Source organism: Phenylobacterium sp. GW823-FHT02A09 (genome assembly GCF_058797775.1).
Genome location: NZ_JBXAJZ010000001.1, coordinates 1,249,117 through 1,358,476, shown reverse-complemented (window position 1 = coordinate 1,358,476; position 109,360 = coordinate 1,249,117). Strand labels below are relative to the sequence as shown.

The following is a 109,360-nucleotide window of genomic DNA, read 5'->3' as shown; positions in this document are numbered from 1 at the left end:
GGCGGCGATCTGCTGCGAAATGTAGAGGCCCAGGCCCAAGCCGTCCCTGACCTCGCCGCTATGGCGGCGGCTGAACGGGCGGAACAGGCCAGTCCGAACCTCGGGCTTCAGTGTCCCGCCGTTGCGCACGGAAAGCACGAAGGTGTCACGTTCGATCGCCGCCCTTACACGGATCGGAATGTCAGCATCGCCGTGGGCGAGGGCGTTGGCCAGCAGGTTCGAGGCCAGCTGCGCGATCCGGTCAGGGTCGCAGTTGATCAGCCCGTCCACGGCGATGTCGGATTCGATCAGCCGATCGGGGTGAGCCACCTGCAATTCCTGGATCACGGGGGGCAAGGTGCGCGACAGATCGGCTGGCCGCCGCGTGGCCGCCAGTCCCCCTCCCAACCGCCCCCGCGCGAAGTCGAGGACGTCGCTGATCAGCCGCTCCATGCGCCCGGTTGAGCGCTTCATCTCCGAGAGGATGCGCGGCACGTCCGGACCGGTTGCGCGCCGCTCCAATAGGCTCGCCGCGGCCTCGATGGAGGCCAGCGGATTGCGCAGGTCGTGCCCGAGGACGGCGATGAACTGCTCGCGTAGTTCGGCGGTCGCCTGGGCGTCGACCAGGGCGACCTGCGAGGCGGCCAGCTCGCGCTCGCTGGACAGCTGCGCCGAGATCATCTGCGCGAACAGTTCGAACATCTTGATCGTCGATGGCTTCGAGGCGGGGGCTGGGTTGGGATCGATGGCGCAGAGCGTGCCGAAGACCTCGCCGTCGGCCAGCACGATAGGCACAGCGATGTAGCTCTCCAGACCGTAGGCCTTGGGCGTATGATGGTCGCGCCAGGCGGCATCGACCGAGGCATGGTCGAACGCAATCACCTCCCGGCGTTGGCGCACCTCGTTGCAGAGCGTCGACTTGATCGGCAGCTCGCCGCCGACGCCCAAGCCGAAGTCGATCTCGTCCAGCACCGCGCAGGCCAACCACCTATCCTCGGTGACATGGGCGATGACGCCATAGCCCATACCAGTCACCCGTAGGCAGACTTCCAGGATCGATTGCACGCCGTTCAACCGGGAGATGGCCGTAACTTCTTTGGGGGGCGTCCTGATCTGGGAATTCTCACTGATCGTGCTCGGCGACATGGTGCGACCCTAAGTTATGAACCGCTAGCGCGTATAGGCGTCGATCAGGCAGGCTGCCGCGCGCGGCGCCTCGGCGGTCGGCCGGTTCTCGTCGAACAGCTGGCTGCTCAGATAGGCGCCCTCGAACACCAGCATCAGGGCGTCGGCCAGGGCCTGCGGATCGTCCGCGCCCATCTCGGCGGCCATTCCGCGCAGCCGCGCGCGCACCTGCGTCTTGAAGTCCTGGGCCGTGAGGCGGGCAGGGTGGCCGGCCTCAGGATACTCCACCGCCGCGTTGCTCAGCGGGCAACCGCGGTACTCGGGCTGCCGGGCCCGCTCGGCCAGGCCCTCGAGGAACGCCAGCACCTGGGCGCGCGGGGCGCCGGGATGAGCGTCGACCGCCGTCTCGAAGCGGCCCCAGAAGGTGTCGGCCCCCTCGCGCAGCACCGCGGCGGCCAGTTCGTCCTTGGATTTGTAGGCGCGATAGAGACTGGGCTTGGTCGCGCCGGCCTTGGCGACGATCTCGTCGACGCCGACCGCGCGGATGCCTTCGCGATAGAACAGCTCGCGGGCGGTCTCGCGGATCTTGTCGGCGGCGCGCAGGGCGGGTTTGTTCGGCTCGGACATGGAAGTTCGCTTGACGATGTAACTGACCGGTACGTATATCGGCGATGAAACTTACAGGTCAGTAACATGACGATAGCGCGCCCCCGACCCTTTGGCCAGAACTATGCCTTCGTGGCTGTCGCGGCGGTGTTCATCGCCCTGATGGCCGCGGCAGGACTGCGCTCGGCGCCGGGCGTCCTGATGCTGCCGCTCGAACGCGCCTTCCAGTGGGACCGCGGCACGATCTCGATGGCCGCCGCGGTCGGCATCTTCCTCTACGGACTGACCGGCCCCTTCGCCGCGGCGCTGATGCAGTCGTTCGGCGTACGCCGCACGGTCACCCTGGCCCTGGCGGTGATGGCGGCCTCGACCGCGGCCTCGTCGCTGATGACGCAGCCCTGGCACTATGTCGCCACCTGGGGCGTGATCTCCGGCGTCGGCTCCGGCGCCGTGGCGATGGTGCTGGGCGCGACGGTGGTGAACCGCTGGTTCGTCGCCCGGCGCGGTCTGATGATGGGCCTGCTCAGCGCCTCGGCGGCCACCGGTTCGCTGATCTTCCTGCCCGGCATGGCGGCCCTGGCCGAGGCCGGCGGCTGGCGGCCGGTGGTGCTGGCCATCGCCGCGGTCATGGCCGTGCTCGCCCCAGTGGTCTGGTTCCTGCTGCCCGAGGCCCCGGCCGCGATCGGCCAGAAGCCCTACGGCGCGAGCGACAGCTATGTCGCCCCGCAGCCGACGCCGGCCGGCGGCGCCCTGCGCGGCGCGTTCGGGGCGTTGTTCCGCGCCGCCCGCACCCGGACCTTCTGGCTGCTGTTCGGCGGCTTCTTCGTCTGCGGCCTGACGACCAACGGCCTGATCGGAGTGCACATGATCGCCATGTGCTCGGACCAGGGCCTGCCCGAGACCCGGGCGGCGACGCTGCTGGCGGTGATGGGGATCTTCGACCTGATCGGCACCACGCTCTCGGGCTGGCTCACCGACCGCTACGACCCGCGCAAGCTGCTGTTCGTCTATTACGGCCTGCGCGGCCTCTCGCTGATGGTGTTGCCGTTCACCGACTTCTCGATCGTCGCCCTGGGGATCTTCGCGGTGTTCTACGGCCTCGACTGGATCGCCACAGTGCCGCCGACCGTGCGGCTGGCGACTGAGGCGTTCGGCGAGCATGACGGTCCAATCGTGTTCGGCTGGATCGCCGCCGGCCACCAGGCCGGCGCGGCGACGGCGGCGATCACCGCCGGCGTGATCCGCGCCGCCCAGGGCCGCTATCTGGAGGCCTTCGTTCTGGCCGGCGTCGCGGCGCTGGTGGCGGCGGTCGCCTCGCTGATGATCCGCCGCCAGACCGCGGCCGCGCCGGTTCTCGCCTAGCGGGCCTCGGGCAGGGCCAGCAGCTGGTCGCGGGTCAGGCTGCTCTGGACGTTGAACTCGCCGGGATCGGTCCGGTCGGCGACGGCCCGAAGGCTCGACAGCTCGACCTGCACCCGTCGGTCGGGCTTGGGCGAGCGCTGGTCGATCTCCAGCACCACCCCGACCACATCGCCGTTGGGCCCCAACATCAGGTTCTCGACCTCGCCGATCTCACGCCCCTGCGGGTCGAGCAGGTCGGCGTCGTCCAGCTGCTCGGCGGTCAGGCCCAGCGGGCCGCGCCCGGTCTGGGCCAGGGCCTCGGGCGCGAGGGCGGCGGCGGTCAGCAGGGAGAGCAGGGCGATACGCATGGGGAGCTCCGTTCGTGGGGTGCCATCCGAACGGCCGCGCGCCGCCTACGGTTCCGCTTGGCTAGCGGCGCGAGTCCAGCGCCATGCGCACGGCCAGCCCGCCTAGCACCGTGCCCATGATCCAGCGCTGGATCATCGCCCAGGTCGGCCGGGCGGCCAGGAAGCCGGCGACCGAGCCGGCGGCCAGGATCATCACCCCGTTCACCGCCACGCTGGCGGCGATCTGGGTGGCGCCCAGCACCACGCCCTGGAGCAGCATGCCGCCGCGCTCTGGATGCATGAACTGCGGCAGCAGTGACAGATAGAGCACCGCCGCCTTCGGGTTCAGCAGATTGGTGAACAGCCCCATGGCGAACAGCTTGGCGTCGGAATGCGGCTCCAGCGCCCGGACCTCGAACGGCGAGGCCGCGCCCGGCTTCAGCGCCTTCCAGGCCAGCCAGGCCAGGTACATCGCCCCGCCGATCCGCAGGGCGTCGTAGGCCAGCGGAATGGCCATCACCAGCGCCGTCAATCCGACCACCGCCGACAGCATGTAGAAGATGAAGCCCAGCGCCACGCCGGCCAGCGAGACGAGGCCCGCGCGTTTGCCCTGCGAGATGGATCGCGAGATCAGGTAGATCATGTTCGGGCCGGGCGTCAGCGCCATGCCCAAGGCGATCAGTCCGAAGGCGATCCAGTCCGTCCAGGCGACCATGCGCATCTCCTCTGCCTGAGAGCGCTCATAGCCACGCTCGCTCGCCGGGTCGCGCGACTTTTCGGCAATCGATTGGCGCGCAAGTCATTCGCCTAGGGAATGGGCCGGGTCGGGAGCTCGATGTCGCAGATCGAGAAGTCGGCGCCCTTGTCGCGGCGGACCTCGTCGACCAGGGCGGCGAAGGCTGCGCCGTGCTCGTCCATCACCTCGATCTTGGGGCGCTCGGCGGCCGGCAGGTCGGCGGCGACGCGAACCTTGCGCATCACGTCGGGGTTGGCGGGCGGCTCGCCCACCGCCACGGCGCGGATGACGTCGAGCCCGACCACCGTGCGGCCCCAGACCGTATAGCTGCGATCCAGCCGTCGGCTCGCGGCGCGCATGAAGAAGATTTCGGAGTTGGCGGTGCCTTCGCCGGCCTGACGGCCCATGCCGGCGACGCCCGGGCAGTAGGCGCCCCAGGCCCGCCGCCCGAGCGCGGCGTCGCGCTGCGCCTCCAGGTCGGAGGCGGCCTCGAACGGCGCGGAACCGACGAAACCTGCCAGGCTGTCGCTGGCGCGGACCACGACCTTGGCCGGCGCGCCCGCCTTCAGCCGGAACGTGAACTCCGGCGGCAGGTCCGGGTGTTGCGAGACCCCGCCGTCCTTGTTGTTGGGATTGCCGGTCTGGTCGACGAAGTGCTCGATCACCCGGTGGAACTGCAGGCCGTCATAGACGCCCTCGCGCGCCAGCAGCTTGACCCGCTCGACCGCCTTCGGCGCGAAGTCCGGCCGCATCTCGACCACGACAACTCCTTTGCTGGTCTCGATCACCAGCGTGTTGTCCGGATCGAGGGCGCGCCAGTTGGCGGCCTGGGCGGGGAAGGCGAGCGACAGGGTGAGGACGGCGGCGATGGTGCGGATCATGGAAGGACTATCGGACAACCTGCCGATGGAGGCCACCGCTCAAGCTTACTAAGATGTAATGCAAGCTACCTTGTAGTGATCACTACCGTGCGATACACGATAGGCGAACTGGAGGTCCGCCGTGCCGGAAACCGTGCAAGTCCAATTGAAGAAGGGGGTGCTCGAGCTTTGCGTGCTCGCCTTGCTCTCTTCCCACGACAGCTACGCCTACGAGATCGCGAGCCGCCTGGCCGAGGGGATCGATATGGGTGAGGGAACGATCTATCCGCTCATGCGGCGCATGCAGAGCGACGGGCTGGTCGAGACCTATCTGGTCGAGAGCCCGGCCGGGCCGCCGCGCAAATACTACAAGCTGACCGAGACCGGAAAGGCGAGCTTCACCGCGCAAAAGGCGGAATGGGCTGCGTTTTCCCGTGCGGTCGACAACATCCTTGGAGACGCCCAATGAACCGTCAGGCCTTCATCGATCGGCTGCGGTTGGGCCTTTCGGGCCTGCCGCCGGCCGCCATCAAGGACGCCGTGGCCGACTACGAAACCCACTTCGCCGAGGGCGCGGCCGCCGGCCGAACCGAGGAGGAGGTGGCCGAGGCGCTGGGCGATCCAGCCCGCTTGGCCCGTGAGCTGCGCGCCGAGAGCGGCCTCAAGAAGTGGGAGGAGCAGCGCAATCCCACCTCCGCGGCCGGCGCGATCTTCGCGGTCCTCGGCCTCGGCGCCATCGATATCCTGATCCTGTTGCCGATCCTGATGACGGTCGGCGGGGTGCTGTTCGGCCTGATCGTCGCGGCCATCGGCGTGTTCGTCGCCGGCGGCGTGGTGTTCGCCGCTGGACCGTTCCTCGGCCCGCCCGGCGGCCCGATCGCCGCTCTGCTGGCCGGCGTCGGGATGATGGCCCTGGCCGCTTCGGCCGGCGCGATCCTGACAATCGTCGTCATCGGCCTGGTCAACGCCCTGGTCTGGTACGGGCGTCTTCACTACCGGCTGCTGAAGCCGGCCATCGAACCGCAGTCCTGAACCGGGAGCCCAATCATGATCAGAGTGCTTGTGATGATCGCCGTGGCCGGCTTCCTGGCCGGGGTCGTGGCCCTGGCCGGCGCCGCCGCGCTGGGCGGCCCTGAGCTGGCCGCCCGCAACTGGAACTGGGACGTGGACTGGCATGACCGCCACGAGCGCCGCGAATGGCGCGACCGCGACCTGCGCCGCGACCAGCCGCTCGAAAAGGACGCCAGCGAGGTCACCCGCGAACTGGCGTGGGACGGCTCGACCAAGGCCGAGTTCGACATTCCCGCCGCCGTCGAGTTCACCCAGGCCCCGGGGCCGGGCAAGGTCACGATTCACGGCCCCAAGGAGGTCGTCGATCGGATCCGCCTGAGCAACGGGCGCTTCAGCCTCGACCAGCCGCTCGCTGACTACGCCCGCTTGCGCGTGGTGATGAGCGCGCCGGCCGTCACGCACTTCCAGATCAGCGGCGACGATCGCCTGGAGATCCGCAGCTACAAGCAGGACCAGCTGCAGATCGTCGCCAGCGGCTCGTCGGAGGTGGTCGCCAGCGGCCAGGCCCGCGAGGTGGACGTCGAGCTCTCCGGCTCGGGCGAGGCCGACCTTACTGACCTCGTCACCGACAATGCAGAGGCGGACATCTCGGGATCGGCCGAGGTCACTCTGGCCCCGCGCGAGGCGGCCAGCCTGGAAGTCTCCGGCTCGGCCACCGCCCGGCTGCTGACCCGGCCCAAGCGTCTGGAGACAGACGTCGCCGGCGCCGGCTCGGTGATCTTCGACGACGGCGGCAAGTCCGGCGGCGTCGGGGAGCCGGCCAAGCCGGCGAAGCCGGCCGCCGCGCCGCAGGCGACCTAGGCGCGCCGCCCGCTGAGCGCCTTGACCAGCACCGGCGCAAGGCCCTGGGCGATCACCACCACGCCCTGGGCGTTCGGGTGAAAGCCGTCACGCTGGTTCAGGCGCGGCTGCTGGGCCACCCCGGCCAGCAGGTTGGGGTAGAGCGCCACCCCTTGCGCCTTGGCCACGGCCGGGAACACTGCCTGGAAGTCGCGGGCGTAGGTGCGGCCGATCACCGGCGGCGGCGCCAGCCCGGCGAGCACCACCCCGATCTTCCGCGCCTTCAGCCGGGCGACGATCTTGTCGAGATTGGCGAGGGTGCGCTTGGGGTCGATCCCCTGCAAGAGGTCGTTCCCGCCCAGCGCCACCAGGCAGATGTCGGTGTCGCGCTGGACGCTGAAGTCCACCCGCGCCAACCCGCCGGCGGTGGTGTCGCCCGATACTCCGGCGCCGCGGATGATCGCGCTCGAGCCCAGCTTGCGCATCTGCGCCTGCAACTGCACGGGCAGCGCGGCGCTGGCCGGCAGGCCGTAGCCGGCCGTGATCGAGTCGCCCAGTATGGTGATCACCCGGCGCTGTTGGGCCAGGCCCTGGGCCGGCAGGGCGGCCAGGGCGGCGGCGATCAGCAGCCGGCGGCTCGGAAATCGGGGGGATGTCGCATCCATGTCGCTGTCCTATCTAGGCGATAGCCAGTGAAGCTCAATCTCCAGAGGCCGCATTGTCCGAAGCTGTTCCGCCGCTCGCCGTCGCCAACGTCTCGCTCACCCTGCCGTCGGCCGCCGGACCGGTGGAAATCCTCAAGGACCTGAGCTTTTCCGTGGCGCCGCGCGAACGGGTGGCGATCACCGGTCCGTCGGGCTCGGGCAAGTCCAGTCTGATCGCCGTCGCCGCCGGCCTCGAGCAGCCGACCGCCGGCCGCGTGGAGCTGCTGGGCCAGGACCTCGGACGCCTCAGCGAGGACGGCCGCGCCCGCCTGCGGCGCGGCAAGGTCTCGCTGGTCTTCCAGTCGTTCCACCTGCTGCCCAACATGACCGCGCTGGAGAACGTCGCCGCCCCGCTGGAGATCGCCGGCGTCGCCGACGCCGACGCGGTCGCCCGCGGCTGGCTCGACCGCGTCGGGCTCTCCGCCCGCCTGCGCCACTATCCGCATCAGCTGTCGGGGGGCGAGCAGCAGCGCGTCGCCCTGGCCAGAGCCTTGGCCCCGCGGCCGGCCCTGCTGTTCGCCGACGAGCCGACGGGCAATCTCGACGCCGCCAACGCCGCCAAGGTCGCCGATCTGCTGTTCGGCCTGGTGGCGGAGGAAGGGGCCGCGATGGTCCTGGTCACCCATGATCCTGCCCTGGCCGAACGCGCCGACCGCCAGGTGCGGCTCAGCGGCGGCCACGCCTGATGCCGCTCGCGTTTCGCTTCGCCGCGCGTGAACTGCGCTCCGGCGTCAGCGGGTTCCGTATCTTCCTCGCCTGCCTGGCGCTGGGCGTCGCGGCCATCGCTGCGGCCGGTTCGACCGCCGAGGCCTTCCGCCAGGGCCTGGCCAGCCAGGCGCGCGAGATCCTCGGCGGCGACATGGCGGTCACCGTCGAGCAGCGCCGCTTCACGCCGGTGGAGCGGGCCGCCATCGAGAAGGCCGGCCAGGCTTCCTGGGCGGTCGGCAGCCGCGCCATGGCCCAGGCCCCTGACGGCCAGCGCCGGCTGGTCGAGCTGCGCGGGGTCAGCGACGCCTATCCGTTGGCCGGCCAGGTCACGCTGGAGGACGGCGGCGACTTTCACCGCGCCATCGCGCCTGCGCCTGACGGTACCGCAGGGGCGGTGGTCGAGCGGGTGCTGCTGGAGCGGCTGAACCTGAAGATCGGCGACCGCATCCTGGTCGGCGAGCTGCCAGTCGTGGTCCGCGGCGTGCTGGTGCAGGAGCCGGACCGCCTGTCGCGCGGCTTTGCGCTGGGGCCGCGCGTGCTGGTCCGTCGCCAGGCGGTCGAGGCCGGCGGTTTTCTCGAGCCTGGCCTGCCGTTCCTGGAGACCGCCCGCATCGCCCTGCCGGCGGACATGACCCCGCCAGAAGCCCGCAAGGCGCTGCGCAAGGAGATCAAGGATCGCGGCGTGCGCATCCGCGACCGCGACGACGCCGCGCCCGGCATCCGCTGGCTGATCGACCAGCTCGAATACTTCCTCGGCTTCATCGGCCTGGCCTCGCTGGTGGCCGGCGGACTTGGCGTCTACGGCGCGGTCACCGCCTTCCTGGAGGAACGCAAGCCCTCGATCGCCGTCCTCAAGGCGCTGGGGGCGGAGGGCCGCTTCGTGCGCGACCTCTACCTGATCCAGATCGGCGTGCTGGCGCTGCTCGGCGTCGCCATCGGCCTGATGGTCGGGGCGGCGGCGCCGTTCCTGCTGGCTGGGTTGATCCCCGACGACCTGACGGTGCCGGCGCTGTTCGCGGTCTATCCCGAGCCGCTGCTGCGCGCCGGCGCCTTCGGCCTGTTGTCGGCCGCCGCCTTCGCCCTGTTTCCGCTGGCCCGGGCCCGCGCCACGCCGCCGGCCAGTCTGTTCCGCCGCGACACCCGCGGGCGACTTGGCTTCAGCGTGGAGACGGTGGGGGCGGCGCTCGCCGCCGTCGCGCTGGGGGTGCTCTCGGTGGTGACCGCGCCGACCCCGCTGGCCGCCGGGTTGATGATCGGCGGCGTGGCGGCGTCGTTCGTGCTGCTCTGGGGCCTGGGCCTGCTGGCGGCCCACCTGGCCGGACGCCTGCGAGGGCGGACCCACGGCGCGGTGCGGATGGGCCTGGCCAATCTCGCCGGTCCGCGCTCGGCCGCGCGCACAGCGGCTCCGGCCATCGGCCTCGGCGTCGGCCTGCTGGCCGCGGTGGTGCTGATCCAGTCGAGCCTGCTGCGCCAGGTCGCCGAGGTGGCGCCCAAAACGGCGCCGGCCATCGTGTTCACCGAGATTCCGGGCTCGGAAGCCGCGCGCTTCGACCAGGTCGTGCAGACCGCCTTCGGCCAGAAGCTGAATGATGACAACTACTTGCGCGCGCCGTTTCTCACCGGCCGCATCGTCCGCATCAAGGGCGAGCCGGTTGTTCGAAGGGCCATCGCCGAGCGTGAACGCTGGGCTTACGACAACGACATCTCGATCTCGGCCATCGGCCCGCAGCCGGCCGATCCCCAGATCGTCGAGGGCCGCTGGTGGCCGGCGAACTATCAGGGGCCGCCGCTGCTGGCCATGGAGGTCGACGCCGCCCGCGCGGGTGGGCTGAAGGTCGGCGACATGGTCACGCTCTCGGTGCTTGGTCGCGAGATCGAGGCTAGGATCGCGGTGCTGCGGAAGGTCGACGTCGGCGGCTTCGGCGCCAGCTTCCCGCTGATCCTGACGCCCTCAACCCTGGAAGGCGCTGAACTTCGGCACGTCGCCATCGCCAAGGCCGGCAAGGAGCAGGAGGCCCGCGTGACCCGCGCTCTGGGGGCCGAGTTCCCGGAGGTGAACGTCATCTCGGTGCGCGAGCAGTTGGAGGCGGCGACCGAACTTTTCGACCGGCTGGTGCTGGCGATCCGCAGCGCCGCGGCTGTCGCCGCCCTGGCCGGTCTCCTGGTGCTGACCGGCGCCATCGCCGCCCGCGCCCAGGCCCGCACGCGCGAGGCCTCGATCCTCAAGGTGCTGGGAGCGACCCGGCTGCAGGTGCTCAGCGCCTATGTGCTTGAGTACGGCGCGGTCGGTCTGATCGCCGGCGTCACCGGCGTGGGCCTCGGCGCGCTGGCCGCCTGGCCGGTGGTGACTTTGGTGTTCAAGGCCGACTGGGCGGTGGACTGGTCCGGCGTCGCGGCTCTGGTGCTGGGGGCGGCGCTGCTGGCGGCCCTTGGCGGGCTGCTGGCGTCGCTTCACGCCCTGGCCAAGCGGCCGGCGGCGGCTTTGCGTGCGGAATGAAAACAGAGTGAACCGGCTTTAAGGATCTGGTCACCGACGCAGCGCCTACTTCGTCCTCATGAGGTCCGCTCGTTCCACCGCTGCTTTCGATCACGGCGCTGCGCTTCGCGTGCCGCCGGCCAACGACACCCGTAGCTGGCACAAGCTCTGGGCTTGGCTAGGCGACGACGCCCAGGCCATGACCGAGGGCGGCGCCGTCCAGGTCTGCACGCCGCAAGGCTGGGCGATCGCCCAGGCCGGCGACTGGATCGTGCTGTCGGTCAGCGGCGATTTCCACGTGGCCCACAGCGGCCGCGTCTGGGACGCCTGATCGCGGCCGTTTTTGGCGGTTTTCGAGGGATCTAAGTCGTTCCGCCGATCGACCGCGGAGCGCTATTGTTCCACCCTCGAACCCCGGAGCGTGGAATGCTGCTGCTGAAGCCGAACTGCGAATGCTGCGACCGCGACCTGCCGCCCGAGTCGGCCGATGCGCGGATCTGTTCGTTCGAATGCACCTTTTGCGCGGCCTGCGCCGACGGCGTGCTGAGCGGCGCCTGTCCCAATTGCGGCGGCGCCTTTGCGACACGCCCGATCCGTTCCGCCGCGGCTCTGGCCCGGTTCCCGGCCTCGAGCGAGCGCGTGCTTGGCGCGGCGGCGCCGTGCGTCGCCAAGCGTACCGCGGCCTAGGCCGCGCGCAGCGCTTCCCAGGCTTTCTGGACGCCGGCCAGGCGTTCTTCGGTGTTGGTCTCAATCTGGGCCTGCGCGTCGAACGAGACGCCGGTCATGTCGCCGCGCCGCCAACGAACGCGGACGTCGTAGACGATGCCGCCGAGCAGCTGCAGAACCACGAACCGCGAGGGCAGGGGATAGATCGCCGAGATCTGCAGCCGCGCGCCGCCCTTGCTCAGGTCGACGATCGTGCAGTCGGCCCAATGGGCCATGTCCTTGCCATAGAACACACGGGCGCGAAGGCTCGTCGGCTCGCGGGCATGCTCTCGGCGGTCGGTGTAGTCGGGGGCGCTCACGATGGCATCCTGTCAGGCAAACGCTTTCAGCCGGCTTAACTGCCACGCTCGCGGTTCACGGGCAGCCAAAGCCGAAACCATTGCGATTCCAAAGGCGACGCTTCGTCGCGCCGTCTGAAAAACTTGAGGCCCGGATAGAGATTCCAGGGCGCGGGGCGCCGATCTTCTGTGCATAAGCGCCCGCATGTTGAGCAGGCTGATCACCGCGCTGGGCGGCCGCGCGCCGCTGCGGTTCGACGACGTGCTTCGCGCCGGCGTCGGCAGTTTGCTGGGCGTGGCCCTGGCCGGGGTGGTCGCACGCGCGGTCTCGGGCGGCGAGCTTGGGCTTGGGCCGCTGCTGGTCGGACCGATCGGCGCCTCTGCGGTGCTGCTGTTCGCGGTGCCGGCCAGCCCGTTGGCCCAGCCGCGGGCGGTGCTCGGCGGCAACGTCATTTCCGCCTTGGTCGGCGTGGCCTGCGCCATGTTCATTCCCCAACCGGTGGTGGCCGCCTCGCTCGCAGTCTCGCTGGCCATCGTGACAATGATGCTGGCCCGCTGCCTGCACCCGCCGGGCGGCGCCATGGCTCTGACTGCGGTGATCGGCGGCTCGGCCGTGACCGATCTCGGCTTCGGCTTCGCGGTGGTTCCGGTCGGGCTCTGCTCGCTGCTGCTGGTTCTCGCCGCCATCGGCCTGAACCGCCTGATGGGCCGGTCCTATCCGCACCGCGTGCCCGCCGCCGCCAGCCCGCACGCCACCAGCGATCCGGTCCCGCAGAGCCGCGTCGGCTATACGTCCGCCGACCTCGACCAGGCCCTGGCCCAGTACGGCGAACTGTTGGACGTCAGCCGCGCCGACCTCGACGCCCTGTTTCGCCAGGTCGAACTGGCGGCTCACAAGCGCCTGCACTCGGCGATCCTCTGCGGCGCGATCATGTCGCGCGACGTGATCTCGGTGGATGCGCAGCAGAGCGCCGAGAGCGCCCTGGCCTTTCTGCAGGCGCACGACCTGCGCACCGCCCCGGTCGTCGACGCCCAGCGCAGGGTGGTCGGCATGACCCGCCGGGCCGAACTGCAGGCCGCCGGCCAGCGGCCGGTCGAGACCGTGGTCGACCCCTTCGTGCACAAGGTCCGCGAGGCCACGCCCATCGAGGCGCTGCTGCCGCTGCTGTCCAGCGGCGCGGCCCACGAGGCCCTGGTCGTCGACGAGAACCGCGTGCTGATCGGCATCATCACCCAGACCGATCTGCTGGCCGTGCTCTACCGCGCGCACATCGTCGAAGCCGTCGTCGCCGAGCGCACCGCCGCCTGATCGGCGATAACTCGCCGGCGGGACTAGGATTTCCGCCGGTCTGGGCTAGAAACCAGCCTCCGCCCCGTCGTATCGATGACCCTCGTGGGACCAAGCCCCCACGCGTGGGTAGCTCTGTATTTGGAAGGAACCGGCTTTGGATGACGCTCTGCGGCGCGCGGCGCTCGCCTATCACGAGTTTGGACGGCCGGGGAAACTGAGCGTCGAACCCACAAAGCCGATGGCCACCCAACGCGATCTGGCGCTGGCCTACTCGCCCGGGGTGGCGGCGGCCTGCGAGGCGATCGTCGAGGATGCGGCCTGGGCTGAACGCGTCACTGCCCGCGGCAACCTGGTGGCGGTGATCACCGACGGCACCGCGGTGCTCGGCCTCGGCAACATCGGCCCGCTGGCCTCCAAGCCGGTGATGGAAGGCAAGGCCGTCCTCTTCAAGAAGTTCGCCGGCATCGACGTCTTCGACCTCGAGGTCTCCTCGGCCAATCCCGATCATTTCGTCGAGGTGGTCGCCGCGCTGGAGCCGACCTTCGGCGGCATCAACCTCGAGGACATCAAGGCCCCCGAGTGCTTCTACATCGAGCGCGCCCTGCGCCAGCGGATGAACATCCCGGTCTTCCATGACGACCAGCACGGCACCGCCATCGTCTGCGCCGCCGCCGTCCGCAATGCCCTGACCATCCAGGGCAAGAAACTCTCGGAGGTGAAGCTGGTCACGTCCGGGGCCGGGGCCGCGGCCCTGGCCTGCGTCGATCTGCTGGTCAGCATGGGCCTGCCGGCCGACAACGTCACCCTGACCGACATCAACGGCGTCGTGCGCAAGGATCGCGGCGACCTGACGCCCGAGCTCGCCCGCTACGCGCGCGACACCAACGCGCAGACCCTGCCGGACGTGCTGGTCGGCGCCGACATCTTCCTGGGCCTGTCCGCCCCGCGCGTGCTCAAGCAGGAATGGCTGTCGCTGCTGGCCAAGAGCCCGCTGATCATGGCTCTGGCCAATCCCGAGCCGGAGATCCTGCCCGAGCTGGTGGTCGCCAGCCGCCCGGACGCCATCGTCGCCACCGGCCGCTCGGACTATCCGAACCAGGTCAACAACGTCCTCTGCTTCCCGTTCATCTTCCGCGGCGCCCTCGACGTCGGCGCCACCGAGATCAACGAGGCCATGAAGAAGGCCGCCGCCGAGGCGATCGCCGAACTGGCCCGTGCCGAGGTCAGCGACGTGGTCGCCAGCGCCTATGCCGGCCAGGTCCCGCTGTTCGGCCGCGACTACGTGATCCCCAAGCCGTTCGATCCGCGCCTGATCCTCGAGATCGCGCCCGCCGTCGCCAAGGCGGCGATGGACTCCGGCGTCGCCCGCCGCCCGATAGCCGACTTCGAGGCCTATCGCCGCGAGCTCGAAGGCTACGTCTATCGTTCGGGTCAGCTGATGCGCCCGGTGTTCGCCCAGGCCCGCGACTGCAAGCGCCGCATCGCCTACGCCGAAGGCGAGGACGAGCGCGTCCTCCGCGGCGTCCAGACCGTCGTCGACGAGCAGCTCGCCCGCCCGGTGCTGATCGGCCACCGCGAGACCATCGAGGCCAAGGTGCGCGAACTAGGCCTGCGCCTGACCCCGGACCGCGACATCGAGATCTTTGATCCCGACGCCGATCCGTCGGTCGAGGAGATCTCGGCCGAGTACCGTACGGTCGTCGAGCGTCGCGGCGTGCCGCCGACCGCCGCCAACCGCCGGGTCGTCACCCGTCCCACCGTCACCGCCGCCATGCTGCTCCGTCGGGGCATGGTCGACGGGGCCCTGGTCGGCGGCGGCGGCGACTGGTGGCGGCACTTCACCTACGCCACCCCGGTGATCCCGGCGCGGCCGGGCGTCTCGCGAATTTCGGCGCTGTCGGGGGTGATCATGCCCAAGGGCGCGCTGTTCTTCTGCGACACCCACGTCAACGTCGATCCGACCGCCGAGCAGATCGCCGAGTCGACCATCCTGGCCGCCGAGGCGGTGCGCGGCTTCGGCATCGCGCCGAAGGTGGCGCTGCTCTCGCACTCCAGCTTCGGCTCGTCGAACTCGCCGTCCGCCCGCAAGATGCGTCAGGCCCTGGCCATCGTCCGCGACCTCGACCCCAACCTCGAGATCGACGGCGAGATGCACGGCGACGCGGCGCTGAACGAAGAGGTCCGCACCCGCTACATCTCCGGCGGAGCCTTCGCCGGCGACGCCAACCTGCTGATCGCGCCGTCGCTCGACGCCGCCAACATCGCCCTGACCCTGGTCAGCGCGGTGACCGAGGGCATCGCCGTCGGGCCCTTGCTGCTGGGGCTCTCCAAGCCGCTGCACGTGCTCAGCCCCACGGTGACGGCGCGCGGCATCGTCAACATGACCGCCCTGGTCGCTAGCCAGGCCGCCGCCAAGGCCTAGGAACAAAGGGAGGCGCGCCGGCGGTGCGTCTCCCGACCCTGGTGTTGCGGTTTAGCTCTACCCGGACATCAAGAACCCTGCGCTAGTCCGTACGCGTTCATTCGGGAGAGTCGCGACAGTGCCCCTAGACCTGCCTCCGCTCGTCGACACGGTGGTCGTCGAGGCCGCGCGGTTGCCGCCGTCGCCGACCGACAAGGCGTTCTCGATCGTCACCATCGACAGCGAGGCCATCGCCACCGCGCCGCGCCTCGACGAGGCGCTGACCGCGACGCCGGGCGTACAGCTGTTCCGCCGCACCTCTAGCCAGGCGTCCAATCCGACCACCCAGGGGATCAGCGTCCGCTCCATCGCCGGGTCCGGCGCAAGCCGTGCGCTCGTGTTGCTCGACGGCGTCCCGCAGAATGATCCGTTCGGGGGTTGGGTGCTGTGGACAGGCCTGCCGACCATCGCGGTCGAACAGGCCCAGGTGGTGCGCGGCGCCGGCGCGGGACCCTACGGCGCGGGCGCTCTGACCGGGACCATCCAGCTTGCCGAGCGCACCCGCGTGCCCAGCGGCGGCGAGTACGAGGTCTACGGCGGCGAACGCGGCCTGGCCGGCGGCGCAGTCGCCGGCGCGGTCGGCGACTTGTTCATGGCCGTGGCGGGCGAGCGTAGCGACGGCTGGATTCCGCTCGGCGCCGGACGCGGGGCGGCCGACACCGAGCTCTATTATCGCGGCCTCGGCGGCGCGCTGCGCTGGACGCCGCAACTGGGCGACCAGCAATTGGCCGTGCGGCTCTCGGGCTATCAGGAAAAGCGCGGCGCGGGCCTGGTCGGGGCGGACTCCCGCGCCACCGGCGCCACCCTCTCGGCGACCTTGGTCGACCCGCCGGAAGGCGAGGGGACGGGCTGGCGCCTGCAGGGCTGGGTCAAGCGCTCGGACTTTGAGAACCGTTCCGCCGCTGTCGCCGCAGGCCGCAACACCACCACCCCGGCCAGCGAACAGTACGCGACCCCGGCCATGGGGTACGGGCTCAACGCCGCCCTGCGCCGCGACGCCGCCGACGGCGGTTGGGAAGTCGGCGCCGACGGCCGCATCTTCGACGGCGAGACCCGCGAGAAGTTCCGCTACCTGGCCGGCGCTTTCACCCGCGACCGGGTGGCCGGCGGGACCCAATCGGTGCTGGGCGCCTATGGCGAGGCCTATCGCAACCTTGGCGACTGGCTGCTGACCGGCGGCGTGCGGATCGACCGCTGGGCCACCTATGACGGCCATCGCACCGAGCGTGACGCCGCCACGGGCGCGGTGACCCTCGACAACCGCCCCAGCGACCGCGACGGCTGGCTGCCGACCGGGCGGATCGGAGCGCGCTACAGCGTGTCCGACGACCTCTATCTGCGCGGCGCGGCCTATGCCGGCTTCCGGCCCGCGACGCTCAATGAACTCTATCGGCCGTTCCGGGTCGGCAACGACGTGACCGAGGCCAACGCCGGCCTGGAGCCCGAGAAGCTGTATGGCGTCGAGCTCGGCGTCGGGGCGGAGGGGGCGCTGCGCTGGGACGTCACCGTCTTCGCCAACCGGCTTGAAGGCGCGGTCACCAACGTCACCATCGGCTTTGGACCCGGGACCTTCCCGATCGCCGGCCTGATCCCGGCCGGCGGCGTGCTGCGCCAGCGCCAGAACGCCGGCGAGGTCGAGGCCTATGGCGTCGAGGCCGAGATCGAGCGCCGCTGGGAGAGCCTCACCCTGCGCCTGGCCGGCGCCTATACCGAAGCCGAGGTCGACGGCGGCTCGGCCGCGCCGCAGCTCACCGGCCTGCGTCCGGCCCAGACCCCGCGCCTGACCGCGGCCGGCGAGGCGACTTGGCGTCCGCTCGACGTCCTCAGCCTGCGCGCCGGCGTCCGCTACGAGGGCGACCGCTACGACGACGACCTCAACACCCGCGAACTGTCGGCGGCGACCGAGGTCGACCTGCGCGCCGACTGGTCGGTGTCGCGCGCCGTGACGCTCTACGCCGCGGCCGAGAACCTGTTCGATGCGAAGATCGAGACCGCCCAGACCGGCGACGGCCTGGAAAGCTACGATCAGCCCCAGACTTTCCGCGTCGGACTGATCCTGCGGCGCTAGGCGGCTTCGCCCCAGTCCCGGCTGATCGCCAGCGCCGCCAGGGTGCAGATCGCCCCTGACAGCAGGTAGGCGCCGACCGACCAGAGGCCGAACCGAGTGGCCAGCAGCAGCGCCACGAGTGGGGCGAAGCCGGCCCCGATCAGCCAGGCGGAGTTCGCGACGATCGCCGCGCCCGTGTAGCGGTGCTCGGGCGGGAACTTGCTGTTGACGATGCCCGACGACTGGCCGAACGCCAGCCCCAGCAGCACGAAGCCGACCAGCATGTAGAACACCTCGCCGACCGGCCCGGCGTTCAGCAGTTGGGGCGCAAAGCCGCTATAGGCGCCGATCAACACCGCCGAAACGCCCAGCAGAGCGCGGCGCCCGACCCGGTCGGCGATCACGCCCGACGCGATCACCGCGCCCACGCAGACGATCGCCCCGACGCCCTCGATGATCAGGAAGCGGATCGGCGGCTCGTCGGCGAACAGGGTCACGTACGAAAGCGGGAAGACCGTCACCAGATGGAACAGCGCGAAGCTGGCCAGGGTGGCGAGCGCGCCCAGCGCGATGGTGCGCCACTCGGCGAACACGGTGGCGAACGGCGGGGAGGGCTGCAGGTCGCGGGTCTCGAACAGCCGCTGGAACTCGGGCGTCGCGACGATCCGCAGCCGCGCGAACAGGGCCACGACATTGATCGCCAGGGCGACGAAGAACGGATAGCGCCATCCCCAGTTGAGGAAGTCGTCGGCGGGCAGCACATAGAGGAAATAGCCGAACAGGGCCGCGGCCACGAGCAGGCCGAGCGGCGCGCCGAGCTGCGGGATCATCGCGTACCAGCCGCGCCGCTCGCGCGGGGCGTTCAGCGCCAGCAGCGAGGGCAGGCCGTCCCAGGCGCCGCCCAGCGCCATGCCCTGGGTGAACCGGAACAGCGCCAGCAGCACGGCCGACCAGACGCCGACCTGGTGGTAGCTGGGCAGCAGCGCCATCGCCATGGTCGAGCCGCCTAGCAGGAAGAGCGCAAGGGTCAGCTTCACGCCGCGCCCGTGCCGGCGGTCGAGGGCGGTGAACAGCAGGGTGCCGAACGGGCGGCCGACGAAGGCCAGGGCGAAGATCGCGAACGCGTAGAGCGTTCCGGTGACCGCATCGACATACGGAAACACCACGGCCGGGAACACCAGGACCGAGGCGATCGCATAGACGAAGAAGTCGAAGAACTCGCTGGTTCGGCCGATGATCACGCCGATTGCAATTTCGCCGGGAGCCACACGGTGCTCTCGTGCGTTGATCAGCGCAGCGTCGCGCTCCAGCGGCGTTGACGTCGACGACGCGGTGACCGGCCCGACCATGCTGCTGATCTCCTCTGTCCCTCTGCGTTTCCGAATGGCGGTCGGGCCATCAGCCGGCTTGCGCCCACCCTTGGCTTGAGAGCGGAACAGCGATGCCGCGACAAGGCAATGGCCGATGGGCGAGATCGTTCCAAACAGAGGGGGTGAAGCGCGCGGCCGCCGCCCTGGTCCTGGCGCCTCTGCTGCTGCTGGCCGGATGCGCGCGCGACGTGCTCGACCCGGCGGGCGACATCGCGCTTCAGCAGCGCAACCTGATCTACACCTCGACCGGCCTGATGCTGCTGATCATCGTTCCGGTGATCGTGCTGATCGTCGTGTTCGCTTGGCGCTATCGCAGCGGCAATCGCGAGGCGACCTACGATCCCGACTTCGACCACTCCACCTCGCTCGAGCTGGCGATCTGGGCCGGGCCGCTGCTGATCATCATCGCGCTCGGCGCGCTGACCTGGTCGAGCACGCACCTGCTCGATCCGTTCCGGCCGCTGGACCGCATCGCCCCGGGCAAGCCGACCGTCGCCGGCGAGGCGCCGCTGACCGTCCAGGTCGTGGCGATGGATTGGAAGTGGCTGTTCATCTACCCCGAACAGGGGATCGCCACGGTCAACGAGCTGGTGCTGCCGGTCGATCGCCAGGTGCGGTTCGACATCACCTCGACCAACATGATGAACACCTTCTACGCCCCGACCCTGGCGGGGATGGTCTATGCGATGCCAGGCATGCGCAGCCAGCTGCACGCCGTGCTCAACCGCCCCGGCGACTATGAAGGCTTCTCGGCCAACTACAGCGGCGAGGGCTTCTCGGACATGCGCTTCCGGCTGCGCGGCGTCGACGCCGCCGGCTTCGAAACCTGGGTCGCCCAGACCAAGTCCGCCGCCGGCCTGAGCACGCCGGCCTATCTCGCCCTCGAAAAGCCGAGCGAGAAGGTGCCGCCCGCCTACTTCGGTTCGGTCGAGCCGGACCTCTTCCACCGGGTGCTGAACCGCTGCGTGCCGCCGGGCACGCCGTGCATGCACGAGGTCATGGCAAAGGATCGCCAGCGCGGCGGATCGCACGTCTCGCACGGCGCTCAGCCGGCCGCGCCGCCCCCAGCGCCGGCGAAGGCCGCGCCGGTCGCTCCGCATCCTCACGACACGTCCTTCCTCGAACCCGGCGCGCCCACGGCGCTCGGATGAGCCGGAGATAGACATGCACGAGCAGACCTTCTGGACGATGCTGTTCGGCCGGCTGTCGTGGGAGTCCATTCCGCTTCACGAACCGATCCTGCTGGGCACCTTCATCGTCGTAATCCTGCTTGGGCTCGGCATCCTCGGCGGCGTGACCCGCTACCGGCTGTGGGGCTGGCTCTGGCGCGAGTGGCTGACCAGCGTCGACCACAAGAAGATCGGCATCATGTACATGATCCTCGGGATCATCATGCTGCTGCGCGGGTTCGCCGACGCCCTGATGATGCGCGCCCAGCAGGCGATCGCCTTCGGCGGGGCCGAGGGCTACCTGCCGGCCCACCACTACGATCAGATCTTCACCGCCCACGGCACGATCATGATCTTCTTCGTGGCGATCCCGCTGATCGTCGGGCTGATCAACTTCGTCATGCCGCTGCAGATCGGGGCGCGGGACGTGGCGTTCCCGTTCCTCAACAACCTCAGCTTCTGGCTGACCGTCGCCGGCGCGGTGCTGGTGATGATCTCGCTGTTCGTCGGCGAGTTCTCCCGCGGCGGCTGGCTGAACTACGTGCCGGTCTCCAACATCCAGAACAGTCCGGACACCGGGCCGGACTATTACCTATGGGCGCTCCAGATCGCCGGGGTCGGCACGACCCTGTCGGCGATCAACATGGTCACCACCATCATCAAGATGCGCGCGCCCGGCATGACCATGATGAAGATGCCGGTGTTCTGCTGGACCGCCCTGTGCAGCAACGTCCTGGCCATCGCCATCTTCCCGGTGCTGACCGGGGCCTTCGCGCTGCTGATGCTCGACCGCTACGTGGGGATGAACTTCTTCACCAACGACCTCGGCGGCAACCCGATGATGTACTGGAACCTGGTGTGGATCTGGGGGCATCCGGAGGTCTACGTGCTGATCCTGCCGGCGTTCGGGATCTTCTCCGAGATCACCTCGACTTTCTCGGGCAAGCGGCTCTTCGGCTACTCGTCGATGGTCTACGCGACGGTGGTCATCACCATCCTGTCGTACCTGGTCTGGCTGCACCACTTCTTCACGATGGGGTCGGGGGCGAGCGTCAACTCGTTCTTCGGCATCGCGACCATGGTGATCTCGATCCCGACGGGCGCGAAGATCTTCAACTGGCTGTTCACGATGTACCGCGGCCGCATCCGGTTCGAGCTGCCGATGATGTGGGTCGTGGCCTTCATGCTGACCTTCGTGGTCGGCGGGATGACCGGGGTGCTGCTGGCCGTGCCGCCGGCCGATTTCGTCCTGCACAACAGCCTGTTCCTTGTCGCCCACTTCCACAACGTGATCATCGGCGGCGTGGTCTTCGGGCTCTTCGCCGGCATGGTCTACTGGTTCCCCAAGGCCTTCGGCTTCAAGCTCGATCCCTTCTGGGGAAAGATCTCGTTCTGGGGCTGGGTGATCGGCTACTGGGTCGCCTGGACGCCGATCTACGTCGTCGGGCTGATGGGCACCACGCGCCGCGTGCGCCACTTCGACGATCCCTCGCTGCAGATCTGGTTCGTCATCGCCGGCATCGGCGCGCTGATCATCCTGGTCGGCATCGTCGCCTTCGTGATCCAGATCGCCGTCAGCATCCGCAACCGCGAGGCGCTGCGCGACACCACCGGCGATCCCTGGGACGGCCGGACCCTGGAGTGGTCGACCACCTCGCCGCCGCCGCCCTACAACTTCGCCTTCACCCCGCGGGTGCACGACCTCGACGCCTGGTACGACATGAAGGCGCTGGGGCATGAACATCCGACGCAGGGCTTCCGCCCGATCCACATGCCCCGCAACACCGGGGCAGGGGTGATCATCTCGGCCCTGGCCCTGGTGCTGGGCTTTGCGATGATCTGGTACATCTGGTGGCTGGCGGCGCTGAGCTTCGTGGCGCTGCTGGTCTACTCGATCGCCCACACCTTCAATTACGACCGCGACTACTACGTGCCGGCCGAGGAAGTGGCCCGGATCGAAGGCGCGCGCGCCTCGGGGGCGGCCTGACATGGCGCGCGAAACCCTCGAAGCCGCCCAGGCGGTGAACCCGACCTACTACCTCGTCGAGGAGGACGAGCATCACGCCGAGAGCGGCGGCAGCACGCTGCTCGGCTTCTGGATCTACCTGATGAGCGACGCGCTCATCTTCGCCACGCTGTTTGCGACCTACGGCGTGGTGTCGGGCAACTACGCCGGCGGGCCGGCCCCGCGCGACATTTTCGAGCTGCCGCTGGTGGCGCTCAACACCGCCATGCTGCTGCTGTCGTCGATCACCTTCGGCATGGGGATGATCGACATGGAGGCCGGACGTCAGCGCGCCGTCCAGGGCTGGCTGGCAGTGACCGCGTTGTTCGGCCTCGCCTTCATCGGCATCGAGCTCTACGAGTTCGCCACCCTGATCGCCGAGGGCGCGACGCCCCAGCGCTCGGCCTTCCTGTCGGCCTTCTTCACCCTGGTCGGCACCCACGGGCTGCACGTCACCTTCGGCCTGATCTGGATCGCGGTGATGATGGTCCAGATCGGCCAGCGCGGCCTGATCCCCGAGAACCGCCGCCGGCTGATCTGCCTGGGCATGTTCTGGCACCTGCTCGACGTGGTGTGGATCGGCGTCTTCACCTTCGTCTATCTGCTCGGAGTGCTCCGGTGAACGCATCAGACGACCATGCGCGCGGCCACGGCGCCACCCACGGCCACGGGACGCGGCGGGACTATCTGATCGGCTTTGCGCTGTCGGCGGTGCTGACCGCCGCGCCGTTCTGGCTGGTGATGACCGGAGCGCTGGGCGACGTGCGGATCACGGCGGCCTGGATCATCGCGCTCGCCTTCGTGCAGATCGTCGTCCACACGATCTTCTTCCTGCACGTGAACACCCAGTCCGAAGGCGGCTGGACGCTGCTGGCCATGCTGTTCACCCTGGTGATGATCGCCATCGTGATCAGCGGCTCGCTGTGGATCATGTACCACCTGAACAGCAACATGATGTCGATGCCGATGCCGCCCGAGGCCGCCGCCAGCTCGCCATGACGCGGCGGCTGTTCGCGCTCCTCTGCCTGCTGCTGGCGGTCGGCTTTACGGCCCTGGGCGTCTGGCAGCTCGAGCGCCGCGTCTGGAAGCTCGACCTCATCGCTCGCGTCGAATCCCGCATCCATGCGCCGCCGCGCCCGCTGACGGACCTGGCGGACTTCAGCGAGACGGCCGACGCCTATAGGCGCGTGCGGCTGACCGGGACGTTCCAGAACGACCGCGAGACCCTGGTGCAGGCCCTGACCGAGCGCGGGGCCGGCTGGTGGGTGGTGACGCCGCTGCGCACGCCGGCGGGGACCGTTCTCGTCAATCGCGGCTTCGTGTCGGCGCCGTTCCGCGATCGGGCGACTCGCCCAGCGCCCGCAGGGGCGGTGGAGGTCGTCGGGCTGATGCGGGCCAGCGAGCCGGGCGGGGGCTTTCTACGGCGCAACGAACCGGTCTCGGACCGCTGGTACTCGCGTGATGTCGCCGCCATCGCCCGGGCGCGCGGGCTGGGTCAGGCCGCGCCGTTCTTCGTCGACGCAGAGGCGGGCCCCGGCCCAGGCTACCCGGTCGGCGGGCTGACGGTGGTGGCGTTCCGCAACGCGCACCTGGCCTATGCGCTGACCTGGTTCGGGCTGGCGGCGCTCAGCTTGGCGGGCGCGGCGATCGTCTGGCGCTCGGCCCCGGCGGTCAGTGAGTCGTACGCGACCCGTCGTCAGGAGCTTGATTGAGGACCGCTGCGGTATGCTCGGCGTCTTCGCGCGACAGCCCGCACTGTCTGACCTTCGCGATGATGAGCGTCTCGCCGGTCGTGAGGTCGCGGACGCTGAACCCCGCTGGGTCGGGCCTGATGTCGAAACGATTGTCCGTGGGCGGGCGCAGCATGGGGCTCACCGTCTGAAAACGCGAAATCCCAGCACATGCGCGCCGCCGGCGACATCGGGTGATCCCCTGGGGCTCCGCGGTTCGCGGGCGGCGCCTACGCCATTGTGATCGCGGCTGCCGCGCTTGTGAGGCCGTGGGCGCCTCGTCCTGCGGCATACACGAGCCAGTTGATAGGTGTTGGCGGGGGCTGAGACGGAGTCGACGATGACGAACATGTCCCAGGTCCGCGCGAGCGCATATTTGGATCTCTGCCGCGCCTATGACGGGCTGTTGGAGCCGGACGCCCCCGAAGCCTCCGAGCGGGTGCGCGGCGAATTGGCGGGGTATGCGCGGATCCTCGATCTCGATGTCGGCGAGGTCGATGCGCCGGAGATCTGGCGGCGGGTGCGGCCGCTGATCGCCCGGGAGTTCGGGGCCGAGGGCGAGCAGATGGCTTCGACCGCGCCGGACTGGACGCCGAAAATCTACCTGCCGTCGGCGCCGGGCGAAGCCGAGGGCTTCTCGGCCTCTCCGTCATCCCTGTCGCTGCTGGTCGTCGAGGATGATCCAGATCTGGGACCGGCGATCGTCGAGGCCCTGACCCATGCCGGGCACCGCGTCGTCGCCCACGCCATCGGGGCGGAGGTGGCGCTCAGCCAGGCGGCCCTGCACATGGTCGACCTCGCCATCGTCGATGTGGAGTTGGCCGACGCCGCCAGCGGCGCCGAACTCGCCAAGACGCTCTACGAGCGCTGGGGCGTGCCCGCGCTCTTCATCTCGGGGAGCCACAACGAGCACCTGGTCGCCCAGGACATGGCCGTCGGGTTCCTCGGGAAGCCGTTCAAGGCTGTCGAACTGCTGGCTGCGATCACCCTGGCCACGCCGCTGCTCGATCGGCGGCGCACGGCCGCGAATGCCGTGGAGGTCGCGGTCCCCAGCTGAGGCCGCGCGTCTTGGGACCGGCTCTTTCGCCGGACCACCATTTTGACTTTCTAGGAGAAAATGGTGGGTGCAGTAGGATTCGAACCTACGACCCGCTGATTAAGAGTCAGCTGCTCTACCAACTGAGCTATGCACCCATAACCGTTATGCCATAAGGCTTTGCGGTCACTTCCCTGGCGGTCCGGAAGAGCGTTTCGCCCGCCGCCCCGCTGGGGAGGCGTCCTGTTAGCGAGTCTCGCTGAGCGTTGCAAGCGTCTTCTGGCGGCGCTCGCTATCCGGCCGGCATCGGACGGAAGGTGTAGGGCCCGGTGTGGCCGATATAGTGGTCGAACAGGGTCCAGATCTTTCCGCCTTGCGCCCGCCAGCGATGGCAGAACGAGACGTCCTCGCTCATCGCCACGCCGTTCTCGTCGGCCAGCGGCTCGAAGCACTGCAGCACGTTCTGGAGGTTCTGGTAGGCGTAGTAGCTGCCCTCGGCGCGGCGATAGAGCGAGGGGTCGGCGGCTCGCATCTGCTCGAACACCTCACGCTTGATCAGCATCAGTCCGGTCGGGGCGGTCTTGGCCTCGTAGAACTCGCCCTTGGTCACGTGCGGCTCGACCAGGTCGACCGGATAGCTGAGCGCGGCGGCGAAGGCGGTGTTCGGATCGTCGTGCTTGCGCGAGGCGGCGTGGAACGCGGCGACGTTCAAGGTCCGCTGCGGATAGATCCCGGCGACCACCGGCTCGTCCAGGGCGATCATCTTCTGGACGACCCCGGCGGGGAAACTGACGTCGGCGTCCACGAACAGCAAGTGGGTGTGGTCGGTCTCCAGCACCCGGCTGGCCAGCAGGTTGCGCGCCGTGGAGATGATCACCGCCTTGGTCGATTCCCAGCCCATGGACGGGCCCAGCATCGCCTGCAGTTCCAGCATGGTGCGGGTATATTGCCCGGTGACCTGGCCGTTGTAGGTGGGCGTGCCGACCAGAATCTTCATGCGGCGAAGTCCTTGTTAGGCCGGCGGCAACCTGGGCAAGTGCACGTCAGGGTCGAGTCGGCGTTCAAAGCAGGAAAATACCATGGCGAGGCGCGACCTCACCGGAGCGGTGGACTTTCAATACCTCGAATCCTTCACGGCCGGCGACGGCGACGTGATCGACGAGGTGCTCGCCCTGTTCCGCGAACAGGCGGCGATCTGGGCCGCGCTGCTGGATCCGGCCTCGGAAGGCTGGCGCGACGCTGTGCACACCATCAAGGGCGCGGCCCGCGGGGTCGGCGCGTTCCAGCTCGGCGACGCCTGTGAGCGCGCCGAGGCCGCCGGCCCTGGCGCGCTGGATCTGGTCAAGGATGCGCTCGACGCAGCGCTGGCCGACGTCGCGGCCTACGCCCACGAGCGGGCGCTTCAGTCGTTGCGCACGCCGCGCAGCTGATCCCAGACGCCGAACTCGTAGGCGATGCAGCGGTCGATCAGCAGCCGCCACACAGGTTCGGCGATCTCTTCGGACAGACCCGCCTCGCGGGCCGCGGCCTTGACCTTGGTCACCACGTCCTCGATCCGCGCCGTGTCCAGCACCGTGTGGCGCTCGGACTTGATGCGGGCGGCGGCGTCCATGTAGCGCTGGCGCTCGGCCAGCATGAGAACAAGCGCGCGGTCCAGAGCATCGACGCCCTTGCGGACGTCGAGCATGGTCTCGCAGTCGGCCGGCAAGGGCCGCTCATCAACAACGATTTTCATGGCCGCTTAGGACTAAATCCCAGCCCCGTTGTCCAGGCTTCTTAGCGCAGCTTCGTGGGCTTCGGCCTCGGCGGCGATCCAGTTGATGAACGCCTTGACCTGCGGCAGCCGCCCCTTGGCCTTGGGATGGACGACGTAATAGGCGAAATCGACCGCTGTCGCGATCTGCAGCGGGGCGACCAGTCGGCCTGCGTCGAGGTCGGCCTGGGCCAGGGTGCGCTTGGCCAGCGCCACGCCGCGGCCGTTCACGGCCGCCTCGATCACCAGGCTCGATTGGTTGAACCGCGGGCCGCGCGCGCCGTCGATGCCGCGCAGGCCGCGCGCCGCCAGCCACATGGTCCAGTCGGGACACGAATCGTCGGGCTCCGGCGAGCCGTCATGCAGCAGGATGTGATTGGCCAGGTCGGCCGGCTCGTTGAGCGCGATGTTCGCCGCAAGATCCGGAGAAAGCACGGGAATCACCGTCTCGCCGATCAGTCGGCGGACCTCCAGGCCCGGATATCGTCCGGCCCCGTAGCGGATCGCCACGTCCACCTCGCCGGCGGTCAGGTCGACCAGCTCCAGGCCGGCCGACAGCCACACGTCCACCTGCGGGTGCTGTTCCTCGAATCGGCCCAGCCGCGGCACCAGCCACTTGGCCGCGAACGACGGCGCGGCGGTCAGTGTCAGGCGTCGTCCGTCCACGGCCGCGGTCAGCATCGAGGCGGCCTCGGCGAGGCGGTCGAAGGCCTCGCGCAGGGCGGGCAGGGCGGTCTGCGCCGCGTCGGTCAGCAGCAGGCCCTTGGGCGTGCGCTTGAACAGGGCCGCGCCGACATAGTCTTCCAGGTTCTGGATCTGCTGGCTGACCGCCCCGGGCGTGACCGAAAGTTCGTCGGCAGCCCTAGAAAAATTCAGGTGCCGCGCGGCCGCCTCGAACGCCCGCAGGGCGTTGAGGGGCGGCAATCGTCGGCGTTCCGCGTTGCGCTCCATCGAGTTTTCCTGACACCCCCGGCAGAAGTCCTTGGGTTGCGAATTGGCCTCTTTACGACCAATTTGCAACTGTTCGCCGAGGTATTGGCCCTTTTCGTCGGCGGATAATGTGGCGGGGCGGGTGCAAGCCCGTCCCGCTCTCACATTCAAGCTCTGGCGTTTAGAGAAGCTAAAAACAATGCCTCACCGCAAGCCCAAAAACGAGAGCGGCCAGCGCCTCGTGGTCCTGGGCGGAGCGCGCCGCCGCGCGACCGGTGCGGTCTGGCTGGTGGGCGCTGGTCCCGGCGACCCCGAACTGCTGACCATCAAGGCGCTCAAGGCGCTCCAGGCCGCCGAGGTCGTCGTCCACGACGGCTTGGTCACCGACGAGATCCTCGATCTGGCGCCCGCCTCGGCCCGCCGCATCAGCGTCGCCAAGCGCAAGTCGCGCCATTCCTACGCCCAGGACGAGATCAACCGCATGCTCGTCGCCTTCGCTCAGGAGGGCTTGAAGGTCGTGCGGCTGAAGGGCGGCGATCCGTTCATCTTCGGCCGTGGAGGCGAAGAGCTGGAAGCCTGCCGCGAGGCGGGCGTCGAATGCTACGTGGTGCCGGGCGTCACCGCCGCCCTGGCCGCCGGCGCCAACGCCGGCGCGCCGCTGACCCATCGCGGCTCGGCCCAGGCGGTCACCTTCGTCACCGGCCACGCCGCCTCGGGCAGCGAGCCGGATCTGGACTGGGAAAGCCTGGCCAAGGCCAACCAGACGGTTGTGATCTATATGGGCGTCTCGACCGCGGCGGGCATCGCCGCGCGGCTGATCGGCGCCGGGCGCGCCGGTTCGACGCCGGCCCTGGTGGTCGAGAACGCCAGCCGCGCCGACGAGCGCCGCATCGTCACCACCCTGGCCGAACTGCCGGCCGCCGCCGAACGGGTGGCCGGCCCGTCTCTGCTGATCGTCGGCGAGGCTATGGCCTTGGCGCAAGCTTCCGGCGATACCGCCGCCTTTGAATCCCAACTTGAGTGGCGCGTGAAATGAAAGCCTTGACCGGAAATCGCCTGACCGACGGCGAAGTCGTCTTCTGGAAGGCCGGGGCCTGGGTGGAGCGTTTCGCCGACGCCGAGCTCTTCGAATCCGCCGAGGCCGGCGAGGCCGCCGAAGCGCACGCCAAGACCCTGCAGACGGTGATCGTCGATCCCTATCTGATCGACCTCATCGAAAGCGAAGGCCTGTGGGCGCCGGTCAGCTACCGCGAGCGCCTGCGCGCGCTCGGCCCGACCAACCATCTGCACCACGGCAAGCAGGCCGAAGGCGGAGCCGCCATCGAAGCCCTGCAGCATGCGTCCGGCGCCGCCCGCTCCAAGGGCCGCGTCAATCTGATCAAGCGTTAGAGAGGGGAGGGCCATGTACCAGTACGACACCCTCGATAAGGAATTCCTGGCCGACCGCGCGGCCGAGTTCCGCGAACAGGTGGTCCGGCGTCTAGCCGGTGAGATCACCGAGGACCAGTTCAAGCCGATCCGGCTGATGAACGGCCTGTACCTTCAGCTGCACGCCTACATGCTGCGCGTCGCGATCCCCTACGGCTCGCTGAACCCGACGCAGTTGCGCGTGCTGGCCGACATCGGCCGCACCTACGACAAGGCCTACGGTCACTTCACGACCCGCCAGAACCTGCAGTTCCACTGGATCAAGCTGGCCGACACGCCGGACATCCTGGACAAGCTGGCGGCGGTCGACATGCACGCCATCCAGACCAGCGGCAACTGCATCCGCAACACCACCGCCGACCCCTATGCCGGCGCGACGGCCGAGGAAGTCGACGACCCGCGCGTCTGGTCCGAGGCGATCCGCCAGTGGTCCAGCCTGCACCCGGAATTCTCGTTCCTGCCGCGTAAGTTCAAGATCGCCATCACCGGCGCCGCCAAGGACCGTACGGCCGCCAAGGTCCACGACATCGGCCTGATGATGCGTCGCGGCCGCGACGGCGCCCTGGGCTTCGAGGTGATCGTCGGCGGGGGCCTCGGCCGCACGCCGTTCGTCGGCCCGACGATCAAGGAATTCCTGCCGGCCAATCGCCTGGTCTCGTACCTGGAAGCGATCCTGCGCGTCTTCAACCGCCACGGTCGCCGGGACAACAAGTACAAGGCGCGCATCAAGATCCTGGTCTCGGCCCTCGGCGCCGAGGAGTTCGCCCGCCAGGTCGAGGAGGAGTGGCTGAAGATCGGCCCGGAGAGCGATCTGCCGGACACCGAGATCGCCCGCATCCGCGGCGCCTTCGCCCCGACCGAATTCGACACCCTGGTGAACCGGTCCGAAGTGTTCGAGGCCGCCAAGACCGCCGACCTGGGCCTGGCCCGCTTCGCGCGCAACAACCTGCGTGAGCACAAGCGCGCCGGCTACACCATCGTCGAGATCTCGCTGAAGGCGATCGGCGAGACCCCCGGCGACGCCACCTCCGACCAGATGGACGTGGTCGCCGACCTGGCCGAACGCTATGGCCAGAACGACATCCGCGTCACGCACGAGCAGAACCTGGTGCTGCCGCATGTGAAGCTGGACGACGTGCCGGCGCTCTATGCGACGCTGAAGGCGGCCGGCCTGGCGACGCCGAACGTCAACCTGATCACCGACATGATCGCCTGCCCGGGCCTCGACTACTGCGCTCTGGCCAACGCCCGGGCGATCCCGATCGCCCAGGACATCGCCCGCACCTTCGCCGACCAGGAGCGCGCCGAGCTGATCGGCGAGCTGAAGATCAAGATCAGCGGCTGCATCAACGCCTGCGGCCACCACCACGTCGGCCACATCGGCATCCTCGGCGTCGATAAGAAGGGCGAGGAGTTCTACCAGCTCACCCTCGGCGGATCGGGGGCGGAAGACGCTTCCGTCGGCTCGATGCTCGGCCCGGCCCTGCCGGCCGACCGCGTGGCGCCGGCCATCGACACGCTGGTCGAGGTCTATCTGCGCGAACGCCAGGGCCAGGAGCGCTTCCTCGACACCTTCCGCCGCACCGGCGTCGTTCCCTTCAAGGAGGCCGTCTATGCCGACGCGAATTAAGCTGACGGACGGCCAGTTCTCGCTGGTCGAGGATCCCTACACCCACGTCGGCGACGACGAGGACCTGGTTCGCGGCGACCTGATCATCTCGCTGACCCGCTTCCAGAGCGAGGGCGAGCGCCTGCTCGCCGAGGGCCGCTCGGTCGGCGTGCGTCTTGAGCCGGCCGAAGAGGTCGAGGTCCTGGCCTATGACCTGCCGCGCATCGCCCTCGTCGCGGTGGCCTTCCCGAAGTTCAACGACGGCCGCGCCTATACCGCCGCGCGACTGCTGCGCGAGCGCTACGGCTTCAAGGGCGAGGTCCGCGCCGTCGGCGACGTCCTGCGCGAGCAGGCCGGCTTCATGGTCCGCGTCGGCTTCGACGCCTTCGAGCCGGCCGACGGCTCGACCCCCGAGCAATGGGCGCACACCGCCCACCGCCAACGCCACGTCTACCAGCGCGCCGCCGACCGCCGCGCGCCGGCCTTCGCCGAAAGGGAGTGAGCTGACCATGGCCTTCGATCAGTTGGAGCGTCCGTCCCTGGCGGCGCGGCTCGACGCCGAGCTGCGCCACGCCCATCCGGCCACCGTGCTGGAATCGGCGGTCGAGGCGTTCGGCGACAAGCTGGCTCTGGTCTCGTCCTTCGGGGCCGAGTCCGCGGTGCTGCTGCACATGATGTCGAAGATCAAGCCGGACACGCCGGTGCTGTTCCTCGACACCGGCATGCTGTTCGGCCAGACGCTCGACTATCGAAAGAACCTGGCGGCCAAGCTCGGCCTGACCGACGTGCGCGACCTGCGTCCGGCCTTCAACGATCTCGCCGTCGCCGATCCCAACGCCAAGCTCTGGCAGACCGACACCGACGCCTGCTGCGAGGTGCGCAAGGTCATTCCGCTGGACAAGGCGCTCGCCGAGTTCGACGGCTGGATCACCGGCCGCAAGCGCTTCCATGGCGGCGACCGCCTGTCGCTGCCGGTGGTCGAGCAGGCCGACGGCCAGGTGAAGTTCAATCCGCTGGCCAACTGGGGCAAGGTCGAGCTCGACGCCTACATGGCCGAGCATGAACTGCCGGCCCATCCGCTGGTCGCCCAGGGCTTCCCCTCGATCGGCTGCTGGCCGTGCACCAAGCCGGTGGAGGAGGGCCAGGACGTCCGCGCCGGGCGCTGGGCCGGCCAGGACAAGACCGAGTGCGGCATCCACGTCGCCCGCGCCCCGGGGGCTGTCGACAATGTCGGCGGCGACATCTGACGGCCGCATTGCTACATACGCTCCAACCTCGCCGGCGGCGTCGTCCGTCGCCGGCCATCTGGCAGCCAAAGACCTGACATGACTGATGTAATCGCTCCGGCCCCGGCCGCTTCCAAGGCGCGCGGCGCCTTCATGGTCGAAACCGTGACCTGGGTTCAGCACTGGACCGACGAACTGTTCTCGTTCCGCACCACCCGCGACCCGGGCCTGCGCTTCTCGTCGGGCCAGTTCGTGATGGTCGGGCTGGAAGTCGACGGCAAGCCGCTGGTGCGCGCCTACTCGATCGCCAGCCCCTCTTGGCACGACGAACTCGAGTTCTACTCGATCAAGGTCGCCGACGGCCCGCTGACCTCGCGCCTGCAGAAGATCAAGGTCGGCGACGAGGTGCTGATCGGCAAGAAGCCCACCGGCACCCTGGTGCTCGACGGCCTCAAGCCCGGCAAGCGCCTCTACATGGTCGGCACCGGCACCGGCCTGGCCCCCTGGCTGTCGCTGGCTCGCGACCCGGAGGTCTACGACCGCTTCGACGAGGTGATCGTCACCCACACCGTGCGCAACGTCGCCGACCTGAACTACGCCGAGCTGTTCGAGAAGGACCTGCGCGAGGACGAGATCCTCAGCGAAGTGATCGGCGACAAGCTGCGCTACTACCCGACCGTGACCCGCGAGCCGTTCCGCACTCAGGGCCGGATCACCGACCTGATCACCTCGGGCAAGATCTTCGAGGACCTCGGCGTGCCGCCGCTGGACCCCGCCGTCGATCGCCTGATGCTCTGCGGCGGCCCCTCGGTGCTGGCGGACCTGAAGACCCTGCTGGTCGAGCGCGGCTATGAAGAAGGCTCACTGGCTTCGCCGGGCGACTTCGTGCTGGAAAAGGCCTTCGTCGAGACCTAAGGCGCGGTTCAGACGCCCTCGAACAGGTTCAGCTGGTCGCTGCGTTCGGCCAGCTGCGCCTGCATCGTGCAGATCAGGCCGCTGCGCTCATAGCTCATCGTCACCGCGCCGCGCAGTTCCCCGCGCAGGCCGCGCTCGATCAGCCGCGTGCCGAACCCCTTGCGCCGGGGCGGCTCGACCTTGGGGCCGCCGCTCTCGGTCCAGATCACTTTCAGATGCTGGCCCTCGAGCGTCCAGGTCATGTCGACCTTGCCCTCGACCACCGACAGCGCGCCGTACTTCACCGCGTTGGTCGCCAGTTCGTGCAGGATCAACGCCATCGATAGGGCCGCGCCCGGCTGCAGCCAGGCCGCCGGGCCCCGCAAGGTGATTTGGCCGGCGGTGGCGTCGAGGAACGGCCCCAGGGCCCGCTCGGCCAGATCGCGCAGCTCGGCCCCATGCCAGCGCTCGCGGGTCAGCACGTCGTGCGCCTGCGACAGGCCCAGCAGCCGCGCCTCCAGCTTCTCGTAGACGATCTCCGGGTCGCTCTCGCCGCGCAGGGTCTGCGAGGCCATCGACTGCACGGTGGCCAGGGTGTTCTTCACCCGGTGGTTCAGCTCGTTGATCATCAGCCGCAGCTGACCCTGATAGCGCTTCTGCTCGGCCTCGGCCCGCTTGCGCGCGCCGATGTCGTCGATGATCGAGATGAAGTAGTCGGGCTCGCCGGCGCCGTTGCGCACCAGCGCCACGGTCAGGTTGTTCCAGATCACCTGGCCGCCCTTGGCGATGTAGCGCTTCTCCAGCGAATACGTCTCGATGGCCCCGGCCAGCAGCGCCGCGGTCAGGGTGATGTTGGAATCGAGATCGTCCGGGTGGGTGATCTCCTGAAAGGTCATCCCCGTCAGCTCGTCGCGGCCGTAGTTCAGCATGGCGCAGAACCGGTCGTTGACCTCCAGCAGCCGCCCGTCGGGGGCCACGCGGGCCACGCCCATCGCCGCCTGGTCGAACACGGCCCGATACCGGGCCTCGGCCGCCTCTAGCCGGGCCCGCGCCTCGACAGTGGGGGTCACGTACTCGGTGTAGAGCACCAACCCGCCGATCTGCCCGCTGTCATCACGCCAGGGCTTCAGCGACCAGCGGATCCAGTCGACCCGGCCGTCCGCGCGCTCGAAGGGATCGGCGTCGTGGCTGAGCTCCAGCCCCTCCAGCAGGGCGCGCCGGTGGATCTCGCGCCAGCGCTGCGGGATGTCTGGAAAGACGTCGTAGTGGTGACGGCCGACCAGCGGCACGTCGCCGGGCAAGCCCTGCTCGGTCAGGAAGCGGCTCGAAGCCGCCAGATAGCGCATCTGGCGGTCGAAGATGGCGATCCCCAGCGGCGCCTGGCTAAGCGCCGTCAGCACGCCCGAATGCGCGGACACCTGCAACGCCGTTCTCGCCTCGCCGACCACGCCTGCCGCTCGCCACGCCCATGACCAGCGGCCCAGGCCGCCGATGCAACCCAGAGGATACAGCCAACTCCAATGGGTCAAGGGCCGTTGGGTTCCCGGCCGACTTCCAATCGCAGATCCCGGCGTCGTTGTGGCGTTCCTGTTCAGCCGCTGCCGCACGGCGGCCACACATTGACATCTAGGATTGGTTAGCGAGAATTAATTCTACCCTAGGGAGATCCTTCATGTCGAAGATGCTCGGAGCCGTGGCCGCGACGCTCGTGGCGGTATCCGCCGGCTCCGCCGACGCCGCCCAGTTCTACAACTTCAACCTCACCGGCACGCTGATGTCCGAGCTTGGGCAGGGGCCGATCGAAGACATCAACACCGGCGTCGATCCTAACTTCTCGGTCGGCGAGACGATCAATCTCTCGGCCCGCATCAGCTCCGACAACATCGTCAAGTGGGGCGACACCGGCTACTCGGTGGCGTTCTTCAGCTGGGGCGCGGCCCCGGCCGGCGAATCCTGGAACATCAACGGCCAAGGGCTGACCTGGACCACCGCCGACGACATCTACGACGGCGATCCGGTGTTCACCCGCGACTACGCCATCGAACGGTCCGGCGGCGGGTCCGAATTCTCGACGAGCTATTACGGCGCGCCGGCGATCGTCTTCGCGGACGGCAAGGTGGTCGGCGTCGTCGGCTATCTGGGACCGCTGACCAGCACGCGCCCGGTCCTGCGGCTCGGCTCCTACGTCTCGGGTTCGGAGACCTACTACAACACCGAGATCGACGGACCGGTGCTGCTCGACGGGTTCTATCGCCAGACCCTCACCGATCAGTTCACGCTGGAGGCCGGCGAGGGGCTCTATAACAACCTCTACAACTCGCAGGGCTTCAAGGGGACTTGGGACTTCGCCGGCTCCACCGCCGCGATCCCCGAGCCCGCGACCTGGGCGATGCTGATCACGGGCTTCGGGCTGACCGGCGTCGCGATCCGCCGGCGGCGCCGGCCGCTCGCGGCCTAGGACAGGCTGGCGGCTTCCAGCACGAAATCGGCCCGGGTCTCCACCGGGCCGAACGGAACCTCGAGCGGCCGGTAGCCCAGCCGTCGAAGCTGCCGGGTGATCGCCTCGTGCGTCGCCAGGCAGTCCTCGAAGGTCTGCTTGCGTTCGTCGTCCTGGACATAGATCTCGCGCCAGGGCGGCGGCACGAACGCCGTCGGGCTGTAGCGATGGGTTCGCGCGGCGTCCTCCATCCAGCTTGGCGCCTGGCCGTCGACCATGCTGTCGAGGATGCCGCGGTCGAAGAACACGCGGTCCTTCACCTCCGCCATCGCCTCGAAGATGGCGATGTCCTCGCGGCAGGCCCGCGCCAGATAGGCGTCCTGGTCGATCCAGGGCAGGGCGCCGCCGCCGCAGGCGACCTGCTCGCGGATCACCCGACGATGCGTCTCCTCGACCACCCGCTCGCCGCGCCGGCGCAGTTCGTCCAGCAGCGCGGTCTTGCCCACGCCGGGGCCGCCGGTGATCAGGAAGAAGTTAGGCTTGATCATCTGTCCTCAAGACGATGTGCGGGGCTGTGGCGAAGGCGTTCCGGGGAATACCCGATGGTCGTTGGCAGGCGCGCCGAGCACGGTGCCTCCCATCCCAGGAGGAACCCAGATGGCGCTCACCGAGTACGAACCTGGCCAAGCCTTTCCCGGCGTGATCGGCCGCACCTTCGACGTCTCCAAGCCGGCGTGGCCCGCGCCGAACCGCGCCAAGCCCGGTGCGCCCAACGTCCTGTTCATCGTGCTGGACGACACCGGATTCGGCCACCTCGGCTGCTTCGGCAGTCCGATCAGCACGCCGCACCTCGACGCCCTGGCCGCCGACGGCCTGCGCTACACGAACATGCACACCACTGCGCTCTGCTCGCCGTCGCGGTCCTGCATGATCACCGGGCGTAACCATCACTCCAACGGCATGTCCTGTATCACCGAGGGCTCGACCGGCTATCCGGGCGGCAACGGCTACATCCCGTTCGAGAACGGCTTCCTGTCCGAAATCCTGCTGGGACACGGTTACAACACCTATGCGGTGGGCAAGTGGCACCTGACGCCCAGTGAGGCGACGTCCGCCGCTGGCCCCTACGACCGCTGGCCGTTGGGGCGCGGGTTCGAGCGCTACTACGGCTTTTTGGGCGGCGATACGCACCAGTACTATCCGGAGCTGATCCGCGACAACACCCAGGTCGAGCCGGAGAAGACGCCTGAGCAAGGCTATCACTTGACCGTCGACCTCGTCGAAAAGGCCAAGGCGATGATCGCCGACGCCAAGCAGGTCGCGCCGGACAAGCCGTTCTTCCTCTACTTCGCGCCGGGCGCCTGCCACGCGCCGCACCACGTCCCGAAGGAGTGGGCCGACAAGTACAAGGGCAAGTTCGACGACGGCTGGGACGCCTATCGCGAAAAGACCTTCGCCCAGCAGAAGAAGCTCGGGATCATCCCCAAGGACACGGCGCTCTCCCGCCACGACCCGGACGTCCAGGACTGGGGCAAGCTGCCGGCCGACGAGCGCAAGCTCTACGCCCGGATGATGGAGGTGTTCGCCGGCTTTCTCGAACACGCCGACCACAACATCGGCGAGCTGATCGCCTTCCTCAAGGAGCTCGGCGAGTACGAGAACACCCTGATCATGGTGATCTCCGACAACGGCGCCAGCGCGGAAGGCGGTCCCAGCGGCTCGGTCAACGAGAACAAGTTCTTCAACAACGTCCCCGACGACCTGCAGCAGAACCTGGCGGCGATCGACGACATCGGCGGGCCGAAGTACTTCAACCACTATCCCTGGGGCTGGACCCACGCCGGCAACACCCCGTTCCGGCGCTGGAAGCGTGAGACCTATCGCGGCGGGGTCTCCGACCCGTTCATCGTCGCCTGGCCCAAGGGCATCAAGGCCAAGGGCCAGATCCGCACGCAGTTCGCCCACGCCATCGACATGGTCCCGACCGTGCTCGACGCCCTGGAGATCGAACCGCCGACCCAGATCCGCGGGGTCACCCAGCATCCCATTGAGGGATTCAGCCTGAAGTCGTCGTTCGACGACGCCAAAGCCGAGCCCAAGCACATCACCCAGTACTTCGAGATGTTCGGGCACCGCTCGCTCTATCACGACGGCTGGCGGGCGGTGTGCCCGTGGCCCGGGACCTCGTTCGTAGAGTCCGGACTGCAGTTCGGCGCGCCCATCGACTACGACAAGCTCACCGACCTCGACGCCCACGGATGGGAGCTCTACGACCTCTCCAAGGACTGCGCAGAGACCAGCAACCTCGCCGACAAGGAACGCGACCGGCTGATCGCCATGATCGGCATGTGGTACGTCGAGGCCGGGAAGTACGGGGTCCTGCCGATCGACAGCCGCGGCACCCTGCGCCTAGGCGAGGCGCGGCCCCAGATCGCCATCGACCGCAAGCAGTACGTCTACTACCCCGGCACGCAGATGGTGCCGATCAACGCCGCGCCGCGGTTGCTCAACGCCAAGCATTCGATCTCCGTGCACGCCACGGTGCCCAAGGGCGGGGCCGAGGGCTGTCTGTTCTCCATGGGCGGGGTGGACGGCGGCTTCGCCTTCTACATCCACGGCGGCAAGCTGACCTATGGCTACAACTACGTCGCCGACCAGCGCTTCAGGGTGCAGGCCGACGCCGCCATCCCCGAAGGCGATCACGTCTTCAGCTTCCAGTTCACGCCGACCGGCAAGCCCGACTTCGCCAAGGGCAAGGGCACGCCGGCCGACATCGAACTGCTGATCGACGGCAAGAGCGTGGGACGCGGCGCCCTTCCGGTCACCATCCCGTTGACCCCGGGTCTTGCGGCCGGCGTCTCGATCGGCGCGGACGCCGGCGCGCCGGTGATGACCGACTATGAGGCGCCGTTTCGCTTCAACGGCTTGGTCAAGAAGGCGCTGGTCGATGTCTCGGGCGCGTCTGTCGAGGACAAGCAGGCCTCGATCGAAGCCTACCTCAAGGCGGCCATGGCCCGTCAGTAGCGGCGTCGGCTGGGCGGCTCTTAGTCGACCAGCTCGGGCGCCTCGACCTCGTCGGGGACGTCGCAGAACAGCGAAGCCATGAACTCGCCGTTCGGGCGGTAGACTTTGCGGAAGCGGCCGGCGTCCCAGCCGCAGTCGCCGCAGGCGCAGACGCCGCCAAGGTGGCAGCTCGGCGTCAGCTCTTTGAGCCGGACGCTGCGCCCGTCGCCGACGGGCCGGATGCTGGTGACGAGGTAAAGCGCCCCGAGGTCGGGCATGATCTGGCTCTCGGGGCGGCTGGGCGTGTCGTCGATGCACTCGACGATGTCGCCCGTACTGATGTCGGACACGTACGCGGGCCTTCGGTGGACGCTGAAATGCTCAGGGCGCCGGAGGTTCCAGCGCCCTGTCAGCATGATCCGATAGTGTGAGGAGCCAGGCTATGCGGCCTGTCGCCGCCCTATCTAGGCGGGCGGGCAGCCCTTGAACTCGCCGGCCTTGGCGACCGTGAGCTTGGCGAGGTTCAGCGCCATCAGCGGGCGCATCGAGGACGAACCGTGGCCGGTGAACAGGTCGATCTTCTCGCCCTTGATCGCCCCGCCGGTGTCGGAGGCGTACCAGAAGCCGTCGTGCTTGGTGCCGTCGGGCATCGGCAGACCGACGGTTTCCTTGATGAACAGGCGCGTGCGGCGCGGGATCAGCTTGGTGTCGACGGCGACGGTGCGCATCGCGACCACTTTGCAGCCGAGCGAGTCCAGGCTGCCCACGCCCTTGGCGCCGGCATGATAGAGCGTGGCCTTCATCCGGAAGTCCGGGGTGCCCGGCAGCGCGCCGGTCAGGGCCGACACGATCAGGTCTCCGAGCGGATCGGATTGAGGCGCGGCTTGTGCGCTTTGTGACAGCCCAAAGAAGAAGGGGAGGGCGGCAAGGGCGGCGAGGCGACGTCGCATGACGGCGGCTCCTTCGTCGTTGTTCTTGGCAGCGGCGGTCTTCGTACCCGGACTCCGAGCGCCAGATCAACCCCGCGTGAACGCCGCGCCCTAGCGACATATCGACACGAGCGCTTTGAGCGCAGCCCGATGAAGGCTATCAACCCGTTATCAAGCAAGGGGTTGAGGCATGCGCGTCTACGGCGATTCCATCTCGGGAAATTGCCTGAAGGTGAAGTGGGTGGCCGACCATCTTGGCCGTCATTTCGAGTGGATCGAGACCGACATCATGCGCGGCGAGTCGCGCACGGCGGAGTTTCTGGCGCTGAATCCGGCCGGACAGGTGCCGGTCGTGGTGCTCGACGACGGGCGCCCGCTCGCCCAGTCCAATGCGATCATCATCCACCTGGCCGAGGGCTCCGATCTCATTCCGGCGGACGCCTACGACCGCGCGCGGATGCTCGAATGGATGTTCTGGGAGCAGTACAGCCACGAGCCCTATGTCGCCGTCGCCCGCTTCCAGGTGCGCTACGCCGGCAAGCCGATCTCCGAGCTCGAGACGCGGCTGGTCGAGCGGGGCAATGGGGCGCTGCAGCGGCTGGAGGACGGCCTGGCGTCGTCGTCCTTCCTGGTCGGCGATATCCTCAGTCTCGCGGACGTCGCACTCGTCGCCTACACCCGTGTCGCCCACGAGGGAGGCTTCGACCTGGGCCGCTACCCGCGCGTCCAGGCCTGGGTGAAGCGGGTAGAGGCCGCGCTCAAGATCGCCTAAACGGAATCGCATGAAAGCTCCGCTGCTCGCCGCCGTCGTCGCGCTCTCCATCCTGCCCGCCCAGGCCCACGCCTGGGGCGCGATGGGACACCGAATGGTCGGCGAAGCGGCGACCAGGGCCCTGCCGACGGAAGTTCCCGCCTTCCTGCGCACCCCGACGGCGGTGCGCGACATCGGCGAGCTCTCGCGTGAGCAGGACCGCTCCAAGGGCGCGGGCCGCATCCACGACCACAACCGCGACGCCGGGCACTTCCTCGACCTCGACGAGGAGGGCAAGCTGCTGGGCGGCCCGTCCTTCACGCCGCTACCGGCCACCCGCGCCGACTACGAGAAGGGCCTCCAGGCCGCCGGGCTCGACAGCTGGAAGGCCGGCTACCTCCCGTACTCGATCGTCGACCGTCACCAGCAGCTGACCAAGGATTTCGGCTACTGGCGGGTGCTGACCTACATGGCCGCGCGCGAGAAGAACCCGGTGCGCAAGGCCTGGTACAAGCGCGACCTGGTCCGCCGCGAGGCGCAGATCCTCCAGACCATTGGCGACCTCTCGCACTTCGTCGGCGACGGCGCCCAGCCGCTGCACGTCACCGTGCACTACAACGGCTGGGGCGAGTACCCGAACCCGAAGGGCTACACGACCGCCCGCATCCACGGCCCGTTCGAGAGCGAGTTCGTCTTCGCGAACGTCAAACCTGCCGAAGTGGCGGCGAGGATGGCGCCGCTGAAGTCATGCGACTGCCCGATCGAAAAGCGCACGGTGGATTATCTCAGCGATACAGGCGCCTACGTGATCCCGCTCTACGAGCTGGAGAAGGCTGGCGGCCTGAAGGACGGCGATCGCCGCGGCGTCGAGTTCGCCGCCGCCCGGCTGGCGGTGGGCGCCTCCGAGCTGCGCGACATGATCGTCTCGGCCTGGCGCGGCAGCGACAAGGCCACGGTCGGCTGGCCGGTGCTGCGCGTCGACGACGTGCTGGCCGGCAAGGTCGATCCGTTCGACTCCTTGTACGGCAAGGACTGACCGGTGCGCGCCGTGCCTCAGTTCGGCGAGCGCAGGGCCGGGCGCACCTATGCCGACCGGCCGGCGGCGTTCGGCATCCTCGAGCGCGACGGGCAGATTGCTGTGGTGCGGATCGTCAAACCTGACGGTGCGACCTGGACCGATCTGCCCGGCGGCGGCGTCGATCCGGGCGAAACGCCCGAGCAGGGCGTGGTCCGCGAGTTCGGCGAGGAGGCGGGCCTGAAGGTCGCGGTCCGCGAGTCCTTCGCCCTGGCCGACCAGTTCTTCGTCAACACCGAGGGCGAGGCCTGGAACAATCGCAGCGCCTTCTTCGTCCTGGGTCTCGTCGCCGAGGATGCGGCGCTGAAGATCGAGGAAGATCATACGCTTATGTGGCTCTCGCCGCTGGAAGCCATCGCCGCGCTGCGCCACGACTCCCACGCTTGGGCGGTCGCGGCCTGGAGGCGTCGCTAGGCGCGCTTGCGGGCCGGCCGGCGGGGCGCCGGCTTAGCGCGCCGGTGGCTCGGCGTGCCGGCCTCTTTTCTGACCCGCGTGGACGCCTCGTCCAGGTCGCTGAGTATTTCCTCGAGCTCCTCATCTGGCAAATTCTCTATGCCGATGAAGGAGTTATGCGCCTTCGTCACCCGGATCAGCTCGTCCAGCTTGGCGTGCAGGGCGTTGTTGTCGCGGTTCTGCGTGTTCTGGATCAGGAACACCATCAGGAAGGTCACGATGGTGGTCGAGGTGTTGATCACCAACTGCCAGGTGTCCGAAAACCCGAACAGCGGCCCGCTCACCGCCCAGGCGATCACGAGGGCGCAGCAGGCCACGAAGGTCAGCGGCCGGCCGGTCAGCCGGGAAATGTCGCTGGCGAACCGCGTGAAGACCTGGGTGACTTTGCTGCTCATGCGGCGTACTCCCGCCGCATTGCGCGGCGCAGGCTGAACGGGTAGTGGCTGCGCCAGTTCCGACCCCAGGAGAGCGCATGTCCCAGGCCAAGATCATCGACGGCAAGGTCACGGCCGAGCGCCTGCGGGCCGAGGTGGCGGAAGAGGTCGCGGCGCTGAAGGCGCAGCATGGCCTGCAACCGGGCCTGGCGGTGGTGCTGGTCGGCGAGGATCCCGCCAGCCAGGTCTATGTCCGCTCCAAGGGCGAGCACTCCAAGGCCGCCGGCATGCACTCGGTGACCCATCGCCTGCCGGCCGACGTCAGCCAGGATGACCTGCTGAGCCTGGTGCGCCAGCTCAACGCCGATCCGGCGATCCACGGCATCCTCGTGCAGCTGCCGCTGCCCAAGGGCCTGGACGAGAAGGCGGTCATCGAGACCATCGACCCGGCCAAGGACGTCGACGGCCTGCACGTCGTCAACGCCGGCCGTCTGGCTCAGGGACTGCCCTCGCTGGTGCCGTGCACGCCGCTCGGCTGCATGATCATGCTCCGCGAGACGCTCGGCGACCTCAGCGGCAAGCGCGCCGTCGTCGTCGGCCGTTCGGTGCTGGTCGGCAAGCCGGTGGCCCAGCTGCTGCTGGCCGCCGACTGCACCGTGACCATCGCCCATTCGCGCACCCAGGACCTGGCCGCCGTCTGCCGCGAGGCCGACATCCTGGTCGCCGCCGTCGGCCGTCCGCAGATGATCAAGGCCGACTGGATCAAGCCGGGCGCGACGGTGATCGACGTCGGCATCAACCGCGTGCCGTTCCGCGATCCGGTCAAGGCCGCCGAAGGCAAGACCAAGCTCGTCGGCGACGTGGCCTACAAGGAGGCCTCGGCGATCGCCGGCGCCATCACCCCGGTGCCGGGCGGCGTCGGCTTGATGACCGTCGCGTGCCTGCTGAAGAACACTGTCACCGCCGCCAAGCGCATCGCCGGGCTGGAGGCCTAGGCCCCCCGGCCGTTCGTCCAGGCGACCAGTTCGCCCAGCGTCTGGCTGACCGCCTGGTCATAGGCCGCGACGATGGCCGAGACCCGGTTGTCGCCGGCGCGCACGCGGGCCTCGAACTGCTTGGACCCCGCCAGCAGCCGGTCCTGGCCAGTGAGCGTCGCGCGAAGGGAGACGACGATCTCGGGCGCGGCCTTGGCGCCTTGATTGTACTGGGCCTCGAACTGGGTCACGTCGACACGCAGCACGTAGTCGGCCTTGCTGAAATCGCCGCGGGTCAACAGCCGGGCAGGGCCGGCGTCGGCGTCGAACGCCCGTGACAGCGCCTCGCCGAACAGCACCGAGGCCGGCGACACCCAGCGGGAGTCGGCGACATAGGCCGCCCGGCTGCCAGTCATGGTCAGCATGCGGTCGTTGGCGGCCGCCTGCACGAAGGATCCGCCCAGCCGCGCCACCGCGAACGGCGAGGCCTGCCCTGCGGCGACGGGCTGTATTTCGCCGTCAAAGCGGTAGAGCTGGGCCGGCTTCTCGTCGGGCAGCAAGGTGATGCAGCCGGCGAGCAGGGCGGCGCAGACGGCCAGGGCGAGGGCGGGGAGGGTGCGCTTCAGGGCGTTCATGGCTTGACCTTGACCTCCTGGGCCGGGGACTTGCCGACCAGGCCGCGGGGGTTGGCTTCAACGTCGCGGATCAGCCGATCCAGGGAATCGGCGGTCTGCTGCAGGGACTGGATCGCCGAGGTGAGCTGCGGCAGCCCATTGGTGGCGAAGTCGTTGGTCGGGCCGTCCAGGCGCCCGACCATGGTGCGGATATCCTTGGCCGCGACCTGCGCCTCGCCGGCGGCGTCGGCCAGATTGGCCAGGGTGCGTTTGCCTTCGCCGTCGACCAGGTTCTGGCTCGACTTGGTGAGCTCGGTGATCTGCGCGGCCGCCGCATCGATGCTCTGCAGCGCCTTCTGGGCGTCGGCGATCAGGGCCTTGCGCTCGCGCAACTCGGCGGTGACGGCCTGGGCGTCCTCGACCGCGTCGCCGAACTTCTTGATGTTCTGATCGGACAGCACGCGGTTGACGCGGTCCAGCGCCTCGACCGTGCGGGTCAGCACCGTGCCGCCGCCCTCCAGCAGGTCAGACAGGGCGCTGCGCTGGGTGCGCAGCTTGGGCACCTTGCCGGGATCGACGGTGTCTTTCAGCAGCCGCTTGGCCGGCGAACCGGCGGTGATCTGCACGTAGTTGATGCCGGTGATGCCTTGCGGCTCCAGGGTCGCAAACGAGTCGACGCGGATCGGCACGTCGGAGGTGACGCGAGCGCGGGCGATGACGCGGTTCGGATCGGCCGGATCGAGCTGAATCTTGGTCACCTCGCCGACCTTGATGCCATTGAAATGGACTTCGCCGCCCTGGCTCAGCCCCCGCACCGGCCCTTGGAAGATGATGTCGTAGAGGTCGTAGTCCTGGGCGAAGCTCAGCCGCGCCAGCCAGACCACGAAGATCAGCAGGCCGGTCACCAGCAGCAGGGTCGAAAAGCCCACCAGGGCGTAGTTGGCGTCTTTTTCCATCAGGCGGGTGTCCCGGCTCTATGGGCCGCTTCAGCCGCGGCGCGGCCGCGCGGTCCAAGGAAGTACTCTTTGATCCACGGATGTTCTGAACGCTCAAGCTCGGCGACGGGCGCCACCTCGACCACGTGTTTGTCCGCCAGCACGGCCACGCGGTCGGTGATGGAGTAGAGCGTGTCGAGGTCGTGGGTGATCATGAACACCGTCAGGTCGAGGCTGTCGGACAGGTCGCGGATCAGCTCGTCGAACGCGCCGGCGCCGATCGGGTCGAGGCCGGCGGTGGGCTCGTCCAGGAAGAGAAGCTGCGGGTCCAGCGCCAGCGCTCGGGCCAGGCCCGCCCGTTTGCGCATGCCGCCCGACAGCTCGGCGGGCTTCAGGTCGCCGGCGCCGGCGCGCAGCCCGACCAGGGCGATCTTCAGGTCGGCGAGCTCGTGCACCACGCGGCGGGGCAGCTTGGTGTGTTCGTACATCGGCGCGGCGACGTTCTCGCGCACGGTCAAGTTCGAGAACAGCGCGCCTTGCTGGAACAGCACGCCCCAGCTGCGCTCGATCTCAGACCAGCGGCGGCGGCTGGTGCGCTGGATGTCCTGGCCCAGCACTTTGATCGTGCCGGCGTCCGGCCGGCGCAGGCCGATGATCGAGTTGAGCAGCACCGACTTGCCGGTGCCCGAGCCGCCGACCACGCCCAGCACCTCGCCGCGCTCGACGGTCAGGTCGAGATTTTCGTGCACCACGTGGTCGCCGAACTGCGAGCGCAGGCCGCGCACCTCGATGGCGGGACCGTCGTCGTCGAGCAGGGATTGGTTCGCCAGATCCGACACCTAGACACCTATCTGCATGTAGATCAGCGCAAATACGGCATCGATCAGGATGATCGCGAAGATAGCGTGCACGACCGCGGCGGTGACCCGGCGGCCGAGCGACTCGACGTCGCCGCCGACTTCCATGCCCTGGCGGCAACCGATGCCGGCGATCACCGCGGCCATGATCGGCGCCTTCGACAGCCCGATCCAGAAGTGGGTGACGCCGACATTGTCGAGGATCCGCTGCAGGAAGAAGGCGGGACCGAGGTCGAGCACGGTCCACGTCACCAGCAGACCGCCCATCAGACCGGCGATGGTGGCCACGAAGGTCAGCAGCGGAATGATCGCCAGCAGGGCGGCGAACCGCGGGAAGACCAGGGCCTCGAACGGATCGACGCCGAGCACCTTCATGGCGTCGACCTCCTGGTTCATCTTCATCGATCCGATCTCGGCGGCGAAGGCCGAGGCCGAGCGGCCGGCCAGCAGGATCGCCGTGATCAGGATGTTGAACTCGCGGAACACCGCGATGCCGATCAGTTCGACCGCAAACACCTCGGCCCCGAACTGCCGCAGCATGTTGGCGCCCAGCAGCCCGACGACCGCGCCGATGAAGAACGACGTCAGGGTGACGATGGGAATGGCGTCGAGGCCGGCGCGCTCGGCCAGCGAGACGCAGGCCGCCCAGCGGATCCGCGCCGGATTGACGATCGTGCGGCCGACGACCACCAGCAGGTGGCCGACGAACACCATGGTCTCGAAGATTTCGGTGCCGAGGTTGAACACCCCGCGGCCGGTGCGGATCGCCAGTTCGTAGAAGCCGCGTGGCTCCTGGCGTTTGACCGGCTTGTCCCGCGCCGCCGCTGCGACCAGGTCCAGCAGCCGATGGGTTTCAGGGCGCGCATCGATGTGGTTGGCGACGGGGTGACCGGCGACCGCGCGCAGGATTCCGTAGGCGCCGGCGGTGTCGAGCCGGCGGATCGTCGTCAGGTCGATCCCGGAGAGGTTCTCGCCGCGCACAGCGGCCACCAGGCGGCTGACCGCGTCGCCCGCGGCCGTGGCCGTCCAGTCGCCCGAGAGGACCGCCCGGCGGCCGCCATCGGCCTCCATCACGCTGAAATCGGCGGGTCGTTCCATAGGCTCGCGTCGGGCCTCTTCAGCTAGCGTCCGCTTGAGTCGAAACGCCTCAAGCTTGAACCTACCAGAGCCGCCTCAACACGCCGAACGCCTTATGGCGAAGGTTGTTCCGTGGCGCCAGCGTATCGAACGCGTCTCGCGACAAGGTGATCCTAGGTCGCAGGCGGCGGCCAAGATTTCGCCCAAGTCGCAGGCCCTAAGAGGGCCGGGGCCTCTCAGTCCGAGCCCTGAACATATGCCTATCAGTCGGGAGCGTGGGTTGACCCGTCGTCACTTCGAGATCGCCGGAAAGTCCGGCGCCCTCTACCGGTACTCGGTTCTGGAGGAGGATCGCGTCCTGCCGCCGGCCGGCGCGAACTACGTCATCTGCAAGCCTGCGGATCGCGGCGTGGACATCCTGTTCGTCGGCGAGACCGACAGCTTGGCGCGGATCGCCTGGCGCGAGCAGCTCGCCTATGCGCGCGACACCTATGGCGACGACGCCGACGTGCTGACACGCCTGAATGTGCGCAGCGCCGTGCGTCTGGCCGAGCAGGAAGACCTGCTGGAAGAATACCGCCCGCCGATGAACGCCGGGGCCTAGCGCCAGCGTTCGGGCGTCGCCATTCTCCGGCCGTGCCTGATCCTCTTATCGTCATTCTCGGCGCCGCCGTTCGCCCGGACGGTCGCGCCAGCCCAGCCCTGCTGCGCCGCATCGAGGGCGGCTTTCGGCTGGCCCAAGCCCACCCTGCGAGTTTGGTGTTCTGCTCGGGCGGCGTCGGGCGCTACGGCCCGTCCGAGGCCTCGATCATGGCCGAGCGGCTGACCGCCATGGGCCTGCCGGCCGATCGACTGGTGTTGGACCAGGCGAGCCTCGACACCCTCCAGACGGTGGTCGCCGCCGCCCGATACGTCTGCGCCCATGGCCTGCCGGGCGTGATCGTCTGCACCGACAGCTATCACACGCCGCGCACGCGGCTGTGCTTCGCGGCCCTGGACGTTCCCAGCGTCGATGGTTCGGTGTTGGCCGGTCCGCGCCAGATGGGCTGGGGCGCGTGGTGGCGGATGCGGCTGCGGGAGATCCCGGCGATCCCCTATGACGGGCTGCTGGCGCTCACCAAGCGCCGCGCGCTTCAGGCGGTCCAGCGGTAGCCGACCCCCGGTTCTGTGGTGATCAGGCTGGGGGCGGCCGGATCCGGCTCGACCTTCTGGCGCAGCTGGGCGACGAACACCCGCAGGTACTGCACGTCGGCCTCGTGCGCCGGGCCCCAGACGGCGGTCAGCAGCTGGCGATGGGTGACCACCTTGCCGCCGCCGGCGACCAGCTGGGCCAGCAAGTCATACTCCTTTGGCGACAGGCGGATGGCATGCCCGCCGCGGGTCACCAGCCGCTTGATCAGGTCCACGGTCAGGTCGCCCGCCGTGACCACCGGCTCGGCCCCCGCGGACCTCAGCCGGTGGCGCAGGGCGACGCGAAGACGCGCCAGCAACTCCCCGACTCCAAACGGCTTTTCCACATAGTCGTCGGCTCCCATGTCGAGGGTGTCGATCTTCTCGGTCTCCTTGTCGCGGGCCGAGAGCACGATGATCGGGCCGTCGTAGAACGCCCGCGCGCGGGTCAAAGCCTCCTTGCCGTCGAAGTCGGGCAGACCAAGGTCCAGCACCACGGCGTCGGGCGCCTTGCGGGCGATCTCCTTCAGGCCGTCGGCGGCGGTGTCGGCGCGCACCGGCTCGTAGCCGGCCGCCTCCAGCGCCGGCTGCAGGAACCGGTGGATCTGCGGCTCGTCGTCGATGACCAGGATGCGGGGACGGCTGGCGCTCACAGCATGTGCCCCGGCATGACGTGCTCCTTGGGCAGGCTGATCAGGATGCGGGTGCCGCGACCGTCGTGGATCGGGCTGGCGGCGGCGATCCGTCCGCCCATCGCCTCGACGAAGCCCTTGGAGATCGCCAGACCCAGCCCCGCGCCCTTGCCGCGGTCGGTGGCTTCCTCCATGCGGCGGAACTTCTCGAACACGCGCTCCAGTTCCTCGGTCGGAATGCCGCGACCCTCGTCCTCGATGGAGATCACCACATTGCCGCGGTCCTCATAGGCGGCGACCTCGATGGCCGAGCCGTCCGGGCTATAGGCGATCGCGTTCTCGAGGATGTTCACCAGGGCCTGCTCCAGCAGCGACGCGTCAGCCTTGACCATCGACAGCTGGGCGGGGAAGTCGCGCGCCACGCTGCGCTTGTCCAGCCGCCGCTGCACCCGCTCGACGGCGGCGCGCAGCACGTCGCGGATGTCGACCCACTCGCGGCGTGTGACCAGGGCCCCGCCCTCCAGCCGGGTCATGTCCAGCAGATCGCCGACATAGCGGTTCAGACGTTCGGCTTCCTCGCGAATGGACTGAAGAAGGTCATGTTGGACATTGGGTTTCAACGACTTTCCGTAATCGATGAGCGTCGTCACCGAGCCCAGGACCGTGGACAGCGGCGTGCGCAGGTCATGGCTGACCGAGTTGAGCAGCGCGCCCCGCAGGCGGTCCGTGCGGCGCAGGGCCTCGGCGTCGGCCGCCTGGGCGGCGAACTCGGCCCGTTCCAACGCCACGGCGCCCTGATCGAGCAGGGCGGCGACGAACCGCTCATTGTCCTCGGCGGCCAGGGCGCGCGGCTCTACCCCCGCCACGCCGGCGCGCGCCTTGACCCCCTGCAGCGGCCGGAAGGTCCAGGCGGAGTTGGGCAGGGTGCCGGTCCCGGCCCCGGCCGGCTCGCCCTTTTCCCAGGCCCAGCGGGCGGCGGCCATGTCGCCCGGGGCCAGGGCTTCCAGCGCCGGCGAGGCGGCGGTCAGCGCCAGGTCCTCGCGTTCTGGCGTCAGCACCACCGCCGCGCCGCTGGTGGCCGCCGCCAGTTGTTCGGCCAGGGCCTGGGCGGCCGTGTCCTGCTTGGCCGCCGATGACAGCCGGCGGCTGGCGGCCAGCAGCGCCGAGATCGCCGAGGCCCGCTGCGCCACTGCGCGGGCCTGGTCGCGGATCCGGCCGGTCAGCCAGCCGGTGGTCAAGGCCACGGCGAAGAACACCCCGAAGGTCAGGACGTCGGCGGGGTGGCCGATACGGACCGTCAGCCGCGGCTCCAGGAAGAAGAAGTTGTAGATGAAGGCGCTCAGCGTCGCCGCCGTCAGCGCCGGCCACAGCCCGAAAGCCAGGCCGCTGACCAGTACGCTGAGCATGAAGATCATCGCCAGGTTGGCGGTCTCGGCCACCTGGAAGGTGACGCTGGCCAGCATGGCGGCGACCACGACCAAGGCGATCGCCGCGACATGGCCGGCCCAAGGCCAGGCGCGCAGCGGAACCGCATGCCGCGCGGGCGGCGGCTCGGCCTCGCCCTGTTCGGTCACCACGTGCAGCGCCGCGCCCTGCGCTTCGTCCAACAGGGCGCGGATCAACGAGCGGCGGAACGGATTGCGGCGGCGGCGCCCCGACTTGCCGACCACGATCTGGGTGACGTTGTTGCGCCGGGCATAGTCGAGCACGCTGGCGACCAGATCGTCGCCGGTCAGGACGACGGTGGCCGCGCCGAGTTGCTCGGCCAGCTTCAGGGCCTCGTTCAGCCGCGCCTGGCCGCCCGGCGGCGCCGGCCGCGCGTTCGGCCGCTCGACGTGGGCGACGATCCAGGGCGCGTCCATCATCATGTCCGACAGCCGCCGTCCGGTGCGAACCAGCGCCCCGGCCGAGCCGTCCGGTCCGACCAGGACCAGAATCCGCTCGCCCGCCGCCCAGGGGCCCTCGACGCCGGCGGCCTTCATCGCCCCGATCAGCTGGTCGTCGACCGTCTGGGCGGCGCGGCGCAGGGCCAGTTCGCGCAGCGCGGTCAGGTTCTCGGGCTTGAAGAACCGCTCGGCCGCCAGCCGCGCGGTGTCGCCGATATAGACCTTTCCCTCCGCCATCCGCTCGCGCAGCTCGGAAGGGGTGATGTCGATCAGCTCGATCTCGTCGGCCCGCGACAGGGCGCTGTCGGGCACTGTTTCGCGCTGGCGCACGCCGGTGATCTTCCAGACCACCTCGCGCAGGCTCTCCAGGTGCTGGACGTTCAGCGTCGTCCAGACGTCGATCCCCGCCGCCAGCAGCTCTTCGACGTCCTGCCAGCGCTTGGCGTGGCGCGAGCTGGGGGCGTTGGAGTGGGCGTATTCGTCGACCAGCAGCAACTGCGGCCGGCGGGCGAGGGCGGCGTCCAGGTCGAACTCCAGCAGCGTCCGCTCGCGGTACTCGATCGGCCGGCGGGCCATCACCTCCAGCCCGCGCAACAGCGACTGGGTCTCGCGCCGGCCGTGGGTCTCGACCACCCCGACAACGACGTCGCCGCCCTCCGCCTTTCGGCGGCGAGCGGCGCGCAGCATCTCGAAGGTCTTGCCGACCCCTGGGGACATGCCGAGGAACACCTTCAGGCGTCCTCGGCCCGGCTGTTTGGTCGCCGCCAGAAGGGCGTCCGGGTCCGGCCGTCTGGGTTCGTCCATGCTCATCGGGTCGGGGGCGGGAAGCGGGCGTCGAGGGCGAGGTTGGTCATCAGCACATTGACCCTCGGCTGGCCGAGGACGCCGAAGGTGCGCCCTTCCACATGGCTCTGCAACAGCGCGCGCACCTGGGCCGGATCGACGCCGCGGGCCGTGGCGATGCGTTCGGCCTGCAGCATCGCGTACCGGGGCGAGACGTCGGGGTCGAGCCCCGAGCCCGAGGCCGTGACCGCGTCGGCCGGGATCGTCCCCTTGGCGCCTTGCGCACGCAGGGCGGCGGCGCGTTCGGCGACTTGCTTGGCCAGATCGGGGTTCAGCGGGCCGAGGTTCGAGCCCGACGAGGCGCCGGCGTCATAACCGTCGGCGCCGGCCGCCGAGGGGCGCGGGTGCAGGTACTTCGGCTGCGCGAAGTTCTGGCCGACCAGTTCCGAGCCGACCACCTTGCCGCCTTCGAGAACGAGACTGCCGTTGGCCTGGCGCGGGAAGGCGGCCTGGCCGACGCCGGTGATCAGCAGCGGATAGGCGAGACCCAGCAGCAGGGTGAAGAAGGCCATCGAGACGACGGCGGGGCGGATAAGGGAAAGCATGGTCACGCCTCCTTAGAACGCGGCCTTGAGACCGAGGACGACGCGGCTCTCGTAGAGATCGCCGAAGTCGTGCTCGTCGGTGTCGTGATAGCGCAGGTCGACCCCGAGGAAGTCGGTGAGGGCGTAACCGACGCCGAGGTTCCAGGTGGTGTAGTCGCCCTCATAGTCGACGTCCTGATAGCCGACGGCGCCTGAGACAGAGATCTTCTCGGCGACCGGGGTCGAACCGTTGAGCTCGAAGTAGGTGGCCTTGCCGGAGCCGCCGAAGAAGTCGTCGGAATAGTAGACGCCGGCGCCGAGGGTCGCCGGGCCGACCGGGACCGATCCGGCGACCTTTACCTCGATGAAGTCCTGGTCCGAACCGGTCGGGGCGTTGATGTAGCCGTAGTAGATGACGCCGAGGTCGAGGCTGACCGGGCCGAGCTGCGGTCGAACGCCGGTGTAGAGGTCGAGCTCGAAGTCGGTGTCGTTGCCGAAATCGACGTTGGACAGCCAGCCGCCGGCATAGATCAGGCCGCCGACAGTAGCGTCGACGCCGCCCGAGATCTGCGGATTTTCGTCGGTCTGGCTGACCCCGCGCCAGACATAGTCGGTCGCGGCGCCGAAGTTGAACGACAGATCGATCGGGCTGGCGTCTTCGGCGAAGGCGGGAGCGGCGAAGAGCGAGATCGCAGCGAAGCCGGCGCCGGCGAGGCTGTGACGGCGGAGGCGGAAGAGAGACATCGGGGAGGTCCTGGTAAGAGTGTTCTTGGAGGCGTTGGTCATCGGGAGCCTCAGACGATCCCGCCAATGAAGGCGCAGGCGAAGAGCAGGGCGATTAGCCCCAACGAGACGAGGGTTTCACGCATCAGCATCAGGCGAGCCCCAGCCCCGAGATCGCCAGGTCGATCAGCTTGATGCCGACGAACGGCGCAACCAGGCCGCCGAGGCCGTAGAGCAGCAGGTTGCGCGACAGCAGCTTGGCCGCGCCGATCGCACGGTAACGAACGCCGCGCAGCGCCAGCGGGATCAGCGCCACGATGATCAGAGCGTTGAAGATCACCGCCGACAGGATCGCGCTTTCCGGGCTGTGGAGGTTCATGATGTTCAGCGCGGCCAGGCTGGGCAGAGCGACCACGAACATCGCCGGAATGATCGCGAAGTACTTGGCCACGTCGTTGGCGATCGAGAAGGTGGTCAGCGCGCCGCGGGTGATCAGCATCTGCTTTCCGACCTCGACGATCTCGATGACCTTGGTCGGGTCGCTGTCGAGATCGACCATGTTGCCGGCCTCGCGGGCGGCCTGGGCGCCGGTCTGCATGGCCACGCCGACGTCGGACTGAGCGAGCGCGGGAGCATCGTTGGCCCCGTCGCCGCACATGGCGACCAGCCGGCCCTTGGCCTGTTCCTCGCGGATCAGCCGCAGCTTGTCCTCGGGGGTGGCCTCAGCCAGGAAGTCGTCGACGCCGGCTTCAGAGGCGATGGCCGCGGCGGTGACCGGGTTGTCGCCGGTGATCATCACCGTGCGCAGGCCCATGCGGCGCAGGTCGGCGAACCGCTCCTTCACGTTGGGCTTCACCACGTCCTTCAGGTGGATCACCCCGACCAGGACGCCGTTCTCGCTGACCGCCAGCGGGGTGCCGCCGGAGCGGGCGATGCGGTCCACCGCCGCCGACAGTTCGGCCGGGATCTGTTCGGGCGACAGTCCCAGGCCGCGCACCACCGCATCGACCGCGCCCTTGCGCCAGGACTGGCCGTCGGCGTCCAGGCCGGACTGCCGGGTGGTGGCGCTGAACGGAATGATCGTCGCGCCGTGCGGCGCTTCGAAGTCCAGGCCCTCGCCGCGGGCCAGGTCGACGATCGAGCGGCCTTCCGGCGTCTCGTCGCCCAGCGAGGCCATCAGCGTGGCGCGCATCGCCGCCTCGGGCCGCACGCCAGGCGCGGCGATCACCTCGGTGGCCATGCGGTTGCCGAAGGTGATGGTGCCAGTCTTGTCGAGCAGCAGGGTGTCGACGTCGCCGGCCGCCTCGACCGCCCGGCCGGACGTGGCCAACACGTTGACCTTCAGCAGCCGGTCCATGCCGGCGATACCGACGGCCGACAGCAGCCCGCCGATGGTCGTGGGGATCAGGGTGATGAACAGCGCGCCCAGCACCATCGGCGAGAGCTGCACGCCCGAGAACTTGCCCAGGCCGAGCAGGGTCACGACCGCGATCAGGAAGATCAGGGTCAGGCCGGCCAGCAGCACGGCCAGGGCGATCTCGTTGGGCGTCTTGCGGCGGTCGGCGCCTTCGACCATGGCGATCATGCGGTCGAGGAAGGTCTGGCCGGCCTCGGAGGTGATCCGCACCTTGATCCAGTCCGAGACGACGGTGGTGCCGCCGGTGACCGCCGAGCGATCGCCGCCGCTTTCGCGGATCACCGGGGCGGACTCGCCGGTGATGGCCGCCTCGTTGACCGAGGCGACGCCCTCGATGATCTCGCCGTCGGCCGGGATCACGTCGCCGGCCTCCACCAGCACCACCTCGCCGACCCCCAGCTTGTGGGCCGGGGTGGGGACGATGGTCCCGGTCGCCGGATCGACGATCAGCTTGGCCTTGGTGGTGACGCGCGAGGCGCGAAGGGAGTCGGCGGCCGCCTTGCCGCGGCCCTCGGCGACGCTCTCGGCCAGGTTGGCGAAGAGCACGGTGGCCCAGAGCCAGAGCGCGATCTGGATTTCGAACCCGAACGGACGGCCGGCGACGATCTCGTTGATCGCCGAGGCGCTGGCCAGCAGCGCGACGATCCAGGTGGCGAAGATCACCGGATTGCCGGTCAGTTTGCGCGGGTCGAGCTTGACCACCGCGTCGCGGGCGGCGCGGGCGATCATCGGACCCGAAAGGCTGGTGGCGAGGGTGGAGGCCTTGCGGCGGCTCTCGCCCTGCGGTGCGTAGGATGCGGTCATGTGCTGACGCCTTGAAGGGTTAGCGGCCGGCCAGCACGTCGAGCACCTGGAAGTGCTCGACGATAGGGCCGAGGGCGAGGGCCGGGAAGAACTGCAGCCCGCCGAGGATGAGGATCACGCCGATCAGCAGGCCGACGAACTGGCCGCTGTCGGTGGGCAGGGTGCCGGCTGACGGGGCCAGCTTGGGCTTGGCGATCAGCGAGCCGGCGATGGCTAGCACCGCAACGATCGGCACGAACCGGCCCATCAGCATCGCCAGGCCCAGGGTGGTGTTCCACCATGGCGCGTTGGCGGTCAGGCCGGCGAACGCCGAGCCGTTGTTGGCCGTGGTCGAGACGTAGGCGTAGAGGATCTCCGACAAGCCGTGCGGACCCTGGTTCAGCAGGCCCTTGAGCGCCTCGGGCAGCACCGCGGCGACCGCCGAGAAGCCCAGCATCGACAGCGGCACGACCAGCACCGCCAGCATGGCGAGCTTGATCTCCTTGGCCTCGACCTTCTTGCCCAGATACTCGGGCGTGCGGCCGACCATCAGTCCGGCGACGAACACCGCCAGCAGCGCCATGACGACCATGATCGCCACGCCCGAGCCGATGCCGCCGGGCAGGATTTCGCCCAGCATCATCAGGAACATCGCGATCCCGCCGCCGAGCGGCATGTAGCTGCCGTGCATGGCGTTGACCGAGCCGTTCGAGGCGCCGGTGGTCTGCGCGGTCCAGGCGGCCGAGGCTGCCGGACCGAAGCGGACCTCCTTGCCCTCCATGTTGGCGCTGGCGTCGACGTGGGCGGCGACCAGGGCAGGGGGGCTTTGGGTCTCGGCCAGGTAGACGCCGGCCGCGCCGAGCGACAGCAGCACGGCGGCGGCCGCGACCAGCGCTCGGATGTCCTTGAACGCCTTGGCCGAGCGGCCGAAGGCGAAGAAGGCGGCCCAGCCCAGCACGTTGATCGACACCGCGGTCAGGAAGTTGGTCAGCGGGGTCGGGTTCTCGAACGGGTGGGCGGAGTTGACGTTGAAGATCCCGCCGCCGTTGATGCCCAGCTGCTTGATGGCCAGCTGACTGGCGACAGCGAACAGCGACAGCTTCTGCTCGCCGCCCTCCAGCGTCGCGGCCTGCGCCGACGCAGCCAGGGTTTGGGGCACGCCGAGCGCGACCAAGGTCAGCGCCAGCACGATCGAGGCCGGCAGCAGCACGTAGAGCGTGGTGCGGGTCAGGTCGGCCCAGAAGTTGCCGACGCCTTCGCTGCGATGGCCGACGAAGCCGCGCGCCAGGGCCGCGGCGATGGCCGCGCCGGTGGCCGCGGAGACGAAGTTCTGAACCGTCAGCGCCGCCATCTGGCTGAACTGAGACATGGTCGTCTCGCCGCCATAGGACTGCCAGTTGGTGTTGGTCACGAAGCTGGCGGCGGTGTTGAACGCCAGGTGCGCGCTCACCCCGTCGAAGCCCTGCGGGTTCAGCGGCAGGCCGCCCTGCAGCCGCAGGATCGCGTAGACCAGAGCGAAGCCCGCCGCATTGAAGGCCAGCAGCGCGGCGGCATAGCCGAACCAGGTCTGGCTCTTGTTCGCGTCGACGCCGCAGCCGGCGTAGACCAGCCGCTCGACGGGCCGCAGCACCGGATCGAGCCAGGTGCGTTCCCCGTTCCAGACCCGGGACATATAGACGCCTAAAGGCCAGCCGAGCCCGATGGCCACGGCCAGCGTCAGGGCGATCTCCGCCCATCCTTGCCAAGTCATGTCAGTGATCCGTCAGAAGCGCTCGGGGCGCAGCAGCGCGGCGAGCATGTAGGCGGCCACGGCGATCGCGCCGCCCGCCCAGAGGAGATCGACGAGCATCTTCAGATGCGCCTCAATCCGACGACGAAAAGCGCGAACAGGGCGAACGCCCCCGCGCCGACGCCGAGAAAGATGAGATCCGCCAAGGCAGAGCCTCCATAGCCAGGTTCAGGCCAGGAGGATGCGCCCCTCAAGCGTCAGGGTTCGAGACGGGACACGCCCGTCGCGCATAAGGGAAACGTAAAGGTCAGCCGGCGCGCGCGAAGGTGAAGCGCCGGTGGCCGATCCAGCTGGTCGCCACCGGCACGGCGATCGCCAGGGCATGGCCGAGGGTCTCGGCGTGCCAGGTGAAGCCGAGCATCGGGAAAACGCCGCGCACCAGCAGCGTCGCGGTCAGGAAGGTCAGGGTCGCGCCGATCGCGTTGACGATCGCGAAGTTGCGCGCCTGCACGCCGATCGGCAGCGGCGAACCGGGGAACACCAGCAGCCGGAACAACACGAAGGCGACGGCCATGCCCGTGGCGTAGGCGCAGATCACCGCCGCCTCGAACGGCAGCACCAGGCTCCAGGCGAAGCGCGAGCCGAAGTTCGTGCCGGCCGCCAGGCCGCCGACGGTCAGGAACCGCGCAAAGCGCAGCACGTCGAAACCCAGCGGCTTCCAGCCGGGCCCCGCGGTCAGAACGTGTTGGTCGATCGACGCCATGACGGCGATCTTGGCGCGCCATGGTTGAGAAAACGCTCACGTGGCGACGTTTTTCTCGCGCGGACCTTGTCAGGTGGCGACGGGCTAGACCGGATCGACCCGGAAATAGCGCTCGGCCTGCTCGCTCCAGCCGTAGGCCGTCTCGTTCATCTGCTCGCGGTCGTACGCCGGGCTGTTCTTCAGCAGCTCCTTGGTCAGATCGGTCAGGTAACTGTCCGAACCTTCGTCGTAGCGCAGCGCCCGCCAGGGGATCGGATGGAACTTGCCGCTGGTCCCGAACAGGCCGCCGAACTCCAGCGCCACGAATCGCGCCTGACCGGTGTCGCGCTCGAAGTAGATCTCGCGGATCGTGCCCAGCTTCTTGCCGGAAGCGTCCTTCAACGGCGCCCCCAGAAGGTTGGCGCTGCGGATCATCAGGCTGTCCAGGCTCATTACGTCCCTCCAATTCCGCGTGGGGAACGCCTAGCTGCGCTGTTCGATCCCGCAGGGCTCTAGGCGGCGCTGGCCTTGCGGTCCTTGGTTCGCCGTTCGGTCACCGTTTCGGGGGTGAGGGGATGGCGGCACTCGCTGCAGATCACCACGCTGTCGACCGGGTGGCCGCACTGGTTGTGGGTGACGATGACCGGCGGCTGATCGTCCTCGAGCAGCCACTTGTCGGCCCAGATCAGCAGGGCCAGGGCGTGCGGATAGAGATCCTTGCCCTTCTTGGTCAGCCAGTACTCATAGCGCGGCGGCGACATTTCGTAGAGCCGCCGCTCGAACACGCCGTTGGCCACCAGCACGCGCAGGCGGTCGGTCAGGATGTTGGTGGCGATGTCCAGCATCGACTGGATGTCGTCGAACCGGTGGATGCCGAAGTACTGGGTCGAGATGACCAGCCCCGTCCAGCGGTCGCCGGTCATGTCGACGACGTCGGCGACTGGGCGCGTGGCGTCCTCGGCCGCGGACTGGCGGCGGCGGTGCAGACGCGCGATCTCGACTTCTTCGTAGCCGGCGCCCGGCCCCGGATGATGGCTGCAGGTGTGCAGCGAGACGTCGCCGCCGCAGTGGCGGCAGACCATCATCGGCAGCATCGACTTGCCGCATTCGGTGTGGACTAGACCGGCCGGACCGTTGGGCGCGGTGGCGTCCCAGCGGATGCCCCAGCACCACGCGATCAGCACGGAGTCGAACAGGTCCAGGCCCATCGGCGTCAGGTGATAGGACTGACGCGCCGCGCCCTCGCGATGTGCGCGCTGTTCGAAGATGCCGCTGGCGACCAAGCCGCGCAGGCGATTGGAGAGCGTGTTGCGCGGCGCGCCGGTCCGCGCGCGGAACTCCTCGTATCGCGTCGCGCCGCGGAAGGCCTCCTGGATGATCAGCTGACTCCAGCGATCGCCTATCGTGTTCAGCGCTCGGTGGACGGAGTTCTTGATGATCTTGCGGGTGCGGGCCATGGGTCTCCTGCATCCAGGCGTATAGCCGCACAACCCCCATGTCTAGTTGGGATTGGCCGCCAAAAGCGCGCCGCGGGCGTCAGGCGGATATCAAAAAGTCCATTTTTGAAAGCAATTTTATGACTTGCCCGCAATCTGCGGAATCCCACTTCGCGCGGCCGACGCTGCGCGCGCGCTCGATCGGCGATCCTCAAGCTCAACGCGGTCCGAAAACGATCTCCGCCGAGCGCCCCTTCCGCCTGAGATCGGTTGCGGCCTGGTCGGTTGCGGCTCGAGCGGCGCCTTCCGACAGGTAGTCGCCGAGGAACACGTCGTCGCAGGTGACGTGCCACACCCCATGGGCGAGGTTGCTGCGGACGATGACCGATGAGGGGCGGGCATCTGCGCTCATGGCGCGGTGCACGGCTGTGGAAGGCGGGGCCGGCTGAGGGGAAGCGCTTCTGCGAACACGCATCAGACGCATCACCTCTCGAAGAAAGGCTTCCGCATAGTCGGCTGTCTCGACGTAGTCGTATTCGTACGCGCCTCGCCGCGCGCTGGCGAAGCGCTGGCGCATTGCGTCCAAGAAGCCTGGCCGGCCTTCGGCGATCTGAGCCATCAGCGCTTGTAGAATTTGTTCATGCGCCAGGACACGGCGCTCGAGATCGGTGTTTTCGACGGCCATCTAGGCCTCCATCAGTTCGATGGCCCCCACGTCGCGCGCCTCCCTCACACGCAAGGCGGCCCTTCATATCTGGGGTGCTGTGACGCAATTTGCTAGGAGAGCTAAAATAATCGTCTTCGCCATCAGCAAATAAAATCGCCCCAATATTAAGTTTATGTGATATATTGTTGGCGATCGAAAGCGCGAATTCTGCGCCTTCGCTCGGATAGACGCGCGCAGCGTGGCTCCGGGCGGGATCGTGAAAGCTCAATCATGAGCATTTTATCAGAACGAAATCAGATTGCGGACGCGCCCGGATACTGGGCGATCCAGATTCATCTTGGCGAGAGTTCGCCCGCGCGACGGTACCTGTGTCATGCCGAGAACGAGCGAGCGGCCGTAAATGTGGCGGGCCGCCTGATGGGATCGTCGGTGGAAGCGAGGGGGTTCGATAGCCTCTGGATCAAGAAGGGACTGCTGGAGCGGAAGCGCTCGTCGCTGCCGGACATCGGGCGCCATCAGATCGTCTCGACCACCGCAGAGTGGGACCGGCTGGTCCAAGCCCACAACGCTTCCGAAGCTGAAAGCCCCCTGCGGGTGTCGCCATGATCCGAGTGAAGCTCTTTCCTGGCGCGGCGGCGAGCGACTCAGCAAGTAACCGGCGCTGGATCTCGCAACAGAACCAGGCGCCGGAGGTCAGTCGAGGCGCGCCGCCCGTTCCCTCCAGACCTGCCAATCCAGTGGCCGTCTGGGAGGACGACGGCGGCGCCATTGCGATCCCGACCCAGGGCCAAGTGAGCCGATCCGCCGCCGTGTAGCGCGCCCGCAGCCGCCTCAGAACCCGAGCTGACGTCCGGCCAAATCGCGCAGGATCTCTTCCGAGCCGCCGCCGATGACGAAGATGCGGGCTTCGCGGTAGATGCGCTCGACTCGGTTGTCGCCGGTGTAGGCGCGGCCGCCCAGCACCTGCAGGCTCTCGCGGGCCACAAACTCCAGGGTGGTGGTCGCCTGGACCTTCATCATCGCCAGCTCGGCCACCGGCGTCTCGCCGCGATGGAAGCGCCAGACCAGGATGTCGAGGAAGGCGTAGCAGGCGTTCACTCGCTGGATCATCTCGACGATCTTGTGGCGGATGGCCTGGTGGTCGATCAGCCGCTGGCCGAAGGTGTGGCGTTGACGCGACCAGTCGATGGCCTCGGCGATGGCCGTGCGGGCCATGGCCAGGGTGGCGGCGATGCCGCTGAAGCGCTCGATGTTGAACTGGTTGGCCAGGCCCGCGAAGCCGCGGTTCTCGACGCCGATCAGGTTGGCGGCCGGCACCTCGACATTGTCGAAGGTCAGCGTGCCGTTGTTGCCGTTGTACCAGCCGAGGCCCTTGACCGGGGCGCTGGAGACGCCGGGACGATCGGCCTCGATCATCAGCAGCGACAGCCCGCCGACGCCCGGCCCGCCGGTGCGCACCGCAGTCAGCAGGAAGTCGGCGCGGGTGGCGCCCGAGATCAGCGTCTTGCCGCCGTTGACGATGTAGCTGTCGCCGCGCTTTTCGGCCGTGGTTTGGAAGGCGCCGACGTCCGAGCCGCCCGACGGTTCGGTCACCGCGAAGGCGATCTTCTTCTCGCCGCGCAGGATCGGCTTGGCGACGCGCTCGCGCATCTCCTCCGGCCCGAACGCGAGGATCGGGGGCAGGGCGATCCAGTGCGTGGCGAGGTCGGCGAACACGACGCCCGAGCCGGCCCGGAAGAACTCCTCGGCGAAGATGATGCGGTGATAGAGGTCGATGTCCTCGCCGGTGCCGCCCAGCTCCTCGGAAAAGCCCATGCCCAGGACGCCGGCCTTGGCGGCCTTCACGTAGAGCTCGTCCGGGAAGGTCGCCGCTGCATCCCAGGCGTCGAGATTGGGATTGATCTCCGCCTCAATGAAGGTCCGCAACTGCCGGCGCCAGGCGTCGTGCTTCTCGGTCAGGAACGGGCTCGGCGGGCGCAACCCATCGAAATCCAGGCGAGGTTTATCCGCCGCAGCCATCAGTTCGTCCTCCCGACTTGTTACTTGCGAAATGATACTAATGGTGCGCGCGAGGGCGGGCAATGGCTGGTTTGGCGGGAGGGGCGATTTCTGCAGAGGAGAATGCAGATGCTCCCCCACTGGGGGAGCTGTCAGCCGCATGGCTGACTGAGGGGGACTTCGAATCTCTTGAGAAGGCGGTCCCCCTCCGTCTCGATGCTGCGCATCGATCCACCTCCCCCACGAGGGGAGGATCTGTTCCGTCTGGGCGCTAGATCAGCGTCGCGCGCAGCTCGCGCTTCAGCACCTTGCCGACCGGATTGCGGGGCAGGGCGGCCAGCACTTCCAGCCGCTCGATCTGCTTGAACACCGCCACCTTGCGTTCGCCGGTCAGGAAGGCGTTGATCGTCTCGCGGTCCAGCGTCTTGCCTGGGCGCAGCGCCACGAAGGCGCAGACGCGCTCGCCCAGCCGCTCGTCGGGCACGCCGACCACTGCGGCTTCGGCGATTTCCGGGTGGCCCATGAGGTGGCCTTCAAGCTCCTCCGACGAAATGTTCACCCCGCCCCGGATGATGATGTCCTTCAGCCGGCCGACGAAGCGGTAGTACTGCGCCTGGTCGCCGGCGATCTCGAACAGGTCGCCGGTGCGGAACCAGCCCTGCGCGTCGAACGCCTTGGCGGTCAACTCCGGCGCGCGCCAATAGCCGGCGAAGACGGTCGGGCCCTTGATCCGCATCTCCCCCGGGCGGCCCGGCTCGGTGATTTCTTCCTCGGTGTCGGGATCGACCAGGCGGCTGAAGAAGCGGTCGTTCAGCGGATAGGCCCAATCGAATCCCGGCGCGCCGACGCGTGGGAAGTACGTCGCCCGCTCGCCGTGCCGGGGAATGTCGTCGGCCGTGCCGCACAGCGACATGCCTTCGTTGGAGCCGAAGTAGTTGACGATCTCGACGCCGTAGCGGTCGTGGAAGGCGCGGATCATCGTCTCCGAGAGCGGCGCCGAGCCCGAACCGATGGCCCGCAGCCGGCCGAAATCGACGCCTTCCAGCAGCTTGGGATCATGGGCCAGCAGGTTCAGCACGGCCGGAGGGGCCACGGTGTAGTCGATGGCGTGGTCGCGCATCTGCTGCAGCATCACCGCCAGGTCGAACGGATGGTGCTGGATCAGCGTCCCGCCGATCAGCAGCCAGCCGGCCAGCGCCGTCGAGACGCCGCCCATATTGACCATCGGGAACGGGTTCAGCAGCCGCGCGCCGTTCGACAGGCGGCCGGCGGCGACCACGCCCTGGGCCATGATCAGCCACTCGTTGTGGCTGCGCGGCACGCCCTTGGGCTCGGCTTCGGTGCCTGAGGTCCAGCAGATCGTCGCTACGTCGTCGGCGGTGACGACCGCGGTCTCTGCAGCGCGCCTCGCCGCGGCCAGCTCGCGGGGCGTCACCGCGCTCATCGCTGCGGCCAGATCCGTCGCGCCCTCGGCCGCGCCGACGCTGAAGATCGTCTCGAGCGGCAGGCCGCGCAGCTGCGCCACATGGTCGTGACCGCCGATCATGGCGCCGGTGATCGCCGCCTTGGCGCCGGTGCGGCGCACGATGCTGGAGAGCTCGTTCTCGCGGTACTGGACCGGCGCAGGCGTGACGATGATCCCCAGCCTGAAGGCCGCCAGATAGGCGAGGGTCAGCTCGACCACATTGGGCAGTTGCACCAGCAGCACGTCGTCCTTGGCCAGGCCCGCGGCGTGCAGCGCCGCGGCCAGCCGGTCGACCTCGTCGCCCAGCTCGCGCCAGGTCAGGCTGCGCGGATCGCGCCCGATGATAGCCCCTGTATTCGGCGGATCGATCAGGGCGTCGTCGCCGGGCCGCTCGGCCACGTGCCGGTCCAGCAGGTCGACCATGGTCGTGTCGCCCCACCAGCCCTTGGCGCGGTACGTGGCGATATGGTCGGCGGGAACGAGGATCATCGTCGGCTCCGGTCAGGCGAGACGTTCGACCACCATGGCGGCGCCGACCCCGGCCGCGCCAGTGGCGACGACGAGGCCGAGGCGCCCGTCCGCGGCGTCCAGCGCGTCGAGCAGCGAGGACAGCAGGATCGCGCCGGTCGCTCCCATCGGGTGCCCCTTGGCCAGGTGCCCGCCGCCGACATTGACCTTGGCCGGGTCGGCCGGGCGGTCGCGCAGGAACTTGGCGATGGTGACGGCGAAGGCCTCCATGAACTCCACGCGGTCCATGTCGGCTAGGCTCAGGCCGGCCCGCGCCAATGCCTTGTCCATGGCCGAGAACCCGGCCAGCAGCGAGGCCTGCGGATCGCCGCCGGACTCGGCATAGGCCAGGATGCGGGCGCGCGCCTTGCGCCCGCCGCTCGGCGCGCCGCCGACAACGGCCAGGCCCGCGCCGTCGCAGACCGGCGGGGCGTGGGCGATGGTGTGGCGGTGGTCGATGGGGCCTTCCAGCGCCTCAGAATAGGTCGCGGCCAGGGGCGCGAAGGCGGCCGGCATCGCGGCCAGGGATTCGGCGGTGGTCTGCGGCCGCGCGCACTCCTCGGCGCTCGCCGCGCCGACCGCGATGCGCGAGGCGATCAGCGCCGGGATCGCTTCGGCCTGGCCGGTGCGGACCTGGGAGGCCAGGGCGACGGCGTCCAGCTCCGCGCGGGTCACGCCCTCGGCCTGCGCCAGCCGGTCGGCGGCGACCACCACCGGGATGTAGCGCGAGCGCTTGGGGAAGGCGGCGTCGGTGTAGTAGCCGGCGTTGTCGCCCATGAACGGCACGCGCGACATCATCTCGACCCCGCCGGCCAGCGCCCGGTCTATCGCGCCGCCCGCCACCATGGTCGCCGCGTGGCCGATCGCGGTCAGGCCCGAGACGCAATAGTTGTTGAGCGTGAAGGCGTAGGCGTCCTCGGCGACGCCCGAATGCAGCTTGGACACCAGGGCGATATTGGCCCCCTGGTCGCCGATCTGGCCCACGCAGCCCAGCACCATCGCCTGGCTGGCGCGCGGGTCCTGGCCGCGGGCCTCCAGCGCATCGACCAGCGCTCCGACCAGTTCCTGCGGCTTGTTGGCGGCCAGCGATCCGTCCGGGCGGGCCTTGCCGCGCGGGGTCCTCACGGCGTCGTAGATCCAGGCGTCCACGTGCGATTTTCCTCCCGGCCGCGCCCTTGATCGGGCGTCTGGCCATGCTCCGGCTTGCCACGATAAGTCTTGGAATGCAAGCTAACGAAAAGTGAGCGGGAGCGGGCATGGCGGGCAGGGTGCGGGTCGTCCAATGGGCGAGCGGATCGATGGGCAAGACCTGCCTGCGGGCGGTGCTGGATTCGCCGGACTGCGAGCTGGTCGGGCTCTACGTCTACAACCCCGCCAAGGCCGGCGTGGACGCTGGCGACATCGCGCGGCGGCCAGCGACGGGCGTGCTCGCGACCGGTTCGATCGACGACATCCTCGCCCTCGACACCGACGTCGTGCTGCACTGTCCGATGCTGGCCAGCCCCTATGACGGCCACGACGGCGATGTGAAGCGGCTGCTGGAGAGCGGCAAGAACGTCATCTCGATCAACAACTACTTCCACCCCTGGGCGCTGGGCGCGGCCTATGCGCAGGACCTGGACGCGAGCGCGCGGAAGGGCGGGGCGACCCTGGCCGGCGTCGGCGTCAATCCCGGATGGGTGGCCGAGAAGGTCGCCGCCGCGGTGGCCGGGATCTCGTTGCGGCTCGACCACATCGCGACCACCGAGGTCATCGACTGCTCGGGCATCCCCAACGCCGCCTATGTGTTCGGCGCGCTCGGCATGGGCGCCGACCCCGCCGGGCTGGACCTCAAGGACGGCCCGCTGGCCCGCACCTTCACCGACATGTACGCCCAGTCCGTCGCCGCCCTGGCCCAGAAGCTGGAGATCGAACTCGACGCCATCGAGGCCGACCACGCCGTCACCTTGGCCGACCACGACTTCGACGTCCGGGCCGGGGTCGTGCGGGCCGGAACGGTCGCGGCGACCACCTGGCGCGTGCACGGCCTCGTCGCCGGCGTCCGGCGCATCACCCACGCGGTCAACTGGGTGATGGACATGAGCCTGCCGGCCTTCACCGGCAAACCGCACTGGGAGATCGAGCTCACCGGCCTGCCCGGCGTGCGCCTCTCCATGGACCTGACCGAATTGGCCGAGCCGGGCGTGCGCACCAAGCCCGAGCAGTACGCCGTCGCCGGCATGGTCCTGGCCGCGATCCCGAAGGTGGTCGCCGCGCCTCCGGGGCTGTGGCGGAGCTAGGCCCAAATTGCTCCCCCCCGCTGGGGGAGCTGTCAGCCGAATGGCTGACTGAGGGGGATTGCTGAGTCAGCAGGCCCCCTCCGTCGCGCTGCGCGCGCCACCTCCCCCAGCGGGGGAGGAATTGGAGCTACCCGGCCCGACCCACCACGAAGCTGACCACGGTCCCCAGCGAGCCGCCGATGTTCAGGGTCTGATAGGTGCGCGCGCCCTCGACCTGGTAGTCGCCCGCCGTGCCGGTGACCTGGCGGCCGGCGTCCAGCAGCATCCGCGCGCCGGTCGCGCCGACCGGGTGGCCGACGCCGATAAGCCCGCCCGAGGCGTTGACCGGGCAGTTGCCGCCCAGCTCGATCAGGCCGCTCTCCACCGCCTGCCAGGATTGCCCCGGCGCCGTCAGGCCCAGATGGTCGATGGCCATGTACTCGGTCGAGGTGAAGCAGTCGTGGGTCTCGACGCCCGACAGGTCCTGCGGCCCGGCGATGCCGGCCCGGCCCCAGGCGTCGGTGATCGCCCTGCGCACGTGCGGGAAGATGTAGTCCTGGCCCTTCGAACGCTCGATCTTGTCGAGGAAACGGATGCCGGCGTTGGTGTGGCCCCAGCCGAGGATCTGCGGAAAGTCGCTCGCCTTCACCCCGCGGCGCGCGGCGTAGCGCTCCATGAAGCGGTCCGAGCACAGCACGATGGCGCTGGTGCCGTCGGTGATCTGGCCGCAGTCCATCCGCCGGGTGCCCGGCTCGATGATCGGGTTGGCGGTGTCGTCGTCGGTGAAGTTCTCGGGCGTGAAGGCCCACTTGCGGGTCTGCGACAGCGGGTTGCGCTTGGCGTTGGTCAGGTTGATCTCGGCGATCCGGTTCAGGTGCCGCCGGTCCAGGCCGTAGCGCTCGCCGTACTCCTGGGAGAGGCGGCCGAACACGGCCGGCCACATGAACCGGCAGTCGATGCCCTCGCGGCCCTGCCAGGAGGCGGCGTTCTGGACCTTCGAGGCCTCGTCGCCCGGCAGGTTCTTCTCTTCCTCGGCCCCGACGATCAGCACGCAGTCATAGCGGCCGGCCTCGATCTCGGCCGTGGCGGTCAGCACGGCGATGGAGGCCGAGGCGCAGGCCGCCTCGTGGCGCATGGCCGGCACGCCGTGCAGTTCGGGAACCACCTGGGCGACCATCGCCGCCAGGTGACCCTGGCCGCGATAGAGCTCGCCGAAGGCGTTGCCGACGTGGACGGCGTCGATGTCGGAGGCGTCCAGCTTGCAGGCGTCCAGCGCCCCCAGAATGCCGTCGCGCAGGATGTCCGACAGGTCGAGACCCTCGCGCGACCAGGCGCGGGCGAAGTCGCTCTGATGACCGCCCAGAAGATAGATCGCCATGGCTTCCTCCAACCGTCTCTTTCGTGATCTTGCCGGCGAGCCTAAGGTATCGGTTCTTAAATGCAAGTCATAGGGAGGCCGCCATGCGGGATTTCGAGGGCAGGACGGGCGTGGTCACCGGCGCGGCCGGCGGCATGGGCGCGGCGGCGGTGCGGCTGTTCGCGCAGCGGGGCGCCAAGGTCGTGGCGCTCGACCGCCGGCTGGAAGACCTCGGCGGCCTGGCCGAGACCTGGCGCGGGGAGGGGCTCGCCGTCGAAATCGCCGGCTACGACCAGGGCGATCCAGACAGCATCGCTGCGGTGTTCGAACAGGTGGACAGCTTCACCGGCGGGCGGCTCGACTTCTGCTTCGCCAACGCCGGCTACGGCCGCTACCGCCCGGTCCTGGAGATCGAGGCCAAGGAGTGGAAGCGGCACACTGCGATCAACCTCGACGGCACGTTCCTGGTCGCCCAGGCCGCGGCCCGGCGGATGCTGCAGGGCGGCGGGGCGATCGTGCTCAACGCCTCGTCCGGGGCGGTGTTTCCGACCGATCTGCTCTCGGCCTACTGCGCGTCGAAGGCCGGGCTGGTGATGCTGGCCAAGATCCTGGCCTCCGAACTCGGCGCCTATGGCATCCGGGTCAACGCCGTGCTGCCCGGCGTCATCGAGACCCCGATGACCGAGAGCCTGCTGGCCGAGCCGGGCGTGCCGGAAACCCTCGCCAAAGCCACGCCGCTCGGCCGCGCCGGCCGCCCGGAGGAGGTGGCCCAGGCCGCCGCCTTCCTGTGCAGCCCGGCGTCCGGCTATGTCACCGGGACCAGCTTGCTGGTCGACGGCGGCCAGACCCTGCACGGCTTCCCCCGCTGGTTCAGCACCGACCACCGCGATCCCGCCGCGCCGTGGACGACGCACGTGGAAAACTAGGTCGCACAAAGTGTCATCCCGGAAAGCCCGCAGGGCTTGTCCGGGACCCATTTGCGCCTGAGGTCGAAGGTGGCGCGTCGCCGGCGCCGTGTTCATGGGTCCCGGTCTTGCTCCGCAAACCGGGATGACACGGCTGGCCGGCCCTGTATGCCTGGGGGATGCCCACGAGGGGAGAAGGAGCCTCCGAGGCCGACGCCCCCTTGCGCGGCGCCTTCGATCGTGTAGCTTTCATATAAAGACTAAAAACGAAACGGGAGAAGCAGGCTGGCGACGCCGAAGCGGCGCGCAGCCTGGGAAGGTCACAATGCAGGTCAAGGATTGCGTCGCCCTGGTCACCGGGGCCAACCGCGGCATCGGCGAAGCCTTCGTGCGCGAACTGGTCGCCGCCGGCGCGGCCCACGTCTATGCCGGGGCGCGCGATGCGGCCTCGGCCAAGCATCTCGAAGCCGACTATCCGGGCAAGGTCACGGCCGTTCAGCTTGACGTCAGCGAGCCCGACCAGATCGCGGCGATCGCCGCCGCGCGCACCGACGTCTCGCTGATCGTCAACAACGCCGGCGCCTTCACCCACGGTCTGCTGATCGGCTCCGACACGCTGGCCGGCGCGCGCGAGGAGATGGAGGTCAACTACTTCGGCCCCGTCGCCATGTGCCGCGCCTTTGCGCCCGGCCTGGCGCGCCACGGCGGCGGCGGCATCATCAACGTGCTGTCGGTCGGCGGCATCCTGGCGGCCCCGAACATGGGCGGCTACAGCCCTTCGAAGTTCGCGATGCGCGCCGCCACCCAGTGCATCCGCGCCGAACTGGCCGACCAGGGCACGACTGTCTCGGCCCTGATCGTCGGCTCGGTCGACACCCGCATGGCCGAGCACGTGAAGGGCGCCAAGGAGCCACCCTCGGTGATCGCCAAGGCCGGCATCAAGGCCATCGAGCGCGGCCAGGACGAGGTCGACACCGACCGCATGGCCGTCGAGACGCGCGCCGCCCAGGCCCGCGATCCGAAAGGCCTCGAGCGCCAGATGGCCAAGATGCTCAAGGCGACTGAAATCTCGACCGGCCGTTAAGGGGGAACGACCAATGCCTGAACTCTCACAGATCGTGACCTTGCTTGCGGTCAATTTCGGCCTGCTGGTCGCCGGCTTCCTGATCCTCTGGATGATCGGGAGCGCGATCAAGGACGTCACCTTCGTCGACGCCTGCTGGGGCCTCGGCCTGGCCAGCATGGCGGTCGCCAGCTTCTTCCAGACGCCTGACGGCGCGCAGGCCCGCCGATACCTGCTGACCGGCCTGGCGCTGCTCTGGGGCCTGCGGCTCGGCACGCACATCCTTGGCCGCTGGCGGCACGAAGGACCCGACCGCCGCTACGTGAAGATGATGGACCGCGCCAAGGCCGACAAAGGCTGGAGCTACGCCCACGCCTCGCTGCGCATGGTCTTCGCCTTCCAGGCGCCGCTGCTCTGGGTGGTTAGTCTGCCGGTCCAGCTCGGCCAGATCTCGGCCCAGCCGGCCGACATCGGCGTGCTCGGCTGGATCGGCGCGGCGCTGTCGCTGTTCGGCATCGCCTTCGAGACCACCGCCGACGCCCAGCTCAAGCGCTTCAAGGGCGATCCGGCCAATCGCGGCCAGGTGCTATCCACCGGCCTCTGGCGCTACACCCGCCATCCGAACTACTTCGGCGATATCTGCGCCTGGGTCGGCTTCTACCTGATCGCTGCGGAGACCACGCTCGGGCTCTGGGCGTTGCCCGGTCCGCTGCTGCTGATCTTGCTGCTGACCCGCTGGAGCGGCGGCCCCTCCTATGAGAAGCGCCTGACCCATCAGCGGCCGGGCTATGACGACTACATTCGCCGCACCTCCTCGCTAATCCCTTGGCCGCCCAAGCCCGCCGAAAGGACCGCTCCGTGAGGACGCCCCGGACCCTGCTGTCGCCGACGATCGCGCCGCCGGCCCCCCGGCCGATCGGAACCCTGCCGGGCCTGCACGCGGCCCGCGATCCGGACGCCCCGGCCATCACCTGCGAAGGTAAGACTCTGACCCGGGCGCAATTCGCCGCCCGTGTGAACCGCCGCGCCCGGGGTCTCGCCGCCCACGGCGTGCGGGAAGGGGACTTCGTCGCCATCGCCCTGCCGAACGGCCCGGCCTTCCTGGAGTTGGCCTTCGCCGCCTGGACCCTGGGCGCCACGCCGGCCCCGGTCTCCTATCGGCTGCCGGCGCCCGAACTGAAGGCGATCATCGAGCTGATGCAGCCGCGCGTCGTCATCGGCGGCGAGGCGACCCGCGCCGCCGGCGTCGACTTCCTCGACGAAGCCGCGACCCACGACGAGGCGGCCTCCGCCGATCCGCTGCCCGAACTGACCGCCAAGCACGTCAAGGCGATCGCCAGCGGCGGCAGCACCGGCCGCCCCAAGGTCATCGTCGACCACGCGACCTCGATCATCGATCCCGACGCGCCCTCGCTCGGCATGCATCCGGGCGACACGGTGATCATTCCCGGACCGCTCTACCACGCCGCCCCGTTCGGCTTGGCCTACATGGCGCTCTGTTGGGGCTGCCATCTGGTGATCACCAAGCGCTTCGATCCGTCGCAGACCCTGCGCCTGATCGACGAGCATCAGGTCCAGTGGGCCTATCTGGTGCCGACCATGATGCACCGCGTCTGGCGGTTGCCGGACGAGGAGAAGGCCGCCGCCGACGTCTCCAGCCTGGAGATGATCGTCCACATCGCCTCGGCCTGCCCGGTCTGGCTCAAGGAGAAGTGGATCGAGTGGCTCGGTCCCGACGCGGTCTGGGAGGTCTATTCCGGCACCGAGGCCATGGGCGGCACCTCGATCGGCGGGCGCGAATGGCTGACCCACAAGGGCTCGGTCGGCCGGCTGATGCCCGGCAGCGAGATCCGCATCCTGCGCGAGGACGGGACGCCTGCGCCGGCAGGGGAAGTGGGCGAAGTGTTCTTCCTGCCGGCCGGCGGCCGCGGCGCGACCTACCACTACATCGGCGCTGAGCCGCGCGCGCAGGGCGAGTGGGAGACCTTCGGCGACATGGGCCACATCGACGAGGAGGGCTATCTCTACCTCGCCGACCGGCGCACCGACCTCATCATCTCCGGCGGCGCCAACATCTATCCGGCCGAGGTCGAGGCCGCGGTCGACGCCTATCCGGGCGTGCTCTCCAGCGTCGTCGTCGGCCTGCCGCACGAGGACCTGGGCCAGAGCGTCCACGCCATCCTGGAAATGGCGCCCGGCGGTCCGTCGCTGGACGAGGCGCAGGTCAAGGCGTTCCTGGCCGAGCGCATCGCCCCCTACAAGATCCCCCGCAGCCTCGAGGTCACCCACGAACGCCTGCGCGACGACGCCGGCAAGGTCCGCCGCAGCGCCCTGCGCGACCAGCGCGCCAAGGCCGAGGCCTGATCGCGCTCGCGCCATGACCTCCGAGGTCATGGCCGCGGCGAGGCCCAGCGCCTAGCCTGCTTCAAACTCAAGAGGAGCAGGCGATGTCGGGGTTCTGGCGGACGTGGTTGAACGGGTGGTGCGCGGTGGTCGGCGTGTTCGGCGTCGTGCTGGCGGGCGGGGCGGCGGAGGCGACCAGCGGACCGGTCCGCCTGCTCCTCGACATTCTCAACGGGCCTGAGCCGCTGGTCATCGAGGGGCCGATGCGTTTCGGCCTGGCCGTGCTCGGCGCGGTGACGATCGGCTGGAGCCTGACCCTCTACGCGGCCATCGATGCCGCGCACCGGCTGGGGCCGATGGGCGCGCCGGTCTGGCGGATGATCCTGGCCAGCGGCCTGGTCTGGTTCGTCATCGACAGCGCGCTCTCGGTCGCCACCGGGTTCGGCCTCAACCTGATCCCCAACACCCTGTTCGTCGCTGGCCTGGTCGCGCCGTTGGCGGCCAGCGGCTTGCTGCGCCCGTCGGCGGCTCAAGCTCTGCCATAATTCCACCCTCAGCCAGAGCGAGCGTCCGGCCGGAAGTTCGCGAGAGGGTGGAAATGGCGCGCGCGCAGCAACGGATCCTGCTGCTAGCCCTGTCGATCGGGGCGCACGTCGTCGTGCTGGGATGGCTGCTGGTCCAGCGCCACGTGCTGTCGACGTCGGCGGAGACCCCGGCCATGGAAGTGCTGCTGGCGCCGCCGATCTTTCGCCGCCCGCCGGTCGAGCCGCGCGAGCGGCCGCCGACGCCGCCGCGGCCGCATGCCGCCAAGTCGCCGGAGCGCGCCCCGCTCCAACGCCAGGAGCCAGGCCTCGCCGCGCCGACCGCGGCGCCCGGCGCTGGGGAGACCGCCGCGCCGCCGGCCGTGCGCCGGGCCCTGCGCGGTCTGATCGGCTGCCGGCTGGCTGACCTCACCGACGAGGAGCGCCAGCGGTGCGACGAGCGTCTGGCGGCGGTCGAGGACAAGATCGGCCGCAAGCTCGACCTCGACGTTCGCGGCGCCTTCGCCCGCGAGGCCGACCCCTATCTGGCTCGCCGACCGAAGAACGGCTGCAAGGCCCGCGCTGGCGGCGACGCCGATCCGGCGGGCGAGCAGGGGGCCGCCGTCGGCATCGGCTGCGCCTGGGCGTTCTAGTTGACCGCGCCGCGCGACCCCCGCCTAGTCGCGCGATGCGCCTCTTCCACTTCAGCGAGGATCCTGCGATCGCGCGGTTCGAGCCGCGCCCGGTTCGCACGCCGTCGATCCGGCCGCCGGGACGCGAGTGGCTGAACGGGCCGCTGGTGTGGGCGATCGATGAACCGCATCAGGCGATGTACCTGTTCCCGCGCGACTGCCCGCGTATCCTGCTCTGGCCGCTGGCGACCACCTCGGCCGAGGATCGCGCCGCCTGGCTCGGCGCGGCCGAGCGGGCGGTCTATGTCGAAGCGCGCTGGCTGGCGAAGCTCAACGTCGCGCGGATCTATCGCTACGACCTGCCGGCCGAGCGCTTCGAGAGCCTCGACGACGCCGGCATGTGGGTGGCGCGCGAAGCGGTCACGCCGCTGGCCATGGACGAGATGTCGGACCTGCCCGGCGCCCTGCGCGCCTGCGGTGTCGACCTGCGTGTGGTGGAGAGCCTGACGCCCCTGCGCGGGGTCTGGGACACGACGCTGCACGCCAGCGGGATCAGGCTGCGCAACGCCGCCGGCTGGTAGGCCTGCCTTCCGCGCGGCGGAAGACAGGCGCGCTCTTCAGTGCGTGGCGTTCGGGTCGGCCATCTGGAAATAGTCGCGCCAGCCGACGATCTTGCCGTCCGGCTTGAACTCGATGACGCCCATATAGGGGTGGGTCACGGTCTGACCGCTGGCGTTGACGTATTCCTCGCGGCCCTCGGTGAACAGGTGCGTGTCGGTCTCGGCGTGACGCTCGATCACCCAGGTCGAGCCGGTGTTGTCGGCCCAGTACTTGGTGATGAACTTCTCGACCCAGTCGCGGCCCATCAGCGGCCGGGTGCCGACGTGATAGTGGTACTCGACCTCCGGGGCGAAGAAGTCGAGGAAGCCGGCCTTGTCCTTGGCGGCGATCGCCTGCTGCAGACGGCGGATGAGGTCGATCTTGGCTTCGCTCACGCGGCGCTCTCCTGTTTGGCCGGCGCCTCGAGGCGGGCCGAGTCGTAATAGTCGCGCAGCTTCCAGACCTTGCCGTCGCGGAATTCGATGACCTGCATGAACGGGTTGTCGATCAACACGTCGTTCTTGCGGTCGTAGATCTTCTCCAGACCCTCGACGAGCATCAGGTCGCCTTTTTCGGCCCAGTTGAGCACGATCCAGTCGCGCTGATCGAAGCCCTGCTCGTAGTTGCGCAGGAACTTGCGCATGGTCGCCTTGTCGCGAATGGGCTTGGTCCCCATGCGCCAGTGATACTCAAGGTCGTCTGTCAGGGTGTCGAGGAAGGCGTCGTGGTCCTTCCGCTTCGAGGCGGCGATCATCGCCTCCAGTGTCTTCATGTTTTCGCTCATGACCGCGTCCCTCCTGCGTTTCCCTGATCGCAGGCTATTGGCGTAAGTTCGATTATGCAAGTAACAACGCTGGAGCGGTTGACGCCGCTGCGGGCGGTCAATAAGTTGCGATTTGCAAGTCAAGGCTTGCGGCTTTTGGAGGCGCGGGGGGTTCGCGCCTGGGGATGTAAGGATACGCGATGCAGGATCTGGTTTCGCTCAAGGGGCGGCTGCGGCTGCCGGCCATCGCCGCGCCGATGTTCCTGGTCTCGGGGCCGGAACTGGTGCTGGCGGCGTGCAAGGCCGGGATCGTCGGCTCGTTCCCGGCCAACAACGCCCGCACCATCGAGGTGCTGGATCGGTGGCTGGGCGACATCAAGGCCGCGGTGGGCGACGCGCCCTGGGCGATCAACATCATGGTCCACCGGACCTATGAGCGGATGGCCGAAGAGCTCGAGCTGGTCATGAAGCACAAGCCGCCGATCGTCATCACCGCGCTCGGCAGCCCCAAGGAACTGGTGGCCGAGGTCCAGGCCTACGGCGGCAAGGTGCTGGCCGACGTCAACTCGATCTCCTACGCCAAGAAGGCGGCGCAGGCGGGCGTCGACGGCCTGGTGCTGATCTCGGCCGGGGCCGGCGGCCACACCGGACAGCTCTCGGCTTTCGCCTTCGTGCCGGCGGTGCGCGAGTTCTTTGACGGGGTCATTGTGCTGGGCGGTGCGATCGGCTCGGGTCAGGCGGTGCGCGCGGCCGAGATCCTTGGCGCCGACTACGCCTATCTCGGCACCCGGCTGATCGCCGCCGAGGAAAGCATGGCCCATCCGGACTACAAGACCATGCTGGTCGAGGCGACGGCGGACGAGATCATTCTCTCGGCCTCGCTGACCGGCGTCCCCGCCAACTGGCTGAAGGGCAGCCTGGTGGCGGCCGGCTTCGATCCCGCCGCCATGGGCGCCAAGGCCGAGATCGACCTCGGCCGCCCGGAGGACAACGACGCCAAGCGTTGGAAGGACGTCTGGTCCGCGGGGCAAGGGGTCGGCGCGGTGCGCTCCATCGAGCAGGTCGGCGCCATCGTCGACCAGCTGGCCGGCGAGTACGCCGCGGCCAAGGCCCTTTAGGCGGCCGGCGCCTCGTCCGGCGGCGAGGCGCCCATCAGCGCCCCGATCACGCGGCGCTGCTCCATCGGCACCGGGTTGTTCCCGAACACGTCCGAGAGCCACAGGCCGTCGGCGATCAGCCGCTGCAGCAGGGCGTCGTCGGCCCCGACCACATCGTTGGGCGCATCCTGGGTGATCTTGTCGACCCACCAGCGCCAGCGATCGGCGAGGGCCGGCTCCAGCAGGCAGGCGACCAAGACCACCTTGCTGGTGCGCACCTCGTCTTCGCTCATGGTCAGCTGCACGGTCGCGGCCAGGTAGGCGCGGCCATAGCGCCCGACGGGATGCGGATCCTTGGCGGCGATCGCCTCGACCGTCGCCGAGAACTTCTCGCCGGCCTCGTCGACCAGCGCCTTCAGCAGCTCGGCTTTGCTGGGGAAGTGGTGCAGCAGCGCGCCCTTGCTGAGCGGCAGCCGCGACACGACGGCGTCGAGCGTGAACCCGGCCGCGCCGCCCTCCTGCAACGTCTTCATTGCCGCCCCCATGATCTGGGCGCGGGTGGCTTCAGGCTGGCGTCGGCGGGGCTGGGTCATGGCGGTTACATACCAACTGGACGGTAATTTGCAACGGCCGTTGCCGTGACGTCAGGTGGTGGTCGCCAGCCACCGACGCAAGACCGCGCTGGTCTCGTCAGGCTGTTCGATCGCCGGCAGGTGCCCGCAGCGGTGGAACAGGTGGAAGGCCGGGCGGGGCAGGGCGCGGAACATCGCCACCGACTCGGCCGGCGGGGTCAGCACGTCGCCGTCGCCGACCGCGACCAGCACCGGAATGTCGAGCGTGGTGAGCAGCGGGCGGCTGTCGGGGCGGTGCATGATCGCGGTCTGCTGGCGTACGAAGGCCTCGCCGCCGACCCGCTGGGCCATGGCCTTCAGGTCATCGCCGACCGGACCGCCCAGGTGCTGCTCGTCGACCAACCGCGGCAGCAGCCGGTCGGTGACGCCGGCGAACCGCCCCGAACCCAGCGAGGCCAGCGCCGCCTCGCGCTCGGCCGAGCGTCCCGGCGCGTCGGGCGCGGCGCTGGTGTCGAGCAGCGCCGCAGCGGCGACCCGCTCGCGCGCCTGACGCAGCACTTCGAAGGCGACATAGCCGCCCATAGACAGGGCGACCAGGGTGAAGCGCGGCGGCGCGGCGGCCAGCAGCCGCGCGGCCATGGCCTCGACGCTGTCGTCCAGCGTCACGTCGGCGATGGCGGACGGGGTCAGGTCCGACAGGGCCTCGCGTTGGTCGCGCCACAGCCGCTCGTCACACAGAAGGCCGGGGATGAAGACGATGGGGAGCATGCCGCGGTTCTAGCGCGGGCCGGCGTCAGCTGTCGCCCTCGACCAGGACCAGCTTGCTGAGCGTCGTGCGCTTGCGCAGCGCGAACAGGTCCTGTGCGTCGGGATCGTTCAGGAACGCCCGGGCATGGTCGCTGGTGGGGAACTCCAGCACGACCATCCGCTCGGGCGCCCAGTCGCCCTCCATCACCTCCGCCTCGACGCCGCGCACGATGTAGCGCCCGCGGTGCTTGGCGATGAAGGCGGGGATGGCCTCCACGTACGGCATGAACCCGTGGAGATCCTTGATCGCGAAGTCGAGCACGAGATAGGCGGTCATCGTCGCTCCCCATGTCAGGCGCTGCAGCCTAGCATCACCAGCCCGCCGAGCCAGGCGCTCGACGGCGCCGGCGCGGCGCGGCTAGGTTCACCCCGACCGGCGGCGGCGTGCGCTGGCGGCGAAGGGGCGAGCGATGGCGCGACAGGCGGAACGACGGGCGGCGACCAGCGCGGCGATGCTGGGGGCGGCGCGCGACCTCTTCTGCGCCGAGGGCTACGAGGCGGTCAGCATCGACGATATCGCCGCGGCGGCGGGTGCGACCAAGGGCGCCTTCTATCACCACTTCGCGACCAAGCAGGCGATCTTCGACAAGCTGGTCGACGAGGTGCAGGGCGAGATCGCCGGCCTGTTTGCCGCCCGCAAGCCGGCGCCTGGCGGACCCGAAGAGGTCATGGCCGCCAGCATCAGCGCCTATCTGGAAGCGGCCAACCAGCCGCAGGTGCAGCGTATCCTGCTGATCGACGGCCCGGTGGTTCTGGGCTGGCGGCGCTGGCGCGAGATCGACGACGCCCACTTCGCCGGCATGGTGCGCGCCGGCGCGGCGCGGCTGATGGGGCCGCAGGCGCGTCCGGCGGAGGTGGACGCCGCCGCGCGTCTCGTTCTCGGCGCGGTCATGGAGGCGGCGTTGGCGCTCGGCGGCGGCGCCGACGGGGGCGCTTCGGCGTCCGACTACCGCGCGGCGCTGACCCGCTTGTTGCGCGGCCTTCGGACCGACTGACCGGTCCGCAGTTGACTTGCATACCGCCGGTCTGCAAAAACAGACTCAAAGTATGCAAATCAACGGAGGAGACGTCATGGCTATCGACACCCAGGCTCTGTTCGCCCGCTACCACGCTGCGTGGGAAGCCAAGGATGCGGCGCGGATCGCCTCGCTGCATTCCGAGGACTCCAGCTTCATCCTGCACGACGGCTCGGCCCGCGTGCATGGCCGCGCCGCGCTCGAGGCCGACTTCGCCGCGCTCTTCGACAAGCTGCCGGGCTTCGGATTCGAGATGCGCCGCACGATCTTCGGCGAGCGCCACTGGATCTTCGAATGGGCGCTGGTCATGCCGCTGCCCGGCGGCGGAACCGCCAGCGTCGACATGCTCGACGTCGTCGACGTCAACGACGCCGGCGAGGTGCTGCGCAAGGACGTCTACATCAACGGCGCCCAGCAGGCGGCGTTCTATGCGCGGATGCAGGCGGCTAGCGCGGCGGCCTGACGGCCGCGCCGGGCCCGTTCGCGTCCCATGGTTGAAGGGGTCGACATGGCTCGCGTCGAGTGCTTTCCTCCCGGCAGCCAAAGGGGGAAACATGGCGCTTAGTACTGCACAACTCTCGCTGATCGAGCAGCGGGTCGCGAACGATGGGCCTAGCACCGCCGTCGCTTATCTCTTGTGGTTCTTTCTCGGGATCGTCAGCGCGCACCGCTTCTATCTTGGTCGCCCGCTCAGCGCCGTACTGCAGATTCTCAGCTATCTCGTGCTGGTCGGCTTCGTCTGGCTGCTGGTCGACGCCTTCCTGATTCCGGGCATGATCCGGCAGAAGAAGGACCAGATCCGCCAGCGCATGACGACGGACCTGCTGGCCCACTCGGGCACGGCCGACGTCGCAGCGGCCTAGTCCAACGCTGCGGGCGGCTGCAGAGCGGCCGCCCGCCTGGCGCCCTAGTGCGTCGACAGCTTCTCGCGCTTCACCCGGATGCCGGCCGCTTCACGGTCCCAGGTCTCAGCCGTGACGCCTTCCTTGCGCAGCTCGACCTTCTGGATCTTGTTGGTCGGGGTCTTGGGCAGCTCGGTCTCGACCCGGACGTAGCGCGGCACCATGAAGTGGGCCATGCGCGGAATCAGGAACTCGATCAACGCCTTGGGATCGATGCTTGAGCCCTCGCGCGGGGCGACGCAGACCATCACCTCCTGCTCGCCACCCGGCAGGTCGACGCCATAGGCCGCCACTTCGCGCACGTGCTCGTAGGCGCTGACCTCGATCTCGATCTCCAGCGAGGACATGTTCTCGCCGCGGCGGCGGATCGCGTCCTTCTTGCGGTCGACGAAGTAGAACAGCCCCTCGGCGTCGCGCCACAAGAGGTCGCCGGTGTGGAACCAGCCGTTGCGCCAGGCTTCGGCGGTGGCGGCCGGGTCGCCCAGGTATTCCTTGAACAGCTCCCAGGGCCGGTCGGTGCGGATGGTCAGTTCCCCGACCTCGCCGACCTGGACCTCCTGGTCGAAGGCGTCGACCAGCCGGCACTGCACGCCCGCGCGCGGCCGCCCGCAGCTGCGCATGGTCTTCTCGTTGACCTCGCTGATCAGCGGCGAGGAGACCTCGGTCATATTGAAGCCGGAGACGTATTCGAAGCCGAACCGCTCGGCGAGCGCGACCGTCTCCTCCGAAATCGGCGACAGGGTGCAGATCCGCAGGGGATTGTCCTTGTCGTCGGCCCGCGGCGGCTCCTTGTGCAGGAAGCTGGTCAGGGCGCCGATGAACCCGCTGCAGGTGGTCGAGCCGGTCTCGCGCACGAGGTCCCAGAACCGCCGGGTGTCGAACGCCTCGAAGAGGGCGATGGAGCCGCCGCTGGCCAGCGCCGCCATGATCCCGCTGATTCCGCCGACGTGGAACATCGGCAGGTTGACCAGCATCCGGTCGTCGGCGCGCATGTAACCGTAGGTGACGCGGGCCGTGGTCCATTCCTGCACGTAAGAGGTGACCACCGCCTTCGAGGGCCCGGTGGTGCCCGACGTGAAGATGATGACCGGCGTGTCCCAGGGCTGCGGGTCGGCCTGGACCGCCTGGCGCGCGTCGCCGTTCAGCGCCGACGGCGGTTCGATCGCCTGGGTCAGGTCAAGGGCGTTGGGGCCGGGCGCGGTCAGGATCACGCGCTCCAGCGACGGCAGGTTCAGGCCGGCCAGCCGCGGCGCCAGGTCCGGGTGGACGATCGCCACGCTCGCCCCGGTCTTGTTGACCGCGTGCTCCAGCAGCCGGCCGCGGAAGCTGGTGTTGATCGGGGCCAGCGCCGCCCCGGCATAGTTGGCGCCGAACCAGGCCCGGCAGAGGGCGGCGGAGTTGGGGGCCCAGGCCGCGACGATGTCGCCCGGCTTCACGCCGCGCGCCTGCAGGGCGGCGGCCGTCGCCAGTGCGATCTCGCGGGTCTGGGACCAGGTCCATTCGTCGCCGGTCTCGAACCGCAGGAACACCTTGTCGGGCGTCGCCTGAGCGTGCCGGTCGATCAGCCGGGGGACGACGCAGTCCGCGGCGCTCGGCGCGGTCTTCTGGTCGAACCAGACGGGATGGGACATGGGTTTCCTCCAACCAGACTCTGGCGCCTGGCGGCCGCTTCGATCGGCGGCGCTGCCCTTGCGCTGGGTTTGAGATACATCAAATCAGTTTCAAAATGAAAGTGATATTCGGCGTGACGCAGGGTCGGATGCCGTCATGTCGGAATCCAACTGGCAAATTGAAACTAAATGCGCCTATCATGCGTCAACGAGGATGGCCCCCGAGCCGTCCAGCAAGGGAGAGCGACATGCCCGTCGAACTGGTGAACCGGGTCCACAGCACCATCGAGCCGAACGACCACCCCTATATGAACGGCGCCTGGACCCCGCAGCACGAGGAGTTCAACGGCGAGGGGCTGGAAGTGATCGGTCAGGTTCCGGCCGACATCGACGGCGTCTATGTGCGCAACACCGAGAACCCGGTCCACGAACCGCTCGGCCGCTATCACCCGTTCGACGGCGACGGCATGCTGCACGTGATGAGCTTCAAGGACGGCAAGGCGGCCTATCGCAACCGCTTCGTCCGCACCAAGGGCTTCCAGGCCGAGGAGGAGGCGGGCCGCGCCCTGTGGGCGGGCTTGGCCGAAAACCCCGCCAAGTCGACCCGCCCGGGCTGGGGCGCGCACGAGCGGCTGAAGGATTCCTCCTCCACGGACGTCGTTGTCCACGCCGGCAAGATCCTCTCGACCTTCTACCAGTGCGGCGAGGGCTACCGCCTCGACCCCTATACGCTGGAGCAGGAAGGCATCGAGAGCTGGACGCCGATCGACGGCATCTCGGCCCACCCGAAGGTCGATGAGCACACCGGCGAGCTCTTGTTCTTCAACTACTCCAAGCACGCGCCCTACATGCACTACGGGGTGGTCGGGCCGGACAACAAGCTCAAGCACTACATCCCCGTGCCGCTGCCGGGGCCGCGCCTGCCGCACGACATGGCGTTCACCACCAACTACTCGATCCTCAACGACCTGCCGGTGTTCTGGGAGCCGGAGCTGCTGGAGAAGAACCTGCACGTGGTGCGGTTCCACCGCGAGATGCGTTCGCGCTTCGGCATCCTGCCGCGCTTCGGCAAGCCCGAAGAGATCAAGTGGTTCGAGGCCGACCCGACCTACGTCCTGCACTTCCTCAACGCCTACGAGGACGGCGACGAGGTCGTGCTCGACGGCTACTTCGAGGAGAACCCGGAGCCCAAGTCGTCCAACAGCGCGCCGGCCGGCTACGAGCGGATCATGGCCTTCCTCGACCAGAACGAGCTGCGGCCCAAGCTGCATCGCTGGCGCTTCGACATGAAGACCGGCGAGACGCGCGAGGAACGCCTCGACGACCGCATCCTCGAGTTCGGGATCATCAACAACCAGTACGCCGGCCTGCCGTACCGCTATGGCTACAGCGCCGTCTCCAAGCCGGGCTGGTTCCTGTTCACCGGCCTGGTCAAGCATGACCTCAAGACCGGCGAGAGCTGGGCGATCGACTTCGGCGAGGAGCGCTACGGCAGCGAGCCGGGCTTCGCGCCCCGTGTGGGCGCCGTCGACGAGGACGACGGCTATCTCGTCACCTTCGTCACCGACATGAACGCCGACCGCTCGGAGTGCGTGGTCTACGACGCCAAGAAGCTCGCCGACGGCCCGGTCTGCCGGATCGTGCTGCCGGGCCGCATGTCCAGCGGCACCCACGCGACCTGGGGGCAGGGGCAGGCGATCCGCGCGGCTCAGGGGAAATAGGCGTCATCAAGTCCCGGGGCCTGCTCGACGGCTCCGGGCGACGGGTCGGGTCCCGGTCTGTGTTGCGCAGGCCGGGACTTTTCGTGTCCGCCTACCAGGTCTTCAGCGGCTTCACAGCCATCGGGGCCTTGTAGATGTAGACCTGCGGCTTGGCGGCGCTCACCGGCTTGGCGGTGAATCTGACCGTATTGTCGGTCGTGGCGCGGGCCGGCGCGGTCTTGTAGGTGGCGGCCATCAGCAGGCCGCTCGACTTCACGTCGTGGCGCACCTGTCCGCTGCTCTGCGCGGACGCCGTCCCGACGGCCAGCAGGCCGAGGACAGCGGTCAAGGCGACGAGTCTCACGCGCCTTCCTCCCATGTATTGTCTAGTCGCACGGACCTTCTTGCGGGTCCGTCCAGCAGGCTGCACCGCTTTCGGGCGCGGTGCAAACCCGCAATCTACAAACGTCAGTGATCGGACGCTTCGGCGGCCTCTTCCTGCGAGGCGCGGACATAGGGCTTGACCGCCGCGATCAGCGCCGCGACGCCTATCGGCAAGACCACGGCGGTGACGATGGCCACGGCGACGCCGATCTTCGCGGGATCCTTCAGCCAGTGGTCGCTGATCAGCGCCACCGCCGTCGGGCCGACCGTGAAGGCGACGATATTGCCGATCAGCAGGTAGAGCGCGATCACCCGGGCTCGCACCCGGTTGGGCGTCACCGCCTGGAACGAGACCGCCGGCAGCCCCTGGGTCAGGCCGAACCCCAGGCACATCAGCGCCAGCATGGCCGCGGCCAGCTCGCCCGTCGCCATCATCGGCGCCGCCAGGGCGAACGGGAAGGCCCCGAGCGCGCCGATGATCGCCACCCGCAGCACCGCGTCCTTGCGGCCGGCGGCGGCGAAGCGGTCGGTCCACCAGCCGCCGATCAGCACGCCCAGCGTGCTGCCGACCAGCAGGATGGTCCCGTAGACAGCGCCGACCTTGCCCACCGGCCAGCCGTGCGCGCGCATCAGGAAGGCCGGGGCCCAGGTCAGGTAGGCGGCGATCACCACCCCGACCAGCGAGTAGCCGGCCGCCAGCAGCGTGAACACCAGCCAGCGGCGGCGCAGATAGGGGCCGAGCGGGGCGGAGGGCGCGGCCCCCGCGCCCTGGCGGGCCGGCTCGCGCAGGAACAGCATCGCTGCGATCAGCACCGGCCCGGGCAGGCTGACCAGCATGAAGGCGAACTGCCAGCCCTTCAGCGCCCCGACCAGCGGCAGGGTGATCGGCGGGGCGGTGCTGGCCCACTCGATCACCGCGCCGCCGATGATCAGCGCCATGCCGACCCCGGCGATCGAGCCGATCGCATAGACGCCCATCGCCCGGGCCCGCTTGGCCGGCGGGAAGGAGTCGGCGATCATCGAATAGGCGGCCGGCGACAGCCCGGCCTCGCCGATGCCGACTCCGACGCGGGCGGCGAACAGCGAGATGAACGAGCCGGCCAGGCCGCAGGCGGCGGTCATCGCGCTCCACACCCCGATGCTGACCATGATCAGGTTGCGACGCGAGCCGCGGTCGGCCAGCCAGGCCAGCGGCACGCCCATCAGCGTATAGAAGAGGGTGAAGGCCAGGCCGCTCAGCAGGCTGAATTGGGTGTCGGTGATTCCAAGGTCGCGGCGCAGCGGCTCGACCAGCAGGGTCAGGATTTGCCGGTCGACGAAGCCGACCGCATAGGCGGCCATCAGCACCAGCACCATGGTCCAGGCGCGGGCCGGGGCGGGCCAGGCGGGCGCCGCGACGGGCATCGATCCTAGCGCCGAATCCTGCGGCGGGGCGGCGTCCGACATCGTCTTCTGAAGCATTCCCGGGCCCCCGAGTGGCGTGGCCGTCTACGCGGCGTCGGGCCTAACGTCACCTTGAAAGTATCGAAATGCAAGCCAATCCGATGCGACTTTCAAAAAAGGACTTGTGCGGTTCAGTTCAGTAATGCAAGTCTCTCGTCACGGGCCGCAGAGCCCAGTGGACCGGCGCCGGCAGGCGCCGCACGAACGGGGGAAACTCAATGACCAGGCAAGCGCTCATTCTGTTGGCTACCTGCGCCGTCGGGGCGCTTTCGACGGGCACGGTGGCGGTCGCCCAGACCGCGCCGGCGGCCAGCGGCCGGCCCGTCGCTGTCGAGGAGGTGATCGTCACCGCCGACCGCCGCGAGCGGAAGCTGCAGGATGTCCCGTCCGCGATCAGCGCCATCACCGAAGAAGCGCTGGAACGCAGCCGCATCGTCGATCTCGGCTCGCTGTCGACCACCGTGCCGTCGTTCTCCATGACCGAGAGCTCGGCCCTGGGCAAGGAACTCAGCATCCGCGGCGTGACCAGCGTGCGGATCCTCGACGCCACCGCCGAGCCCTCGGTCGGCATGTTCGTCGACGAGGTCTACCTCTCGCGCATGGGCTCGGCCTTCACCGACTTCTACGACCTTGAGCGGGTCGAGGTGATCCGCGGCCCGCAGGGCGTGCTGCTGGGCAAGAACGTGGTCGGCGGGGCGGTCAGCGTCATCACCGCCAAACCTAAGTTCGATCCCTCCGGCGCCACCACCATCTCGTTCGGCAACTACGACTCGGTGATGGCCAACGGCTACGTCACCGGCGCGCTGACCGAGGACATCGCCGGCCGCTTCGCCTTCCAGGTCCGCAACCGCTCGGGCTACAGCCGCAACGTCATCCGCGGCGGCGACATGGACAACCTGAAGTCCTACCAGGGCCGCGGCGGGCTGCTCTACCGCGCGCCGGACGCCGATCTGCAGATCCTCGCCACCTTCGACTACGGCACGGACGAGACCGACGGCACGGCCCGCGTGATGACCGACGATCCCTTCGCCGCCGGAACCGGCGTGGTCGCCGCCTGGCGCGCGGCGCGCGGCCTTGGGCCTCGCGACGGCACCAGCCCGCAGGATGAATACAGCCGCCGCATCACCCGCGGCGCCATGCTGCGGGTCGACTGGGGCGTGTTCGAAGGCGCCAAGCTGACCTCGATCACCGGCTACCGCTCGTCCAAGGGCGTGATGGGCTTCAACCAGCTGGGCATCGGTTCGCCCCCCGGGCTGGCCGACACCTTCTATTCGACCAGCGAGAAGCCCGAGACCCTCAGCCAGGAACTGCGGCTGGTGTCGGACAATCCCGACAGCCGTTTCGACTGGATCATCGGCGCCTTCCACCAGAGCGACGACGTCACCCGTTACGACTCCAACGTCGCGACCACCGCCACCACCATCGCCGCGCTCAGCGGCACGTTCCTCTACACCAACAACGCCGACCTCAAGACCACCGCGGTGTTCGGCCAGGTCGGCTACAAATTCACCGACCAGCTCAAGGCCACGGTCGGCCTGCGCTACACCATGGACGACAAGAGCGGCACGCGTCTGGCCCAGTGCCTCGAAGACGGCGGCGACGGCCTCTGCGTCGCGGCCCTGGTGCTGGCCAAGGGCCAATCCTTCACTGTCAACTACGGCAAGGATTGGAACGCCCTGACCCCGCAGGGGATCATCGAGTACCGCCCGAACGAGAGCGTGATGATCTACGGCAGCGTCGCCAAGGGCTTCAAGGGCGGCGGCTGGGACCACCTGCCGTCGACCGCCGCGGCGGCCGCCATCGGCTATGACCCGGAAAAGGCCACCAACTACGAGATCGGCGTGAAGTCGGACCTGTTCGACCGCCGCGTGCGCTTGAACCTCGCGGCCTTCAAGATGGACTACAAGGACCTGCAGTCCCAGCAGCTGGTCCTGGAGTGCCTCTGCCTGATCACCAGCAACGCCGGCACCGCCGAGATCAAGGGCCTGGAGGCCGAAGGCACCTGGGCGGTCAACGAGGACCTGACCCTGACCGCTTCCGGTTCGTGGCTAGACGCCAAGTACAAGAACTTCGTCGACGGCGCCGGCGTGGTGTTCTCGGGCAACCACATCCAGCGCTCGCCGGAGTACAAGTTCGACATCGGCGCCAACTACGTCTTCGGCATCGGCGAGTGGGACCAGGCCTTCAGCCTGCAGACCAACTACACCAAGCAGGGCAAGAGCTACTGGACGCCGGCCAACACCTTCGCTCAGGAACCCTTCGGCCTCTGGGACGCCTCGCTGCGCGTCAAGCCGCCCGGCGCGTCCTGGTCGGTCACGGTCTGGGGCAAGAACCTCACCGACGAGCTCTACGCGGTGGCGGCCCAGACCTTCTTCGGCGACCTGATGAACTACTACGCCCCGCCCAAGACCTACGGCGTGGACCTGAAGTACGAGTTCTGACCGCCCGCCTCCCGGGGCGGACGACTGAGCCGGCGCCGATCCCCTGGCGCCGGCTTTTTCGTGTGCGGTCAGGGGAGTCGCGGGGGGGCTGGGTGAACCCGGCTAGCGGGTTCCCGCGACTCCCCGCCGCCCCAGAGCGCGCCTCGAAAGGCTTGCCCTTAGAACCTCGGCGGGTCGCCTGCGCGTGGATCAGGCCGCCAGGGCCTGCACGCGTCGCGCCCGGCGCTCGTGGCGGAGCAGGGCGCCCGCGATCACGAAACCCAGGATCATGGCCGACCAGATGAGCGAGACTTCCGCGGCGCGGGCGGCGGACGCGGCGGCGTCCTGGCCGCCGACGGCCGGGCTGGCGGAGGCCGCCATGGCGACGGCGAAGCTGAGCGTCGCCGGCAAGTGCTTCAACATCTGCGTCACGTCCTGACAAGCCGCCGGGAAGCGGCCTTCATGGACGTGGGTATGGCGCGCTTCTGCTTTGGAGCGCCAACAAGTATTTGAAAAATAACGTAAACGAGTGTAACGCCCGCGGCCCCAGGGTAGAGCCTGGGCCGCGGGCGCCACCTCTGGGTCAGAGGTCGACGAAGCTCTCGAAGCCGCCGAAGATCATCCGCTGGCCGTCGAAGGGCATCTTGGCCGGGTCCATCTTGATGCGGGGGTCAGCCATCACCTTGGCGTTGATCTCGTCGCGCTGGGCGCGGGACGCATAGACGATCCACGAGAACACCACGATCTCGTCGTCCTTCGCTTGGACCGCGCGCGGGAACGAGGTCACCTCGCCATAAGGGGTGTCGTCGCCGATGCATTCGACATAGGCCAGCGCGCCGTGGTCCTTCCAGACTTCGCCGGCGTTACGGGCGATGTCCTTGTAGGCCTCGATATTGGCCTTCGGCACGGCGAGCACGAAACCGTCGACATAGGGCATGGGGCTTCCTCCTTGGGGTTGTGCAGACCAAAGGACGTTCGCGCGGCGTCCGATCCGACAGCCGCGCGCTTTTTTCCCGGACGCCGACTACGCGGCGGTCGTCTCCGGCCTGCGCCAGCGCCAGATCAGCAGCACCAGCGCGGTGATGATCAGGATCGCGAAGCCCGACAGCATCCAGGCGTTGAGGTACCAGTGCTCGCCCCAGGTGAACTTGCCGGACATGATCTTCGCCCAGCCGCGGAAGTGCTGCGTCGAGCCGACCGAGAGGCCGAAGATCGCGAACACGGCCGACAGGTACCGGACCAGCCAGTGGGCGGGGTTCGGCATGAGCAGCAGCAGTCCCAGCAGGCCGATCACCGTGCGCTGCGTGCGGCAGTAGGGGCAGTGATAGACGAGGCCCGCCCAGTCGACGCCCCAGGTGGCGATGGCGACGGCGATCGCCGCCAGGCCCACGATCCGCCGGTGGCGCAGCAGGATGTCGGGAAGATCGTTGAACATGGGCGCCCCCTTGGCCTGGAAACACGGCCAACGAGATGCGCTCGGCCTGACGCACGACCATAGGCGCCGTCGCCGCGCAGGTCGAACGAATAGCCCCGCTCGGGCGCTATCCGCTGTTGCGCAGCCCCGCGGCGACCCCGTTGATCGTCAGGTGGATGCCCTCGCGCACGGCCTCGTCGCTGTCGCCGGCGCGGCGGCGGCGGATCAGCTCGATCTGCAGGTGGTTCAGCGGGTCGATGTAGGGCAGGCGGGTGCGCAGCGCCTCGGCCAGGTCCGGATGGCGGTCGAGCAGCGCGCTCTGGCCGCTGATGGTCAGCAGCGCCTCCACCGTCTTGTTCCACTCGGTCTCGATGCGCCCGAAGATCGTCTGCGCCAGGCCCTGGTCCTCGACCAGCCCCGCATAGCGACGGGCGATCAGCATGTCGCTCTTGGCCAGCACCATCTCCATGTTGGCGAGCGTGGTGGCGAAGAACGGCCAGGCCTCGTGCAGCTCGTTGAGCTCGGCCAGCGAGACTCCCGAGGCCTCGATCGCCGAGCCGAAGCCATACCAGCCGGGCAGCATGGTGCGTGACTGCGACCAGGAGAACACCCACGGGATCGCACGCAGGCCTTCGATGCTGCGGGTCGGCTGGCGCGAGGCCGGCCGACTGCCGATGTTCAGGTCGACGATCTCGGTCAGCGGCGTCGCGGCATAGAAATAGTCCACGAATCCGGGGGTTTCGTAGACCAGGCTGCGATAGGCCTCCATCGAGGCCTGGGACAGCTTGTCCAGGACGGGCGCGTGCTTCTCGCCCTGCCGCTCGGCCGAAGCCTTGCGCAGCGAGGCCAGCACCACCCCGGCGGTGATGGTCTCCAGGCTTTGGTCGGCCAGCTGCGGGTCGGCGTACTTGTTGGCGACCACCTCGCCTTGCTCGGTGATGCGGATGCGGCCGCGCACTGTGCCTTCCGGCTGCGCCAGCAGCGCCTCGTAGCTCGATCCGCCGCCGCGGCCGACCGTGCCGCCGCGGCCGTGGAACAGCTGCAGGCGCAGGCCCATGGCCTCGGTGGTGGCCAGCAGCGCCCGCGAGGCCTGGTGCAGCTCCCACGTCGAGGTCAGGTAGCTGCCGTCCTTGTTGGAGTCGGAATAGCCGATCATCACTTCCTGCAGCCGCCCTTCGGCCAGCAGCGACTTGATCAACGGCAGCGACAGATATTCGCGCATCGTCTCCGGCGCGGCGCGCAGGTCTCCGATGGTCTCGAACAGCGGTTCGGCGAACACCTCGGTGCGCGGGCTCTCGCCCGGATGGAACAGGCCCACTTCCTTCAGCAGGATGTAGACTTCCAGCAGGTCCGAGACCGAGGTGGTGTTGGACACGATGTAGGCGACGATCGCCTGGCGGCCGTACTGCTGGCGCGACCGTGCGGCTTGGGCCAGCACCGCGTACTCGCGGTTGGTCTCCTCGCTGTACTCGGCATAGGGCGAATAGAGCAGCCGCCCGTGCGCCAGTTCCGACAACAGCAGGTCGCGGCGGGCCTGCTCGTCCAGGGCCTGATAGTCGGGGCAGACCCCGGCCACCGCCATCAGCTCGGCGATCGTGCGCGCGTGCACGGCCGAGTTCTGCCGCAGGTCCAGCGTCGCCAGGTGGAATCCGAAGCAGTCCACCGCGCGGATCAGTTCGGGCAGAGGGCCGATGGCGAAGGTGTCGCCGTGGTTGGCGACCAGGCTGTCGAGGATGGTCTGCAGGTCGGCCTTCAGCGCCTGGGCGTTGGCGTAGGGCTGCGCGGCCAGCGGCGAGGGGCGGGGCGGGGCCTCGCCGGTCAGGATCGGATAGGTCGCGGCCAGCCGCGCGTAGACGCCGCGCAGGGCCCGTCGATAGGGCTCGTCCCCACGCTGGGGCGAGGTGTCGCCCGAGGCGTCGGCCAGCGCCTTCAGCGCCGGGGTCACTTCGGCCAGGGTGCTGGAGAGCGAGAGTTCGGCCCCCAGGGCGTGAATCCGTTCCAGATAGTTCAGCAGCGCCGCCTGCGACTGGCGCGCGAACGCCTGGCGCTGGACCGCGTCGGTGACGAACGGGTTGCCGTCGCGGTCGCCGCCGACCCACGAGCCGATGCGCAGGAAGCTGGGCAGCTGGGCCTCGAGTTGGCGCGTCCAGCGGGCGTAGACCTTCGGCAGTTCGGCCAGGAAGCTGCGCTCGAAATACGAGACCGCGGTCTCGATCTCATCGATTACACCCAGGCGAACGCCGCGCAGCAGCCGGGTGCGCCAGAAGATAGCCACTTCGCGCAGCAGCTCGATCTCGCGCTCGTGGCGCGCGCTCTCGCCGCTCGCCTGCTCCAGCGCGCTCAGCGCCTCGGTGATCGCCCCCGTGCGGTCCAGCACGCTCTTGCGCCGCACCTCGGTCGGGTGGGCGGTGATGACCGGGGCGATGAACGCGGTCTGCAGCATCTTGGCGACCTGCGCCGTCGAGACGCCTTCCTGCGCCAGCGCCGCCAGGCTGCCGGCCAGGGTGTCGACGCGCGGATCCCCGGCCTTGCGGCGCTGGACATAGTCCTCGGCGATGTTGGTGATCTGCAGGAAGCAGGCGAACGAGTGGGCGAAACGCACCGTCTCGTGCAGGTCCAGGCTGCGCAGCCGCTCTTCCAGCAGCGCCGCGTTCGCCGCGCCGCCTTCACGGTGGAAGGCGACGGAGGTTTTGCGAATGTCCTCGATGCGGTCGAACAACACCTGGCCGTCCTGGGATTTGATCACATCCCCCAGCACCCGGCCCAAAACCCGAACCCTGGCCCTCAGCTCCGAGGGCGGCGACTTGGCAGCTCTATCCGGCACGCGCGCACTTTCAGAATGTCGTTACGTCAGTTCGATGCACCGCGTTCTCTACAGGTGATCGCGCGCGTCGTCGCGCGGGAGTTTGGCGCTCAGGCGCGGACCGGAAACCAGATCTCGATCGCCGGCTCGCCGGTGTTGCGCGCGTCGTCGCCATAGACCTCGATGAAGTCGGGCGTCAGGCTGTCGCCGGCCGAGCGCAGGCCCAGGTTCGGCAGCCAGCCGTACCAGGCGGTCCAGATGGTGCTGCGCAGCCGTGTGACCGGGCCGCGGTGGGCGAACACGGCGTAGCGCCGGGTCGGCACCCGCAGATGCTCGAACGCGGCGGGGCGGCCGGCCGCCTCGTCGGTCGCCACGGCGGCGATCATCTCGAACCCCTCGCGCTGGGCGAACAGGTCGTAATAGAGCCCGTAACCCGCGCCGTCCTTGCGGCCCGCGACCTTGGCGAACCGCTCGGACGCCGCGCACCAGTGCTCGTCCAGCGCGCGCCAGACGCCTTCCTTGCGGGCGTGGCGGCGGCGCAGGCCCGCAAAGGTCCAAGGTCGCTCCTCGAACCGCGGCGCCTCGATGGCCGCCGGCTGTAGTCTCTCCATGGTCCCTCTCGTCGGTTGCACGCGGCCAGCACCGCGGCTCTGCCGCGTCGCCCGCCCGCATCCAGATCGTGTGAAGGTCGCGCGCAGGCTCGCCCAAGGCGTCGGCCGCGGCGGCTTCGCTAAGGTCTAGCTGTGCAATGTCGCCGGCGTCTTGCAGGCCATGACCGCGCCGAAATGCTGGTGTGCGCGCCGTGTCAGATTTCGACGCTGTATAGGCTGGAGCAGGCGGTATCGACGGATAGTCCATATGAACTAGTTCGTCATGCTGTCGAACGAATTGAACTCAAGAAAAACAACTGTCAGGGGAAGTGTTCAAGGCAATTGTAAAATGTTGGGCAATATTGTTGTGCGTGGCGAAATTGTGGCGCAGATCGACTTCCATCTAGAACAACAACAAGGTGGTACTGCGTGGATAAGCTCAAATTTCAGGTCAAGGCGCCGGCCGTGATTTCGGCGCTGGTTCTCGCGGCCGCGATCGCGACCCCGGCCGCCGCCGCGGTGCAGGTCGAGTTCAAGAACGTGTCGGGCGCGTGGTTCGACCCGGCCGGCGGCACGAACATCCATATCTCCGCCAACGGCGGCGACGGCACGATCCGTTGGGGTCAGCCGACGCAATCCAGCCAGAGCGGCTACAACTTCATCGGCACCGACTTCTCGGCCAGCCTCGACCAGGCCATCGACTCGTCGGGTTCGGTGAACATCGGCGAGTTCCAGCACGTGAACTTCCCGATCAGCAGCGGCGGCGGGATCACCGGCGTGGGCCTGCGCTTCACCACCGACGTCTGGGCCGACGGTTCGTTCCTCGGGACCAAGACCTTCGAGTACAACTTCTCGCACTACGAGACGACGAACCAGTCGAACCCCTGCGCCAACGGCCAGGCGAACAACACCGGCATCAACATCAATGGCTGCGCCGACCGCGTGACCATGAACTTTAACTCGAACTCGCAAGTCTTCCTGATCGGCGGCAAGCAATACACGCTGAACCTGGACGGCTTCCTGGTCGACGGCTCGCCCAGCGGCGGGTTCTGGACCAAGGAGAACGCGCTCAACAGCGCCTACATCCGCGGCAAGATCGACCTCTACAGCGTCGCCAGCGGCGTGCCGGAACCGGCCACCTGGGCGATGATGATCATCGGCTTCGGCGGGGTGGGGACCATGGTCCGCTCGGCCCGTCGCCGTCAGATGCTGGCGGCCTGACCCCAGCACTCCTGCGATCCAGGGAAAGGCCCGCTCGGACGAGCGGGCCTTTTTCTTGGCCTCAACGGTCGACGTATTCGCGGATCAGCGCCCGCGCCGCGCGCGGCAGCATCCGGTCGGGTCCTTCGCCGCCCAGGGTGATGCGGGCCATGTGCGAGCCCTCGAGCAAGAGCAGCAGCCCGTCGCCCAGCTCGTCGTCCGGCGCGCCTGCCGCGCGGGCCAGCTCGATCAGCCGCCGGCGCGTCTCCATCTTGTGGGCCTTGGCGACCAGGAACGCCGGGTGGTCCGGCTCGTGCAGCTCGACCGCGGCGTTGCACAGGGCGCAGCCGTGCGCCTCCGAGCTTTCCGAGCGCTCGGCGAAGGCGTCGAACAAGCCTTCCAGCTGGGCGCGGGGGGTGTCGAAACGGCCGACGATCTCGTCCCACCAAGCCCAGCCTTCGCGCGACTGCTCACGCAGCACCGCGGCGACCAGTTCGTCCTTGGACGGGAAGTTGCGATAGAGGCTCATCTTGGTCGCGCCGGCCTCGGCGGCGATGCTCTCGACCCCCACGGCGCGGATGCCCTTGCGATAGAACATGTCGCGCGCCGCCTCGAAGATGCGGTCGCGCGCCGAGCGGGGCGCGCCGTCCGCCGTCGTCTTGGATGGTCTCGCCGACATGTCCCGCCTTTCAGTGAGCGACCGGTCTGTATCGAGTTACATCACCGTGCGTCATCCACAGGGTCAAGCGGGGAGGGCGCAAGCTTCGCCCTATCGGCCGCGATGCTGAACAATGAGGCGGATGTTGCGCTGGCGGGTGAGCCAGCTCCACGCCCAGTCGAACGCCACGGCGATGCGGTTGCGCAGGCCGATCAGAAAGTAGACGTGGGCCACGCCCCAGAACACCCAGCCGACGAAGCCGGTCAGCTTGACCTTGCCGATCTGCACCGCCGCGGCGTGCCGCCCGATCGTCGCCAGGTCGCCGGCGTGCATGTAGCGGAACTGCGCCTGGCCCGGCCGCCCCGCCCGCCGCTCGGCGATCTGCCGCGCCGCATGCTTGCCCGCCTGCTTGGCGGCCGGGGCGATGCCGGGCACCGGCTTGCCGTCGCTGGCCATGGCCGCCGCGTCGCCGACCACGAACACCTCGGGATGTCCCGGCAGCGACAGGTCGGCGCCCACCTTCACCCGTCCGGCGCGGTCGTGCTCGGCGTCCAGCTCCGCAGCCAGCGGCGAGGCGGCCACCCCCGCGGCCCAGACGATGGTGCGGGCCTCCACCCGGTTCTCGCCCAGCACCACGCCGTCGGCGTCGACATCGGTGACCATCGCCCCGGTGCGGACCTCGACGCCCAGCCCCTCCAGCGCCCGCTCGGCATAGGCCGACAGGTCGGGCGCCAGCGCCGGCAGCACCCGCGGCCCCCCCTCGACCAGCAGCACCCGCGCCTGGCCCGGATCGATCTGGCGGAAGTCGCGGCTCAGCGCGTCGCGCGCCAGCTCGGCCACGGCCCCGGCCATCTCCACCCCCGTCGCGCCGCCGCCGACCACCACGAAGGTCAGCAGCGCCGCGCGCTGCTCGGGCGGGGCGGTCTCGGCCTCCTCGAACGCCGACAGCACCCGGCGGCGCAGCTCGGTGGCGTCCTCCAGGCTCTTGAGGCCCGGCGCGTTCGTCTCCCATTGCGGCTTGCCGAAGTACGAGTGCGCCGCGCCGGTCGCCACGATCAGGTAGTCGTAGGGGTACGCGCCGGCCTGCGTCGCCACAGTGCGGGCGTCCAGGTCGACGCCGACCGCCCGGGTCATCACCACCCGCACATTGGCCTGCCGCGTCAGCACGTGGCGCAGCGGCCAAGCGATCTCCGACGGCGACAGCGCCGCCGTCGCCACCTGGTAGAGCAGGGGCTGGAACAGGTGATAGTTGCGCTGGTCGATCAGGGTGATCTGGCAGTCGGCTTTGGCGAGCGCCCGCGCCGCCTCCAGTCCGCCAAAGCCGCCGCCCACGATCACGACGCGGGGTTTGTCGGCCTGGGACATGGGCATCTCCGGTTGCGGCGGCGGCCCATCTAGAAGCCGTGCCGTCCGATCCCGCAAGGCGTCGAACCGCATTTGGCGAACGCCGTCCGAGAGCGCATGATGTCGAACAATTGTTTGAGGAATCCCAGCCGGGGGGCCGGGACGATTTCATAGGTGACATTGGTGGGCAGCGAACATTTCGACGTGCTGATCGTCGGGGCTGGGCTTTCGGGCATTGGGGCGGGCTATCACCTGCAGGCCAACTGCCCCGGCAAGACCTATGCGATCCTGGAGGGGCGCGAGGCGATCGGCGGCACCTGGGACCTGTTCCGCTATCCGGGCATCCGCTCCGACAGCGACATGTACACCCTCGGCTACGCCTTCAAGCCGTGGCGCGAGGCCAAGGCCATCGCCGACGGCCCGTCGATCCTGAAGTACGTTCGCGACACCGCCGTCGAGAACCGCATCGACCGTCACATCCGCTACGGCCACCACGTCAGCTGCGCGTCCTGGTCGTCGGCCGACGCCCGCTGGACGGTCGAGGCGCAGGTCGGCCCGAACAAGGAAGTGGTCCGCCTGACCTGCAACTTCCTTTTCATGTGCACCGGCTACTACGACTACGCCGAGGGCTACACCCCGCAGTTCTCCGGGACCGACCAGTTCCAGGGCCAGATCGTTCATCCCCAGAAGTGGCCGGAAGATCTCGACTATTCGGGCAAGAAGGTCGTGGTGATCGGCAGCGGCGCCACCGCCGTCACCCTGGTCCCGGAGATGGCCAAGACCGCCGCCCACGTGACCATGCTGCAGCGCTCGCCGACCTATGTGGTCTCGCGCCCGGCCGAGGACGCCGCCGCCAACTGGCTGCGCGCCAAGCTGCCGGCCAAGCTGGCCTACGGCATCACCCGCTGGCGCAACGTCCTGTTCGGCATGCTGTTCTTCAACCTCGCCCGCAAGAAGCCCGAGAAGACCAAGGCGCAGATCATCGACATGGTCCGCCAGCACCTGGGCCCGGACTACGACGTCGCGACCCACTTCACGCCCAGTTACAACCCCTGGGACCAGCGGCTCTGCCTGGTGCCGGACGCCGACCTGTTCGACGCCATCAAGGACGGCTCGGCCTCGGTGGTCACCGACCAGATCGAGGCCTTTACCCCGACCGGACTGAAGCTGAAGTCGGGCCAGCAACTCGACGCCGACGTCGTCGTCACCGCCACCGGCCTGAAGCTCCAGCTGCTCAGCGGCCTGCAGGTCACCGTCGACGGCGAGCGCGTCGATATGGCCAAGACCATGAGCTACAAGGGCATGATGTACAGCGGCGTGCCGAACCTGGCCTCGGCCTTCGGCTACACCAACGCTTCCTGGACGCTGAAGTGCGACCTGACGTGCGAATACGTCTGCCGGCTGCTGAACCACATGGAACGCACCGGCCAGCCGATCTGCACGCCCAAGCCCGACCCCACCGTCGGCGAGGCGCCTTGGCTCGACTTCTCCTCGGGCTACGTCCAGCGCGGCATCGACCAGTTCCCCAAGCAGGGCACGAAGAAGCCCTGGAAGCTGCACCAGAACTACGCCCTGGACCTCGTCGCTCTGCGCTTCGGCTCGGTGGACGACGGCGTCATGCAGTTCTCCAAGCCCCAGGCCCGCAGCCGCCAGGACCTGGCTGCCTGATCGAACGCCGATACGCGGCTTGCCAAGCCGCCGCCCCGCCGTTCTGATAGCCCCGCCGGCCGCCGACGCCGGCCGGGGCGCAGGGGAGGCGGCCATGGGGGCGTTCGCGGGGCGTGATTTGCCGGCCTGGTACGACGACGCCAAGTTCGGCGTCTTCATCCACTGGGGGCTATTCTCGATCCCGGCCTTCGCGCCCAAGGTCGGCAAGATCTCCGACATCTTCCAGACCGACTACCGCCGCGCGGTGGCGCTCTCGCCCTATACCGAGTGGTACGAGAACGCGATCAAGTCGCCCGACACCCCCTCGGCCGCGTTCCACCGCGAGACCTACGGCGGTGCGCCCTACCGCGATTTCCGCGAGCCGTTCCTGGCCGGCCTGCGCCAGTGGGATCCGGACGCCTGGGCCGAGGCCATCGCCGGGTCGGGCGCGCGCTACGTGGTGCTGGTCACCAAGCATCACGACGGGTTCTGCCTGTGGCCCTCGCGGGTCTCTCATCCGCACGCCCAGGGCTGGCGCACCGAACGCGACGTGGTCGGCGAACTGGCCGCCGCCGTCCGCCGCGCCGGCATGCGGTTCGGCGTCTACTATTCCGGCGGCATCGACTGGAGCTTCAATCTCGAGCCGCTGCGCACCCTGATGGATTTCGTCGGCTCGGTGCCGGGCGGGCTCTATCCGGCCTACGCCACGGCCCAGACCCGCGAACTCGTCGATCGCTACGAGCCCAGCGTGCTCTGGAACGACATTTCCTGGCCGACCGACCAGGGCGCCCTCGACGATCTGTTCTCGGACTACTACGCCGCCGTGCCCGACGGCGTGGTCAACGACCGCTGGAAGACCCCGACCTTCACCGCCCGCCTGCTGCGCCACAAGCTGCCGCGGCTGGTGCTCGACCGCATGATCGAGGCCAAGGCCGCCAAGTCCGGAGCCAGCGAGGGCGGCGTCGTGCCGCCGTCGGTGCCGCACAGCGACTTCCGCACCCCCGAATACGTCCGCTTCGCCGACATCCAGGACCGCAAGTGGGAGGCGACCCGCGGCATGAGCCACTCGTTCGGTTTCAACCGCAACGACACCGAGGCCGACTACGAGAGCCCCGAGCACCTGTTGCTGGAACTGATCGACAGCGTCTCCAAGGGCGGCAACCTGCTGCTCAACATCGGCCCGCGTGGCGACGACGCCCAGATCCCGGCGCCCCAGCTCGACCGGCTCAAGGCGATGGGCGCTTGGCTGGCCGACAACGGCGAGGCGGTCTACGCGACCCGGCCCTGGTCCATCGCCGAGGCCAAGACCGACGACGCCGCGCCCGTCCGCTTCACCACCCGCGGCGAGCGGCTGAACGTGATCCCGCTGACCGCGGTCGGCGGCGGCGAACTGGTGGTCCGCGGCGTGGCGCTCAGCGGCTTGGGCGTGCGCCTTTCCGACGGCTGCCCGGTCGAACTGCGGCCCGAGGGCGAGGCCACCCGAATGATCTTCGCCCGGCCCCAGACCGGCGCCTACGCCCCGGCGGTGGCCATCGACGGCGGGGCCGCCGCGAACCCCATGATGGGGAGCGCGACGCCTTGACGGTCCGTGAACTGACTGAGCCAATGGCCGCATGAAGCCTGTCCGTACCCGGGCCATTTACGCCGGCTCGTTCGACCCGATCACCCTTGGTCACCTGGATATCATCCAGAAGGCGCTGCTCACCTTCGACGTCGTGCACGTGGCGGTGGGGATCAATCCGCTCAAGGCCGGCCTCTTCGACATCGACGAGCGGCTGGACCTGATCGCCCAGTCGGTGATGGATCTGGACCTGACCGGGCAGGGGACCCGCGAACTTCCGCCCCAGGTCGAGGTCGGCGCCTTCGAGGGCGAGAGCGTCATCAAGTACGCCCACCGCGTCGGCGCCACCCACATCGTCCGCGGCCTGCGCCAGTCGTCGGATTTCGACGACGAGTTCCGCTACCACGGCATTCTCGGCCGGCTGGAGCCGAACATGCCGATGATCCACATCATCTGCCGCGAGACCTTCCTGCACGTCAGTTCCAGCACCGCGCGCGAGCTGGCGAGCCTGGGCGAGGAGGTCTCCTGGCTCGTCACGCCCAGCGTCGAGCGCGCCCTGCGCAGCAAGTTCGCGGTCCGCGCCTAGCATCCTCCTGCACGGCGGACGGCCGGATGGGGGATCGACCCGATGGGCGCCCCTGCGGTTGTGGGCGCTCCTGTCCTTCCCGAGGGAGGACAGCCATGACCCAGGCCAACGACACGCCAGCCGCCGCGACGCCCGACCATCTGCCGCGCCCCGACTTCCACTTCACCGGCCAGGTCGGCCGCACCTACCAGGACTCCGACCCCGCCCAATTCCCGCAGCCGGTCGCTGCGCCCAAGGGGGCGCCGAACATCGTGCTCATCCTGCTGGACGACGTCGGCTTCGGTCAGTTCTCGACCTTCGGCGGCGGGGTGCCGTCGCCGACCATGGACCGGCTGGCCAAGGAAGGCCTGCGGTTCAACCGCTTCCACACCACAGCGCTGTGCAGCCCGACCCGGGCGGCGCTGATCACCGGCCGCAACCACCACTCGGCCTCGTTCGCCGGCATCACCGAACTGGCGACCGGCTACGACGGCTATTGCTGCGTACTCCCGAAGAACTGCGGCACGGTCGGCGAAGTGCTGCGCCAGAACGGCTACATGACCGCCTGGGTCGGCAAGAACCACAACACCCCGACCTGGGAGACCAGCGCCGCCGGGCCGTTCGACCGCTGGGCCAACGGCCTGGGCTTCGACTATTTCTACGGCTTCAACGCCGGCGACATGAACCACTGGAACCCGCTGCTGTTCGAGAACCGCGACCTGGTCCCGGCCTCGGACGACCCCGACTATCACCTGACCGAGGACCTCGCCGACCGCGCCATCGCCTGGGTGCGCAAGGTCAAGAGCATCGCCCCCGACCGGCCCTACTTCCTTTACGTCGCGCCCGGCGCCACCCATGCGCCGCACCAGGCCCCGCAGTCGTGGATCGACAAGTTCAAGGGCAAGTTCGACATGGGCTGGGACGCCTATCGCGAGCAGACCCTGGAGCGGCAGAAGAAGCTCGGCGTGGTTCCGGCCGACACCCAGCTGACTGAACGCTCACGCGGCCTGCCGGCCTGGGACGCGCTGAACGCCGACCAGAAGCGGCTCTATGCGCGGATGATGGAGGTGTTCGCCGCCTACGGCGCCCAGGTCGACGCGGCCATGGGCCGGGTGATCGACGCGGTGAAAGAACTGCCCGACGCCGACAACACGATGATCATCTACATCGCCGGCGACAACGGCTCGAGCGCCGAGGGCGGGCTGGAAGGCTCGCTGAACGAGAACCTGTTCTTCAACGGCTTCCCCGAGAAGTGGCAGGACAACCTTAAGGTCATCGACGAGCTGGGCGGGCCCAAGCACTTCAACCACTTCCCGTCGTCCTGGGCGCACGCGATGAACACGCCCTTCCAGTGGACCAAGCAGGTGGCCAGCCACTTCGGCGGCACCCGGAACCCGATGATCATCTCCTGGCCCGAGCGCATCGCCGACAAGGGGGGGCTGCGCGATCAGTTCCTGCACGTGATCGATCTCGTGCCGACGCTCTACGAACTGGCCGGCGTCACGGCGCCGATCGAGCTGAACGGCGTGCCGCAGAAGCCGATCGAGGGGATCAGCTTCGCCTTCGCCTTCGACGACGCCAAGGCGCCCAGCAAGCGCCGGACGCAGTACTTCGAACTCGGCTGCAACCGTGGCCTCTATCACGACGGCTGGATGGCCTCGGCCCCGTCCTTCGCGCCGTGGGAGCCGAACCGTTCGGAAGACTGGAGCCCCGACGACCAGGTCTGGGAGCTCTACAAGCTGGACGAGGACTTCTCGCAGGCCAAGGACGTGGCCAAGGACCATCCCGACCTGCTGAGCCAGATGCAGGACCTCTGGTGGGCGGAGGCCTCGAAGTACAACGTCCTGCCGCTCGACTGGCGCGCGGTGATCCGCATGAACGCCGAGGCCATGGGCCGGCCCAGCCTGGTCGGCGGCCGCACCAGCGCCACCTACTATCCCGGGATGGTCGCCCTGCCGGACGCGGCCTGCCTGCCGATGCTCAACAAGTCGTGGAAGATCACCGCCGACATCGTCGTGCCGCAGGGCAAGGCCGAGGGAATGATCGTCACCCATGGCGGGCTGGAGGGCGGCTATGGCCTCTACCTGCGCGAGGGGCGGCCGGTCTTCGTCTACAACTACCTGGGCGTCGAGCGCCCGACCTTCGCGGCCGACAAGGCGTTGCCGCCGGGACCGTGCAAGCTGGTCGTCGACTTCGCCTATGACGGCGGCGGCATGGGCAAGGGCGCCAAGGTCACGGTGAGCGCCGACGGCGCCAAGGTCGCCGAGGGGCGGCTGGAGCGCACCGTGCCGATCCAGTTCTCCATCTGCGAGGGCCTGGACATTGGGCTCGACACCGGCTCCGCCGTCGATTTCACCTACCAGCTGCCGTTCAAGTTCACCGGCAAGGTCGAGCAGGTGACCGTGGACGTCGGCGTCGGCGGCAAGACCAAGGCCGACGCCCAGAAGCTGGCCGCCGACATGAGCAAGCAGTAGGCGAGGGCGCTACCCCAGCCGCAGGCGCACCGGGTCCAACTCGGTGCGCGGCGCATAGTGATCGCCGAGCAGGCGGCTGCCCTCGATGGACAGGCCAACGGGAATGACGAGTTCGCCCGATGGCTCGGTGACGGCCGCGGCCAGGTCCAGCCGAGCGATCTCGACGCGATAGTCGCGCTTGGCGGTGTCGGCGACGGTGAGGGCCGCGCCCTTGTCGTCGACCTCGATGGCCGGGTCGGCCAGGAACACCGACAGCATGCCGCCATGGGCCTGGAACTTCACCTCGCCGAGAAAGCCGCCGCGGCCTTGCAGGCGCCCGTCGCCGTCCAGGCTCAGCCCGCCGTCCGCGCCGGCGAACACGAACGCGCCGTCCTCCGTGGCCTCGGCGCCGCCGCCGACTTCGGTCGTGCCGCCGGTCATGGCGACATAGTTTCGGAAGCTCTGCTTGACGCCCCACTGGAGCGACGCCGCCGGCTTGTTCTGGTCGCTCATCGTCGACTCCCTCCCCATACCGAGCCCGGAAAGTAACATCTCTCGCCAAACCCGCAGCGATTGCTTGCCGGCGCCGTGACAATTCCTTTGCGGTGCGACAGGTTGCCGGCCGCTGGCCACAGGGCCGGCGCGGGGTGGGTATGGTCGACCTTCTGTCGTCGCGCGCCGAGGTTCGCGACATCTATGACGGGTTCAACGGACACGTGGCCGACGGGCCGCGTTCGCCGCGTCATGGGCCGGCCTCGGCCCGCCTGCCGGTCGAGCACGGCGCTGGTCATTGGGACGTCGTGCGGCTCTACGACTACCTGCTCGTCTGCGTCGCCGACAGCAGCTACGACGACCACTACACCTTGCCGATCCGCGCGCCTGAGGACCTTGTCTCCCTGCGCTTCGTGCTGGCGGGCGGCATCGGCGTGCATGACGACGGGCCCAACGCGGTGCGGATCGAGAAGGGCTACGCCTCGGTCCTCACCCTGCCGGCCGGGCGCGACTACGACCTGCACATCCACGGCCGCGAGCGGCTGGCCTCGCTGACCCTGCATTTCCACGCCGGCAACCTGGCCCGGATCATGGGGCTGGACCCGGACGAACTGCCCAAGCTGCTGCGCGATCTCGACCGGCGGGGGCAGGGGTTCAACCATCTCGGCATGCGGCTGACCCCGGCCATGCACAGCGCCGTCGGCGACATCGTCGGGGCCTCGTTCAAGGGCAATCTCCGCCAGCGCTATCTCGAGGCCAAGGTCATGGAGATGCTCTGCCTGCTGGTCGACACGGTCGAGAGCGGCGAGCAGGGGCCGCGCGCCGCCTCGCCGGTCCGCCGTAGCGAACGCGACAGCCTCTACCAGGCGCGCGAGATCCTGATGGCCGAGTTCGCCGATCCGCCGACCATCGAGGCCCTGGCCCGCCGCGTCGGGCTGAACCGCACCAAGCTGCAGGGCGGTTTCAAGGAGACGTTCGGCGCGACGGTCTTCGATTTCTGCCAGGGCCGGCGCATGGAGAGGGCCAAGGACCTGCTGCGGGAGGGCGGCATGACCATCGCCGAGATCGCCGAATCGGTGGGCTACGAGCACCCGACCAACTTCACCGCCGCGTTCCGCCGCCGGTTCAACGCCGCGCCCAAGGACTTCCGCCGAAGGTAGCGGCGAGGGCGCGCTGCACCTGGGGTTGCCGCCTGGCGGCGACTGATTGCATCGCGCATCAGAATGGCTGCTTGGCGCATCATTCGCAGAAGCGTCACACGCTTATGTTCCCGGCTCGAAATGCGCGCCCGCCGTCTGGAGCGGCATGCGCGCGCCTGTCATTCGGGAGGGGATTCCTATGACCACGAGCACCAAGACGCGCCTGCTGGCGGCGTCGGTTCTGATCTCGGCGACGGCGCTGACCGCCGCGCCGTCCTATGCGCAGTCGGCGCGCGAGAGCGCCGTCGTCGACGAACTCGTCGTCACCGCCCGCAAGCGGACCGAAAGCGTCCTCGATGTGCCGATGAGCATCAACGTCGTCGGCGAGCAGGCGATGAAGAACATGGGCGCCGAGAGCTACACCGCCCTGCTGGGCTCGGTGCCGAGCCTGACCGCCTATCAGAACGGCCCGGGCCGCACGCGCCTGTCGATCCGCGGCGTCACCAACGGCGGCGGCAACGACAACGACACCCAGAACCAGGAGACCGTCGGCATCTACATCGACGAAATCCCGATCTCGATGGGCGCCCTGAACCCGGAACTGGCGCTGTTCGACCTGGAGCGCGTCGAAGTGCTGCGCGGTCCGCAGGGCACGCTCTACGGCGCCGGCTCGATGACCGGCACGGTGCGGATGATCACTCACCGCCCGCAGCTCAACGAGTTCTCGGGCAAGGTCGAGTACGGCGTTTCGAGCGTCAACGAGGGCGGCGACGGCTTCTCGCTGAAGGGCCTGCTCAACGTGCCGGTGGTCAACGACCGCATCGCGATCCGCGCCTCGGGCTACTACACCAAGACCCCGGGCTATATCGACAACGTCACCACCGGCGAGAAGGACCTCAATGACGGTCTGGCCCGCGGCGGCCGCGTCGAGGCCCGCTTCCAGGTCACCGACGACTTCACCGCCGACCTGTCGTACTTCAAGCACCACTACAAGGACGGCGGCCGCCCCGAGGACCTGGAGCGCGTGCCGGGTCTGGCCCGCGACTACACCTCGAGCGACGGCTACGACGACAAGCTCGACATCTACAACCTGACCCTCAACTACGACCTGGGCTTTGCGAACCTGGTCTCGTCGACCTCGTATTTCGATCGCACCACGGTCAACAAGCGCTCGCTGGACGGCCTGCTGGCCGCCTTCCCGGGCGTGAAGCCGAGCCCGCTGGTCGACACCACGGAGTCGACCTACTTCGCCCAGGAGATCCGTCTGGCCTCGCAAGGCGACGGACCGTTCAGCTGGGTGGTCGGCGCCTTCACCGACAAGAAGGACATCTACTATCTGAACACCGTGCCGGTGCCGGGCTTCGACGCCGCCGTGGGCATCAACTCGAACGACTTCGGCGCCCCGACCGACAACCCGTACTGGGGCTACGACGATATCGAGGTGAAGACCTACGCGCTGTTCGGCGAACTGACCTACGAGATCGGCAAGTGGAACGTCACCGGCGGGCTGCGCTACTTCAACTGGGAGCAGAAGTACAAGCTCTACGCCTCGGGCTTCTTCAATGGCGCGATCCCCAGCAATCCGCCGCGCCGCACCTCGAAGGAAGACGGCTTCAACCCGAAGTTCAACGTCTCCTATGACGTGAACGACGACTTCATGGTCTACGCCCAGGCCGCCCGCGGCTTCCGCTACGGCGGCATCAACACCCCGGTGCCGCAGGACGTCTGCGCCGCCGAGCTGGCCGACTTCACCCGCACCGGAACCGACCCCAACGCCTTCGCGGCCGACAAGGTCTGGAGCTACGAGGCGGGCGGCAAGGGCTCGTTCGCCGACGGGCGGGTCCGCGTCAACGGCGCCTACTTCCACCTGGTCTGGGACGACATGCAGACCCAGCGTCGCCTCGACTGCGGCTTCGGCTTCCGCGAGAACGTCGGCGGCGCGACCAGCGACGGCGTCGAACTGGAGGTCACCGCCAACCCGATCCAGGGCCTGACCCTGACGGCCGGCGGCGCCTACATCGACTCCAAGCTCTCGACGGACGTCGTGAACCTCAAGGCCAAGAAGGGCGACAAGGCGCCGTTCGTGCCGGAGTTCACCTTCAGCGGCTCGGCCGAGTACGTGTTCCCGGTCGGCGACGATCTCGACGGCTTCGTCTACGCTGGCTACCAGTACATGGGCGAACGCTTCACCGAATTCAGCCCGCAACTGAGCACCTATCGCAAGATGGACGCCTACAACGTCGTCAACCTGCGCGCCGGCCTCACCCACGAGGGCGTCGAGTTCTCGGTGTTTGCGAACAACGCCCTCGACAGCCGCGGCGTGATCCGCGCGCTGCCGGCCAGCCCGTTCGATCCCGAGGCGCGCATCCGCATCGTGCCGCGCACCGTCGGGGCCAACATCCGGGTGGCGTTCTAGGACCACAGGCCGGCGGGGGCGACCCGCCGGCTTTCCGACCGACCTGAAGGGGAGGGCCGTCTTGGCCGTGCAACTCGTTCGACGCGCCGTGCTGGGCGCGGCTCTCACCCTGGCGATGGCGGGTCATGCGCTCGCCGCGCCGGCCGTACCGGTGGTGATGACCACCGACCTCGGCGTGGTGGAGCTCGAGCTCTATCCGGACAAGGCGCCGGTCACCGTCGCCAACTTCCTGCGCTACGTCGACGAGGGCCGCTTCGAGGGGGCCACCTTCTACCGCGTCGTCCGCGCCGGGACCGACCCGAACCCCAAGGCCCCGATCCAGGTGATCCAGGGCGGCATCGACACCGACGCCCATCGCGGCCAGATGCTGCCGCCGATCGCCCACGAGACCACCGCCATGAGCGGCCTTAGCCACACCGACGGCGTCATCTCGATGGCCCGCGACGGCCCCGGCACCGCGACCTCCGAGTTCTTCGTCACGGTCGGCGACAACACCAGCCTCGACTTCGGCGGCGCCCGCAATCCCGACGGCCAGGGCTATGCCGCCTTCGGCCGGGTGACGAGCGGCATGGACGTCGTCCGCAAGATCCAGTCCCAGCCGTCCGACGCGCCGCCGCCGGTCGTGTTCGTAAAGGGACAGATTCTGGAACGTCCCGTCGAAATCCTGACGATACGGCGCAAATAGGAGCCCGATTGTGAAGTTCAGCGCACTTTCCGCCATCGCCCTGACGATAGGCCTGATGGCCGGTCCGGCCCTCGCCGACGACCGCGCCGACGTCGCCAAGGTGCTGGCCGACGCCAGCGCCGGCTGGAGCCGCGGCGAGCTGGACACCTTCATGGCCAGCTACGAAAAAGCCCCTCAAATCAACTATGTTAGCGGTGGAAAGGTCATTCAGGGCTACGACGCGATCCGGGCCATGTACGCCCCGCGCTTCGCCGACCCGAAGGCCATGCCCAAGCTATCGACCGAGGTCGTCGACTTCGATCCGCTGGGCGCCGACTACGCCGCCGTGATCGGCAGGTTCAATCTCGACCTGCCGAATGGCGAAAAGGCCGCGGGCCTGTTCAGCTTGGTGTTCCACAAGACCGCGGACGGCTGGCGGATCGTCTCCGATCACTCGGGTTGAGGCTTGGGCGGCCCGGCTTTTCGAGCCCGGGCCACTGCCGCGTCCAGCGCCGCGTCGTCCAGTCCGCCCTGGATGAGATAGGGCCCGACCAGATAGGCCGGCGTGCCCTTCAGGCCCAGCGCGAAGGCCTGGTTGCCGTGCGCCGCAAGTTGGCGCTCTATCTCTTTGTCGTATCGAGCTAAATCGGCCTCCAGCCGGTCGGGGTCGAGGCCCGCTTCGGCGGCGATCCGGCGCACCTCGGCCGGGGTCAGCGGCGCGTTGTCGGCCATCAGTGCGCGGTGCATGGCGAGGTACTTGCCCTGCCGCTCGGCGGCCAGCGCCGCCCGCGCCCCGATCGTCGACTGCTCGCCCAGGATCGGCCAGTCCTTGTAGTGCACGCGCACCTTGGGATCGCGTTCGACCAGCCGCTCCAGCGCCGGATCGGTCCGTCGGCAGATCGGGCATCGGTAGTCGGTGTAGAGCACGACCACGACATCGGCGTCGGCCGGCCCGACCCGCGGCGTTCCCGGATCGCCCAGCACGTCGGCGATCACCGGCGTCAGGGTGAGCGGCAGCGCCGGCGGCGGCCGGTTCTGCAGGACGAAGGTGATCGCCAGCCCGACCGCGACCGCGATCGCCAGCACCCGCTTGGGATGGGCGTCGGCCCAGTCGGCGAGAGAATCGAACAACCGCTTCATCTGGCCGGCGTAGGGGCGGGGGCGGAGCCCGTCCAGGGCTCGTCCAGTTCGGCGCGCAGCCAGTCGACGAACAGTCCGGCTTGCGGCGACAGCGGCCGCGTCCGGTGCGGCAGGGCGGCGAATCCGTCGGGAAGGTCCGCGAACTCCGCCACGGCCACCAGACGCCCTGCGGCCAGGTCCGCGTCGGCCAGCCGCCGCTCGGCGACCGCCACGCCCATCCCCGCGGCGGCGGCCTGCAGACAGAGGTGGGTGTGCGGAAAGCTGACCTCGGCCGGCGCCTCGATGGAGAGGCCGGAAACACGGCTCCACTGCGCCCAGGCCCCCACGGTGTGGTCGTGGGCGATCTTTCGCCCGACGTGCAGGACGCCGCCCTGACGTGCGACCGGATAGTCGGGCGCGGCGACCGGCCCGAAGCTGGCGTCGGCCAGCCGGATCGCCCTCGCACGGTCCTCGTCCGGATAGGGCGCGCGGTCCCACAGGATGACCAGATCGGCGTCGCGCTCCTCGCGCATCTCGCGGGCCGAGGTCATTGAGAGTTGCAGCCGAACATCCGGATATCGCTCGGAAAAGCGCGACAGACGCGGGGCCAGCCAGCCCATCGCGAAGCTGGCGCTGCAGGCGATGCGCAGGGCCGGGGCGCGGGCGTCGCGCACGACCTCGGCATAGGCCTCGCCCAGGTCGTCGAAGGCGCGTCCGACCGCCTGGGCCAGCCTGTGACCGGCGGCGTTGGGCGCCAGGCCGGTGCCGACCTTGTCGAACAGCGGGACGCCGGCGTCGAGGCGCAGCGCCTGCAACTGCTTGCTGACCGCGCCGTGGGTGCGGGCGAGTTCCTCGGCGGCCCGGCCGACCGAGCCCAGCCGGGCCACGGCCTCGAAGGCGCGCAGGGCGGAAAGCGGCGGCAGGCGTCGACGCATGACGAACGTCCTCGGTGAATTTGGCTCACCTATAGCACGACCCGAACTCGATTTCTCCGAGCGCGATCACTGACTACGTCTTCCGTCACCCAAGCAAATGTGAGGAGAAGTGACGAATGGCTGTCGGTGGCGATGTCGACTACGAGCAGACCGGCGCGGGCTATGGCGTCCAGCGGCGGCCCGATCCGGTGCTCGCCCAGCGCATTCGCCAGGCCCTTGGGCCGGTGCGGACCGTGCTCAATGTCGGGGCCGGGGCCGGGTCCTACGAGCCGGAAGACTGCCATGTCCTGGCGGTGGAGCCGTCGGCGGTCATGCGGGCGCAACGGCGGCCGGACGCCGGCCTGGCCATCGAGGGCTTCGCCGAGGCCCTGCCGCTCGACGACGACAGCGTCGACGCAGCGATGGCTGTGGCCACCGTCCATCAGTGGCGCGACCTGGCCAAGGGGCTGGCCGAGCTGCGGCGCGTGGCCCGCGGGCCAGTCGTGGTGGCGGCGTTCGACGGCTCGGTGCTGTCGCAGTGGTGGTTCAACGACTATGCGCCCGAACTGCTCGCCGCCGAACGGCGGCGCTATCCGGACATCGGCGTGATCGCGCAGGGCCTCGGCGGCCAGGTGAACATCGAGACCGTGCCGATCGCCGCCGACTGCGTGGACGGGATCACCGAGGCCTTCTACGCCCGGCCCGAGCGCCTGCTGGACCCGGCCGTGCGCCGCGCTCAGTCGTCCTGGGGCTTCGTCGCGCCGGAGGTCGAGCCGAGGTTCGTGGGCGCGCTCTCCGCCGATCTCGCCTCCGGCGCCTGGGACGCGCGCTACGGCCATTGGCGGCGGATGCCGACCTATGACGGCTCACGGCGGCTGATCATCTCGCGTCCCTAGGCGAGGGCCTGTCTTGCGCGTGTCGCGAGCCGATATGTAGGCTGTGGCGACAACGCCGGGAGCCGACGCATGAAGTTCAAGCAGCTTGGCCGGACAGGCCTCTACGTTTCCGAGATCTGCCTGGGGACCATGACCTTCGGCGGCAACGAGGAGGCCGGCATCTGGAAGGCCATCGGCTCGCTGCCGCAGGCGGACGTGGACGCCATCATCGGCAAGGCGCTGGGCGCCGGCGTGAACTTCTTCGACACCGCTGACGTCTACTCGTTCGGGGCGTCGGAGGAGCGGCTCGGCCAATCCCTGAAGAACCTTGGCGTCAAGCGCAGCGACGTCGTGCTGGCGACCAAGGTGTTCGGCCAGATGGGGCCGGGGCCCAACGATCGCGGCGCCTCGCGCGGCCACATCATGGACTCGGTCAAGGCCAGCCTGGAGCGCCTGCAGACCGACCACATCGACCTCTACCAGATCCACGGCAACGACACCGTCACCCCCATCGACGAGACCCTGCGCGCGCTCGACGACCTGATCAGCCAAGGGCTGGTCCGTTACGTCGGCGTCTCCAACTGGTCGGCCTGGAAGATCGCCAAGGCGCTGGGGGTGTCCGAGGCCAAAGGCTACGCCCGCTTCGAAACCCTGCAGGCCTACTACACCATCGCCGGCCGCGACCTGGAGCGCGAGCTGGTCCCGATGCTGACCTCGGAACAGCTCGGTCTGATGGTCTGGTCGCCGCTGGCCGGCGGGCTGCTGTCGGGCAAGTTCGGGCCTGGCTCGAACAATCCGGAGAACGCCCGGCGCACCAACTTCGACTTCCCGCCGGTCAACCTCGATCGCGCCTGGAGCTGCGTTGAGGTCATGCGAGAGGTGGCGCAGACGCACGGGGCTTCGGTGGCCCGTGTGGCGTTGGCTTGGCTGCTGGCCAAGCCGCACGTGATGAGCGTGATCATCGGCGCCAGGACCGTCGAGCAGCTCGACGACAACCTCGCCGCCGTCGACCTCGAGCTGACGCCCGAGGAGATCCAGCGCCTCGACGAGGTCAGCGAACTGCCGGCCGAGTATCCGGGCTGGATGTTCGCCCGCCAGGGCGGCGCGCGGGTGCCGACGCCGTTCACGCCGAAGGCCTGAGGTGGTGGCGCCCCCTCCAGCGCCGATAGCCGTCGTACGCGGCGCGCCGACCCCGCAGGTTCAGGCGCTGTTCGCCGCCTTCGCGGCCCAGTTGGGACCGCAGGTGCGCGTCGCCGGCGTAGTCGAAGAGGAGCCGGCGCCCGGCCATGCCCAGCTGCGCAGCTTGGCCGATGGTCGCCGCTTCGAGGTGTTCCAGGCGCTTGGCCGCGGCTCCAGCGCCTGCAGCGTCGATGCGGGCAGCATCGTGACCGCCTGCGAGGCGGTGCGCGGCGACATCGCCGCGGGCTGCGACCTTGTGGTGCTCAGCAAGTTCGGACGGCTCGAATCCGAACGGACCGGCCTTAGCGACGCCTTCGCCGCCGGGTTGGAGGCCCAGGTCCCGATCCTGACGTCAGTGGCCCCCAAGTTCGACCCGGTTTGGGCCGCGTTCGCCGCGCCGCTGTTCGTGATGCTGCCGCCGCAGCTGGAGGCGGTCGACGCCTGGTGGCGCGCCCTGGAGCGGCGGGCCGCCTAGTCGCGCAGGCGCCGGCGCAGCCGCATGGCCTCGCGCTCGTCCACCCCCGGCGGATAGGCCAGGCAGGCGTCCCAGCGCCGCGTTCCGCACCGCGCGCAGGCCGCCTTGATCCGCGTCGCCACGTCGGCCACCGGCGTCTGCAGGCCGCCGTCGCCCAGGGTGTAGAGCCGGTGCGCGATCCTCAGCGGATCATACCGCCGCCGCCAGCCGCATCCGCCGCACGAGAGCAGCACGACGCATCCGGGAAAGTACCGGGCTTGGTCGAGACGGGGCGCGGGCAGGGGAAGCTTGCGATCGGTCGCCAGGGGAAGCATGGCGCAATGAAAACAAAACAGGAACAAATGCGCCACGGCCCCAGGGTGGCCGTCGGCGGCGCGGCGCCACCCACCGTAGTGGACGCGAAAGTCGCCCAACTTTCGCAAGTGCAACTGCCGTCCGTCGCGCGGGTATGCTGGAAGTCCGGAGAATTCGCAATTGAGCTAGACCGCACACTGCGTCAGTGTTCGTCGTCACCAGGGGCGCGAAGGTATCCGCATGCGGATGATCTACATGGTGCTGGCGCATGAGGGCAGGCCGCAGCTCGACGCATTAGTTGAGCAGCTGGCGCCGACGGGCAGTCTAGACAAGGTCGTCATTCATGCCGACCGGCGTTCAAGCCTTTGGCGAAGTCTGCGGGACGACCCGCCCGGCGATCCCCAGCGCGTCGAGGTGCTCGACAATCCGGTCGCCTCGCGGTGGGGGCATCGAAGCCTGATCGATGCGATCTCGATGC

General features: G+C 69.0%; 113 protein-coding genes and 1 tRNA gene (2 of these 114 running past the window's edge). 60 read left to right on the top strand and 54 right to left on the bottom strand.

Annotation, left to right across the window (positions count from 1 at the left end):
* Together AC1Q87_RS06990 and AC1Q87_RS06985 are read right to left on the bottom strand one after the other, a co-directional pair.
* Nucleotides 1-1,044, bottom strand: the 5' portion of a protein-coding gene (locus AC1Q87_RS06990; RefSeq protein ID WP_492608242.1) for a GAF domain-containing sensor histidine kinase. Its footprint begins 75 nt before the window's first position; 1,044 of the gene's 1,119 nt are visible here — the first part of the coding sequence; its start codon is at nt 1,042-1,044; its stop codon lies beyond the left edge, outside the window.
* A 105-nt stretch (nt 1,045-1,149) separates the two neighbouring features.
* Complete coding sequence (locus tag AC1Q87_RS06985; protein ID WP_492608241.1) at nt 1,150-1,731, bottom strand: TetR/AcrR family transcriptional regulator; 582 nt, start codon at nt 1,729-1,731, stop codon at nt 1,150-1,152.
* Between the two features lie 66 nt (nt 1,732-1,797).
* Here AC1Q87_RS06985 and AC1Q87_RS06980 point away from each other — a divergent pair, with 66 nt between their 5' ends.
* Nucleotides 1,798-3,072 (top strand): MFS transporter, encoded by a 1,275-nt coding sequence (locus tag AC1Q87_RS06980; RefSeq protein WP_492608240.1) that lies wholly within the window; start codon nt 1,798-1,800, stop codon nt 3,070-3,072.
* Here AC1Q87_RS06980 and AC1Q87_RS06975 read toward each other — a convergent pair.
* The 3 genes from AC1Q87_RS06975 to AC1Q87_RS06965 form a co-directional block, all read right to left on the bottom strand.
* The gene (locus AC1Q87_RS06975) at nt 3,069-3,419 is read right to left on the bottom strand and encodes a hypothetical protein (protein ID WP_492608239.1); all 351 of its coding nucleotides are present in this window, start codon (nt 3,417-3,419) and stop codon (nt 3,069-3,071) included. The genes AC1Q87_RS06980 and AC1Q87_RS06975 overlap by 4 nt on opposite strands.
* 61 nt (nt 3,420-3,480) lie before the next feature.
* Entirely contained in the window at nt 3,481-4,113 is a 633-nt protein-coding gene (locus tag AC1Q87_RS06970; protein WP_492608238.1) for a LysE family translocator, read from the bottom strand.
* A gap of 92 nt (nt 4,114-4,205) precedes the next feature.
* On the bottom strand, nt 4,206-5,015 hold the full coding sequence (locus AC1Q87_RS06965) for a peptidylprolyl isomerase (RefSeq protein WP_492608237.1): 810 nt from the start codon (nt 5,013-5,015) through the stop codon (nt 4,206-4,208).
* A 121-nt stretch (nt 5,016-5,136) separates the two neighbouring features.
* On the opposite strand from AC1Q87_RS06965, the gene AC1Q87_RS06960 reads away from it, so the two are divergent.
* Genes AC1Q87_RS06960 through AC1Q87_RS06950 form a run of 3 tightly spaced genes read left to right on the top strand, consistent with a single transcriptional unit; the run spans nt 5,137 to nt 6,866 of the window.
* Nucleotides 5,137-5,463: a PadR family transcriptional regulator gene (locus tag AC1Q87_RS06960; RefSeq protein WP_492608236.1), complete on the top strand. Its 327-nt coding sequence runs from the start codon at nt 5,137-5,139 to the stop codon at nt 5,461-5,463.
* Nucleotides 5,460-6,026, top strand: coding sequence for a DUF1700 domain-containing protein (locus AC1Q87_RS06955; protein ID WP_492608235.1), 567 nt, complete (start codon nt 5,460-5,462; stop codon nt 6,024-6,026). Before AC1Q87_RS06960 ends, AC1Q87_RS06955 begins: the two co-directional genes overlap by 4 nt.
* Before the next feature lie 15 nt (nt 6,027-6,041).
* Nucleotides 6,042-6,866: a GIN domain-containing protein gene (locus AC1Q87_RS06950; RefSeq protein ID WP_492608234.1), complete on the top strand. Its 825-nt coding sequence runs from the start codon at nt 6,042-6,044 to the stop codon at nt 6,864-6,866.
* Here the strand turns inward: AC1Q87_RS06950 and AC1Q87_RS06945 are convergent.
* Nucleotides 6,863-7,510, bottom strand: coding sequence for an arylesterase (locus AC1Q87_RS06945; RefSeq protein WP_492608233.1), 648 nt, complete (start codon nt 7,508-7,510; stop codon nt 6,863-6,865). The two genes, AC1Q87_RS06950 and AC1Q87_RS06945, sit on opposite strands and share 4 nt — an antisense overlap.
* A 53-nt stretch (nt 7,511-7,563) precedes the next feature.
* On the opposite strand from AC1Q87_RS06945, the gene AC1Q87_RS06940 reads away from it, so the two are divergent.
* The 4 genes from AC1Q87_RS06940 (at nt 7,564) to AC1Q87_RS06925 (ending at nt 11,420) form a co-directional block, all read left to right on the top strand.
* Entirely contained in the window at nt 7,564-8,235 is a 672-nt protein-coding gene (locus tag AC1Q87_RS06940; RefSeq protein ID WP_492608232.1) for an ABC transporter ATP-binding protein, read from the top strand.
* Complete coding sequence (locus tag AC1Q87_RS06935; protein ID WP_492608231.1) at nt 8,235-10,754, top strand: ABC transporter permease; 2,520 nt, start codon at nt 8,235-8,237, stop codon at nt 10,752-10,754. Before AC1Q87_RS06940 ends, AC1Q87_RS06935 begins: the two co-directional genes overlap by 1 nt.
* A 58-nt stretch (nt 10,755-10,812) precedes the next feature.
* The gene (locus AC1Q87_RS06930) at nt 10,813-11,064 is read left to right on the top strand and encodes a hypothetical protein (RefSeq protein WP_492608230.1); all 252 of its coding nucleotides are present in this window, start codon (nt 10,813-10,815) and stop codon (nt 11,062-11,064) included.
* Between the two features lie 95 nt (nt 11,065-11,159).
* The gene (locus AC1Q87_RS06925) at nt 11,160-11,420 is read left to right on the top strand and encodes a DUF1272 domain-containing protein (RefSeq protein ID WP_492608229.1); all 261 of its coding nucleotides are present in this window, start codon (nt 11,160-11,162) and stop codon (nt 11,418-11,420) included.
* On the opposite strand, the gene AC1Q87_RS06920 is transcribed toward AC1Q87_RS06925, so the two are convergent.
* Entirely contained in the window at nt 11,417-11,758 is a 342-nt protein-coding gene (locus AC1Q87_RS06920; protein ID WP_492608228.1) for a PilZ domain-containing protein, read from the bottom strand. The genes AC1Q87_RS06925 and AC1Q87_RS06920 overlap by 4 nt on opposite strands.
* A gap of 184 nt (nt 11,759-11,942) precedes the next feature.
* Here AC1Q87_RS06920 and AC1Q87_RS06915 point away from each other — a divergent pair, with 184 nt between their 5' ends.
* The 3 genes from AC1Q87_RS06915 to AC1Q87_RS06905 all read left to right on the top strand — a co-directional run bounded on the left by AC1Q87_RS06915 (nt 11,943) and on the right by AC1Q87_RS06905 (nt 17,557).
* Nucleotides 11,943-13,046 (top strand): HPP family protein, encoded by a 1,104-nt coding sequence (locus tag AC1Q87_RS06915; protein WP_492608227.1) that lies wholly within the window; start codon nt 11,943-11,945, stop codon nt 13,044-13,046.
* 136 nt (nt 13,047-13,182) lie between these two features.
* Nucleotides 13,183-15,450 (top strand): NADP-dependent malic enzyme, encoded by a 2,268-nt coding sequence (locus AC1Q87_RS06910; RefSeq protein ID WP_492608226.1) that lies wholly within the window; start codon nt 13,183-13,185, stop codon nt 15,448-15,450.
* Nucleotides 15,451-15,568: 118 nt separating this feature from the next.
* Nucleotides 15,569-17,557 (top strand): TonB-dependent receptor, encoded by a 1,989-nt coding sequence (locus AC1Q87_RS06905; protein WP_492608225.1) that lies wholly within the window; start codon nt 15,569-15,571, stop codon nt 17,555-17,557.
* Here the strand turns inward: AC1Q87_RS06905 and AC1Q87_RS06900 are convergent.
* The gene (locus AC1Q87_RS06900) at nt 17,554-18,885 is read right to left on the bottom strand and encodes an MFS transporter (RefSeq protein ID WP_492608224.1); all 1,332 of its coding nucleotides are present in this window, start codon (nt 18,883-18,885) and stop codon (nt 17,554-17,556) included. The genes AC1Q87_RS06905 and AC1Q87_RS06900 overlap by 4 nt on opposite strands.
* A 143-nt stretch (nt 18,886-19,028) precedes the next feature.
* Between AC1Q87_RS06900 and cyoA the strand changes: the two genes are divergently transcribed.
* The 6 genes from cyoA (at nt 19,029) to AC1Q87_RS06870 (ending at nt 24,867) form a co-directional block, all read left to right on the top strand.
* On the top strand, nt 19,029-20,057 hold the full coding sequence (gene cyoA, locus AC1Q87_RS06895; RefSeq protein WP_492608223.1) for a ubiquinol oxidase subunit II: 1,029 nt from the start codon (nt 19,029-19,031) through the stop codon (nt 20,055-20,057).
* A 37-nt stretch (nt 20,058-20,094) separates the two neighbouring features.
* A complete protein-coding gene (cyoB, locus tag AC1Q87_RS06890) occupies nt 20,095-22,062 on the top strand; it encodes a cytochrome o ubiquinol oxidase subunit I (RefSeq protein ID WP_492608275.1) in 1,968 nt (655 codons plus the stop codon).
* Between the two features lies 1 nt (nt 22,063).
* On the top strand, nt 22,064-22,702 hold the full coding sequence (cyoC, locus tag AC1Q87_RS06885; protein WP_492608222.1) for a cytochrome o ubiquinol oxidase subunit III: 639 nt from the start codon (nt 22,064-22,066) through the stop codon (nt 22,700-22,702).
* Nucleotides 22,699-23,079 carry a cytochrome o ubiquinol oxidase subunit IV gene (gene cyoD, locus AC1Q87_RS06880; protein ID WP_492608221.1) on the top strand — a complete coding sequence of 127 codons (381 nt, stop codon included), beginning with the start codon at nt 22,699-22,701 and terminating at the stop codon, nt 23,077-23,079. Before cyoC ends, cyoD begins: the two co-directional genes overlap by 4 nt.
* The gene (locus AC1Q87_RS06875) at nt 23,076-23,792 is read left to right on the top strand and encodes an SURF1 family protein (protein WP_492608220.1); all 717 of its coding nucleotides are present in this window, start codon (nt 23,076-23,078) and stop codon (nt 23,790-23,792) included. The genes cyoD and AC1Q87_RS06875 overlap by 4 nt, the downstream gene beginning before the upstream one ends.
* A 358-nt stretch (nt 23,793-24,150) precedes the next feature.
* Nucleotides 24,151-24,867 carry a response regulator gene (locus AC1Q87_RS06870; protein WP_492608219.1) on the top strand — a complete coding sequence of 239 codons (717 nt, stop codon included), beginning with the start codon at nt 24,151-24,153 and terminating at the stop codon, nt 24,865-24,867.
* A 61-nt stretch (nt 24,868-24,928) separates the two neighbouring features.
* On the opposite strand, the gene AC1Q87_RS06865 is transcribed toward AC1Q87_RS06870, so the two are convergent.
* A tRNA-Lys gene (locus tag AC1Q87_RS06865) sits at nt 24,929-25,004 on the bottom strand.
* Between the two features lie 134 nt (nt 25,005-25,138).
* Nucleotides 25,139-25,843, bottom strand: coding sequence for a hypothetical protein (locus AC1Q87_RS06860; protein ID WP_492608218.1), 705 nt, complete (start codon nt 25,841-25,843; stop codon nt 25,139-25,141).
* Between the two features lie 82 nt (nt 25,844-25,925).
* Between AC1Q87_RS06860 and AC1Q87_RS06855 the strand changes: the two genes are divergently transcribed.
* Nucleotides 25,926-26,276, top strand: a complete 351-nt coding sequence (locus tag AC1Q87_RS06855; protein WP_492608217.1) for an Hpt domain-containing protein — start codon at nt 25,926-25,928, stop codon at nt 26,274-26,276.
* Here the strand turns inward: AC1Q87_RS06855 and AC1Q87_RS06850 are convergent.
* Nucleotides 26,249-26,581, bottom strand: a complete 333-nt coding sequence (locus AC1Q87_RS06850) for a chorismate mutase (RefSeq protein ID WP_183769495.1) — start codon at nt 26,579-26,581, stop codon at nt 26,249-26,251. The two genes, AC1Q87_RS06855 and AC1Q87_RS06850, sit on opposite strands and share 28 nt — an antisense overlap.
* A gap of 12 nt (nt 26,582-26,593) precedes the next feature.
* Nucleotides 26,594-27,550 carry a transcriptional regulator GcvA gene (gcvA, locus tag AC1Q87_RS06845; protein ID WP_492608216.1) on the bottom strand — a complete coding sequence of 319 codons (957 nt, stop codon included), beginning with the start codon at nt 27,548-27,550 and terminating at the stop codon, nt 26,594-26,596.
* 178 nt (nt 27,551-27,728) lie between these two features.
* Between gcvA and cobA the strand changes: the two genes are divergently transcribed.
* The 6 genes from cobA (at nt 27,729) to AC1Q87_RS06815 (ending at nt 32,707) form a co-directional block, all read left to right on the top strand.
* On the top strand, nt 27,729-28,565 hold the full coding sequence (cobA, locus tag AC1Q87_RS06840) for a uroporphyrinogen-III C-methyltransferase (protein ID WP_492608215.1): 837 nt from the start codon (nt 27,729-27,731) through the stop codon (nt 28,563-28,565).
* Nucleotides 28,562-28,918 (top strand): DUF2849 domain-containing protein, encoded by a 357-nt coding sequence (locus AC1Q87_RS06835; RefSeq protein ID WP_436061923.1) that lies wholly within the window; start codon nt 28,562-28,564, stop codon nt 28,916-28,918. Before cobA ends, AC1Q87_RS06835 begins: the two co-directional genes overlap by 4 nt.
* A 13-nt stretch (nt 28,919-28,931) precedes the next feature.
* A complete protein-coding gene (locus AC1Q87_RS06830; protein WP_492608214.1) occupies nt 28,932-30,587 on the top strand; it encodes a nitrite/sulfite reductase in 1,656 nt (551 codons plus the stop codon).
* Nucleotides 30,571-31,068 (top strand): DUF934 domain-containing protein, encoded by a 498-nt coding sequence (locus tag AC1Q87_RS06825; RefSeq protein WP_492608213.1) that lies wholly within the window; start codon nt 30,571-30,573, stop codon nt 31,066-31,068. Before AC1Q87_RS06830 ends, AC1Q87_RS06825 begins: the two co-directional genes overlap by 17 nt.
* 7 nt (nt 31,069-31,075) lie before the next feature.
* The gene (locus AC1Q87_RS06820; RefSeq protein WP_492608212.1) at nt 31,076-31,813 is read left to right on the top strand and encodes a phosphoadenylyl-sulfate reductase; all 738 of its coding nucleotides are present in this window, start codon (nt 31,076-31,078) and stop codon (nt 31,811-31,813) included.
* 78 nt (nt 31,814-31,891) lie between these two features.
* On the top strand, nt 31,892-32,707 hold the full coding sequence (locus AC1Q87_RS06815) for a ferredoxin--NADP reductase (RefSeq protein WP_492608211.1): 816 nt from the start codon (nt 31,892-31,894) through the stop codon (nt 32,705-32,707).
* Nucleotides 32,708-32,715: 8 nt separating this feature from the next.
* Here the strand turns inward: AC1Q87_RS06815 and AC1Q87_RS06810 are convergent, their stop codons facing one another.
* Nucleotides 32,716-34,104: a sensor histidine kinase gene (locus AC1Q87_RS06810; RefSeq protein ID WP_492608210.1), complete on the bottom strand. Its 1,389-nt coding sequence runs from the start codon at nt 34,102-34,104 to the stop codon at nt 32,716-32,718.
* A gap of 254 nt (nt 34,105-34,358) precedes the next feature.
* Between AC1Q87_RS06810 and AC1Q87_RS06805 the strand changes: the two genes are divergently transcribed.
* Nucleotides 34,359-35,144, top strand: a complete 786-nt coding sequence (locus tag AC1Q87_RS06805) for a PEPxxWA-CTERM sorting domain-containing protein (RefSeq protein ID WP_492608209.1) — start codon at nt 34,359-34,361, stop codon at nt 35,142-35,144.
* Here the strand turns inward: AC1Q87_RS06805 and AC1Q87_RS06800 are convergent.
* Nucleotides 35,141-35,671 carry an AAA family ATPase gene (locus AC1Q87_RS06800; RefSeq protein ID WP_492608208.1) on the bottom strand — a complete coding sequence of 177 codons (531 nt, stop codon included), beginning with the start codon at nt 35,669-35,671 and terminating at the stop codon, nt 35,141-35,143. The two genes, AC1Q87_RS06805 and AC1Q87_RS06800, sit on opposite strands and share 4 nt — an antisense overlap.
* A gap of 109 nt (nt 35,672-35,780) precedes the next feature.
* Here AC1Q87_RS06800 and AC1Q87_RS06795 point away from each other — a divergent pair, with 109 nt between their 5' ends.
* Entirely contained in the window at nt 35,781-38,147 is a 2,367-nt protein-coding gene (locus AC1Q87_RS06795) for an arylsulfatase (RefSeq protein ID WP_492608207.1), read from the top strand.
* Nucleotides 38,148-38,167: 20 nt separating this feature from the next.
* On the opposite strand, the gene AC1Q87_RS06790 is transcribed toward AC1Q87_RS06795, so the two are convergent.
* Both AC1Q87_RS06790 and AC1Q87_RS06785 read right to left on the bottom strand, forming a co-directional pair.
* On the bottom strand, nt 38,168-38,476 hold the full coding sequence (locus AC1Q87_RS06790; protein WP_492608206.1) for a hypothetical protein: 309 nt from the start codon (nt 38,474-38,476) through the stop codon (nt 38,168-38,170).
* A gap of 114 nt (nt 38,477-38,590) precedes the next feature.
* Nucleotides 38,591-38,974, bottom strand: coding sequence for a 3D domain-containing protein (locus AC1Q87_RS06785; protein WP_492608205.1), 384 nt, complete (start codon nt 38,972-38,974; stop codon nt 38,591-38,593).
* A gap of 271 nt (nt 38,975-39,245) precedes the next feature.
* Here AC1Q87_RS06785 and AC1Q87_RS06780 point away from each other — a divergent pair, with 271 nt between their 5' ends.
* From AC1Q87_RS06780 to AC1Q87_RS06770, 3 genes are read left to right on the top strand one after another with little or no spacing between them, the layout of a single operon-like run.
* On the top strand, nt 39,246-39,827 hold the full coding sequence (locus tag AC1Q87_RS06780; protein ID WP_492608204.1) for a glutathione S-transferase family protein: 582 nt from the start codon (nt 39,246-39,248) through the stop codon (nt 39,825-39,827).
* A gap of 10 nt (nt 39,828-39,837) precedes the next feature.
* Nucleotides 39,838-40,842, top strand: a complete 1,005-nt coding sequence (locus AC1Q87_RS06775; RefSeq protein WP_492608203.1) for a phospholipase C/P1 nuclease family protein — start codon at nt 39,838-39,840, stop codon at nt 40,840-40,842.
* A 3-nt stretch (nt 40,843-40,845) separates the two neighbouring features.
* A complete protein-coding gene (locus AC1Q87_RS06770; protein ID WP_492608202.1) occupies nt 40,846-41,295 on the top strand; it encodes an NUDIX domain-containing protein in 450 nt (149 codons plus the stop codon).
* On the opposite strand, the gene AC1Q87_RS06765 is transcribed toward AC1Q87_RS06770, so the two are convergent.
* The gene (locus AC1Q87_RS06765) at nt 41,292-41,729 is read right to left on the bottom strand and encodes a low affinity iron permease family protein (RefSeq protein ID WP_492608201.1); all 438 of its coding nucleotides are present in this window, start codon (nt 41,727-41,729) and stop codon (nt 41,292-41,294) included. The genes AC1Q87_RS06770 and AC1Q87_RS06765 overlap by 4 nt on opposite strands.
* Nucleotides 41,730-41,806: 77 nt before the next feature.
* Between AC1Q87_RS06765 and folD the strand changes: the two genes are divergently transcribed.
* Complete coding sequence (folD, locus tag AC1Q87_RS06760; RefSeq protein WP_492608200.1) at nt 41,807-42,703, top strand: bifunctional methylenetetrahydrofolate dehydrogenase/methenyltetrahydrofolate cyclohydrolase FolD; 897 nt, start codon at nt 41,807-41,809, stop codon at nt 42,701-42,703.
* Here folD and AC1Q87_RS06755 read toward each other — a convergent pair.
* The 4 genes from AC1Q87_RS06755 to AC1Q87_RS06740 are packed head-to-tail and all read right to left on the bottom strand — an operon-like array spanning nt 42,700 to nt 46,186.
* Nucleotides 42,700-43,317 (bottom strand): ABC-type transport auxiliary lipoprotein family protein, encoded by a 618-nt coding sequence (locus AC1Q87_RS06755; protein ID WP_492608199.1) that lies wholly within the window; start codon nt 43,315-43,317, stop codon nt 42,700-42,702. The two genes, folD and AC1Q87_RS06755, sit on opposite strands and share 4 nt — an antisense overlap.
* Nucleotides 43,314-44,252, bottom strand: coding sequence for an MlaD family protein (locus tag AC1Q87_RS06750; protein WP_492608198.1), 939 nt, complete (start codon nt 44,250-44,252; stop codon nt 43,314-43,316). The genes AC1Q87_RS06755 and AC1Q87_RS06750 overlap by 4 nt, the downstream gene beginning before the upstream one ends.
* Nucleotides 44,252-45,070 carry an ABC transporter ATP-binding protein gene (locus tag AC1Q87_RS06745; RefSeq protein ID WP_492608197.1) on the bottom strand — a complete coding sequence of 273 codons (819 nt, stop codon included), beginning with the start codon at nt 45,068-45,070 and terminating at the stop codon, nt 44,252-44,254. The genes AC1Q87_RS06750 and AC1Q87_RS06745 overlap by 1 nt, the downstream gene beginning before the upstream one ends.
* Nucleotides 45,071-46,186, bottom strand: coding sequence for an MlaE family ABC transporter permease (locus AC1Q87_RS06740; RefSeq protein ID WP_492608196.1), 1,116 nt, complete (start codon nt 46,184-46,186; stop codon nt 45,071-45,073). It lies immediately after the preceding gene.
* Between the two features lie 259 nt (nt 46,187-46,445).
* Between AC1Q87_RS06740 and AC1Q87_RS06735 the strand changes: the two genes are divergently transcribed.
* Together AC1Q87_RS06735 and AC1Q87_RS06730 are read left to right on the top strand one after the other, a co-directional pair.
* On the top strand, nt 46,446-46,769 hold the full coding sequence (locus AC1Q87_RS06735) for a hypothetical protein (protein WP_436061903.1): 324 nt from the start codon (nt 46,446-46,448) through the stop codon (nt 46,767-46,769).
* 32 nt (nt 46,770-46,801) lie between these two features.
* Nucleotides 46,802-47,317, top strand: coding sequence for a YdcF family protein (locus tag AC1Q87_RS06730; RefSeq protein ID WP_492608195.1), 516 nt, complete (start codon nt 46,802-46,804; stop codon nt 47,315-47,317).
* Here the strand turns inward: AC1Q87_RS06730 and AC1Q87_RS06725 are convergent.
* From AC1Q87_RS06725 to AC1Q87_RS06680, 10 genes are all read right to left on the bottom strand, one after another.
* The gene (locus AC1Q87_RS06725; protein ID WP_492608194.1) at nt 47,299-47,988 is read right to left on the bottom strand and encodes a response regulator; all 690 of its coding nucleotides are present in this window, start codon (nt 47,986-47,988) and stop codon (nt 47,299-47,301) included. The two genes, AC1Q87_RS06730 and AC1Q87_RS06725, sit on opposite strands and share 19 nt — an antisense overlap.
* Nucleotides 47,985-50,663 carry a DUF4118 domain-containing protein gene (locus AC1Q87_RS06720; RefSeq protein ID WP_492608193.1) on the bottom strand — a complete coding sequence of 893 codons (2,679 nt, stop codon included), beginning with the start codon at nt 50,661-50,663 and terminating at the stop codon, nt 47,985-47,987. The genes AC1Q87_RS06725 and AC1Q87_RS06720 overlap by 4 nt, the downstream gene beginning before the upstream one ends.
* Nucleotides 50,660-51,241 (bottom strand): potassium-transporting ATPase subunit KdpC, encoded by a 582-nt coding sequence (kdpC, locus tag AC1Q87_RS06715; protein WP_492608192.1) that lies wholly within the window; start codon nt 51,239-51,241, stop codon nt 50,660-50,662. Before kdpC ends, AC1Q87_RS06720 begins: the two co-directional genes overlap by 4 nt.
* 12 nt (nt 51,242-51,253) lie before the next feature.
* On the bottom strand, nt 51,254-51,964 hold the full coding sequence (locus tag AC1Q87_RS06710; RefSeq protein ID WP_492608191.1) for a TorF family putative porin: 711 nt from the start codon (nt 51,962-51,964) through the stop codon (nt 51,254-51,256).
* A 130-nt stretch (nt 51,965-52,094) separates the two neighbouring features.
* A complete protein-coding gene (kdpB, locus tag AC1Q87_RS06705) occupies nt 52,095-54,089 on the bottom strand; it encodes a potassium-transporting ATPase subunit KdpB (protein ID WP_492608274.1) in 1,995 nt (664 codons plus the stop codon).
* Between the two features lie 94 nt (nt 54,090-54,183).
* Entirely contained in the window at nt 54,184-55,893 is a 1,710-nt protein-coding gene (kdpA, locus tag AC1Q87_RS06700) for a potassium-transporting ATPase subunit KdpA (protein ID WP_492608190.1), read from the bottom strand.
* A 286-nt stretch (nt 55,894-56,179) separates the two neighbouring features.
* Complete coding sequence (locus AC1Q87_RS06695) at nt 56,180-56,635, bottom strand: GtrA family protein (RefSeq protein WP_492608189.1); 456 nt, start codon at nt 56,633-56,635, stop codon at nt 56,180-56,182.
* 84 nt (nt 56,636-56,719) lie between these two features.
* Nucleotides 56,720-57,067, bottom strand: a complete 348-nt coding sequence (locus AC1Q87_RS06690) for a PRC-barrel domain-containing protein (RefSeq protein WP_492608188.1) — start codon at nt 57,065-57,067, stop codon at nt 56,720-56,722.
* Nucleotides 57,068-57,126: 59 nt separating this feature from the next.
* Nucleotides 57,127-58,071, bottom strand: a complete 945-nt coding sequence (locus tag AC1Q87_RS06685) for a winged helix-turn-helix transcriptional regulator (protein WP_492608187.1) — start codon at nt 58,069-58,071, stop codon at nt 57,127-57,129.
* A gap of 196 nt (nt 58,072-58,267) precedes the next feature.
* Nucleotides 58,268-58,735, bottom strand: coding sequence for a hypothetical protein (locus tag AC1Q87_RS06680; protein WP_492608186.1), 468 nt, complete (start codon nt 58,733-58,735; stop codon nt 58,268-58,270).
* Nucleotides 58,736-58,987: 252 nt separating this feature from the next.
* Between AC1Q87_RS06680 and AC1Q87_RS06675 the strand changes: the two genes are divergently transcribed.
* Nucleotides 58,988-59,323: a hypothetical protein gene (locus tag AC1Q87_RS06675; RefSeq protein WP_492608185.1), complete on the top strand. Its 336-nt coding sequence runs from the start codon at nt 58,988-58,990 to the stop codon at nt 59,321-59,323.
* Between the two features lie 225 nt (nt 59,324-59,548).
* Here AC1Q87_RS06675 and AC1Q87_RS06670 read toward each other — a convergent pair whose 3' ends face one another.
* The 3 genes from AC1Q87_RS06670 to AC1Q87_RS06660 all read right to left on the bottom strand — a co-directional run bounded on the left by AC1Q87_RS06670 (nt 59,549) and on the right by AC1Q87_RS06660 (nt 63,836).
* Nucleotides 59,549-60,736: an acyl-CoA dehydrogenase family protein gene (locus tag AC1Q87_RS06670; protein ID WP_492608184.1), complete on the bottom strand. Its 1,188-nt coding sequence runs from the start codon at nt 60,734-60,736 to the stop codon at nt 59,549-59,551.
* A gap of 250 nt (nt 60,737-60,986) precedes the next feature.
* Nucleotides 60,987-62,669, bottom strand: a complete 1,683-nt coding sequence (locus AC1Q87_RS06665; protein ID WP_492608183.1) for a class I adenylate-forming enzyme family protein — start codon at nt 62,667-62,669, stop codon at nt 60,987-60,989.
* A 12-nt stretch (nt 62,670-62,681) separates the two neighbouring features.
* Nucleotides 62,682-63,836: a thiolase family protein gene (locus AC1Q87_RS06660; RefSeq protein WP_492608182.1), complete on the bottom strand. Its 1,155-nt coding sequence runs from the start codon at nt 63,834-63,836 to the stop codon at nt 62,682-62,684.
* Nucleotides 63,837-63,943: 107 nt separating this feature from the next.
* Here AC1Q87_RS06660 and AC1Q87_RS06655 point away from each other — a divergent pair, with 107 nt between their 5' ends.
* On the top strand, nt 63,944-64,966 hold the full coding sequence (locus AC1Q87_RS06655) for an NAD(P)H-dependent amine dehydrogenase family protein (protein ID WP_492608181.1): 1,023 nt from the start codon (nt 63,944-63,946) through the stop codon (nt 64,964-64,966).
* 127 nt (nt 64,967-65,093) lie between these two features.
* Here the strand turns inward: AC1Q87_RS06655 and AC1Q87_RS06650 are convergent, their stop codons facing one another.
* On the bottom strand, nt 65,094-66,323 hold the full coding sequence (locus AC1Q87_RS06650; RefSeq protein WP_492608180.1) for an acetyl-CoA acetyltransferase: 1,230 nt from the start codon (nt 66,321-66,323) through the stop codon (nt 65,094-65,096).
* Nucleotides 66,324-66,406: 83 nt separating this feature from the next.
* Here AC1Q87_RS06650 and AC1Q87_RS06645 point away from each other — a divergent pair, with 83 nt between their 5' ends.
* The 7 genes from AC1Q87_RS06645 (at nt 66,407) to AC1Q87_RS06615 (ending at nt 72,347) form a co-directional block, all read left to right on the top strand.
* Nucleotides 66,407-67,228, top strand: a complete 822-nt coding sequence (locus tag AC1Q87_RS06645) for an SDR family NAD(P)-dependent oxidoreductase (protein ID WP_492608179.1) — start codon at nt 66,407-66,409, stop codon at nt 67,226-67,228.
* Nucleotides 67,229-67,532: 304 nt separating this feature from the next.
* On the top strand, nt 67,533-68,291 hold the full coding sequence (locus AC1Q87_RS06640) for an SDR family oxidoreductase (protein ID WP_492608178.1): 759 nt from the start codon (nt 67,533-67,535) through the stop codon (nt 68,289-68,291).
* A gap of 13 nt (nt 68,292-68,304) precedes the next feature.
* Entirely contained in the window at nt 68,305-69,132 is an 828-nt protein-coding gene (locus AC1Q87_RS06635) for a DUF1295 domain-containing protein (RefSeq protein WP_492608177.1), read from the top strand.
* Nucleotides 69,129-70,634, top strand: a complete 1,506-nt coding sequence (locus tag AC1Q87_RS06630) for an AMP-binding protein (protein WP_492608176.1) — start codon at nt 69,129-69,131, stop codon at nt 70,632-70,634. The genes AC1Q87_RS06635 and AC1Q87_RS06630 overlap by 4 nt, the downstream gene beginning before the upstream one ends.
* 83 nt (nt 70,635-70,717) lie before the next feature.
* The gene (locus AC1Q87_RS06625) at nt 70,718-71,158 is read left to right on the top strand and encodes a hypothetical protein (protein ID WP_492608175.1); all 441 of its coding nucleotides are present in this window, start codon (nt 70,718-70,720) and stop codon (nt 71,156-71,158) included.
* 53 nt (nt 71,159-71,211) lie between these two features.
* Entirely contained in the window at nt 71,212-71,787 is a 576-nt protein-coding gene (locus AC1Q87_RS06620) for a hypothetical protein (RefSeq protein WP_492608174.1), read from the top strand.
* A 35-nt stretch (nt 71,788-71,822) separates the two neighbouring features.
* Nucleotides 71,823-72,347 (top strand): DUF6886 family protein, encoded by a 525-nt coding sequence (locus AC1Q87_RS06615; protein ID WP_492608173.1) that lies wholly within the window; start codon nt 71,823-71,825, stop codon nt 72,345-72,347.
* Nucleotides 72,348-72,383: 36 nt separating this feature from the next.
* Here AC1Q87_RS06615 and AC1Q87_RS06610 read toward each other — a convergent pair whose 3' ends face one another.
* A complete protein-coding gene (locus AC1Q87_RS06610; RefSeq protein ID WP_436061880.1) occupies nt 72,384-72,761 on the bottom strand; it encodes a nuclear transport factor 2 family protein in 378 nt (125 codons plus the stop codon).
* Nucleotides 72,758-73,150: a nuclear transport factor 2 family protein gene (locus AC1Q87_RS06605; RefSeq protein WP_492608172.1), complete on the bottom strand. Its 393-nt coding sequence runs from the start codon at nt 73,148-73,150 to the stop codon at nt 72,758-72,760. Before AC1Q87_RS06605 ends, AC1Q87_RS06610 begins: the two co-directional genes overlap by 4 nt.
* Nucleotides 73,151-73,329: 179 nt before the next feature.
* On the opposite strand from AC1Q87_RS06605, the gene AC1Q87_RS06600 reads away from it, so the two are divergent.
* Nucleotides 73,330-74,247, top strand: a complete 918-nt coding sequence (locus AC1Q87_RS06600; protein ID WP_492608171.1) for an NAD(P)H-dependent flavin oxidoreductase — start codon at nt 73,330-73,332, stop codon at nt 74,245-74,247.
* On the opposite strand, the gene AC1Q87_RS06595 is transcribed toward AC1Q87_RS06600, so the two are convergent.
* The 3 genes from AC1Q87_RS06595 to AC1Q87_RS06585 are packed head-to-tail and all read right to left on the bottom strand — an operon-like array spanning nt 74,244 to nt 75,882.
* A complete protein-coding gene (locus tag AC1Q87_RS06595) occupies nt 74,244-74,819 on the bottom strand; it encodes a TetR/AcrR family transcriptional regulator (RefSeq protein ID WP_492608170.1) in 576 nt (191 codons plus the stop codon). The genes AC1Q87_RS06600 and AC1Q87_RS06595 overlap by 4 nt on opposite strands.
* A gap of 51 nt (nt 74,820-74,870) precedes the next feature.
* Complete coding sequence (locus tag AC1Q87_RS06590; protein WP_492608169.1) at nt 74,871-75,566, bottom strand: alpha/beta fold hydrolase; 696 nt, start codon at nt 75,564-75,566, stop codon at nt 74,871-74,873.
* A 25-nt stretch (nt 75,567-75,591) separates the two neighbouring features.
* The gene (locus AC1Q87_RS06585) at nt 75,592-75,882 is read right to left on the bottom strand and encodes a DUF1330 domain-containing protein (RefSeq protein ID WP_492608168.1); all 291 of its coding nucleotides are present in this window, start codon (nt 75,880-75,882) and stop codon (nt 75,592-75,594) included.
* A 133-nt stretch (nt 75,883-76,015) separates the two neighbouring features.
* Here AC1Q87_RS06585 and AC1Q87_RS06580 point away from each other — a divergent pair, with 133 nt between their 5' ends.
* The 3 genes from AC1Q87_RS06580 (at nt 76,016) to AC1Q87_RS06570 (ending at nt 77,484) form a co-directional block, all read left to right on the top strand.
* Complete coding sequence (locus AC1Q87_RS06580) at nt 76,016-76,600, top strand: TetR/AcrR family transcriptional regulator (RefSeq protein ID WP_492608167.1); 585 nt, start codon at nt 76,016-76,018, stop codon at nt 76,598-76,600.
* 76 nt (nt 76,601-76,676) lie between these two features.
* Nucleotides 76,677-77,084, top strand: a complete 408-nt coding sequence (locus AC1Q87_RS06575; RefSeq protein WP_492608166.1) for a nuclear transport factor 2 family protein — start codon at nt 76,677-76,679, stop codon at nt 77,082-77,084.
* 91 nt (nt 77,085-77,175) lie between these two features.
* Nucleotides 77,176-77,484 carry a TM2 domain-containing protein gene (locus tag AC1Q87_RS06570; protein ID WP_492608165.1) on the top strand — a complete coding sequence of 103 codons (309 nt, stop codon included), beginning with the start codon at nt 77,176-77,178 and terminating at the stop codon, nt 77,482-77,484.
* Between the two features lie 44 nt (nt 77,485-77,528).
* Here the strand turns inward: AC1Q87_RS06570 and AC1Q87_RS06565 are convergent, their stop codons facing one another.
* A complete protein-coding gene (locus AC1Q87_RS06565; RefSeq protein WP_492608164.1) occupies nt 77,529-79,154 on the bottom strand; it encodes an AMP-binding protein in 1,626 nt (541 codons plus the stop codon).
* 227 nt (nt 79,155-79,381) lie between these two features.
* Here AC1Q87_RS06565 and AC1Q87_RS06560 point away from each other — a divergent pair, with 227 nt between their 5' ends.
* Nucleotides 79,382-80,854 carry a carotenoid oxygenase family protein gene (locus AC1Q87_RS06560; RefSeq protein ID WP_492608163.1) on the top strand — a complete coding sequence of 491 codons (1,473 nt, stop codon included), beginning with the start codon at nt 79,382-79,384 and terminating at the stop codon, nt 80,852-80,854.
* Nucleotides 80,855-80,945: 91 nt separating this feature from the next.
* Here AC1Q87_RS06560 and AC1Q87_RS06555 read toward each other — a convergent pair whose 3' ends face one another.
* Both AC1Q87_RS06555 and AC1Q87_RS06550 read right to left on the bottom strand, forming a co-directional pair.
* Nucleotides 80,946-81,197: a hypothetical protein gene (locus AC1Q87_RS06555; RefSeq protein ID WP_492608162.1), complete on the bottom strand. Its 252-nt coding sequence runs from the start codon at nt 81,195-81,197 to the stop codon at nt 80,946-80,948.
* Between the two features lie 104 nt (nt 81,198-81,301).
* A complete protein-coding gene (locus AC1Q87_RS06550) occupies nt 81,302-82,678 on the bottom strand; it encodes a spinster family MFS transporter (protein WP_492608161.1) in 1,377 nt (458 codons plus the stop codon).
* Between the two features lie 224 nt (nt 82,679-82,902).
* Here AC1Q87_RS06550 and AC1Q87_RS06545 point away from each other — a divergent pair, with 224 nt between their 5' ends.
* On the top strand, nt 82,903-85,101 hold the full coding sequence (locus AC1Q87_RS06545; RefSeq protein WP_492608160.1) for a TonB-dependent receptor: 2,199 nt from the start codon (nt 82,903-82,905) through the stop codon (nt 85,099-85,101).
* A gap of 189 nt (nt 85,102-85,290) precedes the next feature.
* Here the strand turns inward: AC1Q87_RS06545 and AC1Q87_RS06540 are convergent, their stop codons facing one another.
* The 5 genes from AC1Q87_RS06540 to AC1Q87_RS06520 all read right to left on the bottom strand — a co-directional run bounded on the left by AC1Q87_RS06540 (nt 85,291) and on the right by AC1Q87_RS06520 (nt 89,908).
* Nucleotides 85,291-85,503: a hypothetical protein gene (locus tag AC1Q87_RS06540; protein ID WP_492608159.1), complete on the bottom strand. Its 213-nt coding sequence runs from the start codon at nt 85,501-85,503 to the stop codon at nt 85,291-85,293.
* 160 nt (nt 85,504-85,663) lie between these two features.
* The gene (locus tag AC1Q87_RS06535) at nt 85,664-86,017 is read right to left on the bottom strand and encodes a DUF1428 domain-containing protein (RefSeq protein ID WP_492608158.1); all 354 of its coding nucleotides are present in this window, start codon (nt 86,015-86,017) and stop codon (nt 85,664-85,666) included.
* 87 nt (nt 86,018-86,104) lie between these two features.
* Nucleotides 86,105-86,515 (bottom strand): hypothetical protein, encoded by a 411-nt coding sequence (locus tag AC1Q87_RS06530; protein WP_492608157.1) that lies wholly within the window; start codon nt 86,513-86,515, stop codon nt 86,105-86,107.
* 106 nt (nt 86,516-86,621) lie between these two features.
* The gene (gene ppc, locus AC1Q87_RS06525) at nt 86,622-89,318 is read right to left on the bottom strand and encodes a phosphoenolpyruvate carboxylase (protein WP_492608156.1); all 2,697 of its coding nucleotides are present in this window, start codon (nt 89,316-89,318) and stop codon (nt 86,622-86,624) included.
* 89 nt (nt 89,319-89,407) lie between these two features.
* Nucleotides 89,408-89,908, bottom strand: a complete 501-nt coding sequence (locus AC1Q87_RS06520) for a GyrI-like domain-containing protein (protein ID WP_492608155.1) — start codon at nt 89,906-89,908, stop codon at nt 89,408-89,410.
* Nucleotides 89,909-90,316: 408 nt separating this feature from the next.
* Here AC1Q87_RS06520 and AC1Q87_RS06515 point away from each other — a divergent pair, with 408 nt between their 5' ends.
* Nucleotides 90,317-91,108, top strand: coding sequence for a THxN family PEP-CTERM protein (locus AC1Q87_RS06515; protein WP_492608154.1), 792 nt, complete (start codon nt 90,317-90,319; stop codon nt 91,106-91,108).
* Nucleotides 91,109-91,169: 61 nt separating this feature from the next.
* On the opposite strand, the gene AC1Q87_RS06510 is transcribed toward AC1Q87_RS06515, so the two are convergent.
* Both AC1Q87_RS06510 and AC1Q87_RS06505 read right to left on the bottom strand, forming a co-directional pair.
* A complete protein-coding gene (locus AC1Q87_RS06510) occupies nt 91,170-91,766 on the bottom strand; it encodes a TetR/AcrR family transcriptional regulator (protein ID WP_492608153.1) in 597 nt (198 codons plus the stop codon).
* A 90-nt stretch (nt 91,767-91,856) separates the two neighbouring features.
* Nucleotides 91,857-93,110 carry an NAD(P)/FAD-dependent oxidoreductase gene (locus tag AC1Q87_RS06505; RefSeq protein ID WP_492608152.1) on the bottom strand — a complete coding sequence of 418 codons (1,254 nt, stop codon included), beginning with the start codon at nt 93,108-93,110 and terminating at the stop codon, nt 91,857-91,859.
* 162 nt (nt 93,111-93,272) lie between these two features.
* Between AC1Q87_RS06505 and AC1Q87_RS06500 the strand changes: the two genes are divergently transcribed.
* The 4 genes from AC1Q87_RS06500 (at nt 93,273) to AC1Q87_RS06485 (ending at nt 99,336) form a co-directional block, all read left to right on the top strand.
* Nucleotides 93,273-94,757 carry a flavin-containing monooxygenase gene (locus AC1Q87_RS06500; RefSeq protein WP_492608151.1) on the top strand — a complete coding sequence of 495 codons (1,485 nt, stop codon included), beginning with the start codon at nt 93,273-93,275 and terminating at the stop codon, nt 94,755-94,757.
* Between the two features lie 94 nt (nt 94,758-94,851).
* Nucleotides 94,852-96,318, top strand: a complete 1,467-nt coding sequence (locus AC1Q87_RS06495) for an alpha-L-fucosidase (RefSeq protein WP_492608150.1) — start codon at nt 94,852-94,854, stop codon at nt 96,316-96,318.
* Between the two features lie 31 nt (nt 96,319-96,349).
* The gene (coaD, locus tag AC1Q87_RS06490) at nt 96,350-96,883 is read left to right on the top strand and encodes a pantetheine-phosphate adenylyltransferase (protein ID WP_492608149.1); all 534 of its coding nucleotides are present in this window, start codon (nt 96,350-96,352) and stop codon (nt 96,881-96,883) included.
* Nucleotides 96,884-96,978: 95 nt separating this feature from the next.
* Nucleotides 96,979-99,336, top strand: a complete 2,358-nt coding sequence (locus AC1Q87_RS06485) for an arylsulfatase (protein ID WP_492608148.1) — start codon at nt 96,979-96,981, stop codon at nt 99,334-99,336.
* Nucleotides 99,337-99,345: 9 nt separating this feature from the next.
* On the opposite strand, the gene AC1Q87_RS06480 is transcribed toward AC1Q87_RS06485, so the two are convergent.
* The gene (locus AC1Q87_RS06480; protein WP_492608147.1) at nt 99,346-99,828 is read right to left on the bottom strand and encodes an HtaA domain-containing protein; all 483 of its coding nucleotides are present in this window, start codon (nt 99,826-99,828) and stop codon (nt 99,346-99,348) included.
* Nucleotides 99,829-99,968: 140 nt separating this feature from the next.
* On the opposite strand from AC1Q87_RS06480, the gene AC1Q87_RS06475 reads away from it, so the two are divergent.
* The 4 genes from AC1Q87_RS06475 (at nt 99,969) to AC1Q87_RS06460 (ending at nt 104,489) form a co-directional block, all read left to right on the top strand.
* Nucleotides 99,969-100,967: a helix-turn-helix transcriptional regulator gene (locus tag AC1Q87_RS06475; protein ID WP_492608146.1), complete on the top strand. Its 999-nt coding sequence runs from the start codon at nt 99,969-99,971 to the stop codon at nt 100,965-100,967.
* A 178-nt stretch (nt 100,968-101,145) separates the two neighbouring features.
* Nucleotides 101,146-103,362 carry a TonB-dependent receptor gene (locus tag AC1Q87_RS06470; RefSeq protein WP_492608145.1) on the top strand — a complete coding sequence of 739 codons (2,217 nt, stop codon included), beginning with the start codon at nt 101,146-101,148 and terminating at the stop codon, nt 103,360-103,362.
* A gap of 67 nt (nt 103,363-103,429) precedes the next feature.
* Nucleotides 103,430-104,047, top strand: coding sequence for a peptidylprolyl isomerase (locus tag AC1Q87_RS06465; protein ID WP_492608273.1), 618 nt, complete (start codon nt 103,430-103,432; stop codon nt 104,045-104,047).
* Between the two features lie 10 nt (nt 104,048-104,057).
* Nucleotides 104,058-104,489, top strand: coding sequence for a YybH family protein (locus AC1Q87_RS06460; protein ID WP_492608144.1), 432 nt, complete (start codon nt 104,058-104,060; stop codon nt 104,487-104,489).
* Here AC1Q87_RS06460 and AC1Q87_RS06455 read toward each other — a convergent pair.
* Nucleotides 104,477-105,157, bottom strand: coding sequence for a DsbA family protein (locus AC1Q87_RS06455; RefSeq protein WP_492608143.1), 681 nt, complete (start codon nt 105,155-105,157; stop codon nt 104,477-104,479). The two genes, AC1Q87_RS06460 and AC1Q87_RS06455, sit on opposite strands and share 13 nt — an antisense overlap.
* Nucleotides 105,158-105,162: 5 nt before the next feature.
* Nucleotides 105,163-106,080, bottom strand: coding sequence for a LysR substrate-binding domain-containing protein (locus tag AC1Q87_RS06450; RefSeq protein ID WP_492608142.1), 918 nt, complete (start codon nt 106,078-106,080; stop codon nt 105,163-105,165).
* A gap of 116 nt (nt 106,081-106,196) precedes the next feature.
* On the opposite strand from AC1Q87_RS06450, the gene AC1Q87_RS06445 reads away from it, so the two are divergent.
* From AC1Q87_RS06445 to AC1Q87_RS06435, 3 genes are all read left to right on the top strand, one after another.
* Entirely contained in the window at nt 106,197-106,955 is a 759-nt protein-coding gene (locus AC1Q87_RS06445) for a class I SAM-dependent methyltransferase (RefSeq protein ID WP_492608141.1), read from the top strand.
* Between the two features lie 69 nt (nt 106,956-107,024).
* On the top strand, nt 107,025-108,074 hold the full coding sequence (locus tag AC1Q87_RS06440; protein WP_492608140.1) for an aldo/keto reductase: 1,050 nt from the start codon (nt 107,025-107,027) through the stop codon (nt 108,072-108,074).
* A gap of 4 nt (nt 108,075-108,078) precedes the next feature.
* Nucleotides 108,079-108,588 carry a DUF2478 domain-containing protein gene (locus AC1Q87_RS06435; protein ID WP_492608139.1) on the top strand — a complete coding sequence of 170 codons (510 nt, stop codon included), beginning with the start codon at nt 108,079-108,081 and terminating at the stop codon, nt 108,586-108,588.
* Here the strand turns inward: AC1Q87_RS06435 and AC1Q87_RS06430 are convergent.
* Entirely contained in the window at nt 108,585-108,902 is a 318-nt protein-coding gene (locus AC1Q87_RS06430; protein ID WP_492608138.1) for a hypothetical protein, read from the bottom strand. The two genes, AC1Q87_RS06435 and AC1Q87_RS06430, sit on opposite strands and share 4 nt — an antisense overlap.
* 220 nt (nt 108,903-109,122) lie before the next feature.
* Here AC1Q87_RS06430 and AC1Q87_RS06425 point away from each other — a divergent pair, with 220 nt between their 5' ends.
* On the top strand, nt 109,123-109,360 hold the start of the coding sequence (locus AC1Q87_RS06425; RefSeq protein ID WP_492608137.1) for a beta-1,6-N-acetylglucosaminyltransferase. Its footprint extends 662 nt past the window's final position; only the first 238 of its 900 coding nucleotides appear in the window; it begins with the start codon at nt 109,123-109,125; the stop codon falls past the right edge of the window.

What these genes read in the sequence shown, in the direction of transcription:
- AC1Q87_RS06985 (WP_492608241.1), bottom strand. Translation starts at nt 1,731, where the DNA reads ATGTCCGAGCCGAACAAACCCGCCCTGCGCGCCGCCGACAAGATCCGC.
- AC1Q87_RS06980 (WP_492608240.1), top strand. Translation starts at nt 1,798, where the DNA reads ATGACGATAGCGCGCCCCCGACCCTTTGGCCAGAACTATGCCTTCGTG.
- AC1Q87_RS06975 (WP_492608239.1), bottom strand. Translation starts at nt 3,419, where the DNA reads ATGCGTATCGCCCTGCTCTCCCTGCTGACCGCCGCCGCCCTCGCGCCC.
- AC1Q87_RS06970 (WP_492608238.1), bottom strand. Translation starts at nt 4,113, where the DNA reads ATGGTCGCCTGGACGGACTGGATCGCCTTCGGACTGATCGCCTTGGGC.
- AC1Q87_RS06965 (WP_492608237.1), bottom strand. Translation starts at nt 5,015, where the DNA reads ATGATCCGCACCATCGCCGCCGTCCTCACCCTGTCGCTCGCCTTCCCC.
- AC1Q87_RS06955 (WP_492608235.1), top strand. Translation starts at nt 5,460, where the DNA reads ATGAACCGTCAGGCCTTCATCGATCGGCTGCGGTTGGGCCTTTCGGGC.
- AC1Q87_RS06950 (WP_492608234.1), top strand. Translation starts at nt 6,042, where the DNA reads ATGATCAGAGTGCTTGTGATGATCGCCGTGGCCGGCTTCCTGGCCGGG.
- AC1Q87_RS06945 (WP_492608233.1), bottom strand. Translation starts at nt 7,510, where the DNA reads ATGGATGCGACATCCCCCCGATTTCCGAGCCGCCGGCTGCTGATCGCC.
- AC1Q87_RS06935 (WP_492608231.1), top strand. Translation starts at nt 8,235, where the DNA reads ATGCCGCTCGCGTTTCGCTTCGCCGCGCGTGAACTGCGCTCCGGCGTC.
- AC1Q87_RS06930 (WP_492608230.1), top strand. Translation starts at nt 10,813, where the DNA reads ATGAGGTCCGCTCGTTCCACCGCTGCTTTCGATCACGGCGCTGCGCTT.
- AC1Q87_RS06925 (WP_492608229.1), top strand. Translation starts at nt 11,160, where the DNA reads ATGCTGCTGCTGAAGCCGAACTGCGAATGCTGCGACCGCGACCTGCCG.
- AC1Q87_RS06915 (WP_492608227.1), top strand. Translation starts at nt 11,943, where the DNA reads ATGTTGAGCAGGCTGATCACCGCGCTGGGCGGCCGCGCGCCGCTGCGG.
- AC1Q87_RS06900 (WP_492608224.1), bottom strand. Translation starts at nt 18,885, where the DNA reads ATGGTCGGGCCGGTCACCGCGTCGTCGACGTCAACGCCGCTGGAGCGC.
- cyoB (WP_492608275.1), top strand. Translation starts at nt 20,095, where the DNA reads ATGCTGTTCGGCCGGCTGTCGTGGGAGTCCATTCCGCTTCACGAACCG.
- cyoC (WP_492608222.1), top strand. Translation starts at nt 22,064, where the DNA reads ATGGCGCGCGAAACCCTCGAAGCCGCCCAGGCGGTGAACCCGACCTAC.
- AC1Q87_RS06875 (WP_492608220.1), top strand. Translation starts at nt 23,076, where the DNA reads ATGACGCGGCGGCTGTTCGCGCTCCTCTGCCTGCTGCTGGCGGTCGGC.
- AC1Q87_RS06870 (WP_492608219.1), top strand. Translation starts at nt 24,151, where the DNA reads ATGACGAACATGTCCCAGGTCCGCGCGAGCGCATATTTGGATCTCTGC.
- AC1Q87_RS06860 (WP_492608218.1), bottom strand. Translation starts at nt 25,843, where the DNA reads ATGAAGATTCTGGTCGGCACGCCCACCTACAACGGCCAGGTCACCGGG.
- AC1Q87_RS06855 (WP_492608217.1), top strand. Translation starts at nt 25,926, where the DNA reads ATGGCGAGGCGCGACCTCACCGGAGCGGTGGACTTTCAATACCTCGAA.
- AC1Q87_RS06850 (WP_183769495.1), bottom strand. Translation starts at nt 26,581, where the DNA reads ATGAAAATCGTTGTTGATGAGCGGCCCTTGCCGGCCGACTGCGAGACC.
- gcvA (WP_492608216.1), bottom strand. Translation starts at nt 27,550, where the DNA reads ATGGAGCGCAACGCGGAACGCCGACGATTGCCGCCCCTCAACGCCCTG.
- cobA (WP_492608215.1), top strand. Translation starts at nt 27,729, where the DNA reads ATGCCTCACCGCAAGCCCAAAAACGAGAGCGGCCAGCGCCTCGTGGTC.
- AC1Q87_RS06835 (WP_436061923.1), top strand. Translation starts at nt 28,562, where the DNA reads ATGAAAGCCTTGACCGGAAATCGCCTGACCGACGGCGAAGTCGTCTTC.
- AC1Q87_RS06830 (WP_492608214.1), top strand. Translation starts at nt 28,932, where the DNA reads ATGTACCAGTACGACACCCTCGATAAGGAATTCCTGGCCGACCGCGCG.
- AC1Q87_RS06825 (WP_492608213.1), top strand. Translation starts at nt 30,571, where the DNA reads ATGCCGACGCGAATTAAGCTGACGGACGGCCAGTTCTCGCTGGTCGAG.
- AC1Q87_RS06820 (WP_492608212.1), top strand. Translation starts at nt 31,076, where the DNA reads ATGGCCTTCGATCAGTTGGAGCGTCCGTCCCTGGCGGCGCGGCTCGAC.
- AC1Q87_RS06815 (WP_492608211.1), top strand. Translation starts at nt 31,892, where the DNA reads ATGACTGATGTAATCGCTCCGGCCCCGGCCGCTTCCAAGGCGCGCGGC.
- AC1Q87_RS06805 (WP_492608209.1), top strand. Translation starts at nt 34,359, where the DNA reads ATGTCGAAGATGCTCGGAGCCGTGGCCGCGACGCTCGTGGCGGTATCC.
- AC1Q87_RS06800 (WP_492608208.1), bottom strand. Translation starts at nt 35,671, where the DNA reads ATGATCAAGCCTAACTTCTTCCTGATCACCGGCGGCCCCGGCGTGGGC.
- AC1Q87_RS06795 (WP_492608207.1), top strand. Translation starts at nt 35,781, where the DNA reads ATGGCGCTCACCGAGTACGAACCTGGCCAAGCCTTTCCCGGCGTGATC.
- AC1Q87_RS06780 (WP_492608204.1), top strand. Translation starts at nt 39,246, where the DNA reads ATGCGCGTCTACGGCGATTCCATCTCGGGAAATTGCCTGAAGGTGAAG.
- AC1Q87_RS06775 (WP_492608203.1), top strand. Translation starts at nt 39,838, where the DNA reads ATGAAAGCTCCGCTGCTCGCCGCCGTCGTCGCGCTCTCCATCCTGCCC.
- AC1Q87_RS06765 (WP_492608201.1), bottom strand. Translation starts at nt 41,729, where the DNA reads ATGAGCAGCAAAGTCACCCAGGTCTTCACGCGGTTCGCCAGCGACATT.
- folD (WP_492608200.1), top strand. Translation starts at nt 41,807, where the DNA reads ATGTCCCAGGCCAAGATCATCGACGGCAAGGTCACGGCCGAGCGCCTG.
- AC1Q87_RS06755 (WP_492608199.1), bottom strand. Translation starts at nt 43,317, where the DNA reads ATGAACGCCCTGAAGCGCACCCTCCCCGCCCTCGCCCTGGCCGTCTGC.
- AC1Q87_RS06750 (WP_492608198.1), bottom strand. Translation starts at nt 44,252, where the DNA reads ATGGAAAAAGACGCCAACTACGCCCTGGTGGGCTTTTCGACCCTGCTG.
- AC1Q87_RS06740 (WP_492608196.1), bottom strand. Translation starts at nt 46,186, where the DNA reads ATGGAACGACCCGCCGATTTCAGCGTGATGGAGGCCGATGGCGGCCGC.
- AC1Q87_RS06720 (WP_492608193.1), bottom strand. Translation starts at nt 50,663, where the DNA reads ATGAGCATGGACGAACCCAGACGGCCGGACCCGGACGCCCTTCTGGCG.
- kdpC (WP_492608192.1), bottom strand. Translation starts at nt 51,241, where the DNA reads ATGCTTTCCCTTATCCGCCCCGCCGTCGTCTCGATGGCCTTCTTCACC.
- AC1Q87_RS06710 (WP_492608191.1), bottom strand. Translation starts at nt 51,964, where the DNA reads ATGTCTCTCTTCCGCCTCCGCCGTCACAGCCTCGCCGGCGCCGGCTTC.
- kdpB (WP_492608274.1), bottom strand. Translation starts at nt 54,089, where the DNA reads ATGATCGCCCGCGCCGCCCGCGACGCGGTGGTCAAGCTCGACCCGCGC.
- kdpA (WP_492608190.1), bottom strand. Translation starts at nt 55,893, where the DNA reads ATGACTTGGCAAGGATGGGCGGAGATCGCCCTGACGCTGGCCGTGGCC.
- AC1Q87_RS06695 (WP_492608189.1), bottom strand. Translation starts at nt 56,635, where the DNA reads ATGGCGTCGATCGACCAACACGTTCTGACCGCGGGGCCCGGCTGGAAG.
- AC1Q87_RS06690 (WP_492608188.1), bottom strand. Translation starts at nt 57,067, where the DNA reads ATGAGCCTGGACAGCCTGATGATCCGCAGCGCCAACCTTCTGGGGGCG.
- AC1Q87_RS06685 (WP_492608187.1), bottom strand. Translation starts at nt 58,071, where the DNA reads ATGGCCCGCACCCGCAAGATCATCAAGAACTCCGTCCACCGAGCGCTG.
- AC1Q87_RS06680 (WP_492608186.1), bottom strand. Translation starts at nt 58,735, where the DNA reads ATGGCCGTCGAAAACACCGATCTCGAGCGCCGTGTCCTGGCGCATGAA.
- AC1Q87_RS06675 (WP_492608185.1), top strand. Translation starts at nt 58,988, where the DNA reads ATGAGCATTTTATCAGAACGAAATCAGATTGCGGACGCGCCCGGATAC.
- AC1Q87_RS06670 (WP_492608184.1), bottom strand. Translation starts at nt 60,736, where the DNA reads ATGGCTGCGGCGGATAAACCTCGCCTGGATTTCGATGGGTTGCGCCCG.
- AC1Q87_RS06665 (WP_492608183.1), bottom strand. Translation starts at nt 62,669, where the DNA reads ATGATCCTCGTTCCCGCCGACCATATCGCCACGTACCGCGCCAAGGGC.
- AC1Q87_RS06655 (WP_492608181.1), top strand. Translation starts at nt 63,944, where the DNA reads ATGGCGGGCAGGGTGCGGGTCGTCCAATGGGCGAGCGGATCGATGGGC.
- AC1Q87_RS06650 (WP_492608180.1), bottom strand. Translation starts at nt 66,323, where the DNA reads ATGGCGATCTATCTTCTGGGCGGTCATCAGAGCGACTTCGCCCGCGCC.
- AC1Q87_RS06645 (WP_492608179.1), top strand. Translation starts at nt 66,407, where the DNA reads ATGCGGGATTTCGAGGGCAGGACGGGCGTGGTCACCGGCGCGGCCGGC.
- AC1Q87_RS06640 (WP_492608178.1), top strand. Translation starts at nt 67,533, where the DNA reads ATGCAGGTCAAGGATTGCGTCGCCCTGGTCACCGGGGCCAACCGCGGC.
- AC1Q87_RS06635 (WP_492608177.1), top strand. Translation starts at nt 68,305, where the DNA reads ATGCCTGAACTCTCACAGATCGTGACCTTGCTTGCGGTCAATTTCGGC.
- AC1Q87_RS06625 (WP_492608175.1), top strand. Translation starts at nt 70,718, where the DNA reads ATGTCGGGGTTCTGGCGGACGTGGTTGAACGGGTGGTGCGCGGTGGTC.
- AC1Q87_RS06620 (WP_492608174.1), top strand. Translation starts at nt 71,212, where the DNA reads ATGGCGCGCGCGCAGCAACGGATCCTGCTGCTAGCCCTGTCGATCGGG.
- AC1Q87_RS06615 (WP_492608173.1), top strand. Translation starts at nt 71,823, where the DNA reads ATGCGCCTCTTCCACTTCAGCGAGGATCCTGCGATCGCGCGGTTCGAG.
- AC1Q87_RS06605 (WP_492608172.1), bottom strand. Translation starts at nt 73,150, where the DNA reads ATGAGCGAAAACATGAAGACACTGGAGGCGATGATCGCCGCCTCGAAG.
- AC1Q87_RS06600 (WP_492608171.1), top strand. Translation starts at nt 73,330, where the DNA reads ATGCAGGATCTGGTTTCGCTCAAGGGGCGGCTGCGGCTGCCGGCCATC.
- AC1Q87_RS06595 (WP_492608170.1), bottom strand. Translation starts at nt 74,819, where the DNA reads ATGACCCAGCCCCGCCGACGCCAGCCTGAAGCCACCCGCGCCCAGATC.
- AC1Q87_RS06590 (WP_492608169.1), bottom strand. Translation starts at nt 75,566, where the DNA reads ATGCTCCCCATCGTCTTCATCCCCGGCCTTCTGTGTGACGAGCGGCTG.
- AC1Q87_RS06585 (WP_492608168.1), bottom strand. Translation starts at nt 75,882, where the DNA reads ATGACCGCCTATCTCGTGCTCGACTTCGCGATCAAGGATCTCCACGGG.
- AC1Q87_RS06580 (WP_492608167.1), top strand. Translation starts at nt 76,016, where the DNA reads ATGGCGCGACAGGCGGAACGACGGGCGGCGACCAGCGCGGCGATGCTG.
- AC1Q87_RS06575 (WP_492608166.1), top strand. Translation starts at nt 76,677, where the DNA reads ATGGCTATCGACACCCAGGCTCTGTTCGCCCGCTACCACGCTGCGTGG.
- AC1Q87_RS06570 (WP_492608165.1), top strand. Translation starts at nt 77,176, where the DNA reads ATGGCGCTTAGTACTGCACAACTCTCGCTGATCGAGCAGCGGGTCGCG.
- AC1Q87_RS06565 (WP_492608164.1), bottom strand. Translation starts at nt 79,154, where the DNA reads ATGTCCCATCCCGTCTGGTTCGACCAGAAGACCGCGCCGAGCGCCGCG.
- AC1Q87_RS06560 (WP_492608163.1), top strand. Translation starts at nt 79,382, where the DNA reads ATGCCCGTCGAACTGGTGAACCGGGTCCACAGCACCATCGAGCCGAAC.
- AC1Q87_RS06550 (WP_492608161.1), bottom strand. Translation starts at nt 82,678, where the DNA reads ATGCTTCAGAAGACGATGTCGGACGCCGCCCCGCCGCAGGATTCGGCG.
- AC1Q87_RS06540 (WP_492608159.1), bottom strand. Translation starts at nt 85,503, where the DNA reads ATGTTGAAGCACTTGCCGGCGACGCTCAGCTTCGCCGTCGCCATGGCG.
- AC1Q87_RS06535 (WP_492608158.1), bottom strand. Translation starts at nt 86,017, where the DNA reads ATGCCCTATGTCGACGGTTTCGTGCTCGCCGTGCCGAAGGCCAATATC.
- AC1Q87_RS06530 (WP_492608157.1), bottom strand. Translation starts at nt 86,515, where the DNA reads ATGTTCAACGATCTTCCCGACATCCTGCTGCGCCACCGGCGGATCGTG.
- AC1Q87_RS06520 (WP_492608155.1), bottom strand. Translation starts at nt 89,908, where the DNA reads ATGGAGAGACTACAGCCGGCGGCCATCGAGGCGCCGCGGTTCGAGGAG.
- AC1Q87_RS06510 (WP_492608153.1), bottom strand. Translation starts at nt 91,766, where the DNA reads ATGTCGGCGAGACCATCCAAGACGACGGCGGACGGCGCGCCCCGCTCG.
- AC1Q87_RS06505 (WP_492608152.1), bottom strand. Translation starts at nt 93,110, where the DNA reads ATGTCCCAGGCCGACAAACCCCGCGTCGTGATCGTGGGCGGCGGCTTT.
- AC1Q87_RS06495 (WP_492608150.1), top strand. Translation starts at nt 94,852, where the DNA reads ATGGGGGCGTTCGCGGGGCGTGATTTGCCGGCCTGGTACGACGACGCC.
- coaD (WP_492608149.1), top strand. Translation starts at nt 96,350, where the DNA reads ATGAAGCCTGTCCGTACCCGGGCCATTTACGCCGGCTCGTTCGACCCG.
- AC1Q87_RS06485 (WP_492608148.1), top strand. Translation starts at nt 96,979, where the DNA reads ATGACCCAGGCCAACGACACGCCAGCCGCCGCGACGCCCGACCATCTG.
- AC1Q87_RS06480 (WP_492608147.1), bottom strand. Translation starts at nt 99,828, where the DNA reads ATGAGCGACCAGAACAAGCCGGCGGCGTCGCTCCAGTGGGGCGTCAAG.
- AC1Q87_RS06475 (WP_492608146.1), top strand. Translation starts at nt 99,969, where the DNA reads ATGGTCGACCTTCTGTCGTCGCGCGCCGAGGTTCGCGACATCTATGAC.
- AC1Q87_RS06470 (WP_492608145.1), top strand. Translation starts at nt 101,146, where the DNA reads ATGACCACGAGCACCAAGACGCGCCTGCTGGCGGCGTCGGTTCTGATC.
- AC1Q87_RS06450 (WP_492608142.1), bottom strand. Translation starts at nt 106,080, where the DNA reads ATGCGTCGACGCCTGCCGCCGCTTTCCGCCCTGCGCGCCTTCGAGGCC.
- AC1Q87_RS06445 (WP_492608141.1), top strand. Translation starts at nt 106,197, where the DNA reads ATGGCTGTCGGTGGCGATGTCGACTACGAGCAGACCGGCGCGGGCTAT.
- AC1Q87_RS06440 (WP_492608140.1), top strand. Translation starts at nt 107,025, where the DNA reads ATGAAGTTCAAGCAGCTTGGCCGGACAGGCCTCTACGTTTCCGAGATC.
- AC1Q87_RS06430 (WP_492608138.1), bottom strand. Translation starts at nt 108,902, where the DNA reads ATGCTTCCCCTGGCGACCGATCGCAAGCTTCCCCTGCCCGCGCCCCGT.